Annotated in this window: 86 protein-coding genes, 3 tRNA genes, 1 pseudogene and 1 other annotated feature; of the genes and pseudogenes, 14 read left to right on the top strand and 76 right to left on the bottom strand. The window is 29.7% G+C overall.

Annotated features, from left to right (window positions below):
* Positions 1-152 precede the first annotated feature (152 nt).
* Together ACLUJM_RS04330 and ACLUJM_RS04335 are read right to left on the bottom strand one after the other, a co-directional pair.
* Positions 153-842, bottom strand: a pseudogene (locus tag ACLUJM_RS04330) (thermonuclease family protein).
* Positions 843-860: 18 nt separating this feature from the next.
* The gene (locus ACLUJM_RS04335; RefSeq protein WP_294685705.1) at positions 861-1,535 is read right to left on the bottom strand and encodes a glucosaminidase domain-containing protein; all 675 of its coding nucleotides are present in this window, start codon (positions 1,533-1,535) and stop codon (positions 861-863) included.
* A 116-nt stretch (positions 1,536-1,651) separates the two neighbouring features.
* Here ACLUJM_RS04335 and ACLUJM_RS04340 point away from each other — a divergent pair.
* Positions 1,652-1,727 (top strand) — tRNA-Thr (locus ACLUJM_RS04340).
* Positions 1,728-1,760: 33 nt separating this feature from the next.
* Positions 1,761-2,648, top strand: coding sequence for a DegV family protein (locus ACLUJM_RS04345; RefSeq protein WP_412412281.1), 888 nt, complete (start codon positions 1,761-1,763; stop codon positions 2,646-2,648).
* Between the two features lie 16 nt (positions 2,649-2,664).
* Here the strand turns inward: ACLUJM_RS04345 and ACLUJM_RS04350 are convergent, their stop codons facing one another.
* The 33 genes from ACLUJM_RS04350 to mraZ form a co-directional block, all read right to left on the bottom strand.
* A complete protein-coding gene (locus ACLUJM_RS04350) occupies positions 2,665-3,588 on the bottom strand; it encodes an RluA family pseudouridine synthase (RefSeq protein WP_412412282.1) in 924 nt (307 codons plus the stop codon).
* Positions 3,585-4,262 carry a uracil-DNA glycosylase gene (locus tag ACLUJM_RS04355; protein ID WP_412412283.1) on the bottom strand — a complete coding sequence of 226 codons (678 nt, stop codon included), beginning with the start codon at positions 4,260-4,262 and terminating at the stop codon, positions 3,585-3,587. Before ACLUJM_RS04355 ends, ACLUJM_RS04350 begins: the two co-directional genes overlap by 4 nt.
* The gene (gene lspA / locus ACLUJM_RS04360) at positions 4,262-4,708 is read right to left on the bottom strand and encodes a signal peptidase II (protein ID WP_412412284.1); all 447 of its coding nucleotides are present in this window, start codon (positions 4,706-4,708) and stop codon (positions 4,262-4,264) included. Before lspA ends, ACLUJM_RS04355 begins: the two co-directional genes overlap by 1 nt.
* 8 nt (positions 4,709-4,716) lie before the next feature.
* Positions 4,717-5,493, bottom strand: coding sequence for a YlmH/Sll1252 family protein (locus ACLUJM_RS04365; protein WP_412412285.1), 777 nt, complete (start codon positions 5,491-5,493; stop codon positions 4,717-4,719).
* A gap of 1 nt (position 5,494) precedes the next feature.
* Positions 5,495-5,767 carry a YggT family protein gene (locus tag ACLUJM_RS04370; RefSeq protein WP_294685697.1) on the bottom strand — a complete coding sequence of 91 codons (273 nt, stop codon included), beginning with the start codon at positions 5,765-5,767 and terminating at the stop codon, positions 5,495-5,497.
* A complete protein-coding gene (locus ACLUJM_RS04375) occupies positions 5,764-6,249 on the bottom strand; it encodes a cell division protein SepF (protein ID WP_412412286.1) in 486 nt (161 codons plus the stop codon). The genes ACLUJM_RS04370 and ACLUJM_RS04375 overlap by 4 nt, the downstream gene beginning before the upstream one ends.
* A gap of 9 nt (positions 6,250-6,258) precedes the next feature.
* Complete coding sequence (locus tag ACLUJM_RS04380; protein WP_412412287.1) at positions 6,259-6,939, bottom strand: YggS family pyridoxal phosphate-dependent enzyme; 681 nt, start codon at positions 6,937-6,939, stop codon at positions 6,259-6,261.
* Entirely contained in the window at positions 6,939-8,096 is a 1,158-nt protein-coding gene (locus ACLUJM_RS04385; RefSeq protein WP_294685693.1) for an HlyD family efflux transporter periplasmic adaptor subunit, read from the bottom strand. Before ACLUJM_RS04385 ends, ACLUJM_RS04380 begins: the two co-directional genes overlap by 1 nt.
* Before the next feature lie 37 nt (positions 8,097-8,133).
* Complete coding sequence (locus tag ACLUJM_RS04390; RefSeq protein WP_412412288.1) at positions 8,134-9,360, bottom strand: peptidase U32 family protein; 1,227 nt, start codon at positions 9,358-9,360, stop codon at positions 8,134-8,136.
* A gap of 46 nt (positions 9,361-9,406) precedes the next feature.
* Positions 9,407-10,051, bottom strand: coding sequence for an O-methyltransferase (locus tag ACLUJM_RS04395; RefSeq protein ID WP_412412289.1), 645 nt, complete (start codon positions 10,049-10,051; stop codon positions 9,407-9,409).
* Positions 10,044-10,382: a YlbF family regulator gene (locus tag ACLUJM_RS04400; protein WP_412412290.1), complete on the bottom strand. Its 339-nt coding sequence runs from the start codon at positions 10,380-10,382 to the stop codon at positions 10,044-10,046. Before ACLUJM_RS04400 ends, ACLUJM_RS04395 begins: the two co-directional genes overlap by 8 nt.
* Before the next feature lies 1 nt (position 10,383).
* Positions 10,384-12,051 carry a ribonuclease J gene (locus tag ACLUJM_RS04405; protein WP_412412291.1) on the bottom strand — a complete coding sequence of 556 codons (1,668 nt, stop codon included), beginning with the start codon at positions 12,049-12,051 and terminating at the stop codon, positions 10,384-10,386.
* A complete protein-coding gene (locus ACLUJM_RS04410) occupies positions 12,052-12,504 on the bottom strand; it encodes a Fur family transcriptional regulator (protein ID WP_110058108.1) in 453 nt (150 codons plus the stop codon).
* A complete protein-coding gene (locus ACLUJM_RS04415; RefSeq protein WP_412412292.1) occupies positions 12,504-12,746 on the bottom strand; it encodes a DUF1292 domain-containing protein in 243 nt (80 codons plus the stop codon). Before ACLUJM_RS04415 ends, ACLUJM_RS04410 begins: the two co-directional genes overlap by 1 nt.
* 2 nt (positions 12,747-12,748) lie before the next feature.
* A complete protein-coding gene (gene ruvX, locus ACLUJM_RS04420) occupies positions 12,749-13,162 on the bottom strand; it encodes a Holliday junction resolvase RuvX (protein WP_412412293.1) in 414 nt (137 codons plus the stop codon).
* Positions 13,163-13,213: 51 nt separating this feature from the next.
* Entirely contained in the window at positions 13,214-13,480 is a 267-nt protein-coding gene (locus ACLUJM_RS04425) for an IreB family regulatory phosphoprotein (RefSeq protein WP_094205556.1), read from the bottom strand.
* 12 nt (positions 13,481-13,492) lie between these two features.
* Positions 13,493-16,114, bottom strand: a complete 2,622-nt coding sequence (gene alaS / locus ACLUJM_RS04430) for an alanine--tRNA ligase (RefSeq protein WP_412412294.1) — start codon at positions 16,112-16,114, stop codon at positions 13,493-13,495.
* A gap of 10 nt (positions 16,115-16,124) precedes the next feature.
* The gene (locus tag ACLUJM_RS04435) at positions 16,125-17,312 is read right to left on the bottom strand and encodes an AI-2E family transporter (RefSeq protein ID WP_154271169.1); all 1,188 of its coding nucleotides are present in this window, start codon (positions 17,310-17,312) and stop codon (positions 16,125-16,127) included.
* Between the two features lie 2 nt (positions 17,313-17,314).
* Entirely contained in the window at positions 17,315-17,722 is a 408-nt protein-coding gene (locus ACLUJM_RS04440; protein WP_154271170.1) for an RrF2 family transcriptional regulator, read from the bottom strand.
* A gap of 106 nt (positions 17,723-17,828) precedes the next feature.
* Positions 17,829-20,237 carry a leucine--tRNA ligase gene (gene leuS, locus ACLUJM_RS04445; protein WP_154271171.1) on the bottom strand — a complete coding sequence of 803 codons (2,409 nt, stop codon included), beginning with the start codon at positions 20,235-20,237 and terminating at the stop codon, positions 17,829-17,831.
* 37 nt (positions 20,238-20,274) lie between these two features.
* Positions 20,275-20,455 (bottom strand) — a binding site (T-box leader).
* A gap of 47 nt (positions 20,456-20,502) precedes the next feature.
* Entirely contained in the window at positions 20,503-21,888 is a 1,386-nt protein-coding gene (gene asnS, locus ACLUJM_RS04450) for an asparagine--tRNA ligase (protein ID WP_094224595.1), read from the bottom strand.
* A complete protein-coding gene (locus ACLUJM_RS04455; protein ID WP_412412295.1) occupies positions 21,885-23,180 on the bottom strand; it encodes a replication-associated recombination protein A in 1,296 nt (431 codons plus the stop codon). The genes asnS and ACLUJM_RS04455 overlap by 4 nt, the downstream gene beginning before the upstream one ends.
* A gap of 93 nt (positions 23,181-23,273) precedes the next feature.
* The gene (nrdR, locus tag ACLUJM_RS04460) at positions 23,274-23,726 is read right to left on the bottom strand and encodes a transcriptional regulator NrdR (protein WP_294685681.1); all 453 of its coding nucleotides are present in this window, start codon (positions 23,724-23,726) and stop codon (positions 23,274-23,276) included.
* On the bottom strand, positions 23,726-24,808 hold the full coding sequence (gene ftsZ / locus ACLUJM_RS04465; RefSeq protein WP_412412296.1) for a cell division protein FtsZ: 1,083 nt from the start codon (positions 24,806-24,808) through the stop codon (positions 23,726-23,728). The genes nrdR and ftsZ overlap by 1 nt, the downstream gene beginning before the upstream one ends.
* Positions 24,809-25,139: 331 nt before the next feature.
* On the bottom strand, positions 25,140-25,862 hold the full coding sequence (locus ACLUJM_RS04470) for a cell division protein FtsQ/DivIB (RefSeq protein ID WP_412412297.1): 723 nt from the start codon (positions 25,860-25,862) through the stop codon (positions 25,140-25,142).
* Positions 25,849-26,961: an undecaprenyldiphospho-muramoylpentapeptide beta-N-acetylglucosaminyltransferase gene (gene murG / locus ACLUJM_RS04475; protein WP_294685676.1), complete on the bottom strand. Its 1,113-nt coding sequence runs from the start codon at positions 26,959-26,961 to the stop codon at positions 25,849-25,851. Before murG ends, ACLUJM_RS04470 begins: the two co-directional genes overlap by 14 nt.
* Positions 26,958-28,067, bottom strand: a complete 1,110-nt coding sequence (locus ACLUJM_RS04480) for an FtsW/RodA/SpoVE family cell cycle protein (protein ID WP_294685674.1) — start codon at positions 28,065-28,067, stop codon at positions 26,958-26,960. The genes murG and ACLUJM_RS04480 overlap by 4 nt, the downstream gene beginning before the upstream one ends.
* Before the next feature lie 4 nt (positions 28,068-28,071).
* A complete protein-coding gene (gene murD / locus ACLUJM_RS04485; RefSeq protein WP_412412298.1) occupies positions 28,072-29,397 on the bottom strand; it encodes a UDP-N-acetylmuramoyl-L-alanine--D-glutamate ligase in 1,326 nt (441 codons plus the stop codon).
* A gap of 7 nt (positions 29,398-29,404) precedes the next feature.
* Positions 29,405-30,367 carry a phospho-N-acetylmuramoyl-pentapeptide-transferase gene (gene mraY / locus ACLUJM_RS04490; protein WP_412412299.1) on the bottom strand — a complete coding sequence of 321 codons (963 nt, stop codon included), beginning with the start codon at positions 30,365-30,367 and terminating at the stop codon, positions 29,405-29,407.
* 78 nt (positions 30,368-30,445) lie between these two features.
* Entirely contained in the window at positions 30,446-32,683 is a 2,238-nt protein-coding gene (locus tag ACLUJM_RS04495; protein ID WP_412412300.1) for a penicillin-binding transpeptidase domain-containing protein, read from the bottom strand.
* A complete protein-coding gene (locus tag ACLUJM_RS04500; protein ID WP_412412301.1) occupies positions 32,683-33,072 on the bottom strand; it encodes a cell division protein FtsL in 390 nt (129 codons plus the stop codon). The genes ACLUJM_RS04495 and ACLUJM_RS04500 overlap by 1 nt, the downstream gene beginning before the upstream one ends.
* Positions 33,073-33,107: 35 nt before the next feature.
* Positions 33,108-34,046 carry a 16S rRNA (cytosine(1402)-N(4))-methyltransferase RsmH gene (gene rsmH, locus ACLUJM_RS04505; RefSeq protein ID WP_412412302.1) on the bottom strand — a complete coding sequence of 313 codons (939 nt, stop codon included), beginning with the start codon at positions 34,044-34,046 and terminating at the stop codon, positions 33,108-33,110.
* Between the two features lie 7 nt (positions 34,047-34,053).
* A complete protein-coding gene (mraZ, locus tag ACLUJM_RS04510) occupies positions 34,054-34,485 on the bottom strand; it encodes a division/cell wall cluster transcriptional repressor MraZ (protein ID WP_412412303.1) in 432 nt (143 codons plus the stop codon).
* Positions 34,486-34,652: 167 nt separating this feature from the next.
* On the opposite strand from mraZ, the gene ACLUJM_RS04515 reads away from it, so the two are divergent.
* Entirely contained in the window at positions 34,653-35,324 is a 672-nt protein-coding gene (locus tag ACLUJM_RS04515) for a class A sortase (protein WP_412412304.1), read from the top strand.
* Positions 35,325-35,413: 89 nt separating this feature from the next.
* Here ACLUJM_RS04515 and ACLUJM_RS04520 read toward each other — a convergent pair whose 3' ends face one another.
* The 11 genes from ACLUJM_RS04520 to ACLUJM_RS04570 form a co-directional block, all read right to left on the bottom strand.
* Entirely contained in the window at positions 35,414-36,139 is a 726-nt protein-coding gene (locus ACLUJM_RS04520; protein ID WP_412412305.1) for an HAD family hydrolase, read from the bottom strand.
* Entirely contained in the window at positions 36,139-36,519 is a 381-nt protein-coding gene (locus tag ACLUJM_RS04525; protein WP_412412306.1) for a hypothetical protein, read from the bottom strand. Before ACLUJM_RS04525 ends, ACLUJM_RS04520 begins: the two co-directional genes overlap by 1 nt.
* A gap of 94 nt (positions 36,520-36,613) precedes the next feature.
* Positions 36,614-36,689, bottom strand: a tRNA-Lys gene (locus ACLUJM_RS04530).
* Positions 36,690-36,708: 19 nt separating this feature from the next.
* Positions 36,709-36,784: transfer RNA gene (locus tag ACLUJM_RS04535), tRNA-Lys, on the bottom strand.
* A 145-nt stretch (positions 36,785-36,929) separates the two neighbouring features.
* Complete coding sequence (locus ACLUJM_RS04540; protein ID WP_294685666.1) at positions 36,930-38,402, bottom strand: hypothetical protein; 1,473 nt, start codon at positions 38,400-38,402, stop codon at positions 36,930-36,932.
* Positions 38,386-39,792 carry an ATP-binding protein gene (locus tag ACLUJM_RS04545; protein WP_412412307.1) on the bottom strand — a complete coding sequence of 469 codons (1,407 nt, stop codon included), beginning with the start codon at positions 39,790-39,792 and terminating at the stop codon, positions 38,386-38,388. The genes ACLUJM_RS04540 and ACLUJM_RS04545 overlap by 17 nt, the downstream gene beginning before the upstream one ends.
* Entirely contained in the window at positions 39,792-40,481 is a 690-nt protein-coding gene (locus tag ACLUJM_RS04550; protein ID WP_294685664.1) for a response regulator transcription factor, read from the bottom strand. The genes ACLUJM_RS04545 and ACLUJM_RS04550 overlap by 1 nt, the downstream gene beginning before the upstream one ends.
* A 36-nt stretch (positions 40,482-40,517) precedes the next feature.
* On the bottom strand, positions 40,518-43,421 hold the full coding sequence (locus ACLUJM_RS04555) for a UvrD-helicase domain-containing protein (RefSeq protein ID WP_412412308.1): 2,904 nt from the start codon (positions 43,419-43,421) through the stop codon (positions 40,518-40,520).
* Complete coding sequence (locus ACLUJM_RS04560; protein WP_412412309.1) at positions 43,414-46,092, bottom strand: PD-(D/E)XK nuclease family protein; 2,679 nt, start codon at positions 46,090-46,092, stop codon at positions 43,414-43,416. Before ACLUJM_RS04560 ends, ACLUJM_RS04555 begins: the two co-directional genes overlap by 8 nt.
* Complete coding sequence (locus ACLUJM_RS04565; RefSeq protein ID WP_412412310.1) at positions 46,085-47,701, bottom strand: nucleoside kinase; 1,617 nt, start codon at positions 47,699-47,701, stop codon at positions 46,085-46,087. The genes ACLUJM_RS04560 and ACLUJM_RS04565 overlap by 8 nt, the downstream gene beginning before the upstream one ends.
* Positions 47,694-48,659 carry an RluA family pseudouridine synthase gene (locus ACLUJM_RS04570; protein WP_412412311.1) on the bottom strand — a complete coding sequence of 322 codons (966 nt, stop codon included), beginning with the start codon at positions 48,657-48,659 and terminating at the stop codon, positions 47,694-47,696. The genes ACLUJM_RS04565 and ACLUJM_RS04570 overlap by 8 nt, the downstream gene beginning before the upstream one ends.
* A 60-nt stretch (positions 48,660-48,719) precedes the next feature.
* Between ACLUJM_RS04570 and ACLUJM_RS04575 the strand changes: the two genes are divergently transcribed.
* Positions 48,720-49,109 (top strand): hypothetical protein, encoded by a 390-nt coding sequence (locus ACLUJM_RS04575; RefSeq protein WP_294685656.1) that lies wholly within the window; start codon positions 48,720-48,722, stop codon positions 49,107-49,109.
* Here ACLUJM_RS04575 and ACLUJM_RS04580 read toward each other — a convergent pair whose 3' ends face one another.
* Together ACLUJM_RS04580 and ACLUJM_RS04585 are read right to left on the bottom strand one after the other, a co-directional pair.
* On the bottom strand, positions 49,110-49,640 hold the full coding sequence (locus ACLUJM_RS04580) for a DUF6648 family protein (protein ID WP_412412312.1): 531 nt from the start codon (positions 49,638-49,640) through the stop codon (positions 49,110-49,112). It abuts the gene before it with no gap.
* 107 nt (positions 49,641-49,747) lie between these two features.
* Entirely contained in the window at positions 49,748-50,746 is a 999-nt protein-coding gene (locus ACLUJM_RS04585; protein WP_412412313.1) for an asparaginase, read from the bottom strand.
* A gap of 142 nt (positions 50,747-50,888) precedes the next feature.
* Here ACLUJM_RS04585 and ACLUJM_RS04590 point away from each other — a divergent pair, with 142 nt between their 5' ends.
* The 8 genes from ACLUJM_RS04590 to ACLUJM_RS04625 all read left to right on the top strand — a co-directional run bounded on the left by ACLUJM_RS04590 (position 50,889) and on the right by ACLUJM_RS04625 (position 58,508).
* Positions 50,889-51,824 carry a substrate-binding domain-containing protein gene (locus ACLUJM_RS04590; protein ID WP_308580732.1) on the top strand — a complete coding sequence of 312 codons (936 nt, stop codon included), beginning with the start codon at positions 50,889-50,891 and terminating at the stop codon, positions 51,822-51,824.
* Between the two features lie 207 nt (positions 51,825-52,031).
* Positions 52,032-52,901 carry a phosphate ABC transporter permease subunit PstC gene (gene pstC / locus ACLUJM_RS04595; protein WP_294685649.1) on the top strand — a complete coding sequence of 290 codons (870 nt, stop codon included), beginning with the start codon at positions 52,032-52,034 and terminating at the stop codon, positions 52,899-52,901.
* A complete protein-coding gene (gene pstA, locus ACLUJM_RS04600; protein ID WP_412412314.1) occupies positions 52,891-53,766 on the top strand; it encodes a phosphate ABC transporter permease PstA in 876 nt (291 codons plus the stop codon). The genes pstC and pstA overlap by 11 nt, the downstream gene beginning before the upstream one ends.
* Positions 53,766-54,518: a phosphate ABC transporter ATP-binding protein PstB gene (gene pstB / locus ACLUJM_RS04605; protein ID WP_412412315.1), complete on the top strand. Its 753-nt coding sequence runs from the start codon at positions 53,766-53,768 to the stop codon at positions 54,516-54,518. Before pstA ends, pstB begins: the two co-directional genes overlap by 1 nt.
* A 14-nt stretch (positions 54,519-54,532) precedes the next feature.
* A complete protein-coding gene (phoU, locus tag ACLUJM_RS04610) occupies positions 54,533-55,189 on the top strand; it encodes a phosphate signaling complex protein PhoU (protein ID WP_294685646.1) in 657 nt (218 codons plus the stop codon).
* Positions 55,186-55,854, top strand: a complete 669-nt coding sequence (locus tag ACLUJM_RS04615) for a response regulator transcription factor (protein WP_412412316.1) — start codon at positions 55,186-55,188, stop codon at positions 55,852-55,854. Before phoU ends, ACLUJM_RS04615 begins: the two co-directional genes overlap by 4 nt.
* Entirely contained in the window at positions 55,854-57,557 is a 1,704-nt protein-coding gene (locus ACLUJM_RS04620) for a sensor histidine kinase (RefSeq protein ID WP_412412317.1), read from the top strand. The genes ACLUJM_RS04615 and ACLUJM_RS04620 overlap by 1 nt, the downstream gene beginning before the upstream one ends.
* 96 nt (positions 57,558-57,653) lie before the next feature.
* On the top strand, positions 57,654-58,508 hold the full coding sequence (locus ACLUJM_RS04625; RefSeq protein ID WP_412412318.1) for a DegV family protein: 855 nt from the start codon (positions 57,654-57,656) through the stop codon (positions 58,506-58,508).
* A gap of 33 nt (positions 58,509-58,541) precedes the next feature.
* Here the strand turns inward: ACLUJM_RS04625 and ACLUJM_RS04630 are convergent, their stop codons facing one another.
* From ACLUJM_RS04630 to amaP, 3 genes are read right to left on the bottom strand one after another with little or no spacing between them, the layout of a single operon-like run.
* A complete protein-coding gene (locus ACLUJM_RS04630; protein ID WP_294685641.1) occupies positions 58,542-58,997 on the bottom strand; it encodes an Asp23/Gls24 family envelope stress response protein in 456 nt (151 codons plus the stop codon).
* Between the two features lie 26 nt (positions 58,998-59,023).
* Positions 59,024-59,320, bottom strand: a complete 297-nt coding sequence (locus ACLUJM_RS04635) for a DUF2273 domain-containing protein (protein ID WP_294685639.1) — start codon at positions 59,318-59,320, stop codon at positions 59,024-59,026.
* 9 nt (positions 59,321-59,329) lie between these two features.
* Positions 59,330-59,875 carry an alkaline shock response membrane anchor protein AmaP gene (gene amaP, locus ACLUJM_RS04640; protein WP_412412319.1) on the bottom strand — a complete coding sequence of 182 codons (546 nt, stop codon included), beginning with the start codon at positions 59,873-59,875 and terminating at the stop codon, positions 59,330-59,332.
* 312 nt (positions 59,876-60,187) lie between these two features.
* Between amaP and ACLUJM_RS04645 the strand changes: the two genes are divergently transcribed.
* Entirely contained in the window at positions 60,188-61,144 is a 957-nt protein-coding gene (locus ACLUJM_RS04645) for a 3-hydroxyacyl-CoA dehydrogenase (protein ID WP_412412320.1), read from the top strand.
* A 59-nt stretch (positions 61,145-61,203) separates the two neighbouring features.
* Here the strand turns inward: ACLUJM_RS04645 and ACLUJM_RS04650 are convergent, their stop codons facing one another.
* The 7 genes from ACLUJM_RS04650 to ACLUJM_RS04680 are packed head-to-tail and all read right to left on the bottom strand — an operon-like array spanning position 61,204 to position 68,382.
* Positions 61,204-62,223, bottom strand: a complete 1,020-nt coding sequence (locus ACLUJM_RS04650; RefSeq protein ID WP_094205516.1) for a Gfo/Idh/MocA family protein — start codon at positions 62,221-62,223, stop codon at positions 61,204-61,206.
* Between the two features lie 8 nt (positions 62,224-62,231).
* Positions 62,232-63,563, bottom strand: coding sequence for a nucleotide sugar dehydrogenase (locus tag ACLUJM_RS04655; protein WP_412412321.1), 1,332 nt, complete (start codon positions 63,561-63,563; stop codon positions 62,232-62,234).
* Positions 63,556-64,134 carry an acyltransferase gene (locus ACLUJM_RS04660; protein WP_412412322.1) on the bottom strand — a complete coding sequence of 193 codons (579 nt, stop codon included), beginning with the start codon at positions 64,132-64,134 and terminating at the stop codon, positions 63,556-63,558. The genes ACLUJM_RS04655 and ACLUJM_RS04660 overlap by 8 nt, the downstream gene beginning before the upstream one ends.
* Positions 64,134-65,321, bottom strand: coding sequence for a DegT/DnrJ/EryC1/StrS family aminotransferase (locus tag ACLUJM_RS04665; RefSeq protein ID WP_412412323.1), 1,188 nt, complete (start codon positions 65,319-65,321; stop codon positions 64,134-64,136). The genes ACLUJM_RS04660 and ACLUJM_RS04665 overlap by 1 nt, the downstream gene beginning before the upstream one ends.
* A complete protein-coding gene (locus ACLUJM_RS04670; protein WP_412412324.1) occupies positions 65,321-66,547 on the bottom strand; it encodes a glycosyltransferase family 4 protein in 1,227 nt (408 codons plus the stop codon). Before ACLUJM_RS04670 ends, ACLUJM_RS04665 begins: the two co-directional genes overlap by 1 nt.
* Before the next feature lie 7 nt (positions 66,548-66,554).
* Entirely contained in the window at positions 66,555-67,187 is a 633-nt protein-coding gene (locus ACLUJM_RS04675) for a sugar transferase (protein ID WP_412412325.1), read from the bottom strand.
* A 1-nt stretch (position 67,188) separates the two neighbouring features.
* Positions 67,189-68,382 carry a DegT/DnrJ/EryC1/StrS family aminotransferase gene (locus ACLUJM_RS04680; protein WP_412412326.1) on the bottom strand — a complete coding sequence of 398 codons (1,194 nt, stop codon included), beginning with the start codon at positions 68,380-68,382 and terminating at the stop codon, positions 67,189-67,191.
* Positions 68,383-68,547: 165 nt separating this feature from the next.
* Here ACLUJM_RS04680 and ACLUJM_RS04685 point away from each other — a divergent pair, with 165 nt between their 5' ends.
* Positions 68,548-68,988 carry a Fur family transcriptional regulator gene (locus ACLUJM_RS04685; protein WP_412412327.1) on the top strand — a complete coding sequence of 147 codons (441 nt, stop codon included), beginning with the start codon at positions 68,548-68,550 and terminating at the stop codon, positions 68,986-68,988.
* A gap of 24 nt (positions 68,989-69,012) precedes the next feature.
* Here the strand turns inward: ACLUJM_RS04685 and ACLUJM_RS04690 are convergent, their stop codons facing one another.
* From ACLUJM_RS04690 to ACLUJM_RS04775, 18 genes are all read right to left on the bottom strand, one after another.
* Complete coding sequence (locus tag ACLUJM_RS04690; RefSeq protein ID WP_412412328.1) at positions 69,013-69,783, bottom strand: XdhC family protein; 771 nt, start codon at positions 69,781-69,783, stop codon at positions 69,013-69,015.
* Positions 69,773-70,585, bottom strand: coding sequence for a selenium-dependent molybdenum cofactor biosynthesis protein YqeB (gene yqeB / locus ACLUJM_RS04695; RefSeq protein WP_412412329.1), 813 nt, complete (start codon positions 70,583-70,585; stop codon positions 69,773-69,775). The genes ACLUJM_RS04690 and yqeB overlap by 11 nt, the downstream gene beginning before the upstream one ends.
* On the bottom strand, positions 70,563-71,156 hold the full coding sequence (locus tag ACLUJM_RS04700) for an NTP transferase domain-containing protein (RefSeq protein ID WP_412412330.1): 594 nt from the start codon (positions 71,154-71,156) through the stop codon (positions 70,563-70,565). The genes yqeB and ACLUJM_RS04700 overlap by 23 nt, the downstream gene beginning before the upstream one ends.
* 81 nt (positions 71,157-71,237) lie before the next feature.
* The gene (locus ACLUJM_RS04705; protein WP_412412331.1) at positions 71,238-72,041 is read right to left on the bottom strand and encodes a tetrahydrofolate dehydrogenase/cyclohydrolase catalytic domain-containing protein; all 804 of its coding nucleotides are present in this window, start codon (positions 72,039-72,041) and stop codon (positions 71,238-71,240) included.
* A complete protein-coding gene (locus ACLUJM_RS04710; protein WP_412412332.1) occupies positions 72,038-72,502 on the bottom strand; it encodes a metallophosphoesterase family protein in 465 nt (154 codons plus the stop codon). Before ACLUJM_RS04710 ends, ACLUJM_RS04705 begins: the two co-directional genes overlap by 4 nt.
* The gene (rdgB, locus tag ACLUJM_RS04715) at positions 72,483-73,085 is read right to left on the bottom strand and encodes an RdgB/HAM1 family non-canonical purine NTP pyrophosphatase (protein ID WP_412412333.1); all 603 of its coding nucleotides are present in this window, start codon (positions 73,083-73,085) and stop codon (positions 72,483-72,485) included. Before rdgB ends, ACLUJM_RS04710 begins: the two co-directional genes overlap by 20 nt.
* A complete protein-coding gene (gene gatB / locus ACLUJM_RS04720; protein ID WP_412412334.1) occupies positions 73,085-74,506 on the bottom strand; it encodes an Asp-tRNA(Asn)/Glu-tRNA(Gln) amidotransferase subunit GatB in 1,422 nt (473 codons plus the stop codon). Before gatB ends, rdgB begins: the two co-directional genes overlap by 1 nt.
* Before the next feature lies 1 nt (position 74,507).
* Positions 74,508-75,899 (bottom strand): Asp-tRNA(Asn)/Glu-tRNA(Gln) amidotransferase subunit GatA, encoded by a 1,392-nt coding sequence (gene gatA / locus ACLUJM_RS04725; RefSeq protein WP_412412335.1) that lies wholly within the window; start codon positions 75,897-75,899, stop codon positions 74,508-74,510.
* Positions 75,899-76,180 carry an Asp-tRNA(Asn)/Glu-tRNA(Gln) amidotransferase subunit GatC gene (gene gatC, locus ACLUJM_RS04730; RefSeq protein WP_002836168.1) on the bottom strand — a complete coding sequence of 94 codons (282 nt, stop codon included), beginning with the start codon at positions 76,178-76,180 and terminating at the stop codon, positions 75,899-75,901. The genes gatA and gatC overlap by 1 nt, the downstream gene beginning before the upstream one ends.
* Before the next feature lie 50 nt (positions 76,181-76,230).
* The gene (gene ligA, locus ACLUJM_RS04735) at positions 76,231-78,219 is read right to left on the bottom strand and encodes an NAD-dependent DNA ligase LigA (RefSeq protein ID WP_412412336.1); all 1,989 of its coding nucleotides are present in this window, start codon (positions 78,217-78,219) and stop codon (positions 76,231-76,233) included.
* Positions 78,219-80,393 carry an ATP-dependent helicase gene (locus tag ACLUJM_RS04740; RefSeq protein WP_412412337.1) on the bottom strand — a complete coding sequence of 725 codons (2,175 nt, stop codon included), beginning with the start codon at positions 80,391-80,393 and terminating at the stop codon, positions 78,219-78,221. The genes ligA and ACLUJM_RS04740 overlap by 1 nt, the downstream gene beginning before the upstream one ends.
* Before the next feature lie 131 nt (positions 80,394-80,524).
* On the bottom strand, positions 80,525-81,358 hold the full coding sequence (locus ACLUJM_RS04745; RefSeq protein ID WP_412412338.1) for an undecaprenyl-diphosphate phosphatase: 834 nt from the start codon (positions 81,356-81,358) through the stop codon (positions 80,525-80,527).
* Positions 81,359-81,461: 103 nt separating this feature from the next.
* On the bottom strand, positions 81,462-82,487 hold the full coding sequence (locus ACLUJM_RS04750; RefSeq protein ID WP_304112494.1) for an ABC transporter substrate-binding protein: 1,026 nt from the start codon (positions 82,485-82,487) through the stop codon (positions 81,462-81,464).
* Between the two features lies 1 nt (position 82,488).
* On the bottom strand, positions 82,489-83,262 hold the full coding sequence (locus ACLUJM_RS04755; protein ID WP_035109446.1) for an ABC transporter permease: 774 nt from the start codon (positions 83,260-83,262) through the stop codon (positions 82,489-82,491).
* Between the two features lies 1 nt (position 83,263).
* Positions 83,264-84,073 (bottom strand): ABC transporter permease, encoded by an 810-nt coding sequence (locus ACLUJM_RS04760; RefSeq protein ID WP_094205495.1) that lies wholly within the window; start codon positions 84,071-84,073, stop codon positions 83,264-83,266.
* Complete coding sequence (gene potA, locus ACLUJM_RS04765; RefSeq protein WP_412412339.1) at positions 84,063-85,109, bottom strand: spermidine/putrescine ABC transporter ATP-binding protein; 1,047 nt, start codon at positions 85,107-85,109, stop codon at positions 84,063-84,065. The genes ACLUJM_RS04760 and potA overlap by 11 nt, the downstream gene beginning before the upstream one ends.
* A 12-nt stretch (positions 85,110-85,121) precedes the next feature.
* Positions 85,122-85,661, bottom strand: a complete 540-nt coding sequence (locus tag ACLUJM_RS04770; RefSeq protein WP_412412340.1) for a helix-turn-helix domain-containing protein — start codon at positions 85,659-85,661, stop codon at positions 85,122-85,124.
* 142 nt (positions 85,662-85,803) lie between these two features.
* Positions 85,804-86,628: a TPM domain-containing protein gene (locus ACLUJM_RS04775; RefSeq protein ID WP_412412341.1), complete on the bottom strand. Its 825-nt coding sequence runs from the start codon at positions 86,626-86,628 to the stop codon at positions 85,804-85,806.
* Between the last annotated feature and the right edge of the window lie 107 nt (positions 86,629-86,735).

Below are 86,735 nucleotides of genomic sequence, written 5' to 3' on the forward strand. Positions count from 1 at the left end.
CGCCCTAACCAACTAGGCTACATCCACCATAGCCTCAATTGACTACTTTATAAGTATACCATACTAAAATATGTTTGTCAAGCTTTTGTAAAATATTTTTCAAGCAAACTTGACTTTATTATTATAGCATCGTGTATTGAATTTTGCAAGTATTATTTTGAAGCCTTGGAAAATCCTTCGTCTTGTGCTTCCTTTTCTGTTGCAAAATATTTTTCTCCTTTTTTTAAATTAATTTTAACATCTTTATAACTTTCTTGATTAGGCATATGATATATCTTAAATCCTTTTTTGTTGATATTTCCTTTAATCATTCCTCTTCCTTTAGAGTCTGTGTATTTTATATATAAATTTGGATCATTTACATAAAAATCTTTCCAGAAACCTTTTTTGTTATCTCTTGCATATTGTTCTGCTTTTTTTAATCTTTCTAAGTATTTTTGATTCGTTGTTTTGGTATATAATTTTGCCATACCTTCTTTCAACAATTTCTCGTTTATAAATTCATCATCTAAGAACAAATATCCAAGTTTTCTGTCGTAAACATCTTATTTTTCATCATCGTATTCTAATCGAACTTTTTTATTTTCTAATAATTGTTTCGTATATTCACTTGCTGTTTTACCCTGTTTAACATTACGCCTTTCATCCATTGCCACGCTTTCTGGTGTATCAATACCAATTAGTCTTACTCTTGTTTTCTTTCCATCTATATTTAATATTACTGTATCTCCATCAACTACTCGAACTACTTCATATAAATTATTTTGATTTTGTGTTTGAATTAATTTATCACAACTCGACAATGATACTATTATTAATAATCCTATAAGAAATTTTTTCATTTTTTAATATCACCTTTTTTATTTATAGCTAGATAATATTTTCTCAGCTATTAGAATCATGTGATTGTTTACTTTTTCTCCCCAATTTTTGTCACTTGCATAGTTTTGGTTCATAGCATAAGAATTATATCCTTTAAAATACTTTCCGTTATCACTAAGATACAATATCTTAATCTTCTTGCCGATATCTTGTATTCCCTCATCTAATGAATCGTACTGGCTAGCTCCATTGTATGGATTGGAATCGACAGCATTAAACCCGAATAAATTATTTTTGTCCTTTGCTATTCTGCTTTGTCCAAAATCAGATTCGTGGTTTGCTATAGCTAATAGATATAACGCGTTAACTCCGTATTTCTTTTCTACTTTTATAAATGAATGTGCATTTCCCTTTAAATCAGTTCCTTCTAATGCAACTTCTAGCATTCGTTCAGATATTTGAGATTTATGAGTTGGATAAAATATGTTCTCTTCAGTTATTTTAAGAGCACCCACTTTTTTAAATTCTTTCAAATCTTCTTGTAATTTGTTTAATGTTTTCATTTCATTATCTTTTAATTCACTTTTTTCATGTGTGATTTGTTTGGAAAAAGAAAAATAATTTCCAGAATAATTTATGATTAAGCATGCACAGAAAACTATCATAAGTATGAAGATTCCGACTCTTTTTTTCATTATTTTTTTGTTTTTCATTCTGCCTCCTAGAATATGAATAGTATTTTATCACAGTTTTTAGAAATTTCCCATTGATTTTCATTATTATAATAATCTTGAATTATTGTATTCTTAAGCTTATAATAAATATATATGCTGTTGTGGCTCAGTTGGTAGAGCAATTGATTCGTAATCAATAGGTCGGAGGTTCGATCCCTCTCAACAGCACCAATTATTAAAACAAAAACTTATCTGGAGGTAAGAATGTCTATAAAAATTATAACTGACTCTGCTTGTCAACTTGCAGGCTCAAATGAAAACGAAAATTTAATTATACTTGATATGCCAGTTATTAGCTCTGATAAAGAATACATAGAAGGAAAAACAATTAATTCTAACGATATGTTTTCTAGAATGAAAAATGGCGAAGTTTTTAAAACAAGTCAAGTTCCATACAAAGTTTATTATGAAAATTTTAAAACAGAATTAGAACAAGGAAATGATGTAATATGTATAACATTATCCAGTGGATTAACAAGTACATTTCAAACTGCTACAATGGCAATGAACGCATTATTAGAAGAAAACAAAGACTATAAGATAATGGTTAAGGATTCTCTTTGTGCTTGCGCTGGAGAAACTTCCGTTATTAATAAGGCTCTTAAACTTGTTGAGTTGAATTATACATTTAAAGAATTAGATGAAAATTTAGATGAGATTTTTGCTTCACAAGAACACATATTTACTGTTACTAATTTAGAGTATTTGTATCGTGGAGGAAGATTATCCAAGACTCAAAAAGTAATGGGTTCATTATTAAATATAAGACCAATAATGAGTGTGGATAAAAATGATGGTAGCCTATACGTTGTTGAAAAAGCACGTGGCGAAAAACAAGCTTTTGCTAAAATCAAAAACTTAATGGCTGAAAAATGTAACAACGATGTTAATTTGAATCAAACTCTTTATGTTTGCTATGGTGAAAATGAAGATGAAGCAGATTTATTAATCGAAAAAATAAAAGAAGATTACGAGTTCAAAAAAATAGTAAAATATCCGTTAGGATGTGTTATAGGCGCTCATATCGGTCCAAATCTGCTAAGTATTTATTTTAGTAACAAAGATTTGGGAGACGAACTATCAGAAGTATAAAAAACAACCTTCTAAGTTATAACTTAGAAGGTATTTTTGTGTAATCTAGTTTTGTTTTGTTGAGAGCTGTGATAAAATCTGGTTTTAATTTCCCTATCACATTTATTTTTTCATGAGTTTGTGGATGAATGAACTGAAGATTGTATGCATGAAGAACTTGACTATTCAATAAGATTTTTTCTTTTTTTAATCCATATAGTTTATCTCCTAAAATAGGATGATGAATATAATTCATGTGGACTCTTATTTGGTGGGTTCTTCCCGTTTTAATTTGAACTTTGACTAGCGAATAATCCTCATTATAATCCAATCTTTTGTAGTAAGAAATGGACAATTTTCCTTCATCGAAAATCATCATTTTTTTTCTATCTTTTGGATTTCTGGTCATATGTTTTTCAATTGTACCACTTTCATCAATTTTCCCATGTACGATACATAGATATGTTTTTGTAATTTCATGATTTTTTATAATTTCTTTAAGTTTTAAATGTGTATCGTTGTCTTTTGCAATTATTATAAGTCCAGTGGTATCCTTGTCTAATCTGTGAACAATTCCCCTTCTATAATCTCCATCAACATCACTCAAATTATCAAAATTATACATCAAATAATTAACCAAAGTATCAGAGTAGATTGTTTCTGTTGGATGAACTATAATATTTTTATCTTTATTAATAACCGCTAAGTACTCATCCTCATACACCACATCCAAATCGTGTTTTTGTGCTCTTATGGTCTTATCTTCTTTTTCATAATCGAATTTGATTTTATCGTTTGAGTTTAACTTGTAGTTTTTCTTCTGAGCTTTATCATTAACCAAAACTTTTTTATCTTCAATAAATTTCTGAATTTCGCTTCTAGATAATTCCATTTCATTAGCTAGGAAAACATCTAATCTAGTATTTTGATTAGAATCGTCAATTAAAAATTCGTATATCATATATTTTCAATCTTCCAGTCAATTGGTTCAAGTCCATTGTCTTTCAAATAATCGTTGGTTTTTATGAAATGGTTACATCCAAAAAACCCTCTATTCGCTGAGAAAGGAGAAGGATGTGGAGATTCTAAAATAAGAGCATCCTTGCTTTTGATTAAATCTTTTTTCATTCTTGCATTGTTTCCCCACAATATAAATACTATAGGTCTGTTTGAATTTCCTAATAATTCGATAATTTTATCGGTTAAAATTTGCCATCCAATTTTTGAATGAGAATTTGGTTTGTTCTCAATTACTGTAAGGGAAGTATTTAATAATAAAACTCCTTGCTTGGCCCATTTCATTAAATATCCATTATTTGGAATTGGATAACCAAATTCATTTTGCAATTCCTTGTAGATATTAATCAATGAAGGTGGCGTTTTAACGTTTGGTTTTACAGAGAAACTAAGTCCATGAGCTTGATTAGGATTGTGATATGGATCTTGCCCTAAAATCACAACCTTACAATCTTCAAATGGAACTAATCTTAACGCTTCAAAAATATAATTCATATCTGGATATACTTTGTAATTTTTATAGTCGTGAATTAAAACTTCCCTAATCTTTTTGTAGTAATCTTTGTCCCACTCATCTTTCAATAATTCATCCCAACTATTTCCTATATTTACACTCATTAATTCTTTCCTTTTAAACTAAATATCACAAGCAATATACATGACACAACAACAGCTATATCTGCCACATTGAACACAGGGAAATCATAGTTAAATGGTAATCTTACAGAAATAAAATCTATAACATAACCTCTGAAAATCCTGTCGATAAGATTTCCCAATGCTCCTCCGAGAAGTAGCCCGTATATTACTTTTTCAAAACTCATCAAACTTTTATAATTTTTGAATATATACACAATAACACATCCAATAATCAACAATGTTATTATCATCAATATCATTTTCTTGTTTTCAAGAATTCCAAATGCTGCCCCTCTATTTTCAAGGTATGTTAGCTTCAAAAATTTGTCAAATATAACAATGTCTCCACTTTTTAGAGAAATCGCCATGTATTTTGTTAAATTATCCAAGCCAATTACCAAAATCATCATTAAAATAGTAACCATATTTACTCCTAAATGTATTTTATATATTTAATTCTCATTTTATCTTTTTTTGTACTTCCCAAAAATTCCTGGAATCTGAATCTCCCATATCCTCTGATAGAAACAAGAGAATTTTCTTTTACTGATTTGCTAGTATTAGTTATAACCTCGTAATCAAGTTTAATTTTCTTGTTTTTGATCATAATTTGAGCATCTTTTCTTGAAATATTTGCCATTTCAGAAACAAAACAATCCAATCGTTCTGAGTTAATAATACCAGTAAATGATTCGTACTTTTCATCATCTTTTTGAATATTTTCATCAATTATAGATGTATAAATGTTAAATTTTTTTATCTTCGTCAAATTTAAATTCAAAAAATTAACCATCGTATTTGTAGCACACACATAAAACTTTCCATTATGCATAAAAATATCTCCGATTTTTTCTCTATTAATACCTAAATTTAACACTGCTCCTAAAATATCCCTATGAGATATTTCTTGTTCTGTCTGAATTTCAAGAATTCCAATATAATCATAAATATTGATATACTCTTCTGAGTAACAATATCTATCCCACATTATAATAACACTATTTTCGCAGTTAATTGGGCAATTTGTAACCTTATAATCTACATCATTTTCAGTGTTTAATATCGAAATAGCATACTCTATTTCTTTAGGATTCATAAAATCAGTTACATAAATAGTTTTTGTCCTTTTAACTGAAATAAGACTATCAATAAATCTATCGATAGTCTTTTTAATTTCTATATCTTGAATGTAATTTAATTCATAACTCATATTAAATCAATCCTATTATTAAAGATTCAATTATTTGAAGAAATAATAATGTGACTAGTGGAGACCAATCTATAATTCCCCTGTCAAATCCTAATACATTAAGTAATTTCTTAGCTGGATACATTATATAATCAGTGATTAAATAAAATGAATCTACAAGAGAATTATTCCTTGGTACATTTAATATTGATATAATAACTCTAATAAAGATTGACCATTCAATCAACTTGAAAATCGTTAAGAAAAAATTTACAATACTAAATCCATTTATCATAATTGGAAAAATCCATTATTTTTTGTAATTTGATCTTTGATTTTACCGTCGATTTCTACTCCTTTTGGAACCAGAACGAAAATATCCTTAGTTACTTTTTGCATTTTACCATCAAGAGAGTAAATAGCTCCACTTACAAAATCAAATATTCTTTGTTTTACATCTTTTTCAAGCATTTCAATATTCAATACAGCGACTTCATTTTTTAAGATAACATCTATTACTTTTGGTGCATCATCGAAACTAATTGGTTCATGAATATTAATTTTAACTCTATTTAAAGGTTTTGATTCCACAGGTTTAGTTGCAGAATTGTTCATGCTTACTATATTGTTTTTAGTTTCGTAATTTGTTTTTTGTTCGTAATCATTTGATTCAGATTCAACATGATCTGATTCATCATAATAGTATTGGTCATCGTAATATTCGTCGTAATCGTCCTCTACCCCTACTAATTTTTTAAATGAATTCATAAATGACATAATGTCCTCCTAATTATAATTTCTTTTACCAAAAATAAAGCTTCCCACTCTTACCATATTGCTTCCTTCTTCAAGTGCAACTTTGTAATCGTGACTCATACCCATAGATAAGTATTTCATTTCTATATTTTTGTATTCTGTATTTTTTATTTTATCATAAATTTCTCTCATTTTCTTGAAAACCCATCTTATTTCTTCTGGATCTTCGGCAAATGGAGCTATACTCATTAATCCTTTAACTTTTACATATTCATACTTTTCAATTTCTTCAATAAAAGAATCCAAATCATCTAAATACAAGCCAGATTTTTGTTCTTCTTCTGCAACATTTAATTGAATTAAACAATCTTGTGGTTTATTAATTGCAGAAGCTCTTTTTTCGATTTCTTTCAAAACACTCATTCTATCCAATGAATGAATTAGACATGCTTTACCAACTACATCCTTTACTTTATTAGATTGTAAATGGCCTATCATATGATAATTAACACTATCTTTTAATTCATCGTATTTCCAGCTCATTTCTTGTGGTTTGTTCTCACCAATATCAGTTACTCCACAATCGATAGCTTCTCTGATTCTTTCAATATCCACAGTTTTAGTAACTGCAATAAGTTGTGGCTTTTCTCCGTGTGATGCAAATTTTTTTAAGTTATCATTAATTTCATTAAGATTATCTTTGATACTCATTATTTTAAAAGTTCCCCCTCTTTAACAAACCTTGGATTTTTGACGATGTAATCGTACAACTCCAACGTTTTTACTTTTCTGTTATTAACATCAATCTCTCCATCAGTACCCGTTGAAACATATGCAAATTTATCATCAGCTTTCAAAACTTTAACTGCTACAAATTTAATTATTCCTGTTTCTTTTTTGATGTAAACACCTTCTATCGAATCTTTTGTAAGAATTGATTTCTTCGGTATTTTGAATACCTTTGTTTTCTTGTCGATTACAGTTATAGGAATAAATCTTTTGTTTATCAAATCATTAATACCATCATTCATATCACAAACTATAGTTATGATACCATCATTTTGTTTAATATCCTTGATGTGAGCTGAATAATTGTTTTTCCCAAATGTAATTTCTATCTCATCATTAGCCTTCAAGTTTCTGTTGAACTTAGAACTTTCGACATCAAACAAAAGTGACAAATTCATACTATCTACAATAGATAAGCCCTTCATGCTATAATTTTCATCTAAATCTCTTAAATAAAAATCATTTCCGATAATATTTGAAGAATTGTAACCTACTAAGTTCTCATAATTATCAACATCGCTGTTTATCACTCCACTAACAGTCGTTTTAACAGTTGTAGACTTTGAGTTTAAAACCTCTTTTAGTATTTCTAACTCTTTTTTTAAATGAAAATACTCTTCTTCTGTGATATTTTTCTTTTTATCGTACTCTACCAAAAACTTATCATCAAAATTTCTGTTTCTAATAGAATTAGACAAAGTTTTTATATCTGTATCTTTAATTTCAAAATTTTTTGTAGTTTTGTCACTATGATTTATTTCCAAATCATTGAGTTTATCATCAATATATTTTGTACTCATCTGTAAATTAACTTCTTTTGGAATGTTTATTACATTTGAACCTACTGGATACTTTACTTTCTCAGCTACTTTTGTTTCCACATCGTTCAAATAAATGTACTCGTCTTTTAACACAAGGGCATTTACATTGATTTCGTTTTTAATTTTGGAAATATCATTCACAAGATATAGATTTTTTTTAAAGAAAAAACCCACTAAATTGTGAACAATAAATACCAATACTAAAACAGAAATACAAATTATAAAAATTTCTTTTTTGTTTAATCGCTTCGTTTTCATATTCTGATTATATCACAGTATAATTTACATTCCAAAATTAATTATCGCTCTTTTTTCTCATCATTGAGTTCGGTTGAAGCTTTTCGTCAATCTTAATTTTAAATATTTGTTGTGCTTTATTAGCTACTTCAATTTCCTTCATATTTTCATCATACAAAGTGTCGATTTTGGTAGTTATAAATCCATCCTCTGGTCCAAATATTTCCACTTCATCGCCTTTGAAGACTCTGTTCCTTTGCTCAAAAGTTGCAATTTTAGTTTCTTCATTGTAATCCAATAATAAACCAACAAAATCATATTTTCTAATGTATGATGATGATTCATACAATTGATCATTTTCATCTGGTTTCTTTTCAAAAAATCCCGTAGTAAAATCCCTATAAGAAACCTTTTTGATTTCATCTAAAAGACGTTTAGCTATAGATTCGTCAAATTCATTATTGTAATATTTATCTATGGCAATTCTGTAACTTCTAACTACAGTAGCAACATAATATTGGCTTTTAACTCTACCTTCAATCTTCAAACTATCCACACCATATTCTATCAATTTATCCAAGTGTTCAATCATGCACAAATCTTTTGAATTGAAGATAAAAGTTCCCCTATCATCTTCTTCTATTGGAAAATATTCCCCAGGTCTTTTTTCTTCAACTAATCTATATTTCCATCTGCAAGCTTGTGCACAGTCGCCTCTGTTTGCATCTCTACCAGTCATGTAGTTACTTAATAGGCATCTTCCCGAATAAGACATGCACATCGCTCCGTGAACGAAACATTCTAATTCACAATCAGGAATATTTTTTTTGATATCTTGAATTTCTTTTAAAGATAATTCACGTGCCAGTACAATTCTTTTTATACCTTGATCCATCCAATATTTTACAGTTCTAAAATTTGTCACTGAAGCTTGTGTAGACATGTGAACTTCAATATCTTGATTTATACTTCTAATAATAGAATAAATTCCCGGATCAGAAACTATCAATGCATCCACTTTTAAATCTATCAAATTTTGAATGTATTCTTCAATTCCTTCCAAATCTTCATTGTGGGCTAATATGTTCATAGTTATATATATTTTTTTGCCTCTACTATGAGCGTATTCAACCGCTTCTTTCATATCGTCCAATGTGAAATTTTTAGAAGCAGTTCTCAATCCATAATCTGGACCTGCCATATACACCGCATCTGCGCCATAATCAATGGCTGTTTTTAATTTATCCAAATCACCTGCTGGTGCTAATAATTCAACTTTTTTCATTTAATCTCCTCAAAAATAGCCGGAAATCATTGACTTCCGACTTTTTCTATTTTAATTTAGTTATACTCATTCCATCGTCTATTGGTATTATAGTTGTATCGTATTTTGAACTGTCAGATATAATTTCTAAAAACTCACGTAATCTCTTAACTATTGTGATTTTTCTGTGTCTATGTTCATAGAATTCTTTCTCACATACCATTCCTCTAAACAAAACATTATCGCATACAATAACAGAATTTTGATTAGACAATCGAACAGCTTCTTCAAAATATTTAATATATTGTCCTTTTGCAGCATCAATAAATATCAAATCAAATTTTGTAGTTAAATTTTTCATTACTTCATATCCATCTCCAAAAATTAAGTTAATATCATCATAGCCATATTTTTTGAAGTTTTCTCTAGCAAAATTCTCATTTTTTTCGTAGTTTTCAACTGTGGTAATCTTCGCATCGGGACATGTTTTTTTCATAATAATTGAACTATAACCAATAGCTGTGCCAATTTCTAAAATAGATTTTGGTTGTTCCATTAATAAAATCATCTTTAACAATTGTCTAACTTCAGGCTCAACAATTGGTATATGATTATCTTTAGCAAATTTTTCTAATTCTAAAATAGTCTCATCGTTGCTTTTAGATAGTTGTCTCAAATAATCTTGTAGTTGTTCATTTACAATACTATTCATCTTCTAATCTTATGCCACTTTCTAATGCATCATACACATCTTTTAAAATCATAGAAAATCTTGCATCAGCTTGCAAATAAGCTGCTATTTCGTGATTGGTCATTATTATGTTTTGTAAACTTTGTAGTTTTTTCATATCTTCAGGATCTTCTGTTCCTGTTTGTTGAATCTTTAATTGATATTCAAAAAGATGTTTTTTGAAATCATCTATCATATTCTTATTGCTTTCGCTTTTTTCATAAACTTCCTTATGAAGTTTTTTTAGTTCTTGAAATTCTGAAGAATTATTTAACATTTGTGCTAATTCTTCAGCTTTTTTCTTATATTCCATATTATACCTCCATAATTACTGGCAATATCATTGGATTTCTTTTTATTTCTTGATATAAGAATTTCTTTAATGATTCTCTAATATTATGTTTAAGAGTAGACCAATCATAAATATTTTTCGTGTAACACTCGTCTAAAACTTTTTGAACAACAGATTTACATTCTTCCATTAAGTCATTGTTTTCTTTGACATATACAAATCCTCTTGAAATTATATCTGGTCCTGCTACAACTTCTTTATTTCTTGCATCTAACGTAATTACTACTACAATAAGTCCATCTTCTGATAAGTGTCTTCTATCTCTTAAAACAACATTTCCAACATCGCCTACACCTAGTCCATCTACTAGAATGTTGCTTGCAAACTTTGTATCTACTAAATTAATGCTTTTTCTTGTAAATTCTATGGTGTTACCATTATCTGCTATCACTATATCTTTTTCTTTCATTCCCATATCCAAAGCCAAATTTGCATGACATTTTAAATGTCTCATTTCACCGTGAAGTGGAACAAAAAATTTAGGCTTTACTAAAGAATGCATCAACTTCAATTCTTCTTGACAAGCATGTCCACTTACGTGAACATCAGCTAATGATGAATAAATAACCTTAACTCCCATTTCCATCAACTTATTGATAACTGAGCTAACTTGATTATCATTACCAGGAATTGGTGTCGCAGATAAAATAACTGTATCAGTAGGATCCAAATGAACTTTTCTGTGCGTTCCATTTGCCATTCTTGTCATTGCACTCATAGGTTCTCCTTGAGAACCTGTTGTTAATAGCACAATTTCATTAGGTTTGTATTTGTTAATATCATTGATATCAATTATTGTTTTTTCATTAACCTTAATATATCCTAATTCTCTTGCGACGTTAACAGTGTTAATCATCGATCTTCCAGACAATGCTACTCTTTTATTAAAATGTTCCGCTGCAGAAATCACTTGTTGAATTCTATGAACATTGGAAGCAAAGGTCGCCACAATAATTCTAGCAGGTGCATCGTCAAATAAATTAATAAATGTTTTTCCAACACTTTTTTCGCTTAAAGTATAGCCTTGCCTTTCAACGTTTGTACTATCTGCAAAAAGTGCTAATACTCCCTTGTTACCTATTGCTGCTATTCTACCGAAATCCATTCTATTATTATCAATTGGAGTATAATCTATCTTAAAATCTCCTGTAAAGAATAAAACTCCAACAGGTGTTGTTATAGCTAAACTTGCAGCATCTGGAATTGAGTGACAAACTTTCACAAATTCTACGCTAAATGTACCTAATTTAATAGATTTTCTGTAATCAACAGTATGAAGTGATTTTAGGCTTAATTTATGCTCCAATATTTTATTTTCTAAAAGTCCCATAGTAAGTTTTGTACCATAAACGGGAATATCTAATTTTTTTAATACATAAGGGATTGCTCCAATATGGTCTTCGTGACCATGAGTGATTACAATACCTCTAATCTTTTCTTTGTTTTTTTCAAGATAAGAAATATCTGGAATTACTATATCTACTCCCAACATTTCTTCATCTGGAAATGTCATCCCACAGTCTACAACAATAATATCGTCTTTATACTCAATTACTGTCATATTCTTTCCGATTTCGTTAAGTCCTCCTAGTGGAATAACTTTTAATTTATCAATATTCTTTTTTGCCATTTATTTCTCCTCATTTTTTATTTTTTCTTGGCAATCAGAACATATTCCATAAAACTTTAAATCGTGGTTTTGGATATCAAAGTTGTAATCCTTGCTAATTTGCTTTTCAATATCTTCTAACAAATCGTATTTAACTTCATCCACTTTACCACAATTTGTGCATATAATATGGTGGTGATGATGATCCTCATCTTCATCAACTAATTCATATCTGTATCTTTTATCATCAAAATCTAACTTATAAACTAAGTTTAGTTCTTCAAAAATCAATAAAGTTCTATAAACCGTAGCTATACCTATTTCCGGATCTTTTTTACTAACTATCTCGTTTAATTCTTCCGGAGATAAGTGTGAATCCATATTTTCTAACAATGCTTCAAAAATAACTTCCCTCTGTTTAGTGACTTTGTATCCCGCATTGATTAGTTTAGTTTTCAATGTTTCTATGTTCATTATTGCTCCTTTTGTGAATTCATTAAATCTTCATAGACTTGGATGGCATCGTTTAATTCTTTTTCATCCTCTAATCCAATGAATTCAACTTGTTCATCATTTTCAATATATTTCAAAATAACATTCTCACCATTTGATATATCTTCTAATATACAATAATTATCTTCATCCATACCAAATGTATTGATTATTTTAAATTCTTTTTCATTATTATTTTCATCATATAATTTTATTGTTTCCATAATCATCTTCCCATATCCAAATAAGTTTGCAGAATGTAAGTTGCTGCAACACTATCAATTACATCTTTTCTTTTTTTTCGTGAGACATTCTGTTCTATTAACACCCTAGTAGCGCTAACAGTAGTCAGTCTCTCATCAACATATACAATTTCTAAATCTGTGTGTTTCCTTAATTCTTTTACAAATGTTTTTACTTTTTTAGCTTGAGGGCCAACAGTATTATTCATGTTTTTGGGTAGACCTACTATAATTTTAGTAACGTCTTTTTCTTTAATTATATCATTTATAATTTCTATATCTTCGATTTTACTTTTTCGTTTGATAGTCATTAAAGATTGTGCAGTCAATAAAAAAGGATCACTTATAGCTACCCCTATAGTTCTATCCCCCACATCAAGTCCAATATATCTTTCCATATCTTATTAATATTTTGAGAGCTGTTACAAGTAACAGCTCTACATAATCCTTTATTTATCTATTTCGTTCAAATAAACTTCTAACATTTCTCCTAATAAATCATCTCGATCGATTTGTCTAATCAAATTTCTCGCATTATTAAAGCTTGTAATGTAAGTAGGATCACCTGATAATATATATCCAATAATTTGATTTTTAGGATCATATCCTTTTTCCTCTAAAGCTTGGTAAACTTTCTTCAAAGTTTCCTTTATTGATTTCTGTTCAAGTTTTGATGCTTCAAATCTAACCGTATGGTTTAAATCCTTACCTTCCATTTTTTGCCTCCTTTAAGCATTAATTTTTGATCTTACTGTTTCAATTCCCTTTTGTAGTGCTTCATCAACTTTAGAGTTATCTTTTGCACCAGCTTGTGCAAAATCTTTACGTCCGCCGCCATTTCCACCGCATACTTTGGCAACTTCTCTTACAATGTCCCCAGCAAATACACCTTTCTTAACTGCTAAGTCCGTAACTAAAGTTATAAATGATACTTTTGATTCATCTGAATTAGCTAGTATTACAACACCATCTTCTAATTTTGATTTAATATTTTCTCCAAAATCTCTAAAAGAATTATTGTCCAACCCACTTAACTCAAATATACAAACTTTTGTGCCGTCAATGTCTACAGCATCCTCAATAACTGAATCAATATTTGAAGATAAATCCTTATTTGTTATATCTTTAAGTTTTTTCTTCAATTCTTTAATTTCTTCAGTGTTCATTTCAATTCTTCTTGTGATTTCATCTTCATTAGTTGCCTTTAACGAATGCTTAACAATATCAATCAAACTATCTCTATCTTTTAAATATTTGTATACTGCGCGACCAGTAATTGCTTCAATTCTTCTGACACCTGCAGCTACACTTGATTCAGAAAGTATTTTCAACATTTGAATGTCACTTGTTGTCTTAACGTGAGTTCCTCCACATAATTCTTTAGAATAATCTCCCATTTGAACAACCCTTACAACATCTTGATACTTATCTTCGAAAAGACCTCTAGCTCCAATTGATTGAGATTGTTCTAATGACATTTCATCAATTTTTACAGGAATACCTAAAGCTATTTTTTCATTGACAATTTGTTCAACTTTTTCTAATTGTTCTTTAGTAACTGCTTCAAAATGTGTAATATCAAATCTTAATCTTTCTCCATCAACATAAGAACCTGCTTGATTAACGTGATCTCCTACAACATCCTTTAATGCTTGATGCAATAAGTGTGTAGCAGAGTGATTTTTCATAATATCTCTTCTATTAAGTTCATCTACTTCGATTGTAACTTTATCGCCTACATTTAAGCTTCCTTCGATAACTTTTACGTAATGCAAGAATACTTTCTTTCCAGTTTTTTTCGTGTCGTAAACTTCAGCTTTGAAATTATCATTATAGATAATTCCCTTATCACCTACTTGACCTCCACCTTCTCCATAGAAAGTTGTACGGTCTAATACTATTATACCCATATCTTCAGCATTTAAATTATTATCATTTTCACCGTAGATTTCGATAACTTCACTTTCATCTTTTAAGGAATCATATCCATCAAATTTTGTTTCAGGAAGTCCTTCGCCATATTTTTTGTCAGAAGACCAACCCATGTTAGATTCATTTCTTGATCCTCTAGCTCTTTGTTTTTGTTCTTCCATTAACTTTTTGAATTCATCTTCATCTACAGTTTTGTTGACTTCACCAACCAATTCCTTAGTTAAATCTATAGGGAATCCATAAGTGTCATATAATTTAAATGCATTTTCTCCACTAAACACATCTGATTCAGTTTCTTTTAGCATAGAATCCAAAATACTCAAACCTAAATCCAAAGTTTCTTGGAATTTCTTTTCTTCAGCATTAGCTATTTTTACAATTCTATCTCTTTCTTCTTTTAATTCAGGATATCCAGATTCATAAACTTTAATGCAAGAATCTATAACTTTTTCTATAAAACTGTCGTTTATTCCCAACAATTTTCCGTGTCTACAAGCTCTTCTTATAAGTCTTCTTAGTACATATCCTCTTTGCTCATTGCTTGGAATAACACCATCATATATTAAAAATGTCATGGCACGTACGTGGTCAGCAATAATTCTGATTGAAACGTCGTTTTGATGATTTTCTTTGTATTTTACGCCTGAAATTTCTTCAATAGTTTTGATTATATCTTTTACAAGTCCAATTTCAAAAATATTATCAGCATTTTCCAAAACCATTGTAATTCTTTCAAGACCCATACCAGTATCTATGTTTGGATGAGCAATTCTTTCGTATTTTCCGTCAGCAGTTTTGTTAAATTGTGTGAATACCAAATTCCATACTTCCAAGAATCTTTCGCCCTCATCACCAGGTTTTGCATCTTCTCTAGGGTCAAATTCAAATCCTCTGTCTACGTGAATTTCAGAACATGGTCCACAAGGTCCTTGATCTAATTCCCAGAAGTTATCAGCTTTTCCTAATTTAACAACTCTTTCTGGACTTACTCCTACTTCATTTACCCAAATATTATAAGCTTCTTCGTCTTCTTCATATACAGTTATCCACAATATATCTTTTGGAACTTCTAATTCATTTGTTAAAAAGTCCCAAGCCCATGTAATGGCTTCTTTTTTAAAATAATCTCCAAAAGAGAAATTACCAAGCATTTCAAAAAATGTACCATGTCTTTGAGTCTTTCCTACTTCGTCAATATCTGCTGTTCTGATACATCTTTGTGAAGATGTTGCCCTGTCTTTTTTTAATTTTTTCTCACCTGTAAAATACTTTTTCAAAGGTGCCATTCCAGCATTTATAAGTAAAAGACTTTTATCATCTTGTGGTATAAGAGGAAATGATTTGATAACAAGATGTCCTCTTTCCCCAAAATAATCTAAGAATTTTTTTCTAATTTCATTTAAACCGTAATCTTTCATTATAACCTCACTAATTTTTAAAAAACATTTTAATCTTATCTTTAAAATGTAAATATAATATTTTAACTGTAGCAACGAATGGAACTGAAAGAATCATACCTACAACTCCAAACATTCCTCCACCTATAATCAAACTAACAATTACTAACAATGGATTAATTCCAATTTTTGAACCTAATAATTTAGGAGCTAGAATATTATTTTCAACCCATTGAATAGAAACAAACACAATTACTACAACTACTGCTTTTAATGGACTGTCCAAAAAAGCCAAAATAAAAGCTGGAGTAACCGCTATAAAAGGACCAATATATGGAATAATATCGCCTACCATAGTAAGTATTCCAATTATAATTGCAAAATCGACTTTCATAATGATTAAGGCAATCGCAGTCAATACTCCCACAAAAATCGCCATAATCAATCTGCCGCGAATAAATTCACTGTAAGCTTTATCCATATCAGAACATATATTAAAAAATTTATCTTTATTCTCATTTGGTATGAATCCCATTATAAAGTCAATGCATTTTTCTTTATCTAAAAGCATATAAAAGCTTACAACTGGAACTAAAACAATTCTAAGTAAATTACTAAATATATTTCCCGTAACATTTCCTGTTTGGGATAATTTGTCCAATATTGAAGTTTGGATAGTTCCAAGCTTTTGATTAATTGTTTGCATTGCGTTGGACATAATTTTGCTAACATTCGGATATTCCTTAAATATTTTATTGTTAAGAGCATTTAATTTCACAGATATATCCGACATAAAGCCAGGTAAGCTTATTATCATTTTTTTAATTTGTTGTATAGTTTGTGGAACAACAATCATCCCCAATAAAATAATCAAAAGGATTACTATAACGTAAATGATTAAAATAGCTATTGACCTTTTAACTCCTTTGTTTTCAATATGTTTTACCAAAGGATTTATAATATATGAAAGCACTATTCCTATCAATAAAGTATTAATTGTATGATATATGATTGGATATTTTGAAAATAAAGCTGCAATTCCTAGCAATATAAGTATTAATATGGTAGTCTTTTTTATTTTATGAAAATTAAATACAATTTTGTATTTTTCGTCTACTTTACTATTTCCCACAGTAATTAGAAAATAAGTTCCAAAAACCATGAAAATAATAGTTATAAATATTAAAGCGTTACGCAAAAATTCAGAACTAATAAGCATATCTATTTCTCTTTGCTAATTAAATCTTGCAAACTCACGTTTTTAATGCTGTTAATCATATCATCGTGCATTTGAGTCCAAATAAGCCTAGATGGACAAGTGTCTTCTCTTGAACAAAGTCCGGAAACTGCAGAACATTCTGTCACTCCAAAAAATTCTTCTAAACACTCCAAAATTTCAGCTACTGAAATTTCTTTTGGAGATTTTTTCAATAAATAACCGCCTTGTACACCTCTAACTGAAATCACTAAATCTTGTTTTTTCAATTCTCGTATAAGTTGTTCTAAATAATTATTACTCAGTCCTGTGGCTTTAGATATTTCATTCAAACTAACTGGATTATCTCCATATTTTTTGCCTAAATATATCATAGCCGCAAGTCCATATCTTCCTCTCGTAGATAATCTCATAAGCCCTCCTATTTATGATAAATTTTATCATAGTAAAATAGTTGTGTAAATATCCTATTGCAATAATAATAGTAGATTAAGAAAACTCAATCTACTATTACCAAAATTATTTTACAATTATATTAAAAATTCTACCTTTTACATAAATTTTCTTAACTACGTTTTTGCCTTCAAGATATTTTGCTACAACATCATCTGCAATAGCTTTTTCAAAAACTTCATCTTCAGAAGCATCTCTAGATATCTCTACAGTTGCTCTTAGCTTACCATTTACTTGGATAGGAAGCTCTATTACATCCAAAATAGTTTTCGATTCGTCATATTCTGGCCAACTAGCTTCGTGAACATATCCTTCATATCCCATTCTTTGCCAAATTTCTTCTGTGATATGAGGACAAACTGGATTTAATAATATCAAGAATATCTTGAATTGTTCTTCGGAAATTTTATCTAAGTTGTTGAATTCATTCAATAATGTCATAAGTTGAGCGATTGCTGTATTAAATTTCAAGTTTTCATAATCTTCTGAAACTTTTTTAATAGTTTGATGAACCAAAGTTTCCATTTTTTCAAAATTAGAATCTCCATCAACTAATTCTTGCGTTCTCCAAACTTTATCCAAGAATTTTCTGCAACCTTTAACACCATTTTCAGACCAAGGAGCTGATTTTTCAAAATCTCCAATGAACATTTCATAGCATCTCAAAGTATCTGCACCAAAATCTCTGACGATATCATCCGGATTTACAACATTACCACGAGACTTACTCATTTTTTCATTGTTGTCGCCTAAAATCATTCCATGGCTAGTTCTCTTCATATATGGTTCTTTTGTAGGAACTACTCCAATATCATACAAGAATTTGTGCCAAAATCTTGAATACAATAAGTGAAGTGTAGTGTGTTCCATTCCACCGTTATACCAGTCAACTGGAACATAATAGTCCAAGTTTTCTTTACTTGCTATCGCTTCGTCGTTGTGTGGATCAGTATATCTCAAATAATACCAAGAAGATCCTGCCCATTGTGGCATAGTATCAGTTTCTCTGACAGCATCTCTACCGCATTTTGGACATTTTGTATGAACAAATTCATCTATATTAGATAGTGGTGATTCTCCATTATCTGTAGGTTCATAATTATCAACCTTAGGCAATACTAGTGGTAAATCTTTTTCTTCCAATGGAACCCATCCACAATGTTCACAGTAAACCAATGGAATTGGTTCTCCCCAATATCTTTGTCTAGAAAATACCCAGTCTCTTAATTTATAATTTGTTTTCTTGTGACCTATTTCTTTTTCTTCAATGTATTCATACATTTTTTGTTTTGCTTCGTCTACACTCAAACCATTTAAAAACTCAGAATTAATAAGATTTCCTTCATTAGTTTCAGTGAATGCAGAATTTTCTATGTTGGATCCTTCAATTACAGGAATCATTTCAATGTTGAATTTTTTAGCAAATTCGTAGTCTCTGTCATCGTGAGCAGGAACTGCCATAATAGCACCTGTTCCATAAGTCATCAATACATAATCTGATACATAAACAGGAATTTCTTTGTTAGTCAAAGGATTAATCGCTGTTAATCCATCAATTTTGTATCCTGTTTTTTCTTTAGATAAATCTGTTCTTTCCAATTCGGATTTCTTAGCAACTTCTTGTCTGTAACTTCTGATTTCTTCGATGTTTTTAATTCTATCACTATATTTTTCAATCAAAGGATGATCAACTGAAATAACCATATAAGTTGCACCAAATATAGTATCTGCTCTTGTTGTAAAAACAGTAATTTTTTCGTCAACTTCTTTTATTGAAAAATTAATTTCTGCACCGTATGATCTTCCAATCCAGTTGATTTGTTGCGATTTTATTCTATCCAAATAATCGACATCTTTTAAATCATCTATAAGTCTATCAGCGTATTCAGTAATCTTAAGCATCCATTGATTCTTAACTTTTCTGATTACTTCACCGCCACATCTTTCGCAGTGACCGTTAATTACTTCTTCATTTGCAAGTCCTGTTTTACATGAAGGACACCAGTTAATTGGCATTTCCTTTTTGTAAGCAAGTCCTTTTTTAAACATTTGGATGAAAATCCATTGAGTCCATTTATAGTAGTCTGGGTCTGTTGTATTTATTTCTCTGTCCCAATCAAAAGAAAAACCTATTGATTGCATTTGTCTTTTGAAGTTTTTGATGTTGTTTTCAGTAACAATTTCTGGTCTTATTTTATTTTTAATAGCAAAGTTTTCTGTAGGAAGTCCAAATGCATCCCAACCCATTGGATATAAAACATTATATCCTTGCATTCTTCTTTTTCTTGAAACGATGTCCAATGCAGTGTATGGTCTTGGATGACCTACGTGTAGTCCTTGTCCAGAAGGATAAGGAAACTCTACCAATGCGTAGAATTTTTCTTTTGACTTGTCATCAGAAGTCTTGAAAGTTTTGTTTTCTTCCCAAAATTTTTGCCACTTTTTCTCAATTGAATTCGGATTATATCTATCCATTTTTACCTCCAAATAATAAAAAATTCGCCTCTTACATAGAAGAGACGAAATAAAATTCCGCGGTACCACTCTTATTGGTTAATCCCACTCAAATCTTTAACGCAGATATACGAATATTCTATTAATAAACAAGTTCAATAATCTCAAATATTGATTCACACCAACCATCAATTCTCTGAAAATTTTTAATTATTTACTACTTTTATTCAAATATTATTATAAAAACTTATTACTATGATATCACATCACAGAATTAAATTCAATATTAGTATTCACAATGTCCAACAGTTCTTGGGAATGGAATGACATCTCTTATGTTTGACATTCCTGTCATATACATTACCATTCTTTCGAAACCTAATCCAAATCCACCGTGCTTAACTCCACCGTATTTTCTTAAATCAAGATACCATTTGTATTCTTCTTTGTTGAATCCTAATTCATCCATTTTCTTATCTAACAATTCGTATCTTTCTTCCCTTTGGCTTCCACCAATTAATTCACCAATTCCTGGAACTAAAAGGTCTGTTGCTGCAACTGTTTTGTTGTCGTCGTTAAGTCTCATGTAGAATGCCTTGATTTCTTTTGGATAATCAGTAACAAATACCGGCCCGTCAACAACTTTTTCACTCAAATATTTTTCGTGTTCTGTTTGTAAATCCATTCCCCATTCAACAGGATATTCAAATTTTTCTCCTGATTTTTGTAAAATTTCAACAGCTTCAGTATAAGTTAATTTTTTGAATGATTTATTGGCAACTTTTGTTAATCTTTCAATTAAGTTCTTGTCTACAAAACTGTTGAAGAATTTTATTTCTTCTTCACAATTTTCCATAACATCTTTTATGATATATCTAACCATATCTTCAGCCAAATTGCATACATCATCCAAATCAGCAAAACATATTTCAGGTTCCATCATCCAGAACTCTGCAGCATGTCTAGGAGTATTAGAGTGTTCACTTCTGAAAGTTGGTCCAAATGTATACACATTTCTAAATGCTAATGCGTAAGCTTCTGCTTGTAATTGACCACTTACAGTTAAGTTAGTAGATTTTGAGAAGAAATCTTGTGAAAAATCAACATTTCCATCGTCATCTTTTGGAATATTATCTAAATCTAATGTTGTAACTCTGAACATTTCTCCAGCGCCTTCAGCATCACTACCTGTTATTATTGGAGTATGAACATATACAAATCCTCTTTCATTAAAGAATTTATGAATAGCAAATGCCAATCTACTTCTAACTCTAAATACAGCATTAAATGTATTAGTTCTTGGTCTTAAATGTAATATTGTTCTCAAAAATTCAAAAGTATGTCTCTTCTTTTGAAGTGGATAATCATCTGTAGATTCCCCTTCAACTATAATTTTTTCTGCTTGAATTTCAAAAGGTTGTTTAGAATTTGGAGTCAAAACTAATTTACCTACGACAATAATTGCTGAGCTTAATTTTAACTTTTCACTCTTTTCAAAATCTTCATTATCTTTTCCTACTACTATTTGAACCGGATTGAAGAAAGTTCCGTCGTTTAGTTCAATAAATCCAACATTCTTACTAAATCTTGAGTTTTTAATCCAACCTCCAACTTCAACTTCTTTGTCAGAATATTTTTCGTAATCTTTAATTAAATCTCTAATTAATATCATTCTTTACTCCTCATTTTTTTATATATTTTGCTTTCATATCCAATATCTTTTGGATCGTAATATTTTTGATTTTTCAATTCGTCTGGTAAATATTGTTGATACGAATCATCATTATGTGGATATTTGTACCCAATTCCTCTGTCCAATGATTTTGCCCCACTGTAGTGTGCATCTTTCAAATGACTAGGAACATCGTAAATCTTGTTTTGGCGAATATCTTCCAAAGCCTTGTCAATTGCGACATAAGACGTATTCGATTTCTCGCTAGATGCAAGATAAATTACCCCATTCGATAAATTTATCCTACATTCTGGTAATCCTATCAAATTAACAGAATTGAACACATTGATAGCTACAGTCAAAGCTTCAGGATTTGCCAAACCAATATCTTCTGATGCGAAAATCACCATTCTTCTAGCGATGAATTTGGGATCTTCACCGCTTTCAATCATTCTTGCTAAGTAATACAAAGCTGCGTCGATATCAGAACCTCTCATAGATTTAATGAATGTCGATATTACATTATAGTGATCTTCTTCTTTGTCATATTTTAACACAGGTTTAAATACAGAATTTTTTATCACATCTTCATCTATGATCAAACATCCATTAACTTGGTCTGTGCTTTCGACCGCAATTTCCAAAGCATTCAAGGCACTTCTTGCATCTCCATTTGCAGAATTGACAAGAACATCAATAGCTTTTTCATCCATTTTAATATTCTTTTCTTTAAGTATCTTGTCTTCTGTAAGTGCGTTTTTTATAATATGTTTTATATCAATATCAGTCAATGGTTTTAACTCAATAATTTGACATCTCGATAAAAGAGCTTTATTTACTTCAAAAAACGGATTTTCTGTTGTAGCGCCTATTAAAGTGATGGTTCCGTCTTCAACATACCCTAACAATGCGTCTTGTTGTGATTTATTAAATCTATGAATTTCATCGATAAACAAGACTGTCTTTTTGTTATACATACTTAAATTATTTTTGGCAGTAGAAATAACTTCCCTAATATCTTTAACGCCACTCGAAATAGCTGATAATCGTTCAAACAGAGAGTTTGTTTGATTTGAAATTATTTCTGCCAATGTTGTTTTCCCAGTTCCTGGTGGCCCATAAAAAATCATAGAGGGAATTTTATCAGCTTTTATTAATCTATTTAAAAGCTTTCCTTCTCCAACAACATGTGATTGTCCAAAATATTTATCCAAACTTTTAGGTCTAAGTCTATTTGCTAATGGTGAACTATTTTCTTTTTGCAATTGTAAATTATATTCAAATAAATCCAAAATATTTCCCCTTTAACATTTATTTTATTTATATCTTACCACAAAAACTAAATATCGTTAAATAAAAATTAAAGGTCGGATAAAACTCCGACCTTATTCATTATCTAATTTAGATATTTCTTCATTGAAAGATTTAATATCTGTAAATTCTCTATACACAGAAGCAAAACGAATGTATGCTACCTTATCAATTTTCTTAAGCTTTTTCATTATTAATTCACCTATTTCAGATGAATCTACCTCCCTTTTATTGCTATGTGTTAGTTCAACTTCTATCTCTTTTGTAGCCTCAAGCAACACTGAATCTGGAACAGGTCTTTTTTCACAAGACTTTTTCATTCCACGATACACCTTATCTCTATCAAAAGCTTCTCGATTTTTATCCTTTTTTACTACCGTAAGATTATTAAAATCATATCTTTCATAAGTAGTAAATCTTTTGTGACAAGATATGCACTCCCTTCTTCGCCTAACTATTTTATCGTCTTCGGATGCTCTAGTATCTACAACTTTTGTATCAGATGCATTACAGAACGGACATTTCATTAGAATCCTCTTCTCTTCAAGAATGAAGGTATTTCTATATCGTCGTGATCTTTTTCAGAAGTTTCTTCTGATTTTTGAGAAACTGAATCAGTTTTTTTGTTTGATTTTAATTTGTTAGCCATTGGATTATCTGAATCAAATCCTGTTGCAATAACAGTGATTTTAATATCATCTCCTAAAGATTCATCAATTCCAGCACCGAAAATAATGTTAGCATCTGGATCAACTTCTTCTCTAATTAATTCAGCTGCTTCGTTAACTTCAAACAATCCCAATTCTTTTCCTGTAACGTTAATTAAAACAGCTTTTGCTCCTCCGATTGATGTTTCTAATAGAGGAGATTTAACTGCAAGTTTTGCAGCTTCCATTGCTCTGTTGTCTCCATTAGCTTTACCAATACCCATGTGAGCAATACCTTGATTTAGCATAATAGATCTAACATCGGCAAAATCCAAGTTAATTAAGTTAGGTACAGCAATTAAATCTGAAATACCTTGAATACCATCCATAAGTACTTCATCAGCCATCATAAAAGCTTCAGACATTGTAGTTCTCTTGTCTGAAATTTGTAACAATTTATCGTTAGGAATAATTACCAAAGTATCAACTTTTCCCTTCAAAGCTTCAACACCTTGTTCAGCTTGCATTTGTCTTTTTCTTCCTTCGAATGTAAATGGTTTTGTTACAACACCAACTGTAAGTATTCCTTTTTCTTTTGCGATTTGTGCAACTATTGGTGCAGCACCTGTACCGGTACCACCACCCATACCAGCAGTTACAAATACCATATCTGTTTTGTCAAGGGCTTCTTCAATTTCGTTTCTACTTTCTTCAGCAGCTTTCATACCAACAGCAGGATTAGCGCCAGCTCCCAAACCTTTTGTAATCTTACTTCCTATTTGTAATTTAGTATCAATGTCTAAATTGTTCAAAATTTGTTTGTCAGTATTCACAGCTACAAATTCAACGCCTTGTAAGCCTTCTTCTTTCATTCTTTTTACGGCGTTGTTTCCGCCACCACCAACCCCGATTACTTTGATTTTTGCTAAATCATTGTCTTCTAATTCCATATCAAAAGTCATAACATCCTCCTAATTTATAATTAAAATTCCTTTTAATCTCTTTAATCTAATTATACTACAAGTTCAACATTAATTCCTGGCCAATATTATAATTACAAGCCGTTAATAACTCTTGTACTATTAGTATAGTTTATAAAATTTATTATTCTATTTGCGTGTTATAAGCTATTTTATTTTGTACTTTACGTTGTTTTGTCAAGCCTAAATAATTTCTTAGTTATTTTGTGAAATCCAAAATAAAATTATTAAAACATATTAATGTATCATAAATACACTAACGTTTTAACACGTTTAGTTTAATTTGTTTTTTGAATTATTACAAAAACCGTATTTACTCTGTTTGTTCTGCATTTTCTTTTATAAAAAACGACTTTTTAGGATCTTTTATATCTACGGTTTTCGTGTTTATACTTTTAGTACTAATTTCTTTTAAAATCTTGAAAAGATTATTAGATTTCTTTTCTGACTCGTTTAAATCCCCAAAAAACACTTTAATTTCGTTTTTTGTAAGTAAAGTTATATCGTTAGCATTATAAATATCAATTCCTACTAGTTGATCTAAAATTTTATTAGAATAAAGATTTTTTATGAACTCATAAAATTTCTCATCTGATTGCAAATTGTTTATTTTTGATAAATTTTCATTCCCTCCATCTATCTTTACAATTTTGGTGTAATCAATTCTATTTTTATTTTTTACTACATTATAATCAGAATCCACAAAAAATCTATCCTTGCCTAATTGAAAATAACATATATCTTTTGTTTCTTCTATCGTTATTTCTATAGTATCAGGATATTTTTTCTTTACATTTGCATCTCTAATGTATATGTCCTTGCTTAATTTTTTTCTTAAGTTATTTTTATTAAATCTAAAGATATTTTCTCCCAATGAGTAATTTGAGTAATTTTTTATTTCAGTTGTTTTTACAATCTTATTGTTTTTTACTGTTATTTTTTTTATTGAAAAATAGTCAAGTGTAGCAAATAAGTACACTATCAATCCTATTAAAAGTGATATTGCTACAATAATTACTACTTTATGCTTTTTCATCTTTTTCTACCAATCTGTAAAGTTCATCTACAATATCTTTACAAGCTGTTGGATATGACATTTTTTTTGAGTTTTCTGAAAGTTCTTGTAATAAGTTATCGTCTTTAATTATTTCGTTTATTTGTTCGAATAATGTTGTAGAATTCAAATCTTTTTCCAAAATAACTTTACTAGCTCCTACTTTTTCAAATGCTCTAGCATTGTGTTCTTGGTGATTTTCTGTAGTATAAGCTTTTGGAACAAGTATCGAAGCTTTTCCCAAGAAAGATAATTCCGCTAATGTAATAGCTCCACTACTTGTTACTATCAAATCAGACACACAGTATGCCTTATCGATATCTTCAAGATATGGATATACGTGCAAATTCTTGATTTCTTTTCCAGATTTTTCAATAAATTCGTCATAATTCAATTTACCAGTAGCTAAAATTACTTCGAAGCTATCTTGGTTTGATATTTTATCAATCATATCTAATGTTGCTTTGTTTAATATTTCTGATCCGTTTGATCCTCCAAATATTAATACAACCTTTTTGTTTTCTGGTATATTAAATTGTTCAAATGCTGCTTTTTTGTTTTTCTCAATATCTGTAAATCTATTTCTAATTGGATTACCTGTAACTATGGCTTTATCTTGGTTTTTGAAGTATTTTATGGATTCTTCAAATGTGACAAAATATCTATCCACATATCTTGATAGTATCCTATTTGTTATTCCCGGAAAGCTGTTTTGTTCATGAAAAGCCACTTTAGCTTTAGTTTTAGTTGCTTTGTATAAAATAGGCCCACTAACATATCCACCTGTTCCAATTACTAGATCAGGCTTGAACTCTTTAAGTATTTTATTCGCTTCTTTTAGTCCTCTAAATAATTCTTTCAATGCTTTGAATGAATCAGCATTGATTTTTCTAGGAATGCCCTTCACATGTATAGTTTTAAAATCTATTCCTAGATTTGGAACAATGCTACTTTCCAACCCTTTTTCTGTCCCTACATAAAGGATTTTATTGTTTTCGTCTCTTTTTTTTAATTCTTCAATTAGTGAAATGGCGGGATAAATATGTCCACCTGTTCCACCACCAGATACTATTATATTCATTTTCTCTCCTCTTCATTGTTCCTGTCTACATTTAGTATTATTCCTACTAACCCCAACATAATCATCAAAGACGTACCACCATATGATATGAATGGTAAAGTTAATCCTGTTGGAGGAATCAATCCAGTAACCACTGTCATATTAACATATGCTTGTATTCCTATTACAAAAAGTATCCCAGAAACAAGTAACCTTGAATAAATTAATTTTGACTTCATTGCAATTCTTATCCCAAAAACTAGAAAAGCAAAGTAAGCTATAATTAGAATTAAAGCTCCCAAAAATCCAAATTCCTCGCAAATAATTGCAAATATAAAGTCATTGTGAGCTTGGGATAAATACAAAAATTTCTGTTTGCTCATGCCAAGTCCACTACCTAGAAAACTGCCATTAGAAACAGCCGCCAATGATTGAGATAATTGCCAACCTTCGTCTTCTAAGTTTCCTAGTGGATCTATAAAAGCGATAATCCTATCAATTCTACTGTATCCAATTTTAACCTTAAAGATAGCCACATATCCGAAAACTACTGCTGCTATCAAAGTAGAAACAATGTATTTTGCATTTAATCCACTTACCATGAAAACGCAAAAAACACTTCCAATTATTACTATTGCTGTAGACAAATCCGGTTGCAAAAATACAATGCCTCCTGAAAATCCAGCCAAGACAATCATCCTCAAAAAACCTTCTTTAAAAGTTTTTATCTTATTAATATTTTGAGAAACAATAGCTGCTGCCAAATTTACAGATGCGAATTTAAGTACATCTGATGGCATAAAGCTAAATGATTTTATCTTGATCCAACGTTTTGCGTAGTTTATTTCTTTTCCTAAAGGAGTAAATACTAACCCACAAAGCACAACAGCTATCAAAAATATCCAAATAGCATTCTTTTTGTAATTTTCGTTATCAAATTTACTAGTAAATAGCATTACAATAAACCCAAGAATGGCAAAAACACCTTGTCGTAGTCCATAATAGTACCAAGCCCTATGTTCACTGACTGCTGTCGGCCAACTGGAACTAAGTACCATGATTATTCCAAAAATTGTCAGGAAAATTGATATATAGAATACACCTTTTCCATCTTTTGAAAGTTTCATGTTTCTATCCTCGCAAATTATTTACTAATTCTTTAAATTCATTTCCTCTTTCTTCGTAGTTATTATACATTCCCCAACTTGCACTTGCAGGTGAAAGCAATACTACATCACCACTTTGAGCTATTTTGTTAGCTTGACTAACAGCTTGTTGCATATTGTCTACTAAAAATATATTTTCAAATTCGAATTCTTTTGCCTTTTGATTAAACAAATCTCTAGTTTGTCCCATCAATATTAAAGCCTTAAATTTATCCTTACCAGCTATGAAAAAATTATCCAAACTTACTTTCTTGTCATATCCTCCAGCTAGTATAATAACATTCTTATCAAAAGATTCTATCGCTTTAACACTTGCATCTACATTTGTTCCTTTAGAATCATTGTAGTATTTTACACCAGACAACTCTCTTACGAATTCAAGTCTGTGTTCAACTCCCGCAAATGTCATTAAAGTATCTTTTATGTCTTCATTTGTTATGCCTATTAATTTCGCTAAAGTAACGCAAAATAGAACATTTTGATAATTATGATAGCCTATTAATTTGACATCTTTTAAATCTATAATCTTTTCGCAAGTTGATCCTGAAAAATAAATTGAATTATCTTTTATGAATGTACCTTTATCGACTTTTGTTGATGTTGAAATATCATATACATTAGCATTTGTAAATTTTTTACAATCATCGTAGTATTCATCATCGACATTCAAAACTGTATAGCATTTTTCATCTTGATTTCTTAGTATGTTCTTCTTAGCATTCACATAATTTTGCATACTTCCATGCCAGTCTATGTGATCAGGAGTAATGTTAATTATACAAGAATACTGAGGCTTAAACTTTTTAGTACTTTCCAATTGAAAGCTTGAACACTCAATTACAAAATAAGTATCTTTGTCGTTGTTATAGATTTCCCACAACATTCCTACTCCAATATTCCCTATCGAAATAGCCTTTCTTCCCGAATCATTTAACATTTTAGTCATTAGTGATGTAGTTGTTGTTTTGCCATTAGTTCCAGTAATAGCGACAATTTTTATATCTTCAAAAATTCTTTGCGCAAGCTCTAAGTCACTAACCACTTCGATATTCAATTCGTTGGCTTTTAATATTATCGCATTATCCATTCTAATTCCAGGACTTTTTAGAATAATATCATATTTATCGATTGTTTCAATAGACTCAATTTGTACATCTAATTCTTGCAAAATTTTTGTTTTCTCTTCGTCTATATTATCGTCAATAGCGCCTAATTCATATCCTTTTAATTTTAAAGTTTTTAGAGCAGATATTCCCGTTCTTGCCAAACCAAATACTAATATTTTTTTCATAATTCACCTATAATATATCTATTAAAGTAATCAAACTTGTTATTACTGATACAACCATAAAAGTCGATACTATCTTTTGTTCTTTGTAGCCTTTTAATTCGTAATGATGATGAATTGGACTCATCAAAAATACTCTTTTTTTGTTTCTCAATTTGTAACTTGTCATTTGAATAATTACGGACAACACTTCAATCATGTAAACAAATCCTAAAATTATTAAATACAAGCTCATGCCATACATCGCCATAATCATTACTAAAGCCCCACCAATAGCCATGGAGCCTGTATCACCCATAAATACTTTTGCCGGATTTGAGTTGTATACCAAAAATCCCAAAAGACTTCCAGCAAAAATAATACTGAATACACTTGCTGAAGAATTAAGGTTATACAGTATTATGCTAGTTGCAATAAATACAGGAATTGAAACAGAAGTTGCAAGTCCGTCTAACCCATCAGTTAAATTTGTAGCATTAGATGTCCCCATCATTACAAAAATCAAAAATGGATAAGTTATCACACCAAAATCTACTGTTTTATGGAAAAATGGAATAACTTGTTTCGTAAAATCAGGATTAACTTGTTTTATTAAAAAACAAGCTATTACTGAAAATAATAATTGCAACACAAGTTTTTGTTTTTCATTTAATCCTAGTGAACGTTTCATTACCAATTTCATAAAATCGTCAATAAAACCAATTGCCCCAAATGCAATCATTCCGTAGATTGCTAATAAAACTTCGCTATTAAATAGCCTAAAAACGACCACAGTAATCAATGTAGATATTATAAATATTATACCTCCCATTGTCGGTGTTCCGGCTTTAGAATAGTGTGATTTTGGACCATCATCTCTGATTTCTTGACCAATATGTTTTTGTCTTAAAACCTTAATAATAAATTTCCCCAATATCAATGATATTACAATTGATAATAACATAGACATCAAAATTTCATTTTTAAAATTCATATTTATCTCCTTATATAATGAACACTAATTGTATTCAATTTTATTCCTCATAAGTATTTATTATACCACACGAAAAAATTATTCTTCAGTGCTTTTCTCTGGTTCAATATAAATTTTGATATAAGATTTTGGATCCATTAATTTATTTTCTTCAGGATCAGTTTTTACAACTCTTCCTTTTTTGCTGTTCTTAATATCTACGTTTTTGATTCCATATTTTTCTAATATTTCCATCGCATCCTCTACTTTAAATCCTACTATCTCAGGAATTCTAATCATAGAATCATCAACACTTCCAGTTGTAATTTCTACGATATCTCCTTTGTTAACTTTGGAATATGCGGCTGTCTCTTGTGATTTTACGATTGAATCCAAGCTTGAATTCGAATTTAAAACTTTTGACTTCAAACCCAATAAGTTTAATTTATCCACTGCTATTTTTAATTTCAATCCTTCTAATTCTGGGACAGTAACTTTATCTGAATCATTAGCATCTAATCTTGTTTTGTTCATTCGTTTATATTCTATAATTCTCGAAAATATTTTACCTGCAGAAGGTGCACACACAGCACTTCCACCATTTTTCCTTTGAGGCTCATCTACTACAATCAACACAGTGTATTGTGGATGATCAGTTGGAAAAGACGCAAAAAATGATGCTGTAGTTTTATTGTCGGTATATTTCCCATCTTCAATTTTGATGCTTGTTCCTGTTTTCCCTCCGATTCCAAAACCTTGGATTGCTGCTTTTTTTCCACTACCATCATCTACAACACCTTGTAACATTTTGTTCATTTGTTTTGATGATTGAGAAGATATGATTTGTCTTTTTACATTCGGTTCTACTTTTTCCGTCTTTTTTGTATCCTTTGAGATGAATTCTTTAGCCACATGAGGTTCAATCAACATCCCTCCATTTACTATTGAATTTAATGCAGTTATCATTTGAATTGGTGTTGCAGATATACCATGTCCATAAGATAATGTTGCAAGCCTAGCAGCATCTATATCTTTCACGCTCTTCGGTGCTATGCCCAACTCTTCAGATGGTAAATCAATATCTGTTTTTTGATTGAAACCAAAACCATTTACGTATTTTTGCATATTAGCTTTTCCTAAATCCCTGCCAATATGAACATAGGCAATATTACAAGAGTTATTGAAAGCTTCTTGGAAAGTTTCATCTCCGTGTGGATTCCAAAATCTTTCACATCTTATAACAACCCCAGGAATATCTCGAATAAACCCATTACAAAAATAATGTGATTGTTCAGTTGCAGTATGTTCTTCGGTTGCAGCTGCACTTGTTATTGTTTTGAATACACTACCTGGTTCATAAGTCCAAGATGTTGCTTTGTTTTCCCACATATTAAAATAAAATTTGCTGATTTTGTCTTCGTCATTTTCCTTTTTTAAATCAGTTAACTCTTCTGATTGCGATTTAAGAAGCGGAGTCTTGGGATCATTTGGATTAAAATTAGGATATGAACCCATTGCTAAGACATCTCCGTTATTTGGATTCATAACAATAATTGTAGCTGACTTTGGTTTAAAATTATTTTCTATATCTTTCAAACTGTCCTCTACAAACCCTTGAATTGTGCTATCTATTGTAGTTTTTAAATCGTATCCATTTTCTGGATTAATAATTACAGAGCTATCATCTGACAAATCAATAGATCTATTAACAGAACTGTTCAATATTCTTTTACCAGGTTTACCTTTTAATTTGGAATTATAAAAACTTTCCAATCCAACAACTCCATCGTTATTCACGTTTGTAAAACCCAATACTTGTGCTAACATTTCCTTGTTAGGATAGTATCTTTTCTTCTCGGATACAACGCTAATAAATTTCTGAGAACTAATAGGAAGTTTTTTCATATTTTCTATTTCTGGTTTTGATAATGATGCTTTTACTAAAACAGTTTTCTTTTTGTCTAAAATTTTTTTTAATTCTTCTGGTTTCATACTAATACTTTTACTTAAAGAATCGATAAGATTAGTCTTAGATTGATCATTTAAATAAGTAGCATTTACATACAAATTATTAGATACCACATTATCTGCCAATATTTCACCATTTGTATCTAATATTTTTCCTCTTTCAGCATCTATGTTTATAGTATTGGTACTTTGTTTTGCTGATAATTTTCGATATTTATCTCCTGCAGGTGTCAATTGCAAATAAAAAAGCTTTCCAATTATCAAAAAAACAATAGCTATCAATATACAAAATAAAACTACAATACGATAATTGTAGTTTTTATTGAAATTTTTATTGATTTTTCCTTTATTAAAATGATGTCTTCTCATTATTTATCCTCTAATTTTAAGTACATAATTTGAGCATTTTCAGGAAACTGCATCCCCAAATTATTTTTTGCGATTTCTTCGATATTTTTATTAGTAAGTTTACTTTCTATATTAGATTTTATCACATCTCGGTTGCCTTCTGTTAACATTACTTGCTTTTTTACTTCTTTTAAATCGCTAGACATGCTTTGTATTTTAGAATATCGATTCATAACCAAAATAGATAAGCAAATTACAACACATATCATAACTTTATTAAAAGTAGAAAATAGATTAGTTTTTCTGCTAGGTCTATTTAGTTTTTTAGTTTGTTCAATTTTTTTTACTTCAAATTCTTTTTTTTCTATATATTGTGGAAAAACCTCAATTTTTCTTTGTGCATTACCCATTTTTGTCTCCATTTATTAATCAAATAATTTATATATCAAATAATTTTTTCTGCTACTCTTAATTTTGCACTTCTAGCTCTAGAATTATCTTTTAATTCTTCTTTTGAAGGCTCTATCGGCTTTCTTGTTATAATTTTTATTTCTGGTTTATGATTGCAAACACAAACAGGAATTTCTGGAGGACATATACATCCCCTTTGTCTTTGTTTAAAAATATCCTTGCAAATTTTATCCTCTAAAGAATGAAAAGTAATAATACAAATCCTTCCATCAGGATTTAACAAATCGATACAATCTCCTACTGCTTGTTCTAAAACATCCAACTCTTTATTAACTTCAATTCTAATAGCTTGGAATGTTTTCTTAGCGCTGTGACCTTTTTGATTCAATCTCACTTTTTTAGGAATCGCTTTTTCAATAACATCAACCAATTCAAAAGTAGTATCAATCGGTTTAATTTCACGTTCTTTACAGATAAATTCAGCAATTCTCTGCGCCCATTTTTCTTCAGAATATTTGAAAATTATATTTTCTAAGTCTTCTTGAGAATATGTGTTAATAATATCTTTTGCACTGATAGGATTTGATTGATCCATTCTCATATCCAACTTCGCATCATGCATATAAGAAAATCCTCTACTCTCCTCATCAATTTGATAAGAACTAACTCCAATATCCATCAATATTCCATCAACTTTTTCAATTCCTATGTCGTGCAAATCGCTTTTTATATTTTTAAAATTATCCTTAATAAAGATAACCTTATCTCCAAATTCTTTTAAACGTTCTTTTGCAACTTTTAATGCGTCTTCATCTTGGTCAAAACAAATTAGCTTACCATTACCAATTCTCTTTGCTATTTCTCTAGAATGTCCGGCTCCTCCAACAGTGCAATCAACATAGACTTTACCATCTCTTATATTCAAATTTTCGATACATTTCTCTAATAAAATTGGCACATGTTTAAATTCCATAATTCACCTACAAATCAAGATCTGTCAAATCATCAGCTAAATCGTCATAATTTAGAGAAGAATCATTAGAATATTCTTCCCATTTTTCTTTATCCCATATTTCTATACGATTGGATACACCAATGATTGCAACCTCTTTTTTTATATCAGCGTAGTTTCTCAAAGATTGCGGAATCAGAAATCTTCCTTGTTTATCAATCTCTTGATTACTAGCTCCTGCAAAAAACACTCTTGAAAACGCTCTTGCTTGTCTTCTAGTCAACGATAATTTGTTAAGTTTTTCAGTCATTTGAATAAAAGCGGATACAGGGTATACGAAAAGACATTCATCCATTCCCTTAGTAATGTAGAACTCTTCTCCTATTTCTTCTCTAAACTTTGAAGGCATAATAACGCGACCTTTTGAGTCAATATTATGAAAATATTCATTGATAAACATTTTTCCCTCCACTTTGTTCCACTTTCATTCCATTACATTAATAATATCTTTTATATATGATAATTTCAATGTTTTTATTAGTTCTGAATGTTTGTTCTTATTTGTATTTACTAAATTTTAAATATATGTTAAAATACTCAACGTAATAAAATTTAAAGAGGAAAATTATGAGAAAAAAATTCGGAATTTTTTTAATGACAATTGGTATTCTGCTTTTTGCTCTATACTTTGCAGCAAGACTAATACCTACCTACTATAGCGAAAATGATATAAGTAAAGATATATCATCCACAGAAATGGAACAAAACAATAAAAAGGAATTCAAAAACGACTTTGACGCTGTAAACTCCATTAGCACAACTACATCGTTGTTTAATTTTACAGCTATAAGCGGAGAAAATGTTATCGGACAAATCATTATACCTGATTATAATTTGAGTTTGCCTATTCATCGAGGTGTAACAGATGAACACTTATTAAGTGGCGCTGCAACAATGAAAGATAATCAAAAAATGGGCGAAAAAAATTATACACTGACTGGTCATTATATGAAAAGAAACGGATCTTTGTTTAGTAAGGTTTATGATTTAACTAAAGGTACTAAAGTCTATATTACGGACAAGAAAAACATCTATGAATATGAAATCGTAGATAGAAAAGTTACTGATTCTTATGCATTTTACATGCTTGATGATGATAGAATGGAACAATACGATAATAAACCCATATTATCATTAATGACATGTGATATGCCGAACGATCCTAACAATAGAGTATTCCAAATAGGAAAGCTTGTTAGATCATTTAAATACGACAAAAATTATTTTAAACAAAATTAAAAATTATACCACAAAGATATTAAATTATTTTGTGGTCTGTTTACATAAAAACTCTCTTCAAAACTTTGAAGAGAGTTCTTTTAGTTATATTAAATTTCCAAAATTTTTCCATTTTTAGGAAAATCATAGATTACATCTTTTCTTTCGATTATGATTTTAGTCTTTTCATTTATTTTTTCATTTGCTCTTATTAATTCAAATAATTCTTTTGTAGGATTAATTGCTGTTGGCTTACCCATCATATTAATCATCGAAAAATCACCTGATGTATCTCCATAGCAGTATGATTTATCAACATCGATGTCGTAACGATTGACAATTTCATCAATCACAGCTTTTTTGCTGTTTTTATCCCACATCGGAATTACTTCTCCAGTATACATTCCTGATTTTTTTAAATACAAAGATGCTCTGTATTCAGTTACTCCATAACTTTCAGCCATTTCTTTTACTAAAAAATCTGGACTACCTGAAATAAAAAAAATTAGATGATTATTTTCTTTATGAAATTCAATCATCTTACGAGTATATCTGTAGACTTTCTCTTTAACTTGACTGATTACTTGATTAGATATAAATTCATTAAACTCACTACTGAAACCTTTTAGCTTGTACTTATACACATCAACAAGCTGATTAAGGTAATCATCGTAGTCAATTTTTCTTTTTTCATATTTTTGGTATGCTGGATAAACTTTTTCGTAGTATAATTTTTGATCTATTATTTCAAAATTAACCAATTTTTTGAAATGTTCAATCATTAGTGAATCTCTGGCTATTGTTCCATCAATATCAAAAAACGCACCTATTTTCATTATTTTGTACTCCTAGATTCTTCAACTAATCTATCAAATTTTTCAATTATATTGCGAAATTCTAAGCTCTTCTTTTTTTGAGTAATTGGTTTTACTACATCCAAAAATAACGAATATGCCGAGCAAATAACAGCTGTTGCAAATGTAAAATTGAACATCATTAATAAGCTAAGTCCAAACCTACTTAAAATGGATAACATTGACAATACAAAAAATACAGCAGAAATAATAAATAGTGTAGTTGTAAATATATATTTTTTTTGTTTATTGTGTAATTTAGTATGTAAAAAATGCACTATTAACAAAAATACGACTACAAATAAGACAAATAAAAATGTAAATCCTTTGTATTTCCAAACAACCGATAAAATTGATTTCATGTTCATCCTCCTTAGCTTATTATATCATATATATAGAACTTTTATACTATTTAATCATATAAAATAAAAAAATCCGAGGTAATCTCGGACTTGATGGTGCGCCTTCAGGGACTCGAACCCTGGACCCACTGATTAAGAGTCAGTTGCTCTACCAACTGAGCTAAAAGCGCATATTTGATTAAAAAAATGTGGTGCGCCTTCAGGGACTCGAACCCTGGGCCCACTGATTAAGAGTCAGTTGCTCTACCAACTGAGCTAAAGGCGCATATCATTACCACAACAATAATATTATACACTATTTTAAGAATTTGTAAAGAGTTTTAAATATTTTTCAAATTCAAATTATTGTAATAATGTAAAAAGAAGCAGATAAATATATAGATTATCTACTTCTTTTTTTCTATTAATTTTTATTGTCTTAGGTTAGTAATAAATGATGATGGAATTTTATCGTTGTTTTGAAATTCTTTTTTCCACATTTCTGCATAATTTCCTATTGCCCATTCACTCATTATAATAGAATCATCTTTCGTAATTGGTATACTACCTATTAATTTATTATCGTTAGAATAATCATAAATTAATATTTCATCCGTCGTTTGAACTATTAGTATTCTTTTATCAGGAGAAGAATATGCATCTATCGCACTGCTCTTTAAATTTTTTATAGATTGCCAATTCATAGATAATTCATCTGGTGATAAATTCAAATGTGAAACGATGTTGAGGATTACATTTTTCAACTTAATCTCATTATTTTCTTTGAATGTATATTGTGTTTGATAATTCCATTTACCAGAATTTCTTACAATTCCAATATTTTTGTAATCTTCATTTTTATCATTTAAAGAAATTTCGGAATTTGAATCTGTTGATTCTTCTGCTATAGAATTCTTTAATACATTTACAGCCTCTTTACCACCGATTTGATCAATATTAAGTTCATTATTATTGCTCATTTTATCTATACCATATATAGAATAATATTCAAATTGATTCTTATTTCGCATGATTGAGATATATTCTGGACCTAGGTATGTTATTTCTGCAGATGTGTCAAATTCCAATTTTTTATTTTCTTTAGAATTATCTCCTGAATAAACTGGCTTAGCTAAGAATTGCTCTACATAGTTATTATCAAATTCATTCTTTTTGTATTCCATAGTCCAGAACCCATTTTTTCTAGGGAAAAACAATGCAGATGTTTGATAAATCTGTGCGCGATTTTTCTTGTCGATATCCAATAAAATAGTCATATAAGATATATCACTTTCATCATTTCTTACAACTTTATTTTTGATTCCAATTAAAAGAGCAATATTTTCTTTGTCTTTTAAATTGTTTCCTTTATTTTCATAATATTTACTTTCATAGGTTGACTGATAATTCTCAATAAAAGTTCTACTTACTTTATTTTCTGTTTTCTTCATATAATAAAGTACTCCGTTGTATGGTAAAATTATATTGTTTTTATCCATTACAACAACATCTTGATAAAACTTGCTGCCATCAGAAATTGTAATGACCATTTTCTTATCTTTAGAAAATTTCTTACTTATATTTTCATCGCTTGTTTTTTTACTTAGATAATTTTGTAAACTGACAAATTTAGACGAAAATTTAGGGTTTATAGTAAATCTTTTTCCAAAAACAACTATAGATTCATCGACGTAAAGTTTACCTATTTCATCTGAAACTTTGGATTTAGAATCAGAAAAGCTTTCTTTCTTATCAATTTGCCACACACCTGCTGCGACCAATAAATTATTTTCAGGAACTTTAATATTTTCAACTGCAGATTGTTCTTTATTTCTGAACAGTATGAAAACAATCAACAAAATTAAAACTATCGTACCTACCAAAATACTAGTTGTCTTTTTCATTTTCATCATCTCCTAATGGCAATGTAAACGAAACTGTAGTTCCTTCATCTAATTTGGATTTAATCATCAATTCTCCCTTGTGAAGTTTTACTATTTCTTCGCAAATAGAAAGCCCCAAACCTACATGAGAATTCGAATTAGAGCCTTTGTAAAATTTTCCAGTTACGAGTTCTATTTCTTCAAATGAAATTCCAATCCCTGTATCTATTATAGATACTTCTGCAAATTTTTCCGTTTTTTCAATATTAATAATTATCGTTCCTTTTTCCGGAGTAAATTTTATAGCATTATCTAAAATATTAATGAAAACTTGCTTAATTCTATCTTCGTCAAATGTAACGATGAGTTCTGGACTTTCATAATTTAATATCAAATCAATTCCTTTAGAACGAACTTTAGGAAGCAATTGGTTTTTGATATGTTCTGCTAATTCAATTAAATTTTGTTTTCTCTTAACTATTGAAATTCTTCCGGAAGTAAATCTTGAAAAATCAAGTAACTCCTCAACCATATTTGTAAGTCTGTCGCATTCGCTATCGATTATATCAATTCCCATAGTTGTTGTTTCTAAATCTGAAGGATCATATTTTAATGTTTGTGCCCATCCTTTTATAGAAGTTAACGGTGTTCTCAATTCATGTGATACGCTTGAAATAAATTCGTTTTTCAATTGTTCTTTCTTGTTAATATTGTCCGTCAATAAATTCAAAGTCATTCCAAGTCTTCCAATTTCATCTGTATCATTTTCTTTTGCTCTTACTTCCATATCACCCTTAGCCATTTTTTCGGCAGTTTTTGCAAGGCTATTTATCGGTTTGATTATGCTTTTAGTTAAAATTTTGCTCAATAAAATACTGAATAATATTACTAAAAATCCGAACAAAGCAAAAGATACTGACTTCACTCTTATTGCCCTGTCTATTTCCTTTAAACTTGAAATATATCTTAAAACTCCGACTTGTTTTCCCCTGGATTCAAGTGGAACAGAAACAGAAATAATATTTGAATCAGAATAACTAACTTTTCCTGTGTATCTTCCACTTTGACCATTTATTGCACTTACTACATCTGATGTTTCTATTTTTTCGCCCAAATTTGGACTTGCAATTGAGTCAAATACAACAACTTGATTATTGTCCAAAATTTGCACTTGGCAGTCAGTTTGTCTGTAAAACTGGTTTTTATCTTCGGCAATTACTTCATCTAGTTCATAATCTGCCATATAAGAGCTATACAAATTTGTAGAATATCTTATTTCGTTGTTCAAAACGCCTTCCATTGTAGAATAATAATAAAACTTAGTAGCATAAATAGAAAATATAACAAGTATTATCGCGGTAATACTTGTTAAAAATACAAAGGAATACATTATTTTGTTTTTAATACTCATTATTTTTTATTTTCCCATCTGTAACCAACTCCCCACACTGTTACAATGTATTTTGGGTGAGTTGAATCTTCTTCAATTTTGCTTCTCAATCTTCTCATATTAACATCAACAATTTTAGCGTCGCCTATGAAATCTTCACCCCATGCTTTATCCATCAATTCATCTCTAGTTATAGCTTTACCAGGATTTTTCATTAAAAGTTTTATAATATTAAGCTCTGTTGGAGTCAATGTAATTTCTTTTCCGTTTTTATAAAAAGTTCTAGAATACATATCTAGCTTGAATGTATCATCTTCAATAATTTGACTATTATTTTGTTTTTGAGGACTCCTTCTCAAAACAGATTTAATTCTAAGAATCAACTCACGAGGATTGAAAGGTTTCGTCAAATAATCGTCTGCTCCCCTTTCAAGTCCTTCAATTTTATCATTATCTTGAGTTTTTGCTGTCAACATAATAATAATCATATTTGGAAATTTATTTCTTAAAATTTTACAAACTTCAAATCCGTCAATTCCAGGTAGCATTATATCCAACACAGCAACATCTGGTTTATTTAATTCTGCTAATTCTACCCCTTTTTCTCCAGACTCAGCTTCCAGAATCTCAAAGCCTTCTCTTGCTAAATTTATTTTTGTAAATTGTCTTATATTATCTTCATCTTCAACTAAAAGAACTTTAATACTCATATTACACCTCATGTATTATTATAACCCATAATTTAGCTATTTCAATTGATTTAAATAATTGTCGAGAAAAACTTCAACTTCTCGTTCACAATTTTTATCGTAAACTTTTTCGATAATATATCCCCTTCTCAAATTCAAAAGTATCATTTTAATATTTTTATTGTATTTTTTTCTTAAAACATAAGAATAGAACTTCAATTGAATATGATATTTTTCGTACAAATATTCTTGTGATTGTGAACTTATTTTGTAATCATAAACTCTGATTTCTTTGTCCGAAAATTCAACTCTATCCATAAATCCAGATATCATCATATTTTCATACAATAAATTAAAATCCATTTCGTTTTTGTAGTTTGAAAAATCTGTAATAAACTTATTAAAGTTTTTTGTTGCAACATCAAAAATTTTCTTTTCATCATCATTTAAAAAATCAACTTCTCTAATAGAAGGTGAATTTTCACCATTAGATAGTTTTGCATAAAGGTGAACCAAATTACCCAGCCTTATATAATTTATCTCAGATTTCTGTACATTACTTTCAAAAATTTCCTCATCAGAATTTAAGATAGTAGTAATGCCAATAGGAATAAGCTTCTCGATATCCACTAATTTTGGTTTTAAACTAAAATAACTCGTTTTAATAGATTCTGATTTAAAAGGCTTTTCATTCAATTCTAAATATTTAATCCTTCCTCTTTGTTGCAACTCCTCAATATATGGGCTGATTTGTTTGAAATGTCCTGATTTTTTTGAATTTGAAAATGATAATTCCCTTTTTGCACGAGTAAATGCCGTGTAGTACACGTTATCAACTTCGTAATCTTCTTCCTTGTCTATTAATTTTTTTACTTTTGACATTCTAAATTTTGAAAATGGAATATTCAATACGAATTGATTTTTCATTGTTTCATTGTCAATAAATAATAAGAATTTGTCTTTGTTTACTGATGGCTTGGATAGATTATCCACTATAACTTTACCAAATCCTAAACCTTTAGATTTGTGAATTGTCATCAGCTTTACTAAGTCGCTGTGTTCGTCTTCATAAGACATTTGATATAAGTTAGTGTTATTCTCAAAATAATCAACAAAATCTTCTATATTAAAATTGTTTGAATCAAATTGCTTAGCAATTTCCAAAAACTTAATCACATTAGCTTTAGCTTGAAGATTACCCACCAATTCCAAGTAATTTATCTGTTCTATATAATATGAAATTGAATCGTAGATACTGTATTTAATCAAATTTTCTGTAAATACTTCAACTTGATTATCGATCTTTTTAATTGTCGATTTGTAATTATCGTTTTTGTTTAATATCTCATTGTAATCAACATCGTAGACATTAGAAAGTATTCCTACTTTGCTTATCTCATCACCGTATCTTGCATATTTTATAAATTGAATCAGATTTAATATTTCTCTGCAATCTTCTAACCCTTGTTTGTCGAATATATAATAAGGAATGTTTCTATTATTAAGACTTTTTTCATAAGATGAAAAGTCATTTTTCGTTCTTGCAAGAATTGCAGTATCCCTGAAATTATCCTCATTTATATAAGATATCAAAACATCACATGAATCATCTTTTGTCTTAGTGTCTTTATTGTTAAGCTTGAACTCATCTCGACCGATAACATCTCCAATTTTATTAACAGCGATTAAGCTATCATATCTTTCTTTCATTTTATTCGAATAAATATAGTTAATAGGTTCCATAATATTAGGGTGAGTTCTGTGATTTTCATAAAAAGTGATATCTTTTCCACCGCTTTTTAGTATGTCTTCTCTTGTTTTCTCAAAAACTTTTATATTTGCTCCTCTAAAGCTGTATATAGCTTGTTTTGGATCTCCTACAACAAAAAGATTATTCCTATCCAATTTTTTTTCATCGCTGCATAGCATATAAAAAATATCTCGTTGCAAATTAGAAGTGTCTTGATACTCGTCTATCATGAAATATTGGTATCTTTCTTTACATGATTTAAGAATTTCATTATTTTTTAAAGCTTTTTTGCACATTATTTCTATATCATTGAAATCCAGAACGCTTTTTTCGAGTTTTTTATCTGAATATTCTTTGTTTATTTCTATCAAAATATCGAAAAATCCTTCGTACAAACTCAGGTATTCTTTTTCTTTATTTGAAAGTATTATATCGATTTTGAGGTTTACTTCATCTATTATTTCTTGAACATTTTCCTTCTTACTTTCACCTAAATTATCAAAGCTTTTTAACAAAAATTGTATAAACTCATCATCTTTTAAGTTTTGATTATCATCATGTAAGAATTTGTAAAATCTACTATTCTTAGTAAGTCCTTTGATATTGTCTGATTCTTCTTTTAGATCAAATAAATAACTTTTTAACCCGATAACATCTTCTTTTTCGATATTTCTCAAACTTTTCAAGTATTCTGTAGTATCTTTTTTTAATTCGTAAATATCAACGTTGTTCGTTCTTATTTTATAAAAAGAATCCCTTATTATTTTGAGTGTATCAACATAAGAAATGTCAAATGTACTTCCTAAACTTTTAATATAATCAATTCTATTTTCTAATATATTGTCAAAAATTCCATTGAGCATTCTATTGGATTCGTCATCTTCTATGATTTTAAAGCTAGGATCTATCGATAAATAATAAGAATAATCTGATACGATTTTTTTGCAGAAAGACGAAATTGTTGATACATTAATATCGTCAATTAATTTAGGATTATTTAACTTTTGAATAATTCTGTCTTTCATTTCATCTGCAGCTTTGTTCGTAAAAGTTATGCAGACAATTTTTTTGATATCAAATCCATTCTCATACATATATCTGAATCTTTCAGACACTACTTCAGTTTTACCAGTTCCTGCACCAGCATTTATACAAACATTTTGATTTAATGTCGAATAAGCTAATTTTTGATTTTCGCTAAATTTAATCATCGATAGCTTCTCCTTCAGTGTTTTTCAACTTACAAATTTTATTATAATCGCAATAATTACAGGAATTGTAATCATTTGCTTTTATGAATAATCTTTTATTTCTAATGTTTTCTCGAAATTCTTTTACCTTTTCATTCATAATTTCATCTAGTTCATCTTTATTAATAGATTGAAGATATTCATATTCCTCATTATCCTTTATGCTTTTGTATTTGCAACTTACTACATTCCCATAAGATGAATATATCGCAAATTGAAATCCCTTATTCTTAGCCAAATCCTTTGCTTTTCTAAAACTATTTTGGGATAATTTGTAATCAATTAATCTGATTTTACCGGAATCTGTTTTGTCCACCCTGTCAATTCTCCCAATAAATTTTGTATTTTCATCTAAACTCACAATAAAATCTTCTTCTAACTTGTAAGGATAAAACTTTTCAGCTTCTTGTCTGTTATTGTAAATGTCTTCTTTAATAAAATCTTTGAGTTTAAATAAATATTTATCGTAGTCAAATTCATTTTCCTTAATATCCGTATTTAATCCGAATTTTTCAAATGAATTCTTTAGTAAACTATCCAAGCTGGATAAGTCTAGTTCACACTTACCATCAATTGCATCTTTAATTTGAGATATATTAATCCCGTAAAATTCCTCCAATGTATTGTGCAATATAGTTCCAATATCCAATTGCCTAGATTTGACTTGTGGTTTAAGTTTCAAATAATATCTAAAATAAAATTTCATTGGACATTCAAAATATGTTTCAAGTTGTGTTGGAGATAATTCTTTGTTTAATATATATTGAGTTGTCTTATCGTCAACTTCAAAATCAGAGATATCCTTTGACATTATTCTTGTTTCTAATCTATTTAAATGTTGTTTTAAAGAATATTTTTCATAAGATGATACGCTGTGAAGTTTTTTGGTATCAATTTTTCTTATGTTTTTGTTCTTAAGTTTTTTGATTTTTTGATTTGATGTGATGTTTTTATCCAAAATCAACCTTGATTTAATACTGTTTTCTGTATTATAGGACATATATACTTTTTTATTCGCTCTATTAATCGCATCTACAAATCTATCAATATTTCGCTTTCTATTATCTGCATCTGATAAAATATCAACTCCGCAATTTTGAAGAAACTTAATGTTTTCTTCATTGTAAAAGAAATCGTAATTAACTTTTCCAGGAATTACATCATCATTCATATTAACAATGTATAAAACATCGTAGTTAGAAAGTCTGATATCTGTCAGACTGTAAATTCTAATTCCATCCACTAAATAATTTGTAGAATCAACCCTTAAATTTTTAATCAAGTCTATCAAATATTCGTTTAAGTTTTTCGATTTTTTAACAAGTTCACAATAAGTTTTATCCAAGTCCTCTAATATTAATAAAAGTTTTTCTGTAAACAAATTGAATTCTATCTCATCACTTTCTTTTTTCTCTAAAAGCGATATGAGATTTTTAATCACGTCTATATCAGTTTCAATAAATGATGAATACAAGAATTTTATTTTGTTTAATATTTGAAGGTTGTTTTCATAATTTAGATTTGATTTCAATATTTTATCCAGACTTTCCCAATTATCAAATTCAAAATCTACTAATATACTTCTGAAACTAATTTTGTCTTTCAAATCAAATTCTACAAAACAACTATCTAATATGGAAAATACATATTGTTTAAAAGTTTTGCTTTTATCTAGAATATTAATTATGTCAGAGAAGATTTTATAATTCTGATACGAAATATAATCATCTCCAAAAACTGGAATATCATGTGATTTCAGAGAATTTAAGATTTCTATTTTCGATGAATCTCTTTCAATTAAAATAGCCATCTTGTTATAATCATACTCATAAGAATCTTTGCAAATCTCATCAATTAGCCTATCTTTTTCTAATATTTCGTTAGTTAATTTGACAATTTTCTTCTCTATAAAATTATTAGTTTCGAAATTTTCCGCACTTTCAATTACTTCAAATCCGATGTCTTCCAATTGATTAACTAATTTACTTTTATATTCATTGTAATAATCAACGTAAATATAAACATTTACATCATAATTTTTTAATTGTTTTATAACCTCTAATTCAATTGGTCTAAATTCACTAAACCCATGAATATAGATGTCTTTATTTTTTTGTATATTGAGGTTTTTGATTTCATAAGCATCAAATTTATCCAATAAATTATATTGTTTCATAATATTTTGATACTTCTCATAAACTTTGCTTAAAATACTCAAACTTACATCTTTGTCAGAAATGATATCTAAATCATTTAAGTTTTTATTTGAATACTTACAAGATGATATGAATTTTTTTGATGAATTAATAATACCTTTTGAATTAAAAAACTTATTATCATCAAACTCACCTTCGTCAATTAGATCTTGAATAGCTAATCGCACAATAAGATCTGTTAAATATGTCGAAATATCAGAAGCATTCGCCAAGTCATCTATCGTCCAAATTTTAACATCACACAACACTGATTGTTCTTTTAAAAATTTGTTTCTAATATTTTTGATAAGTTTTCTATTCGGTAAAATCAAAATAAAATCAGTGTTGCCTTTAATTATTTGATTTTCTAAAAAAGATATATTTTCATCAAATAGCTTTGAAGAATTTGAATTAGTATAAACAACTCTTTTATTCATTGTAATCTCCTATGAATTCTTGCAAAATTGAGTTTTTCGGAACTATTGAATCGTCATTTATTTCGATAAAATAATTTAGAATTGATTTTAATCTTTCAATCTCTGTAAAATTTAATCCTTTTTTGTCGTAATTTTCTACAAGTTTTAAAACGTATTTTTTCAAAATATTGATTTCATAAATTAACGAAGAGTCTATTATACTATCCGCTTCATTTTGATAAGGAAATACATTGATGTATTCAGCAGCATGAACTCTTGGCCATTCAGATAATGTATCATCAATGCTTTTATCTCTTTGAACAAAATCTCTTACCATTCTTCTCATAAGTCTCATATCTGTTGTTGAAATTCTGTTATGGCAATCAATACTTAGTTGTGTCAAAGCAGACACATAAATTTTGTATTTGTCTTTATCAGGAACTAAACTTGTAAGTTTTGGATTAAGTCCATGAATTCCTTCTACGATTATAATTCCATTTTTATCCAGTTTTGTATAAGTATTGCCGTATTCTCTCTCTCCTGTTATAAAGTTATAAATCGGCAAATTAACATAATCGCCTTCTAATAAACTCATTAAATCCTTGTTAAATGTTTTCAAATCAAGGGCGTTAATCGATTCATAATCTCTGTTTCCGTCTTTATCCAAGGGAGTATCAATTCTGTTTACGAAATAATTGTCCATAGAAATTGGAATAGGATTTTTCCCTCTAACAGCTAATTGCACAGAAAGTCTTTTTGCCATAGTTGTTTTTCCGGATGAAGATGGTCCCGATATTTGGATTAATCTTGCGTTATTATAAATAATCTTATCTGCAATATAAGAAATTTGATTTTCAAAATAAGCTTCATTAACACTAACTAAAAAATCCATGTTGCCATCTATTATTTTTTCGTTCAAACTTCCGACATATCCTATATCCAACATTTCAGTCCATTTTTTAGATTTTACAAATATTTTCGCAAGAGCTTTTTCTTCTTTGAATTTGCTAAACTCACCTGAACTGCTTACACTTAATGCAACTCCCGGAAAATAATTGATAAGTTTGTAATGTTTTAAAAATCTAGTGAATGGCGCAACAAATCCTTCAATTCCAAAATAATGTTCATGACATTTATATAAGTACATCTCTTCTTTATCCAGGCTTTTTAGTAGTCTTGATTTTTGAATGTATCCTTCTTTTTCAAAAATATCAAAAGCTTCTTTTCTAGAAACTTTTACTCTCTCTATTCTGAGATTTTGACTTATCAAATCATCCATTAACTCTCTTATTTCTTCCAAGTCTTTAAAGTGGATTTCATTGTTATTTTCGAATTCAAGATACATATAATCTCCTATAGTGTATTCAACGACTAATTGTTCTTTTGGAAATTTAATTTTAAATGCTAATAACAATAATAAAATTCCTGTTTTCATCAATGTATCTTGTGAGTAAACGTTGCTTTCATCCAGAAATTCTATAAAATCGCCATCATCGACACTACTCATAATATCTACAATTTTGTTGTTTTTTAATGCAACAATACTATCTTCAAATCCATAATCAAGCGCATAATCATATATTGTTTTATTTTCATAATTACAAGTTTTATTATTAACTATCCTAATCATATTTGTTCTCCAAATCATTCAATACTTTTTCAAATATGTCATCTCTCTTGCTTTCAAAAACCATTGATTCGTATTTTTGATACTTTTCCATTTTTTCTGGGAATTCTAACTTATAAGAATGCAATAATTGAAAATTCAAATCGTATTTATTCTTAAAATATTTGTTTACTTCTTTATTTCCATATTTAATATCTCCAATAATAGGATGATTGATGTGTGCTAAATGAGCTCTTATTTGATGAGTTCTTCCTGTCAACAAATCCACATTTACTAATGAGTATCTACCATAATTTTTCACATTCCATACCTTAGTTAAACTTTTCTTTCCTTCTGAATTAATAATGGATTTATTTTTTTCGCTATCTTTTTCCAGTCCCAAATCAATCATTTGATCTTGTAAATTCCCAACTACAATTGTTTCATAAATTTTCGTAATGTCGTGCTTTTTGAATAAATTATTAAAGAATTTTAGACTATCATAAGTTTTTGCACCGACAACAATTCCAGATGTGTTCCTGTCCAATCTATTAACCAATGCTGGTGTAAATGTTGAGTTTTGAGTTGGTTGATATTGATTAGTTTTTATCAAATAACTTACCATCATATCCACAATATTTTTCCCATAATCACTAGGATTTGCAGCATGAGATAATACTCCTGTTTTTTTGTTAATCAATATTAAATCCTCATCTTCAAAAATAATATCTAGGTTAAAATCTTCAGCAGTGTAGACTTTATTATCTTGATATTTTTCAATTACCTCATCATACAAATAAATATTGACAATATCGTCTATTTTCAAATTATAATCAGGCTCTGTCCTTTTTTTATTTACTTTTATTTTTTTAGTTCGGATAAGTTTTTGAATATGATTTTTGCTCATTTTCGGCACTAGTTTCATTATGAACCTATCTACTCTTTGATTGCTATTTGAATCATCTATATTTATATGTCTCATTGCTACTCCTATTTGAAAAATTCTTAATAAATCATTATAATTTAATAAGGAAGGTGAAAAATGAAAAATTTTATTGATACTATAGTAGATTTTATTTATAAATTTGCAAAGCTTTTATTATTGTTACTAATTCTAGTAATTACAACGCTTTATGTGTATAAAACAATTGATTCAATGTTTTCAAAAAATTACACAAGTTCTCAAACCTATTCAAAAGATTTAAAAATCAAACAAGTCACAGAAGAAGTTAAAGACATTGAAATCACAATTCCACCCGAAGCAAAAGATTTGGATGTATCCAAGATTTTGATAAGCGGAAACATAATTACTAATGAACAAGAATTCTTAAACTACTTAAAGCAAAACAATGTTACTGCATTCAAAGATGGCAACTACAAACTAAATAAAAATATGACTACTGAACAAATAGTTGCCAAAATCAAGAAATAATCAATATCCCTTATTGACATAAGAATCGATAAGGGATTTTTTCTTTATTGGTTCGAAAACATTGTTATCAATTAAATGTTTTTTTATGTTTTCATTTATTGTATGAAAAATCATCTTCTCATAATCTTTAAGCACAATTTCAAAAAGATTATCTCTCATTCTGTATGATAAAATATCTATGTAATATGCCTCAACATTTTTGTATTCTATCAATTCCAAGATTTTTAAAATCGTATTATCTTTTTCCAAGTAATAGTTTCTGCATTTATTTAATGATGCAATGTATTTTTTCGGTTTCTTGTTTTTATATTTGTTTGCAATAGTATTGTATTCTTTAGCTTTTGAATTATAGTATTGGTAGTTAAAAATCCCCTCATTTACAGTTTTAATATTGATAAATGGTCTAAGATTAAAACTATCAATTAATACATTGTTTCTTGAAATAAATTCCTGTTTCGTAATTTTGCCATCATCTAATAAATCAATTAACTCATTTCTTTGTTTTACATAAAAATCTACATTTCTTTTCATAATAATCCTCTACCTAGATTATAATTCATATCCTTAACTTTTCAAAATTTAGAAATAAAAAAGCGATAAAATAATACTCTCTAAATATTATTTTATCACTCGTTATATTATTCTATTATTGAAATATCATGATTTATTATCGAATAAAATTCTTCTTGAATTTTATCGATATCTCTATTGTGTTTACCCATTACATACATCATTTTACATACTACTGATTCTAGTGTCATATCTTTAGATTCCAAAACATCTAGTTTTTCTCTAATTCGCATTCCTACTTGATAAACTCCAATATCTGATCCTTCTTGTGGAACTTGTGTTGTCATCACAATAATTTTATTGTCTGTATAACGATCCATCAATCTAAGGAATTCTTCAGATATTCCAGCTGGCATTCCACCTACTCCATAGCTTTCTACTATAATACAATCGTATTTTTTGAAAATATCTTCAAGAATATCTCCTCTCATAGAAGGAATTAACTTTAACAGATATACACTATCATCTAATTGATCATAAAATTCTACTGGAGCATTTGATTTATCATCTATATATCTTAAAACTTTGCCATCGTGGATTATTGCAATTAATGGATAATTTATAGAATCAAAAGCATCAAAGCTTTTTGTTCTGACTTTTCTAGCTCTATTACCACAAATAACTTTTCCATTAAAAACTATATTAACTCCATGCGATTTATCTTTGCTAGCAAATATTAAAGCATCTATCAGGTTATTCTTTGCATCAGTAATATCATTCGAAATTGATTTTTGTGCTCCTGTAATTACAATAGGCTTTGGGCTTTTTTGTATTAAATACCCCAAAGCAGATGCTGTATATGCCAATGTATCAGTCCCATGTGTTATTACAAAACCATCGTATTCATCGTAGTTTTCTTTTATAGTTTGTTTGATAAGTAACCAATGTTCTGGTCTTATGTCCGTCGAATCAATACTAAATAAACTTAAAGTATCTAATTCAAAGTCAAATTTTTTAAATTTTACATATTCTAATATATCTTTTGCTTGAAGACCTGGAGCTAATCCCTTATCTGTAGCTACAGATGCTATAGTTCCTCCTGTTGTAATCAATAATAGTTTCTTCATATATTCCCCCTAGAAATAGTATAACACTTTATTTTAAAAATATGTTAATAATTAATTTTACATACAATTTACAATAATATTATATGAATTTTAAACTCTACATGTATTCTATTAGTGAATTAAATATGAAAGGATGATTTATTTGAAAATCAAAAAATTAATGTTAGTTGCTATGATGCTTGTATTCGGAGTATTCATGGTAGCATGTGCAAAACAAGATGATGGAAAAACATCAGAAAACTCAAACAAAACAGAAACTACTTCTAATGATTCTAAATCAAACGAAAGTGCTGGAGAAGAAATCCACGTAGTATCAAGAGAAAATGGTTCAGGTACTAGAGGAGCATTTACAGAAATTACTAAAATTCTAGAAAAAGGTGCTGACGGAAAAGAACAAGACAAAACAGCAGCTTCAGCCATTGTTCAAAACAGTACTAACGCAGTAATGATGACTGTTGGTCAAGACAAAGATGCTATTGGATACATTTCATTAGGTTCTTTAAATGACAAAGTTAATGCAATTAAAATCAACGGCGTTGAAGCAACTTCTGAAAATGTTCAAAAAGGTGACTATAAAATCTCAAGACCTTTTAACATCGCTTACAAAGGAGAATTAAAACCACTTCCAAAAGATTTCTTAGATTTCATTTTATCTAAAGAAGGACAAGAAATTGTTAAAAAAGAAGGTTATGAACAACTTCCTCAAGAAGCTAAAGCTTACAACAAAAATTCACAAAAAGGTAAAATTGTAGTTGCAGGTTCAACATCCGTTTCCCCATTAATGGAAAAATTGGCAGAAGCTTACAAAGGAATGTACCCAGAAGTAGAAATTGAAATTCAATCTACTGGTTCTTCAGCTGGTATGAACTCAGCTATTGAAGGAGTATGTGACATTGGAATGGCTTCAAGAGAATTAAAAGATAAAGAAAAAGAACAATTAAAGGCTCAACCAATCGCAATTGACGGTATAGCAGTTATAGTAAACAAAGAAAATACTAAGGCAACTGATTTAACATTAGAACAAGTAAAAGATATTTTCACTGGAAAAGTTAAATCTTGGTCTGAAATTTCTAAATAATTCCTCTCTAAAAACAGATCTCTCACGAGGTCTGTTTTTTAATTTCCAAATATATATTTTACATTTGTAAAATCATACTATTTCTCTATTCTATACGATTTTTGTGAGATAAGTTAGAAAACTTTACATTAAATTAACATTATTATCGCATTTATTTTACAAGCACTTGATAATATTAAGGTGATAAAAATATAGAAAGGATTTAATATGAAAAAGAAATATTTATCTGAATCAATAATGAAATACGTGTTTTTAGTTTCAGCACTAACTTCTATTTTCGCAATAGTTTTAATATGTTTTTTCATTTTTGGTGAATCAATGCCTTTTATAAAAAAAGTTGGTTTAACTAATTTTATATTTGGTAAGGACTGGTCTCCTGTAGATGTCCCTGCTCAATTTGGAATATTACCTATGATTATAGGTAGTATCTATGTAACGATTGGTTCTATAATTATCGGAGTTCCAATTGGAATTTTTACTGCAATTTATCTTGCAAAGTTTTGTCCTAAAAAATTATATAGTTTTTTGAGACCTTGTATAGATTTAATGGCTGGTATACCATCTATAGTTTATGGTTTCTTTGCTTTGGTAGTTATTGTTCCAATGATTAGAAAAGCATTTGGAGGAACTGGTATGAATATAGTTACTGCATCCATTCTTTTAGGAATCATGATTTTACCAACAATAATCACATTGTCTGAAAGTGCAATTAATACTGTTGTTGATTCTTACTACGAAGGAAGTATTGCTCTAGGTGCTAGCCACGAATTAGCCGTTATGGGAGTTGTTGTTCCCGCTGCAAAATCAGGTATATTATCATCAGTTATACTTGGAATTGGACGTGCTATTGGTGAAACAATGGCTGTATATTTAGTTGCTGGAAATCAACCTGTTATTGCAAAAAGCATTTTTTCAGGAACACGTACAATGACTACTAACATTGTATTGGACATGGCTTATGCTTCTGGCGCACACAGAGATGCTTTAATCGCTACTGCAATGGTACTATTCGTATTTATACTACTAATAAATTTAGCGTTTAATTTAGTTAAAAGAGGTGTAAATAATGGAAAATAATTCTATCGATATTTCCAATAATAGTTTGAGAAATTTACGCAAAAACAAAACCAAGAGTAAAGTTATTAAAGGCTTTATTTATTTAATGGCTTTCATTACATTAGCTGTTTTGTTTTATTTAATTATTTACATGCTAGTTAATGGTATTCCTCATTTGAAACCAAGTATGTTTTCGAATCACTATACTTCAAAGAATGTTTCAATGATGCCATCAATCAAGACTACTATTATTTTAGTATTGTTAACATTATTAATTGCTAGTCCTATCGGAATATTTACTGCAATTTACTTGTCAGAATATTCAAAGAAAAATTCAAAAGTAGTTACACTTATTAGACTTGCAACTGAAACATTATCTGGTATTCCATCAATAGTATATGGTTTATTCGGTATGTTGTTGTTTGTAATGAGATTAAAATTTAGATATTCATTAATATCTGGTGTTCTTACAATGTTTATAATGGTACTTCCTTTAATCATAAGAGCTAGTGAACAAGCTTTGCTATCAATAGATGATGAATTAAGAGCTGGAAGTTATGCATTAGGAGCTGGAAAGTTGTATACTATAAGAAAGGTATTACTTCCTGTTGCTATGCCTGGTATCATGGCTGGTATTATCCTTTCTATAGGTAGAGTTGTCGGTGAAACTGCTGCATTGATGTTTACTTTAGGAACTGATCCGCGTGTTCCAACAAGTTTAATGCAATCCGGAAGAAGTTTGGCTTTACACATGTATGTTTTATCTTCTGAAGGATTCCATGTAGAAGAATCTTATGCAACTGGGGTTGTATTAGTAATTTTAGTTTTAATAATAAATATAGTTTCCAATTTAATAGGAAAAAAATTAACGAAAGGAAGTAAATAATGTCTAAGATAAGCATAAAAGATGTTGATTTATATTATGATAATTTTCATGCTTTAAAGAAAATCAACATGGAAATGAAATCCAATGAGATTACTGCTTTTATTGGACCTTCAGGCTGTGGTAAGTCTACAATGCTTAAGTGTCTTAATAGAATGAATGATCTTATTGACGGATGTCGTATCGAAGGATTAATAACTTTAGATGGTAAAGACATATATGATAAAAATTATGATGTAAACTTATTAAGAAAAAGAGTAGGTATGGTTTTTCAAAAGCCTAACCCATTCCCTATGTCAATTTACGATAATATTGCCTATGGCCCAAGATTACACGGGGAAAAAAACAAAGCTAAATTAGATGAAATCGTAGAAAAATCTTTGAAAGGGGCAGCAATTTGGGATGAAGTAAAAGACAATTTAAAGAAAAATGCACTTTCAATCTCTGGTGGTCAACAACAAAGAATTTGTATTGCTAGAGCACTAGCTGTGGAACCTGAAGTATTGCTAATGGATGAACCAACTTCAGCTCTTGACCCTATTTCTACTAATAAAATTGAAGATTTATGCCAAGATTTGAAGTCAAAATATACTATAATAATGGTAACTCACAATATGCAACAAGCTGCTCGTATTTCAGACAAAACAGCATTTTTCTTAACAGGTGAAGTTATAGAATTTAATAATACTGATATACTGTTCTCAAAACCTGAGGATAAAAGAACAGAGGATTATATTACTGGTAGATTCGGTTAAAAAGAGGTGGTTTTATGAGAAAATATTTTACACATCAATTAGAAGAATTAAAACATAATTTAATTTTTCTTGGAGCAAATGTCGAAAGACAAATAGAACAAAGCACATACGCTTTAGAAACTCAAGATTTAGAAATAGCTCAAAAAGTTTACGATTCTCAAGAAACTATATATGAAATGTCAAAAGAGGTTGAGGATACTTGTTTGAGACTTTTAACTACACAATCTCCTGTTGCAAAAGACTTAAGATTCATTTCATCAGCACTAAGAATTCTTTCTTGTATGAGTAAAATTGGAAACCATGCACAAGAAATTTCTGAACTTGTTATGTTAATTGGAAAAACTAGACTTCCAAAAGACTTGTCGATGATAAGATGTATGGGTAAATCTGCCCAAAAAATGCTAGTTGAAAGTATTAATGCCTTTACAGATGATGATGTTGAACTTGCTTATTCTGTAATTAAAAAGGATGATGAAGTTGATGAACTTTTTAGGCATTTCATGGATGAGTCAATTGAACTAATCAAATCAGGTTGTGATAATCCTGAACAAATTATCGATTTAATTCAAGTTGCAAAATACCTAGAAAGAATTGGCGATAATGCAGAAAGAATTGCAACATGGGTAATCTTCTCTGTTACTGGAGAAAGATATGAGGAAAATGCACAATGATTTGCTGTGTTGAAGATGATAAAAGCATAAGAGAACTAATTATCTACGCACTAAATAATGAAGGTTATGATGCAATGGGATTTGGAGATTACGGTGAATTCAAATCCTCATTGTATTCTTCTAGCATAGATTTAATTATATTAGATATTATGCTTCCAGGAAAAAGTGGACTTGAAATTTTAAAAGAAATACGAAATAATGAGAAAACGAAAAGCATCCCTGTTATGATGCTTACTGCAAAGACTACAGAATACGATAAGATCGTTGGACTAGATAGTGGTGCTGATGATTATATGATAAAACCGTTTAGCATCATGGAGCTATTAGCAAGAGTTAGAGCTTTACTCAGAAGATCGTCATTGAGTAAAACAAAATCAAAGATTATTTATAAAAATGTTGAACTAGACTACGATAAAAGAACTGTAAGTGTCGATGGAGAAAATATTGACTTGACTTATAAAGAATTTGAATTATTGTATTATCTCCTATCAAATATTGGAAAAGTATTAACGAGAGAAAATATAATGACAAAAATTTGGGGATTTGATTTTGAAGGCGAATCTCGTACAGTAGATGTTCATATTGCTACACTAAGACAAAAATTGAAAAATGCTTCAGGCATCATAAAAACTATAAGAAATCTGGGATATAAAGCTGGTGAGTAATGAAAAGGAAAATATACACTAGAATTTCTTTTGTTATTATATTAGCTTTGGCTGTCGGACTTAGTTTGCAAACATTTATATTTTATAATTACAACAAATCAAAGCAAGAAACTTCCCTACTTCGCCAAATCCAATATATTGATTCTATCAGTGACAATAATCGTGAACAAACTATTGTCAATGTAAAAAAGATTAAGAGAATCAATCCTACGAATAGATTCACTATTATTGATAAAAGTGGAAATGTAGTCTATGACACCGATACGAATGTAGATTCTTTGGATAATCACTCTAATAGAGAAGAAGTTAAAGATGCAAGGGAAACTAATGTAGGATCAATAACTCGTAAATCTAATAGTTTTGGAGCCGATATGTATTATGTAGCTATTCTACAAGAAAATTCAGATGTGCTTAGAGTTAGCTGTGAATCGGCAAATTTTTTCAAAACAATTCTAGATTTATTACCCTATACCCTATTGATTTTAGCATTGTCATTAATTTTGTTAATAGACATTAATAGAAGACAAATTAGACAAATTCTAGATCCTATTGAAACTATTGCTAATGAGTTAGATGATAATATTGTAAATGATAAGGAATCAAAATTAATAGAAAAACCAGTTTACGATGAACTAATACCATTTGTTAATATTATTAGACGAAAAAATGATACTATAAAAAAATATGTTGATGAATTAGAAGAAAGATCTGCTACTATTAAAACTATTACGGATAATATGAGAGAAGGTCTTATTTTACTAGATAAAAACATGAATGTACTTTCTGTTAACAAGTCAGCTGAATTTCTATTTGGAGCTTCTGATTCTAAATATGAGGGAAGACCTTTTATTTCATTGAATAGAGATTTGAAAATCCATTCTGCAATTAAGAACGTTATATCTACAAAAACAGCACATCATATAAACATTGAAATGCAAGGAATGTTATTATCATTGTATATTGCACCAGTATTAGATGAAGATAAGATTAATGGAGTTCTACTATTCTTAGTAGATGAAAGTGACAAAATAAAAGCTGAAAAAAGAAGAAGAGAATTTTCAGCAAATGTAAGTCACGAATTGAAATCTCCCCTAACTTCTATCAATGGTTATGCAGAAATGATTGAAAATAATATGGTTAGCCCGGAAAACGTCGGTAAATTTGCTTCTATAATCCATCAAGAAGGATTAAGATTATTGGAACTAATTGATAATATCATCAAACTCTCAAAATTAGATGAATCTGGTGATGATATCGAAAAAAGTTTATTCAATCCTGAAAAAATAGTAAGTGAAATTATTAATTCTAATCAAAATAAATTCGATAACAAACAAATAGAAATAATTACAGATATTCAGGAAAATTGTCTAATATATGGAAACGAAAATTTAATTAAAGAAATGATTGAAAACTTGGTTACCAATGCTATTAAATACAATAAAATATCTGGAAAAATCAAGATTTCAATATTCAAAGAAAATGATAAAACTAAGATTATCTGTGAAGATACTGGAATTGGTATAGCTGAAAAATATCAAAAAAGAGTTTTTGAAAGATTTTTCGTTGTCGACAAATCACGCTCTTCTCAAGAATCTACGGGACTCGGCTTATCGATTATTAAACATATCGTTGATATCCACAACGGTTCAATTGAACTTGAGTCTAAGCTAGATGTCGGAACTAAAATTACAATAACTATTTAAATACGGCAACTTAGTTGTCGTATTTTTTTCGTTGTAATGATATAATAAATATGTTAACTAAAAATAAAAAATCAATCGATTAGAAAGGAATAAAAAATGCAAAAAATTGCTATTCTATCTGACACAACATCTGATGTTGATGAATCAATTATTAAAGAATACAATATTTTAGAAGTCCCTCTTCAAATAATTTATAATTCGGAAGTTACATATAAGGATAAGTATGAAAAAACTATTTACGACATTATTGATGATATAAATAGTAACACTATTAGTAGTTCTCTTCCCTTAGCAAGTGATTTGATTGACAAAATAGAATACATTTTATCAAATGGATACACTCATGTTATTGCAACTTGTATGAGTTGTGGTATAAGTGGAACTTATAATTTATTTAAGCAAGTATTAAGTTTATATTCTGATAAGCTAACATATCATTTAATTGATTGCAGATCATGTTCAATGGGAATGGGTTTTTTAATTGAAAAAGCTGTGAATATGATTGAAAATCATAATAGTTTTGAAGATATTGTCAAAGAATTAGAAGTCTTAAAAAATAAAGAGGACTTTTTCTTCACTGTAGATAAACTAGACTACCTATATACAAGTGGACGAATTAAACGTTCTAGTAAGGTAGTAGGAAATCTTCTAAGCATTAAACCTATTATAACTTGTATCAAAAACACAGGTAATTTAGAGGTAATAGATGCTGTGAGGGGCAGAAAAAAAGTAAATCAACAAATTTTAAATTATATTATTGATTTTGCAGATAATGATAAAATTGATAAAATTTATATAATGCATTCAAATCTTCAAGAAAATGCAGATGAATTAGAAAAAGTAATAAAAGAACACTATCCTAATGTGGAAATCTATAAAAGACCTATTTCAAGTCTTTTTGTTGTTCATACAGGCCCTCACATATACGGAGCTGTTGTAACATTAAAATAAGGAAGGACAATGCCTTCCTTATTTTAAATTAGTTTATTTCAAACCACTTTTATTTTCTTCTTCTTTTTTATTTTTTAAGTTAAATTCTTTTCTTGTCATTACGTCAACTACTTTACAGTTAACTTCAACAACATTTAATCCTGTCATCTTGTTTACGCTTTGTTTTACTACTTCTTGTAATTGATTGAATACTTTAACAGCTGATACACCATATTCTAAAATAACTGAAACATCAATTGCAGCTTCTTTTTCTCCAACTTCTGCTTCAATACCTTTTGTAGCATCATATCCACCAAAAGTTTCTTGAATTCCTGAGAAGAATCCACCTTCCATATCTAAAACTCCAGGAACTTCTCTAACAGCTATTGCAGCTATTTTTTGAACTACTGAGTTATCAAAAGTTAATTTTGATTCATGTTTCTTTTCTTGTTCTCTTTCAGCCTTTTCTTCGTTTACTTTGTTTACTTCATTGTATTTTCTTTCGTCCATCTTTCTAATCTCCTTTTATAACTATATTATTTCCTAAATAAATTCATCAAAAATCTGATAAATTTAGGATTACCCTCTTTGTACAACCCATAACCATAACCAATACCAAAAAGTAAAAGTATTAATATTGTTGCCCAAAATCCAGCTTTCAAAAATAAAAGTGCTATTATTACACCTAATATTCCATACTTAGTTGGTTTTCTCAAATCTGAGAAATTTTTTATTAGTCTTTCATCAAACTTATCTTTTGAATCTTCTTTTACAAATACTATTCTTTTTTCTTCATCTGGGGAATTAATATTGTCCAATAAATTATTGTTCATTCTTACCCCCTATACTACCCTTTTATTTGTAGATTTTGCCAAATCCAAGAATTTTACAGTAATATCTTTAACTTTGTAACCAGTTAAAGTTTCCAGATTAGTCTTGATATCATTTTTGATGTTTTCACCAAGACCTCCTACATTTGACATATCCCTTACTCCAACCTCTACATCACAATTCATATATGGTTTATTTGAATTGTTGACTCTTACATTCACATTAGAAGTTCTGACATCATTAAATCTATTTACTGTACTTTTTACAGTATTTTCAAGTGCATCTGTAGATATCATAACTTCTCCATCCTTGTCTTTTGAGATCAAGAAATCACTTAAATTATCAGAGAGTATTGCTTTAAACATTATTATAAGTGCCCCTAGTAAAATTAAGGCTCCAATAACTGCTAATATATAAAAGCATACCTCATTCATCATGAGCTCTCTGAGATTATAACTAACTTGTCCAAAATTGAATACTGTGAAAAACATTACTAAAGAAAACAAAATTAGTAATATTGAAAACAATATATGGACAAATTTTTTAAATCCACTCATAAAACCTCCTTGTAAATTATTGATATATTTGTTACCTGATATATATATACCACTTTTGAATAAATCCTAAACAACAATTTGTTAAATTATAAAAATTTAATCTTTAATAATGGTTTTAACCTCTAGCGCCTTAATTTAATTATACCCTTCTTATAAATTTCTAAACATTTTAAATAAATTTCTAAACATTTTAAAAATTAAAAAACCCGAAAAATTACACAATTTGTTCAGTTCTGATTTGTAAAATTATTTAGAGGGTATATAAATACTGAATAAAATTACAATATAGGTTAACTCAAAGGAGGCAAATTTATGAAATTAAAAAATGTAACAGTAGCTGGTGGAGGAGTTTTAGGATCTCAAATAGCATTTCAAACTGCATTTAAAGGCTTTGATGTCAACGTGTGGTTAAGAAGTGAAGGTTCAATAGAGAGAGCTAAGCCACGTTTTGATGCATTAAAAGAAACATATCTAAGTATACTAGATAGAATTAAGGTTGGATTATCTGATGAAAACACTGTTAACTCAGTAATTATACCTAGAGGTATTTCTTCAGATCAATTGACACTTGATGATATTGAAAATTTAAAAAAAGATGTAGAAGAAGGGTTTAATAGAATTCATCTTTTAACAGACTTAGAAAAATCAATTGAAAATTGTGATTTATTGATTGAAGCTGTTTCTGAAAATCCAGAACAAAAATCAGATTTTTATACGAATTTAGCCAAAGTATTAAATGATAATACTATAGTTGCAACAAATTCATCAACATTATTACCAAGTTCGTTTAAGGATTTACTTCCTCATCCAGAAAAATATCTTGCTCTTCACTTTGCAAATGAAATTTGGAACAATAATACAGCAGAAATTATGGGACACAGCGAAACTTCTCATGAAGTATACGATGAAGTAGTTAACTTCGCAAAAGATATAGGAATGATTCCATTAAAATTGAAGAAAGAACAACCAGGATATCTACTAAATTCATTATTAGTTCCATTACTAGATGCAGCAATGACTCTAAAGGCTTTAGACATAGCTGACATCGAAGATATCGACAACGCTTGGAGATACGGAACAGGTGCTCCATTTGGACCTTTCCAAATACTAGATGTAGTCGGTCTTAAAACTGCTTATAATATTACTTTAAATAAACCAGATGTAAATGATGAAAATTCTGTAACGTATCAGATTGCACAAATGTTAAAGAAATATATAGATGAAAACAAATTAGGTATAGGAACAAAAGAAGGATTCTACAAATACTAATGAAATTGAAACAAGCTCTTGATAAAAATCAAGAGCTTGTTTGTTTTCAAAATATTATATTAGTCAATCCAACCGTAAGCTTTCATTAATACTTCAACTGGCTTTCTTCCTTCGTGACCATTGATTAAAGGTTGTGTATCTGTATTTATTGCGTGAATAAAATCTTTATATAATGGAGTGTGTCCGTTTCCGTACACATTATCTATAGATTTATCATCTTCCAATTCTCCGGTTTCAGATTCATCTTCAAATACCCAAGTTTTTATTTCGTTAACAGCTAACCCACCGATAACGGCAGTTCCTGTTGACCCAAATACAGAAATAGTTTCTTCAAGATTTTTAGGATAAACATCGGCACTACCTTCCAATAGTCCAATTCTACCGCTCTTAAATCTCATTAAAATTACGCCGTAATCTTCCATTTCTATATCTCTTAGGAAAGTTTCAGTTTCAGCTTTTACGCTTACTAATTCATCGTCCATCATCCATAACAACAAGTCTAGTGCATGTATACATTGGTTCATCAATGTACCACCATCTAATGCTTTTGTTCCTCTCCATGGGGCTAAGTTATAGTAGTTTTGATTTCTGTTCCATAAAACCCTTGCTGTGATGTTTGTCATCTTTCCAAATTTATTAGCATCAATTGTCTTTTTCAATTTTTGAATCGGAGGATTAAATCTATTTTGGTGACACACTCCAACTTTTAATCCTTTTTCATCAGCTAACTTATTAATTTTATCTATTTCTTCTAAACTCATAGCCATTGGTTTTTCAATCAATACATGTTTTGATTGTTCTAAACAGTAAAGAGCTATCTCACCATGATAACCACTTTCTGTTGAAATAGAGCACATATCTATGTCGACTTCTTCTAACATTTTTTTATAATCAGTGTATACTTTTACGTCTCTGTCAGAAAATCTTTCCAAATATTCATCTCTTTTTTCGATGGCTCTTTCTTCAATAATATCGCATACTGCAACTAATTCCATTTCTGAATCATTGTTTGCAATTCCCTCTACGTGTTTATAAGAAATTCTACCACAGCCAATGATTGCGCATTTAATTTTTTGCATATTACCTCTTATAATAATTCTATTTTTTCTCTGTTATTTTCTACATTTCTTGTAGCGTATTTTGTATCAAATACGAATGGTGCATTGTCTACTACCATTTGATAATCAACATTTGTATGATCAGCAGTTATAACAACTAAATCATAACCCTTAACTACATCTGGATTAATTTCTTTTAATGAGTAAGTCTTAGATCCATCTGGGTTGAAGTATGAAGGATTAAATCCATCGTAGTAATCAATGATAGCTCCTTCTTCTCTGAACTTATCCATTACAACAAATGCTGGGGAATCTCTTAAATCGTCAATGTCTTTTTTGTATGCAATACCTAAAATTAAAACTTTTGAACCATTTAATGGTTTTTTGAATTTTCTAGATAAGATTTTCATTGATCTATCTACAACCCATTCAGGCATGCTATCATTAACAGTACCACTTGCTTCTATTATTGGCATGTGTACATCATATTCTCTAGCTTTCCAAGTCAAATAGAATGGATCTAATGGTATACAGTGTCCACCAACACCAGGGCCTGGATAGAATGCTTGATATCCATAAGGTTTTGTCTTTGCAGCGTCTACTACTTCCCACATGTTAATGTCCATCTTATTCGCTAATTTGGCAAATTCATTTACCAAACCAATGTTTACATTTCTATATGTGTTTTCAAGAATTTTTTCCATTTCAGCAACTCTAGGTGAAGATACAGTCATAACTTCTCCTTCTAATACATTTCTGTACAATGCTGCTGCAACTTCAGTAGATTCTGAACCAATTCCTCCAACAACTTTTGGAGTGTTTTTAGTTTTATATTGTTTGTTACCTGGATCTACTCTTTCTGGAGAGAATGCCAAGTAGAAATCTTCTTCACATTTTAATCCTGATCCATTTTCCAAAATAGGTCTCATTAATTCTTCAGTAGTTCCTGGGTAAGTTGTAGATTCCAAAACAACTATAGATCCTTTTTTCAAATATTTTGAAACATCTGTAGTTGATTTTTCAACATAGGAAATATCTGGTTGTTGATAAATATCCAAAGGTGTAGGAACGGCAATAGCTATGAAATCACAGCTTGCAACTGATTCAAAATCACTTGTAGCTCTCAATTTTCCAGATTCTACAATTGCTTTTAATTCAGAATCAACAACATCACCTATGTAATTAACTCCATCGTTAACCATTTGAACTTTTTCAGGTTGAACATCAAAACCAATAACAGTATAACCTGCTTTAGCTTTTTCAACTGCTAATGGCAATCCTACATAACCTAATCCTACAACCCCTACAACTAGAGATTTATCTTCAATTTTGCCCAATAATTCTTCTTTTAAATTACTCATTTGATACCTCACTCAATTTATAATCATTTAATAAATATTTTTTGTCACATTTTTCACATATATAATCTGTGAGGGAAATTCTTTTTAGATTTTCTCCACATGAACATGCATATCCATGATGTCTGGCTGGATTACCAACTACAACTTCATAATCTCCGACATCCTTTGTAACAACTGCTCCCGCTCCAATTATAGCATATTTTCCAATTGTGTTTCCACAAACAATGGTAGCATTAGCTCCGATAGAAGCGCCTTCTTTAATAGTTGTCTTACGATATTCATCTTTTTTTTCAATAAAAGCTCTTGGATTAATCACATTTGTAAACACGCATGAAGGTCCTAGAAAAACTCCATCTTCACACACAACACCAGTATAGACACTGACATTGTTTTGAACTTTACAATTATTTCCAAGTTTAACATCTGGTGAAATCACAACATTTTGTCCAATATTACAATTTTCTCCGATTGAACATCCTGACATTATATGACTAAAATGCCAAATTTTAGTGCCTTTACCAATCTTTGTCTCTTCATCTATATAACAAGACTCATGAGCAAAAAAGTCCATTATACTATCTCCTTTATAGAATTAATAATATATTCTCTTTCTTCATCGTTCATTTCTGGGAACAATGGAATAGCAAAAGTTCTTTCAGAAAGATATTCTGCATTAGGGAAATCTCCCTTCTTATATCCTAAATCATTAAAAGCTTTTTGTAAATGCATAGGTACTTTGTAATAAGTTCCAGTTGCAATATTTTTTTCTTTTAATTTAGATTCGATTTCTTCTCTATTTTCAGATTGTAAAATAAATAAATGGAAAACATGCTTTCCACCTTCAGTTTCAGTTGGCATAACCAATGAAGTATCTTTTAAAGCTTCGATGTATTTGTGAGAAATGCTTCTTCTATTTTCAGTATATTCATCTAAATGTTTTAGTTTAATTCTTAGAATAGCAGCTTGGATTTCGTCTAATCTTGAATTGTGACCAATTAAGTAATTGTAGTATTTTAATGGATTGTATACAGTATTATCCCCTGAACTTTGTTCCATAACCTCTACTTCTTCGTTATTCAAGATAGCGTAAGCCTTCATTCCATTTTCTCCACTTCCATGAACCTTTAATGCTCTAATAATGGTAGCCAAATCATCATCGTTAGTTGTAATCATACCACCATCTCCAAAGCAACCTAAGTTCTTTGTAGGGAAAAACGAAAAACAAGCTAAATCACCTAAGTTACCGACATTCTTGCCCTTATATTGTGAGTTAATTGCTTGAGCAGCGTCTTCAACAACATACAAATTATGTCTTTTTGCAATATCATTTATTTGATCCATCTTGCATGCATTTCCAAATAAATGAACACAAATTATTGCTTTAGTTTTTTCTGTAATTTTTTCTTCTATTTGAGAAGGATCAATATTGTAAGTATCTAGTTCTACATCACAAAAAACAGGTGTTGCACCAACAAATCTGATTGCCTCAGCTGTAGCGAAGAATGTGTAGTCTGTAGTGATAACTTCGTCTCCTTCTTTAATTCCCAAAGACTTCAAAGCTATAATTAATGCATCAGTACCATTACCAACAGTAATAGCATGTTTTACACCAATTTTTTCTGCAATTTCCTTTTCAAATTGTTTTACATTTTCACCCATAATGTATTGAGCGTTTTTAAAGCATTCCAATACACTTGAGTTTACTTCTTCTTCAATATTTTCATATTGCCTTTTTAAATTTAATAATGGTATGTTCATCAAATTCCCCCATTTAAAATTTTTAATATATTTTCTAATTTATCAGTCAAAACTTTGTAGTCATAATCAAATGCTGCTTTTTTTGAATTATTGCAATATTTGTCATAATCAGAATTATCTAAACTATAAAAATACAGTATTCCATCCTTTAAAGCTTCAGCAGATCCACTTTTAACTGTCTTACCACAATCATATTTCTCAATAATATCATAATTACATCTTAAATTCGATAAAATCGGTTTATTTGCAGCTAAATACTCAAATAGCTTATTAAAACTCATTCCATATTTATATAAATTAATATCTTGTCCAGTAATTACATTCAAATCTGACCTTGTAACTATAGAAGGTACATATCTTTTGTCAACAGAACCTTTGAAAACAACATTTTTTTGTGAATTTTCTCTAACTTTTTTTATAAGGCTTGCTTCAAATTCACCTTTCCCATAAACAATAAGTTTTATATCTTCATAATCAGAAAGTTTATTCATTGCATCAATCAAAGTATCAACTTGATTTGCTCGTCCTAAAGCGCCTGTATAAACAACTTTAAAGATATTTTTGTCATCCAAATCTACATCTTCCAAATGATATTTTTTTATTGATTCATTGAAATCTTCTAGTACAACTCCATTATTTATGTGAAATACATTATCTCTATTAATTCCTCTTGATTTCAGATAGTCTTTTCCGCCCTCCATTGTGAATATTAAAGCATCTGAAGACTTATACACAGATTTCTCAATAGCATATAGGATTTTTGCCACAGGATGATTTTTACTGAATTTACCCATTTCTATAAAAGTTTCTGGCCATAAATCTCTTGTTTCACAAATTAATTTAGCGTGATTGTTTTTGGCTATTTTCCTTGAAGCTAACCAAGTTAAACTATGAGGTGCAGAACAATAAACAACATCAACCCCAGAGTATTTTTTAGATACTGACAATAGATTTTTATAGAATTGTATCATATTAATTACACGGTCTTTACCATTCCCAGTGTAATTTTTTGCCTTAATATATACAAATTTCAAGGAATCAATTATTTCTTCTTTATATTTTTTTTCATCATTAATCACATTTAAATCTGTTCCATGTGTAGTAGATGCTGTAAATAAAGTAACATTATGTCCTCTTTTTTGTAATTCTTTTGCAAAATTATAATGCCTTAAATATCTACCCTTCCCTGGAACATCAATATAATGATTTATAATCCAAATATTCATAAAACTCCTATAAAATCTTCAATGTTTGAAGAATTATTTTTATATCATTTAATAAATTAATATTTTCAATGTATTGTTTGTTTAGTTCGATTTTATTAGGCATAATTTCTTCAACATATGTCTTTTCAGGATTGTCAGATTTATCCAAAATTTCTGATTCATCTCTGTATTTTATACTCGCCAAATCCGTAATTCCTGGTCTAATTTTCAAAATATCCCTGTCCGAATCAGAATACATATCGACGTACTTTCTAACTTCAGGTCTCGGACCAACAAAACTCATATCTCCGACCAATACATTGAACAATTGTGGAAACTCATCTAATTTAGTTTTTCTCAAAAACTTTCCTACTTTCGTTATTCTAGGATCGTCTCCAACTGTTATTGCCATTCCCAATTTTGGAGCATCCACAACCATCGTTCTAAATTTCAAAATCGTAAAATCCTTATTATTTTTCTTAACTCTTTTTTGCTTGAAAAACACAGGACCTCTTGAATCTAATTTTATAGCAATGGAAATTATAATCATTGGGATTGCCATAACCAAAATTCCAAATAAAGATGCTAAAATATCAAATAATCTTTTGATGAAAAGATTAAATTTGCTATTTTTAAGGATTTCATCTACTCGATTATCCATATTATTTACCACTAACTATATCCTTGTAAGTTTCGATTACATATGCTACTTCATCATCTGACAATAATGTGTGAAGCGGCAATGTTATTTCGTTTTTGTATTGTTCAAAAGTATTAGGATAATCTTTAATGTCAAATCCTAAATTTTTGTATCCTGTCATCATTGCAATTGGTTTGTAGTGAACATTAGTAGCAATGCCTTTTTCTGCCATCTTCACGATTATATCGTTACGAGTTTGTTCATCGATACCTTCAACTCTTGTTAAATACAAATGACCGTTACTTGTGTAATCTTCACCAAAATGATTCAAATAACTAATTGAAGTATTATCTAAACCATCGTTATACATTTTGATTATTTTTTTTCTTCTAGCTAATAAATCGTCGTATCTTTCTAATTGTGCAAGCCCAATTGCTGCTAATATATCCGGCATATTGTATTTGTAATAAAGGCCTTTAATGTCGTATTCCCATGCACCTAATTTTGTTTTAGCTAATGCATCTTTGTTTTGACCATGTAAAGAGAACAATTGCAAATCATTGTATATCTTGTCTACATCACCAATATTGATGGCAAGCATTCCACCTTCTGCTGTCGTAAAGTTTTTAACAGCGTGGAATGAAAATGATGCAATATCTTGGAAAGAACCAATTTTTTTGCCCTTGTAAGTTGAACCCAATGCGTGAGCACTGTCAGAAACCAAAGCAACTCTTCCCAAAGATTCTTGGATTTCATTTGAAGGTTTGAATATTGATTTTTTTGCTTCAATTATTTCGTAAATTTTATCGTAATCGACAGGAACTCCTGCAATATCAACAGGAATTATCGCCTTTGTATTTTCATTTATTGAATCATATAATTTGTCATAATCCATAAAATATGAATCTTTTTGAACATCTACCAATTTGATAGTAGCGTCCAAATGATCTATTACAGAACAACTTGCTGTATAAGTGTAGGCTGATGTAATACATTCATCCTTTTTGCCATTTACACCTAAAATTCTAAGTGCACATTCTAATGCTGCCGTTGCTGAATTAAAACAACAAGTCTTTTTTGATTGTGTATATTCTTGTAAATTTTTTTCTAATAGTTTAGTTTTCGGTCCAGTTGTAATCCAACCAGATTTCAATGCGTCTACCACTTCTTCTATTTCTTTATCAGAAATATCAGGTGGTGAAAATAAAATATTCATAAACAACTCTCCTTATTTCACTAACTATATATTATACCACTTATTCGTAAATTTTCAGATAAAAATGACAAAAAAGTTGACAAATTGTAGCATTCTATCTTTTATTTATTGCTTTAATTATAAAATATTTCAAGATTAAATGATATAATAATTACAGGTGATAGTATGAATAACGAAATTTTATTAGAAAACGGATTGAAAGTTACAAAAGCGAGAAAGTTAATAATATCGATTTTGGAAAAATCAGAGCAACCAATCTCTGCAGAAGATCTGTATGAAATATTTAAGAAAAAAGAAAATTCTAATTTATCTACAATTTATAGAAATTTAAAACTATTGAAAAACAAATCAGTAGTTGAAGTGGTCTGCGAAATTGATGGTATTTCATACTACAGATTAAAAGGCAAAAAACACAAGCACAGTATAATTTGTGAGTCTTGTGGAAAAATCATTCCAATTGACAACTGTCCAATCGAAAAAATTGAAATTGATTTAGAGGACAAAACAGGCTTTGTTATAGATTCCCATTCTCTTGAATTTAGGGGGATGTGTCCTGATTGTCAAAAGAAAAATAAAACACAAAGAAACAACAAGAATGAACTATAGTCAAAGTTCATTCTTGTTGTTTCTTTATTTATTATTTTTAACTTTTAAAATCTGAGATATTATTGAAATAGCTATCTCTTCAACAGAGCCATCGTCAATATCCAATCCTACAGGAACATTTATACTCTCCACAAGATTTTTGTCGACATTTCTCTCAATCAAATTGTGTTTTAAAGTTTCTGCCTTTTTTCTAGAACCAAGCATTCCGAAATACTTGTGAGGTTTGTCCAATATATTAAATGCTACCTCCTCATCGTGTTTATGATCTCTTGTTGCAGAAATTATAAAAGTATCTGGAGTAAATCTCAATTCTTTAATAGAATCTGCTATTTCTTTGTTAATGTACTGTTTAATATTTGAAAAATCTTCATTGTATATGAAATCAGACCTATCATCTACAACTATAACCTCAAAATTAGTTAAAGTCGCAATCCTAGCTAGCTTTTGAGAACAATGACCAGCCCCAAAAATAATCAAAGTTGGTTTAGGATAAAAAACTTTCCCGAATCCACTAGCTTTCCCGCCACAACTCATACTAACTTTTTCTCCTTCGTTAAGTACATAATCAAATTCAAAATCTTTATCACATTTTAGGTTTTCAATAGAATCTTTTATTATTTGGTGTTCTATTGCGCCACCTCCAACTGTCCCAAATGTTTTTCCATCTTCACGAACAGCCATAATATTTCCCTGTTTCCCAGGAACAGATCCTTTATTCTTAAACAAAGTCACCATCATACATTTATATCCGTCTCCTAAAGATCTGTACATTTGTAATAAAACATCATTTTGCATTATTATTTCTCCTGTTTTCTAACATCATAATCGCTTCTAAAACAGCTCCACCGATTGCCCTCGCCTTGTCACTTATTGTGAAAGAATTTTTCACTTCTTCATATCTAGGATCAATATCTATTATTTTAAGTCCTTTTGTTACCTCAAAATTATCTCTAATCATTCCTCGGATAACTCCATCTAATGTTGCATAGATATTATTATTGTCGACTTTTGCTATAACTTGACCTTTTTGTACTACATCTGAGATATTTTTGATATGCGTAAATTTTCCGTCAAATTCAGAATAAATTACCCTTTCAATAGAATATCCATTTATATTTCCTGGAATTTTCGTGTTTTTTTGTGCAAAACCACGCTCAATAATCCTAGCCAAATCATGTCCTCTCATAGTTTCTATCACAACATCGCAATCAACTCCAGCTTCAAACCCAGGTCCTAGCGCAATTGTGATATCCGCCATATTTTTGCTAAGTCCAGTATTTTTCTTCGCTAAAATTGCATCCACAATAACATCAAATTTCATCTTATTTAAAATCGAAATATTTGGATCAACTATTACAACGGGATTGTATTTTTCCAGATACTCATCGATTTTTTCTAAATCATCACACAAAACTGCCTCTATGTCCTCCACATTTGCCTTCCCATCATATACAGCTTCAGAAAGTGATACATTTCTTCTGATACTACTTGGATTTGAAACTTCTGTCACAACGCATTTAAATCCCGCATGGACAAGTTTTTGAATTGTACCTGTGGCGATATCTCCTGCGCCTCTAATCAAACAAATCTTGTGCATTTATAATCCTTTCATAATCTTCAACAGTATCTATATCCATTAATTCTCTTTCAAATTGTGCATTTACATATCTTACATCATCAAGGTTTTTATTTCTAACTAACGATCCTTTTTCATCATTTTTTAGTGATAATAATTCTTTATAAAATGTATTTGAAAATATAACAGGATTAGCAATTCTATCATTGAATTTTAGTTGATAAATTTTATCTTTTTCAAATGAATTAATCAAGTTTTCAATGGAATTTACAGTTAAAAATGGCTGATCACTAACTAAAAAACAAATTCCGTCCAAATCTTTAAAAAAGTTTACACCTATTTTGATTGATTCGCTCTGACCATTTTCATTGTTAGGATTATTAATAGTCTTAATTCCCATTTTATTGCAATATTCTATAATTGTATCATTATTTGTAACCACTACTTTATCATAAAATTTCGATTTACAAACCAAATCAATAACATATTCAAAAATAAATTTATTGTTATATTTTAGCATAAGTTTATCTGATTTCATCCTTCTAGACAAACCACTTGCCATTATTACTGCTCCTATTTTCAAAATTATCACCTAATATATTATACACTTTTAGTTTATCTCAATCAAAAAACCTCCTTGTCCTTTACGACAAAGAGGTCTTGTAGATAAAATTTATTGTCTGTTCAATGCGCCTTCAACCATTTGCAACAATAAAACTCTTGTTGTGATTTTTCCAACGCTGTTTGCCAATACTTTTACGTTAACTTCTGGGTTAACATCGCCTGATAATTTTCCATTTTCATCCAAGCTAACTCCTACGTCAACTACATAAGAATCTTCTGTAAAGTATGAATCATCAAACATTTTAGCCTTACCAACTGCTGTTACAACTAAATCAGCATTCTTAGTGAATGATTTAATATCTTCAGTTCTTGAATGGCACATAGTAACAGTTTTGTTTTCTTTGATAAGCATATTGAATAGTGGTTTTCCCAAAACTAATGATCTATTAACAATTACTACATTTTTAACGTCAAAGTTGTAGTATTTTACAATTTCCACAACAGCTCTTGCTGTAGCTGGATAGTATGCGTCATCTTCTGCTGATAAAACTTTCCCTAAATTAACCATTCCCATTGCATCGATATCTTTTTCTGGTGCAATTATATATTGAATTTCTTTTTCAAGTGCTTTATCTTTTAATGGTCTAAACATCAATATACCATCGTGAGTTTCATTAAGTTCTTTAATAGTTTGGATTAACTTTTCGTTTTCCCCTTCTTCTAAAACTATTTGGTCACAAGTTATGTTTAATTTAGCACAGTTGTTTTTAACAGCTTTTTCATAAGAAATGTCTCCTGCATTTTCACCAACTCTTACTGTAGCAACCTTAACTTCTCTGCCAAGTTTTTCAACACCATCGATAATTCTCTTACCTAAATCTTCTCTTAGTTCTTTAATGTCCAATACGTTCATAAAAGTATCCTTTCTATTTCTTCTTTTTTTGTATCGTAGATTACAAAACCAGATTGTCCATCCCTTGGATAAGTTACAGACCCAGGATTTATAATCCAAATCCCATCAATTATTTCATTAAAATACCTGTGAGTATGTCCATATAAGCACATATCACAATTTAATGATTTGCATTTTTCGACTAATCGTCCAACTCCCGAAGATACATTGTATTTGTGACCATGTGTTATGAAAATATTTTTATCAGAAATTCTAATAACCTTATCATATTCCCCATCTACCACATAAAAATCGTTATTTCCTTTGACATAGATTACTTCTATTTTTAGTAAATCTTGAAGTAAAATTGCATCATCGCACACATCTCCTAAGTGAACGATGATGTCAATTTCTTTGTCAAACAAATAATCATATACTTTTTCAATTTTATTATGTGTATCACTAATTATTGCTACTTTCATCTAAACCTTTCAAGATAATTTTGGCGTTCTCAAGCGCTCTTTTTCTGTGACTTATTTGATTTTTTTCAAAATCTTTCATTTGTGCAAAACTTTTTTCAAAGCCGTCAGGCATGAATATGCTGTCGTATCCAAACCCGTTATCCCCACATTCTTCAAATAAAATCTTGCCGTCTACTCTACCTTTTGCTTGATGAATTTCGCCATTTGAGTCTATAATTGTAATTACAGTTTCAAAATAAGCACTTCTATCTTCTTTATCTTTCAATGCTGATAAGAGTTTTTGGCGATTTTTGTAATCATCACATTCATCACCGGCAAATCTTGCAGAATATACGCCAGGTCTTCCATCTAATGAATTTACAAAAAGTCCAGTGTCATCACTCATAACAATATCATCTGTGTGTTTTTTTAGAAATTTAGCTTTTATAAGTGAATTTCCTTCTAATGTCTCTGCATCTTCTATTGCATCTTCATTTATACCCAATTCAGATTTAGAATACACATCATAATTCAAATCAGAAAGTATTTCTTTTATTTCTGATACTTTCCCTTTGTTTCCTGTAGATAAATATATTTTCTTCATTAGATTTTCTCTTTTATTAACTCGTTGAATTTTTGAGGATTTCCTTTACCTTTGGATTTCTTCATACATTGACCAACTAAAAATCCTATCGCACGATCTTTGCCATTTCTGATACTTTCGATTGATTCAGGATTTTCAGCAACAACTTCATCTACTATTTGTTGTAGTAAATTATCGTCATCCACTTGTAATAACCCTTTTTCTTTTACATAAACTTCTGGATCGAAGTTTTCGTTGAACATTTCTCTCAAAACTTTTTTCGCAGTTTGATTGTTTATCTTCTTAGCAGAAGAAAGTTTTATCAATTTTGCCAAGTTTTCAGCTGACATATTCATTTCTTCAACTTCTATTTCATTTTCATTTACTTGACGAAGTACATCACCTAATAGCCAGTTTGAAGATTGTACTGGATCATTTGAAATTTCTACAACTTTTTCGTAATAATCAGCCAAATATCCGTTTCTTGTAAGAATATCAGCATCGTATTCGTCAATTTTGTAATCATTCATAAATCTTTCTTTACGCATTTGTGGAAGTTCAGGCAACTCATTTTTGATTTCTTCGATGTAAGATTGTTCCACATAAGTTTTAGGAATATCTCCTTCAACAGAGAATCTGTAATCATTTCCTTCTTCTTTGTGTCTCATAACTATTGTAGTTTGAGTGTCTTCATCCCATCTTCTAGTTTCTTTTTCTCCAATTTTATTTTTCTTAGCTAATTGTATGTGTCTTTCTTGTTCGTAAACCAAAGCTTTTGAAACTGATTTGAATGAGTTCAAGTTTTTGATTTCAGAAATTTTGGTTTTAAAATCAGAATCTTCATCGTAAACATTGATGTTAACATCGCATCTCAATGATCCTTCACTCATCTTAACATCTGATATTTTCAAATATTTAATTCTTTCTCTTAAAGTTTCTAAAAATTCTCTGGCTTCATCAGGAGTACTCATATCTGGCTCACTAACTATTTCAATTAGTGGAACTCCTGCTCTGTTATAATCCATTAAAGTGTTTCCACTTTCGTTGTGGATTGATTTACCTGTATCTTCTTCTATGTGAATTCTTCTAATTCTAACTTTTTTACCTTTAGTAGATGATTTTAATTCAATATGTCCATTTGTGCAAAGTGGTTGATCTTCTTGCGTGATTTGATATCCTTTAACTAAATCAGGGTAGAAGTATTTTTTTCTGTCCATCTTAAATTCATTAGCAATGTCACAATCAAAAGCTAGTCCTGCCATAATCGCGTATCTTAAAGCTTCTTTGTTCATGTGAGGAAGTGCTCCAGGATGACCTAAACAAATCGGACATACATTTGTGTTTGGAACTTGTCCGAATTCATTCTTACAACCACAAAACATTTTAGTTTTAGTTGATAATTCTACGTGAATTTCCAATCCTATAAGTGTTTTTAAGTTCATGCTATCTCCTTTCAAACGCTAAAGCTGCATTCAATAAATTTTCTTCGTCGTGACTATTTGCAATTAATTGCAAACTAGTTGATATTCCTGATTTGTAAGGAATTGAAATAGCACACAGTCCACTCAAGTTTACAATTACATTGAAAATACCTGAATCGTATACAGCCAATGGATCGTCTTTTCTACTGCCTAATTCGTAAGGTAAGCTTGTCATTGTAGGTGTTGCAATGAAATCAAAATCCTTGAAAATATTTTTAAATTCTTGTGAAAGTATATTTCTAACTTTTAAACCTTGTTTGTAAACTTTTTGGTCATTGGAACTTGCTAGATAAAAAGTTCCCATAGCAATTCTTCTCTTAACTTCTTCGCCAAATCCTTCGCTTCTAACCTTAACGAACAAATCTCTTGTATTTTCATAATCATCTGTCAAATATCCATATCTAATTCCATCAAATCTTGACATATTAGATGACACTTCACTAGTAACTATTACGTTGTATAACGCATTTGCGTATTTTAAATATTCAAAGTCGATTTCTACTAAATCGGCACCTAATTTTTTTAGAATTTCCAAGATTTCTTGGTATTCTTTGATAACTGTTTCATCTTTGCTATATTTTTTCAAATCAACAACTGCGATTTTTTTGCCGTTAAAATCATAATCTTTCTTTTGAACATTTACTTCAGATTGAATTGTAGTCATATCATTGTCATCGTGACCTGCAATTACATTGTAAGTATCCATTATATCTTCAACAGAATTTGATAATATACCAACTTCGTCCAAAGTATTTGCCATTGATTGAACTCCAAATCTAGAAATAGAACCATAAGTTGGCATAAATCCTACTGCATTACAACAAGATGCTGGTTGTCTGCTAGATCCGCCTGTGTCAGTTCCCAAACTTACAACAGCCATTTCAGCTTTAATACTAGCAGCTGATCCTGATGAAGAACCTCCTGGGATTAATTTTGTGTCTACAGGATTTTTTGTAGGGCCAAAATAACTTGTTTCAGAAGAAGATCCCATGGCAAATTCATCCATATTAACTTTTCCAACTATAACGCAGTCTTCTTCTTTTAATTTTTTGATTACAGTGGCATCATAAATTGAAACATAATCCTCTAACATTTTTGATCCACAAGTCATCTTCAAATCTTTTACATTGATATTGTCCTTGACGCTTACTGCAACACCGAACATTTTTCCCAACTTTTCGTTGTTTTTTGCTTTTTCAATTAGTTTTTCAACTTGTTGGTCAACGAATGATTTGTCGTAAGTTATGAACACATTCAAATCTTTTTTTGATTCTATTAATTTGTCCAAATCATTGTAGAAGTCCTTTAAACTCTCAGGATTTTCTACAAATTTGTTTCTAAGATTTTCTATCATTATTCCACCACTTTCTTCAATTTAAAATAACCATACTCACGAGATTTTGCATTTTTTAACGCAACTTCTCTTGGAATTGATTCTTTTGGTGTATCTTCTCTAAGTATACTGTGATATTGTGGCAAGAATTCCATATATTCCACTCCTTCAGTATCACATTCCATAATCATACTTGCAAAATCCAATACAGTATTATATTTTTCATATAAATCATCCACGTTTTCAGTTAACTCTAGGTTAGCCAAATCATAGATTTTTACTACTTCATCTCGATTAATCATACTAACTCCTTTTTAATTCATGATTAAATTTTATCATAAATAAATTAAATTTATAAGTTGTTTAGGAATGAATTCAACTCATCTTCTGTCATTAATTTTATACCCAAATCCTTCGCTTTTGTAAGTTTAGATCCTGCTTTTTCTCCATAAACCACATAATCTGTGTTTTTAGAAACAGAAGATGAAACTTTTGCTCCCAATTTAGATAACTTATCCGTAAGTTCTTTTCTGGAATAATTCACCAAACTTCCTGTTAATACAAAAGTTAAATTGTCTAATTTTTTTTCAACAGTTTCAGGATTTTTAATTTTAATCCCCTTAGATAATAGTGAATCTATTGATTTAGAAATGGTTTCGTCGTGGAAAAATTCTACGATTTCTTCCGCAATAACATTTCCTATATCTTCAATTTGAATTAATTCATTAAATTTTGCCTGTCTTAAATTTTCGAAAGTTTTGTATTTTTGTGCTAATTCAAAGCTAGTTTTTTCTCCAATTTCAGGAATTCCAAGTGCAAATATAAAATTAGCTAACTCAACATCCTTGCTTTTTTCAATTGCATCTATAAGGTTTTGACTTTTCTTTTCCTTAAATCCTTCTAATTGCAGTAGTTGTTCTTTTCTTACATCATAAATTTGTTCGATAGATGTAATATCTAGTTTTTCAAGCAAAACTTCCAATGTTTTTTCACTAAGCCCATCAATATTCATTGCATTTCTACTTGCAAAATGTACCATTCTCTTCACTAATTGTGGAGTACAACTCATTGAATTTGGGCAGAAAATGTGAACTCCATCTCTGAATAATTCACTGTGGCAATAAGGACAGTAATGTGGAATTTCAATTTCCTGTGTGTTTTCTTGTTCTGGATTTACAACACCCATAATTTCTGGAATTACATCGTTTGACCTTCTAATGAAAACTTCTGAGTTTAACCTTACTTGTTTTCTTTCGATATCATCTATGTTATTGAGGGTTGCTCTTTTAACTGTTACATTTCCTATTTCAACAGGTTCCAATAACGCAGTTGGAGTTACTTTGCCAGTTCTTCCCACATTCCATTCCACTTCTTTTACAACTGTTGTGAATCGTTCAGGCTCAAACTTGTATGCTATAGCCCACCTTGGAAATTTATTGGTGTATCCTAATTTTTCTCTGGTTTTAAAATCATTTACTTTGATTACAACACCATCTGTAAGAACATCAATTTGATTTCTTAATAAGAAAATCTCATCTATATACTTTGAAATTTCTTCAAATGATGTAGCATGCTTTTCGTAAGGATATAACTTGAAATAATTGTCACTCAAAAACTTCATCATTTGTTCTTGGTTTTCAATGCTATTTTCTTCCAAATAATTTACATTATAAAAGTATGCATCCAAGTTTCTTTCTCTGGTTACTTGTGGATCTAAGTTTCTAAGAGCTCCTGCTGCTGCATTTCTAGCATTTTTAAGTTTAGGGTCATGAGTCTTGTTGTATTTTTCTAATGATGAAAGAGGCATTAATCCTTCACCTTGAATTTCCATCAATCTCGTGTCATTAATTTTTAATGGGATTGAGTTGATAGTTCTCACTTGACTTGTGATAACTTCTCCTGTTGTTCCGTTCCCTCTAGTAGTTGCCATAACTAAATATTCATTATCATAAGTCAAATTTACAGTTAATCCATCAAATTTGAGTTCTACATAAAATTCTACCTTCGGTAATTTATTTGCGTGATTTTTATTATAATTTTCTACAAACTCGATGGTTTTATTTACCCAGTTTTTTACTTCTTCTTTGCTTTGCGCTTTTCCCAAACTGTACAAATTACTTAAATGGTCGTGTTTTTCAAATCCAGATAAAACTTCTCCACCAACTCTATTCGTAGGAGAATTAGGAAGAACTACTCCTGTTTCTTTTTCCAGATTTACAAGCTCATCGTATAATACATCGTACTCGGAATCCTCAATCAAAGGATCATCCAAAGTATAATAATGAAAAGCGTATTTGTTTAGTAAATCTACTAAATATTTTATCCTGTCTTGTTTTTCCATTATTCAACCCTAGTTAATGGTGCAAGTGATGAATTAAGTTTTTTCAATCCTTTTTTGTCGAAATTAATAGTCAGCTCATCTCCGTTTTCCTTTTCAACAATTCCAACTATAACACCAGTTCCAAATTTTTTGTGTTTAACTTTGTCTCCAGCTCTGTATTTTTCATTATTTTTAGCAACTTGACTTTGTTTTTTAGTAATTGAAGCTGACGCTTCAGTTCTGTAATCGTCAACTATTTTTGTATTGAACGATTCTCTAAAACTAACCTCTTTATTAGGAGATTCATCTTTGTATTTATTTTCCATTTCCTCTATAAACCTCGATTCAGCTTTTGTTTGAAATTCATTAAATCTTCTTCTTGATTGTACACTTGTAATGTACAATTTCTTTCTCGCTCTAGTGATTGCAACGTAGCACAATCTTCTCTCTTCCTCAACATCTTCATCAACTCTTGAAGGAATTGTCCCTTCTTCTAACCCAGTGAAAAATACAACGTCAAATTCCAATCCTTTTGCAGCGTGAATTGTCATCATGGATACCCCTTTTGTATTATCATCTGTTTTATCCAAATCAGTCATCAAAGAAGATGTTTCCAAATATTCTCTCAAATTTTTATCTGGATTATCTTGAACAAATTGATAAAGTGATGAAATATATTCATCAATGTTTTCTAATCTAGTTTTATCATCTCTATTAGTTGACTTTTCAAGATTTGCTCTGTATCCAGTCTTATCCAAAATAAATTCCATAAGTTCTGCTACATTCAACTCATCCTTTGGAAAGCTCTTAATCAAATAATAAAATTCTTGAAGTTTTTTTGCTGTAGCATTTGAAAAATCTGGCAAATCAGTATCTCTAATGTACTGCATCATACTAATTCCTCTTGCTTGAGAATATTGCAACAAATTATCCATAGTCGTTTTACCAATTCCCCTTTTAGGTTCATTTATAATTCTATTCAAAGCCATATTGTCGTTTAAATTCTCAACAATTCTAAGATAACTTACACAATCTTTGATTTCTTTTCTATCGTAGAATTTCAAACCTCCAACAACTCTATTAGGAATCCCTAGTCTATTCAATCTTTCTTCAAAAAGTCTGGATTGGGCGTTAGTTCTGTACAAGATTGCCATCTCTTCGTATGGATTTTCTCTGTATCTTTCTTGTTCAATCCATTGTACAACTTGCTCTGCTTCGTCAATATCTGAATACATTCTTTTATAAACAGGAGTATCGCCTTCATTTTTTGCAGTCCACAAGTTTTTATCTTTTCTGAGTGAATTATTTTTGATTACAGTGTTTGCCAAGTCCAAAATAGGTTGTGTTGAACGATAATTTTGTTCCAGTAAAATAACTTTTGCCTTCTTAAAATCTTTTTCAAAGTTTTGAATGTTTTCTATGTTAGCTCCTCTCCATCCGTAAATTGATTGGTCAGAATCACCAACACAACAAATATTGTCATTCTTATACACCAAATTTTTTATTAACTTGTATTGTGTGTCATTAGTATCTTGATATTCATCGACAAAAACGTACTTGAATCTATCGGAATATTTTTCTTTTAAATCTGGATTTTCATCAAATAATAAATTTGTCTTAACTATTAAATCGTCAAAATCCAATGAATTGTATTGTTTTAGCTTGTGTTCATATTTTTGGAATAATTCTATTGTAAAATTACTCAAACTTATATCGAAATCTTCTTTGTCGATGTTTTTTTCGGTAGCACCTGCGTTTTTTAATCTAGAAATCGTGTTAATTTCATTTTTTATTTCAACATTTTTAGGATCTACTCCCATGTCTTTCAAACATTCTTTTACAAGAGATATCTGGTCTGCTCTGTCGTAAACTGTGAAGTTTCTTTCAAAGCCAATTCTTTCTATCTCCACTCTCAAAATCCTAGAACAAATCGCATGAAAAGTTCCAATCCACATGCTATCGACATTTTCTTGTAGGATATTTTCGACTCTTTCCTTCATTTCCTTGGCAGCTTTGTTAGTAAAAGTGATTGCTAAAATTTCGTATTTGGAACACAATCCTTGCTCCAAGCAATACGCTATTTTAGTAGTCAAAACTTTTGTTTTACCACTTCCAGCACCTGCCAAAATCAGCATTGGCCCGTCAGTGTTTTCAACAGCCTCTCTTTGTCTATCGTTTAAATTATCTAAGTTCATCATAACTCCTTATGTATCAATAAAAAAATAAGTCGCTACAACTTATTTTTTTTAATATATATTCGTATATGTTTTATCTAATGTTCGTCTGGAAATAATTACAATTATTCCACATCATTATTATATCACAACTATCTGATTAGTCCGAAATAAATCAAAACTAAAACACCAAGAGCTATTCTATAATAACCAAAAACTTTGAAATCATTGTTTTTGATGTAATTCATTAAGAATTTGATTGTAATTACTGAAACGAAAAAGCTCACAGCAGTTCCCAATAACAAAACAATTGCTTCCATCGCGGTAAAACTAAAACCAAATTTTACAAGTTTCAGTAAGCTTGCACCAAACATAGTTGGAATTGCCAAGAAAAATGTAAATTCTGCTGCAATAGTTCTTGATAATCCAATGGCAATACCACCTAAAATAGTTGCTCCTGAACGTGATGTTCCTGGAAATACTGCTGCTATTACTTGAAACAAACCAACTATAAGTGCTTGCTTGTAAGTAATTTTGTCAATACTGTCGACAAGTTTATTATTCGATTCTTTGTTTTTATTTTCAATTATTATGAACAAAACGCCAAATATTATTAGTGCTAATGAAATTACAAAGTAATTATAAAAGTATTTTTCAATTAAATCATCAAATTTAATCCCTATAATTGCTGCAGGAATACATGCAACAATTATTTTACACCACATAATCATCTTGCTTTTACTTATGGAAACTAGATGAGTTTTCCCTTTTTTAAATGGCCACACTTTGTCCCAATAAATAACCACAACCGCCAAAATCGCTCCCAACTGAATCACAACTGTGAACATTGATTTGAAAGCATCTGACATATTCAACTTTATAAATTCATCCAATAATAAAATATGACCAGTTGAACTAACCGGCAACCATTCTGTTATTCCTTCAATTATTCCCAAAAGAATAACTTTTAATATTTCTATAAACATAATTCCTCCATTTAATAAACTAATCATATTATATGAAAAATCCGTTTATTATTCAATCTCAAATGAAAAAAGTGCAAAAGAATTTCTCTCGCACTTTATCAATTTAATTTGCTTTTATATCAGCCCAAATATCATCGTATTTTTCTACAAAATCTGATGGATCTTTAAATATTTCCATATTCTTATGTTTTGATAAATCTGGATAAGCTGTCTTATCTTCTTGAACTTCCTTATCCAAAAGTTTTTTTGCTTCTGTAGATGGAAGAGAATAACCAATATAATCGGCATTAACTTTTGCATTCTCAGGCTCTGTCAAAAAATTTATAAATTTTTCGGCATTTTCTTTGTGTTTTGCATTTTTCAAAATAGCTAATGTGTCAAACCACAAATTTGAACCTTCTTTTGGAATTACATATTCCAAGTTTTCATTCTCACCCTTTGCGACAATCGCATCGCCAGAATACATCACAGCAAGGTCTGCTTCTTCATTTGCCATTTGATTTTTCGTTTCATCTACAAGATAAGCGAGTACAATGTCTTTTTGTTTAATCAATGATTCTTTTGCTTTTTCTAATTCAGCTTCATTTCTAGAATTCATTGAATATCCCAGTCTTTTCAAAGCTACACCAAGTGTATCTCGTGTGGAGTTCATCATAATAATGTTGTCCTTGTACTTCTCGTCCCACAAAATATTCCAGCTATCCACTTTTTCTTTTACTTTGTTTTTATTGTAAAGAATTCCAACAGTTCCCCACATATACGGTACTGTGTATTCGTTTTTTGGGTCGTAATCCAAATTTCTAAATTTTTCGTCGATGTATTTAAAATTAGGAATTTTGCTGTAATCAATTTTTTCAAGCATTCCTTGTTTTATCATCTTTTCAGCCATATAATCCGAAGGAACGACAACATCATAGTTATTTCCACCTTCTTTTACTTTCATATACATATCTTCATTTTGCTCAAAAGTATCATATATTACTTTAATTCCCGTTTCTTTTTCAAACTTTTCTATCAAAGCTGGCTCGATGTATTCTCCCCAATTGTAGACATACAAAACATTTGAATCATCTTTGGAGCAAGAAGTTAAAACCAATATCGTTAATAAAAATAATAAAATTTTTTTCATCTTACAATTCCTCCAATAGATTTGTTCTCTTGTGAAGAATCAACAACAGAATAACCATTACTAAAAACATAATAGTACTCAACGCATTAATTGCTGGATTTACGCCTTTCTTTGCCATAGAATACACAGTAACCGATAAGTTTGACACGCCATGACCTGTCGTGAAGAAGCTTATTACAAAGTCATCAATACTAAGTGTAAATGCCAACAAGCTTCCTGAAAATACTCCTGTTTTTATTTCTGGCAGCACAACTTTTCTCAAAGTGTAAAAAGGTGTTGCTCCCATATCCATTGCGGCCTCTGGCAAGAACTTATTCATTTGCGATAACTTTGGCAACACAGCAAGTATTACATAAGGAGTTGTAAATGTAATGTGTGATAATAACATCGTAAAAAATCCGAATGGAAAATTCATCAAGTTAAATATTACCATCAAACTTACTGCTGTCACTATATCTGGATTTAAAACCGGAAGATAATTCATATTTAAAAGCAAAGTTTTCTTGTAACCTCTCAAATAATAAATTCCTATCGCTGCTATTGTCCCTAAAATTGTTGCAATTATTGTGGCTAATATCGCAATTAGTATTGTGGTTTTAAAAGAAGACAAGATTTCTTCGTTGTGCAATAATTCCTTGTACCATTTAAACGTAAATCCAACCCAGCTTCCTTTCAAACGAGAATCGTTAAATGAAAATACCATTAATACAGCAATTGGTCCGTAAAGAAATAAAAATACCAATGCCAAATAAAATTTCTTGAAAAATTCTTTCATTTTATTCTCCTTTCTCATTTGTAAAAGCTAATGAAATTAAAATCATAACTATCAAAACAACAGAAATCGCACTACCATAATGCCAGTTTCCTGCTATTCTAAATTGATGCTCAATTATATTACCAATCAAATTGTATTTGTTACCACCAAGCAATGCAGATATTTCGAATGTAGATATCGCAGGAATAAACACCATAGTAATTCCCGTAATAACTCCAGGCAAACTCATCGGAAACACTACTCTTAAAAAAGTTTGCAACTTTGATGCTCCTAAATCGTAACTTGCTTCTACTAGTGAATAGTCTGATTTATCCAATATTGAAAAAATAGGAAGTATCATAAAAGGTAAGAAATTGTACACCATTCCCATTAAAATAGCTCCTTCAGTGTAAAGCATCTTTATTGGAGAAAACCCAAAATGTATCAACACGCTGTTGATTATTCCATTTTTACCAGTCAAAATAATCCACGCATAAGTTCTCAACAAAAAGTTCATCCACATTGGAATAACTATCATAAGCATCAATACAGCCTTGTACTTTTTGTCTACTTTACTTATAAAATAAGCTGTTGGATATCCTATCAACAAACAAATCACTGTACTAATAAAAGCCAATCTTATTGAATTCAAAAGCACCTTTACATATTTTGATGTAAAAAACCTATGAAAGTATTCTAACGAAAATTGTGGATTGGAAAAATCTCTCAATGACCCAGTTGTAACTGAATAATAAACTATTAGAAACAACGGAAATACAATGAAAAATAATATCCAAATAGCGTAAGGAATGGATAATTTCTTAAGCTTCATTGCCGCACCTCTTCATAATATGAATATTATCTGGATCAATGTTAATTCCTACCATACTTCCTTGAGGCTTGTTGATAGTTGATTGGGCTTTATATTTGAAATCTCCAGTATCCACAAACATTTCGTAGTGGATTCCTTTAAATCTGTCGCTTATAACTGTGCCTTTGATTTGTCCTTTTTCTGGAGCAACTATCTCCACATCTTCAGGTCTAATAACCACTTGGACACTTTCGTTTTTCGCAAATCCTTTATCCACACACTTCCATTTATGATTAGAGAATTCTACCATGCAATCTTCTAAGAATACTCCGTCTATTATGTTACTTTCTCCGATAAATTTCGCTACAAATTCATTTTTAGGTTCATTGTATATATCTTCTGGAGATCCTATTTGTTGAATAATACCATTATCCATAACAACAATAGTATCGCTCATAGTTAAGGCTTCTTCTTGATCGTGTGTTACATAAACAAAAGTAATTCCAATTCTTTCTTGAATATTTTTGAGTTCGTTTTGCATTCCTTTTCTCAACTTCAAATCCAATGCACCCAATGGCTCATCTAACAACAAAACACTAGGTTCATTGACCAATGCTCTAGCTATAGCAATTCTTTGTTGTTGACCACCACTCAAATTATTTATCTTTCTTTTTTCAAAACCAGACAAATTTACAAGTTTCAAAACTTCTGTTACTTTTTCTCTGATTAATTTATCGTTCATTTTTTTGATTCGCAAACCAAAAGCGATGTTTTCAAATACATTCATATTAGGAAATAGAGCGTATTTTTGAAAAACTGTATTCACATTTCTTTTATAAGGTGCAATATGACTGATGTCTTTTCCTTCAAAAATAATCTTTCCAGTATCTGGAGTTTCAAATCCAGCAATTAATCGCAAAGTCGTAGTCTTTCCACAACCTGACGGTCCCAATAATGTCAAAAATTCTTTATTTCTAATGTAAAGATTCAAATCTTTTAAAATATGTTCATCTTCAAAAGATTTATTAATACCGATTAATTCAATGATATTATCCATTAAACATTCCCCCTAAAAATTTGGTGGTGACATAATCCATATCACCTTGCAGATTTTTGTGCCATTATTTTCTAACATTCTAGTTTTATTGCACTTAGTGTAAAAACAATCACCCTTGTTTAGTTTATGTATTTCATTGTCGAGATAAATGTTGCAACTTCCCTCAAGGACATACCCAAACTCTTCTCCTTCAAATGGATTATATTCTTTAGTTTCTCCGTTTTGATTAAGCGTAATTATAACAGGCTCCATAGTGTTGACTTGAGATTTTGGAACCAGCCATGTAATAGTAGAATTCATGCTCAAATCTTCACTTGACTGATAATCGTCTTTTGTGAAAATCTCTTTTACTGAAGGCTTATCCATAAAAAAAGTTGCCATATCAGTTCCTAATGCATTTAATAAGTCATTAAGTGAATCTACAGAAGGACTTGTCAAATCTCTCTCTAATTGTGATATGAAACCTTTTGTCAAATCAGACCTTTCTGCCAATTCTTCTTGGGTCAATCCAAGTTTTAACCTCAATGATCTTATTTTTTCTCCTATTTCCATTACTATCTCCTTACTTAAAATATTAAACCAAAAGTATTATAACATAAAAGCATACAAAACTAAACAAAAAGTTAAAAATATTTTACTAAACTTTCGCAAAAAAATACTCTCAAAATGAATTGAGAGTATTTCATAAATTTTATTAAAAACTTCTTCCAGCTCCTCCGCCTCCGGATGAGCCTCCTCCGCCAGAGAATCCACCCCAGCCTCCAGAAGATCCGCCAAATCCTCCAAAGTCATCGTCGCCAAATCCTCCACCAAATCCTGGGAAGAATATTGTGCCGCCTCTTCTTCTGCCGCCATATCGACGGTATCTGCGATTATTTCTCGATATGAAGTACAAAATAATCAAAAATATTATAATTCTTAGTATAAAATTAAAAAGTGGTGGTTCTGTATCTCTACTTAAATTCTCTTGATATTTGTCAAAATCTCCTGTTAATTCAACATCATACTCAGCTACAACTTCCCCTACAACTGCATTGAATCCTTCTTGTAAAGCATGTGAATAATTTCCATCTTTCAAATCATCTAGCATGTATTCGTCAATTATCCTACCAACCTTACCATCATTAAGTCTTCCTTCTATTCCATATCCTGTAATGATGTTGATGTGACGATTGCGACCTTTTGGTTCATTCAAATCTTGAGACAACAAAATCAGAACACCATTTTTCTTAGTAGCATCTCCAATCTTCCATTTGTTGAACAAATCAACACCATAATCGACAGGATCTGCTCCTTTTAAATCTTTTATCGTCACAACGACAACTTGTGAGCCTGTTTTTTGCTCAAGTTCTACATTCGTCTTAACTATTTTATCTTTAACTTCTTGGCTAATCACGCCCATCTCATCAAGATAAAAAGTATCCGGTGATTTCGGCAAATCTTGGGCAAAAGCATTTACATTAAAAATTAATAAAAAAGCTAAAACAAATGAGAATATCAATCTAAATTGCTTTCTCATTATTTATTTGTCCTATTCAAAGTTAACTTGTGGTGCTTTTTGTGCTGAAGCATCTGCTTCAAAATATTTTTCAGAGCTGAATCCCATTAATCTAGCAAATATAACTG

Origin of the sequence: Finegoldia sp. (genome assembly GCF_046991905.1) — a bacterium.
Lineage (GTDB): Bacteria > Bacillota > Clostridia > Tissierellales > Peptoniphilaceae > Finegoldia.

Excerpts from the sequence above, each read along its gene's own strand:
- ACLUJM_RS04335 (WP_294685705.1), bottom strand. The coding sequence starts at position 1,535 with ATGAAAAACAAAAAAATAATGAAAAAAAGAGTCGGAATCTTCATACTT.
- ACLUJM_RS04345 (WP_412412281.1), top strand. The coding sequence starts at position 1,761 with ATGTCTATAAAAATTATAACTGACTCTGCTTGTCAACTTGCAGGCTCA.
- ACLUJM_RS04350 (WP_412412282.1), bottom strand. The coding sequence starts at position 3,588 with ATGATATACGAATTTTTAATTGACGATTCTAATCAAAATACTAGATTA.
- ACLUJM_RS04355 (WP_412412283.1), bottom strand. The coding sequence starts at position 4,262 with ATGAGTGTAAATATAGGAAATAGTTGGGATGAATTATTGAAAGATGAG.
- lspA (WP_412412284.1), bottom strand. The coding sequence starts at position 4,708 with ATGGTTACTATTTTAATGATGATTTTGGTAATTGGCTTGGATAATTTA.
- ACLUJM_RS04365 (WP_412412285.1), bottom strand. The coding sequence starts at position 5,493 with ATGAGTTATGAATTAAATTACATTCAAGATATAGAAATTAAAAAGACT.
- ACLUJM_RS04370 (WP_294685697.1), bottom strand. The coding sequence starts at position 5,767 with ATGATAAATGGATTTAGTATTGTAAATTTTTTCTTAACGATTTTCAAG.
- ACLUJM_RS04375 (WP_412412286.1), bottom strand. The coding sequence starts at position 6,249 with ATGTCATTTATGAATTCATTTAAAAAATTAGTAGGGGTAGAGGACGAT.
- ACLUJM_RS04380 (WP_412412287.1), bottom strand. The coding sequence starts at position 6,939 with ATGAGTATCAAAGATAATCTTAATGAAATTAATGATAACTTAAAAAAA.
- ACLUJM_RS04385 (WP_294685693.1), bottom strand. The coding sequence starts at position 8,096 with ATGAAAACGAAGCGATTAAACAAAAAAGAAATTTTTATAATTTGTATT.
- ACLUJM_RS04390 (WP_412412288.1), bottom strand. The coding sequence starts at position 9,360 with ATGAAAAAAGTTGAATTATTAGCACCAGCAGGTGATTTGGATAAATTA.
- ACLUJM_RS04395 (WP_412412289.1), bottom strand. The coding sequence starts at position 10,051 with ATGAATAGTATTGTAAATGAACAACTACAAGATTATTTGAGACAACTA.
- ACLUJM_RS04400 (WP_412412290.1), bottom strand. The coding sequence starts at position 10,382 with ATGGAATATAAGAAAAAAGCTGAAGAATTAGCACAAATGTTAAATAAT.
- ACLUJM_RS04405 (WP_412412291.1), bottom strand. The coding sequence starts at position 12,051 with ATGGCAAAAAAGAATATTGATAAATTAAAAGTTATTCCACTAGGAGGA.
- ACLUJM_RS04410 (WP_110058108.1), bottom strand. The coding sequence starts at position 12,504 with ATGAACATAGAAACATTGAAAACTAAACTAATCAATGCGGGATACAAA.
- ACLUJM_RS04415 (WP_412412292.1), bottom strand. The coding sequence starts at position 12,746 with ATGGAAACAATAAAATTATATGATGAAAATAATAATGAAAAAGAATTT.
- ruvX (WP_412412293.1), bottom strand. The coding sequence starts at position 13,162 with ATGGAAAGATATATTGGACTTGATGTGGGGGATAGAACTATAGGGGTA.
- ACLUJM_RS04425 (WP_094205556.1), bottom strand. The coding sequence starts at position 13,480 with ATGGAAGGTAAGGATTTAAACCATACGGTTAGATTTGAAGCATCAAAA.
- alaS (WP_412412294.1), bottom strand. The coding sequence starts at position 16,114 with ATGAAAGATTACGGTTTAAATGAAATTAGAAAAAAATTCTTAGATTAT.
- ACLUJM_RS04435 (WP_154271169.1), bottom strand. The coding sequence starts at position 17,312 with ATGCTTATTAGTTCTGAATTTTTGCGTAACGCTTTAATATTTATAACT.
- ACLUJM_RS04440 (WP_154271170.1), bottom strand. The coding sequence starts at position 17,722 with ATGAGATTATCTACGAGAGGAAGATATGGACTTGCGGCTATGATATAT.
- leuS (WP_154271171.1), bottom strand. The coding sequence starts at position 20,237 with ATGGATAGATATAATCCGAATTCAATTGAGAAAAAGTGGCAAAAATTT.
- asnS (WP_094224595.1), bottom strand. The coding sequence starts at position 21,888 with ATGATATTAATTAGAGATTTAATTAAAGATTACGAAAAATATTCTGAC.
- nrdR (WP_294685681.1), bottom strand. The coding sequence starts at position 23,726 with ATGAAATGTCCGTTCTGTAATGCATCTGATACAAAAGTTGTAGATACT.
- ftsZ (WP_412412296.1), bottom strand. The coding sequence starts at position 24,808 with ATGACTTTTGATATGGAATTAGAAGACAATGATTTAGCAAAAATCAAA.
- ACLUJM_RS04470 (WP_412412297.1), bottom strand. The coding sequence starts at position 25,862 with ATGAAAAAGCATAAAGTAGTAATTATTGTAGCAATATCACTTTTAATA.
- murG (WP_294685676.1), bottom strand. The coding sequence starts at position 26,961 with ATGAATATAATAGTATCTGGTGGTGGAACAGGTGGACATATTTATCCC.
- ACLUJM_RS04480 (WP_294685674.1), bottom strand. The coding sequence starts at position 28,067 with ATGAAACTTTCAAAAGATGGAAAAGGTGTATTCTATATATCAATTTTC.
- murD (WP_412412298.1), bottom strand. The coding sequence starts at position 29,397 with ATGAAAAAAATATTAGTATTTGGTTTGGCAAGAACGGGAATATCTGCT.
- mraY (WP_412412299.1), bottom strand. The coding sequence starts at position 30,367 with ATGAATTTTAAAAATGAAATTTTGATGTCTATGTTATTATCAATTGTA.
- ACLUJM_RS04495 (WP_412412300.1), bottom strand. The coding sequence starts at position 32,683 with ATGAGAAGACATCATTTTAATAAAGGAAAAATCAATAAAAATTTCAAT.
- ACLUJM_RS04500 (WP_412412301.1), bottom strand. The coding sequence starts at position 33,072 with ATGGGTAATGCACAAAGAAAAATTGAGGTTTTTCCACAATATATAGAA.
- rsmH (WP_412412302.1), bottom strand. The coding sequence starts at position 34,046 with ATGGAATTTAAACATGTGCCAATTTTATTAGAGAAATGTATCGAAAAT.
- mraZ (WP_412412303.1), bottom strand. The coding sequence starts at position 34,485 with ATGTTTATCAATGAATATTTTCATAATATTGACTCAAAAGGTCGCGTT.
- ACLUJM_RS04515 (WP_412412304.1), top strand. The coding sequence starts at position 34,653 with ATGAGAAAAAAATTCGGAATTTTTTTAATGACAATTGGTATTCTGCTT.
- ACLUJM_RS04520 (WP_412412305.1), bottom strand. The coding sequence starts at position 36,139 with ATGAAAATAGGTGCGTTTTTTGATATTGATGGAACAATAGCCAGAGAT.
- ACLUJM_RS04525 (WP_412412306.1), bottom strand. The coding sequence starts at position 36,519 with ATGAAATCAATTTTATCGGTTGTTTGGAAATACAAAGGATTTACATTT.
- ACLUJM_RS04540 (WP_294685666.1), bottom strand. The coding sequence starts at position 38,402 with ATGAAAAAGACAACTAGTATTTTGGTAGGTACGATAGTTTTAATTTTG.
- ACLUJM_RS04545 (WP_412412307.1), bottom strand. The coding sequence starts at position 39,792 with ATGAGTATTAAAAACAAAATAATGTATTCCTTTGTATTTTTAACAAGT.
- ACLUJM_RS04550 (WP_294685664.1), bottom strand. The coding sequence starts at position 40,481 with ATGAGTATTAAAGTTCTTTTAGTTGAAGATGAAGATAATATAAGACAA.
- ACLUJM_RS04555 (WP_412412308.1), bottom strand. The coding sequence starts at position 43,421 with ATGATTAAATTTAGCGAAAATCAAAAATTAGCTTATTCGACATTAAAT.
- ACLUJM_RS04560 (WP_412412309.1), bottom strand. The coding sequence starts at position 46,092 with ATGAATAAAAGAGTTGTTTATACTAATTCAAATTCTTCAAAGCTATTT.
- ACLUJM_RS04565 (WP_412412310.1), bottom strand. The coding sequence starts at position 47,701 with ATGATTAGGATAGTTAATAATAAAACTTGTAATTATGAAAATAAAACA.
- ACLUJM_RS04570 (WP_412412311.1), bottom strand. The coding sequence starts at position 48,659 with ATGAGACATATAAATATAGATGATTCAAATAGCAATCAAAGAGTAGAT.
- ACLUJM_RS04575 (WP_294685656.1), top strand. The coding sequence starts at position 48,720 with ATGAAAAATTTTATTGATACTATAGTAGATTTTATTTATAAATTTGCA.
- ACLUJM_RS04580 (WP_412412312.1), bottom strand. The coding sequence starts at position 49,640 with ATGAAAAGAAATGTAGATTTTTATGTAAAACAAAGAAATGAGTTAATT.
- ACLUJM_RS04585 (WP_412412313.1), bottom strand. The coding sequence starts at position 50,746 with ATGAAGAAACTATTATTGATTACAACAGGAGGAACTATAGCATCTGTA.
- pstC (WP_294685649.1), top strand. The coding sequence starts at position 52,032 with ATGAAAAAGAAATATTTATCTGAATCAATAATGAAATACGTGTTTTTA.
- pstA (WP_412412314.1), top strand. The coding sequence starts at position 52,891 with ATGGAAAATAATTCTATCGATATTTCCAATAATAGTTTGAGAAATTTA.
- pstB (WP_412412315.1), top strand. The coding sequence starts at position 53,766 with ATGTCTAAGATAAGCATAAAAGATGTTGATTTATATTATGATAATTTT.
- phoU (WP_294685646.1), top strand. The coding sequence starts at position 54,533 with ATGAGAAAATATTTTACACATCAATTAGAAGAATTAAAACATAATTTA.
- ACLUJM_RS04615 (WP_412412316.1), top strand. The coding sequence starts at position 55,186 with ATGATTTGCTGTGTTGAAGATGATAAAAGCATAAGAGAACTAATTATC.
- ACLUJM_RS04620 (WP_412412317.1), top strand. The coding sequence starts at position 55,854 with ATGAAAAGGAAAATATACACTAGAATTTCTTTTGTTATTATATTAGCT.
- ACLUJM_RS04625 (WP_412412318.1), top strand. The coding sequence starts at position 57,654 with ATGCAAAAAATTGCTATTCTATCTGACACAACATCTGATGTTGATGAA.
- ACLUJM_RS04630 (WP_294685641.1), bottom strand. The coding sequence starts at position 58,997 with ATGGACGAAAGAAAATACAATGAAGTAAACAAAGTAAACGAAGAAAAG.
- ACLUJM_RS04635 (WP_294685639.1), bottom strand. The coding sequence starts at position 59,320 with ATGAACAATAATTTATTGGACAATATTAATTCCCCAGATGAAGAAAAA.
- amaP (WP_412412319.1), bottom strand. The coding sequence starts at position 59,875 with ATGAGTGGATTTAAAAAATTTGTCCATATATTGTTTTCAATATTACTA.
- ACLUJM_RS04645 (WP_412412320.1), top strand. The coding sequence starts at position 60,188 with ATGAAATTAAAAAATGTAACAGTAGCTGGTGGAGGAGTTTTAGGATCT.
- ACLUJM_RS04650 (WP_094205516.1), bottom strand. The coding sequence starts at position 62,223 with ATGCAAAAAATTAAATGCGCAATCATTGGCTGTGGTAGAATTTCTTAT.
- ACLUJM_RS04655 (WP_412412321.1), bottom strand. The coding sequence starts at position 63,563 with ATGAGTAATTTAAAAGAAGAATTATTGGGCAAAATTGAAGATAAATCT.
- ACLUJM_RS04660 (WP_412412322.1), bottom strand. The coding sequence starts at position 64,134 with ATGGACTTTTTTGCTCATGAGTCTTGTTATATAGATGAAGAGACAAAG.
- ACLUJM_RS04665 (WP_412412323.1), bottom strand. The coding sequence starts at position 65,321 with ATGAACATACCATTATTAAATTTAAAAAGGCAATATGAAAATATTGAA.
- ACLUJM_RS04670 (WP_412412324.1), bottom strand. The coding sequence starts at position 66,547 with ATGAATATTTGGATTATAAATCATTATATTGATGTTCCAGGGAAGGGT.
- ACLUJM_RS04675 (WP_412412325.1), bottom strand. The coding sequence starts at position 67,187 with ATGGATAATCGAGTAGATGAAATCCTTAAAAATAGCAAATTTAATCTT.
- ACLUJM_RS04680 (WP_412412326.1), bottom strand. The coding sequence starts at position 68,382 with ATGAATATTTTATTTTCACCACCTGATATTTCTGATAAAGAAATAGAA.
- ACLUJM_RS04685 (WP_412412327.1), top strand. The coding sequence starts at position 68,548 with ATGAATAACGAAATTTTATTAGAAAACGGATTGAAAGTTACAAAAGCG.
- ACLUJM_RS04690 (WP_412412328.1), bottom strand. The coding sequence starts at position 69,783 with ATGCAAAATGATGTTTTATTACAAATGTACAGATCTTTAGGAGACGGA.
- yqeB (WP_412412329.1), bottom strand. The coding sequence starts at position 70,585 with ATGCACAAGATTTGTTTGATTAGAGGCGCAGGAGATATCGCCACAGGT.
- ACLUJM_RS04705 (WP_412412331.1), bottom strand. The coding sequence starts at position 72,041 with ATGAACGTATTGGACATTAAAGAACTAAGAGAAGATTTAGGTAAGAGA.
- ACLUJM_RS04710 (WP_412412332.1), bottom strand. The coding sequence starts at position 72,502 with ATGAAAGTAGCAATAATTAGTGATACACATAATAAAATTGAAAAAGTA.
- rdgB (WP_412412333.1), bottom strand. The coding sequence starts at position 73,085 with ATGAAGAAAATATATTTATCTACAGGAAACAAAGGGAAAGTATCAGAA.
- gatB (WP_412412334.1), bottom strand. The coding sequence starts at position 74,506 with ATGAACTTAAAAACACTTATAGGATTGGAAATTCACGTAGAATTATCA.
- gatA (WP_412412335.1), bottom strand. The coding sequence starts at position 75,899 with ATGATAGAAAATCTTAGAAACAAATTTGTAGAAAATCCTGAGAGTTTA.
- gatC (WP_002836168.1), bottom strand. The coding sequence starts at position 76,180 with ATGATTAATCGAGATGAAGTAGTAAAAATCTATGATTTGGCTAACCTA.
- ligA (WP_412412336.1), bottom strand. The coding sequence starts at position 78,219 with ATGGAAAAACAAGACAGGATAAAATATTTAGTAGATTTACTAAACAAA.
- ACLUJM_RS04740 (WP_412412337.1), bottom strand. The coding sequence starts at position 80,393 with ATGAACTTAGATAATTTAAACGATAGACAAAGAGAGGCTGTTGAAAAC.
- ACLUJM_RS04745 (WP_412412338.1), bottom strand. The coding sequence starts at position 81,358 with ATGTTTATAGAAATATTAAAAGTTATTCTTTTGGGAATAATTGAAGGA.
- ACLUJM_RS04750 (WP_304112494.1), bottom strand. The coding sequence starts at position 82,487 with ATGAAAAAAATTTTATTATTTTTATTAACGATATTGGTTTTAACTTCT.
- ACLUJM_RS04755 (WP_035109446.1), bottom strand. The coding sequence starts at position 83,262 with ATGAAAGAATTTTTCAAGAAATTTTATTTGGCATTGGTATTTTTATTT.
- ACLUJM_RS04760 (WP_094205495.1), bottom strand. The coding sequence starts at position 84,073 with ATGAAGCTTAAGAAATTATCCATTCCTTACGCTATTTGGATATTATTT.
- potA (WP_412412339.1), bottom strand. The coding sequence starts at position 85,109 with ATGGATAATATCATTGAATTAATCGGTATTAATAAATCTTTTGAAGAT.
- ACLUJM_RS04770 (WP_412412340.1), bottom strand. The coding sequence starts at position 85,661 with ATGGAAATAGGAGAAAAAATAAGATCATTGAGGTTAAAACTTGGATTG.
- ACLUJM_RS04775 (WP_412412341.1), bottom strand. The coding sequence starts at position 86,628 with ATGAGAAAGCAATTTAGATTGATATTCTCATTTGTTTTAGCTTTTTTA.